The sequence below is a fragment of the Aggregicoccus sp. 17bor-14 genome (assembly GCF_009659535.1).
Lineage (GTDB): Bacteria > Myxococcota > Myxococcia > Myxococcales > Myxococcaceae > Aggregicoccus.
The window spans coordinates 1-112,242 of the sequence record NZ_VJZZ01000001.1 but is presented as its reverse complement, the minus strand read 5'-3'; the positions used below and the strand labels follow the sequence as shown (position 1 = coordinate 112,242).

The 112,242-nt window shown below is 72.5% G+C and carries 96 protein-coding genes, 4 tRNA genes and 2 pseudogenes (1 of these 102 only partly in view); 46 read left to right on the top strand and 56 right to left on the bottom strand.

Features of this window, described 5'->3' with window-relative positions; genetic code table 11:
• The 4 genes from FGE12_RS00510 to FGE12_RS00495 form a co-directional block, all read left to right on the top strand.
• A protein-coding gene (locus FGE12_RS00510) for an aminotransferase class I/II-fold pyridoxal phosphate-dependent enzyme (protein WP_153864253.1) crosses the window boundary here: on the top strand, positions 1-217 show its 3' portion. It extends 1,313 nt beyond the left edge of the window; the window shows 217 of its 1,530 coding nt (coding positions 1,314-1,530); the start codon falls outside the window, past its left edge; the stop codon is at positions 215-217.
• Between the two features lie 13 nt (positions 218-230).
• Positions 231-1,406: an N-acetyltransferase gene (locus FGE12_RS00505; protein WP_153864252.1), complete on the top strand. Its 1,176-nt coding sequence runs from the start codon at positions 231-233 to the stop codon at positions 1,404-1,406.
• A gap of 19 nt (positions 1,407-1,425) precedes the next feature.
• Positions 1,426-1,992 carry a hypothetical protein gene (locus FGE12_RS00500; RefSeq protein WP_153864251.1) on the top strand — a complete coding sequence of 189 codons (567 nt, stop codon included), beginning with the start codon at positions 1,426-1,428 and terminating at the stop codon, positions 1,990-1,992.
• A 125-nt stretch (positions 1,993-2,117) separates the two neighbouring features.
• Entirely contained in the window at positions 2,118-3,041 is a 924-nt protein-coding gene (locus FGE12_RS00495) for a class I fructose-bisphosphate aldolase (protein WP_153864250.1), read from the top strand.
• Between the two features lie 142 nt (positions 3,042-3,183).
• Here FGE12_RS00495 and FGE12_RS00490 read toward each other — a convergent pair.
• From FGE12_RS00490 to FGE12_RS00475, 4 genes are all read right to left on the bottom strand, one after another.
• Positions 3,184-3,256 (bottom strand) — tRNA-Ala (locus FGE12_RS00490).
• Positions 3,257-3,456: 200 nt separating this feature from the next.
• The gene (locus FGE12_RS00485) at positions 3,457-4,830 is read right to left on the bottom strand and encodes an RsmB/NOP family class I SAM-dependent RNA methyltransferase (protein ID WP_370458833.1); all 1,374 of its coding nucleotides are present in this window, start codon (positions 4,828-4,830) and stop codon (positions 3,457-3,459) included.
• 8 nt (positions 4,831-4,838) lie between these two features.
• Positions 4,839-5,489, bottom strand: coding sequence for a response regulator (locus FGE12_RS00480; protein WP_153864249.1), 651 nt, complete (start codon positions 5,487-5,489; stop codon positions 4,839-4,841).
• Between the two features lie 67 nt (positions 5,490-5,556).
• Positions 5,557-5,642: transfer RNA gene (locus FGE12_RS00475), tRNA-Leu, on the bottom strand.
• Between the two features lie 93 nt (positions 5,643-5,735).
• Here FGE12_RS00475 and FGE12_RS00470 point away from each other — a divergent pair.
• The 3 genes from FGE12_RS00470 to FGE12_RS00460 all read left to right on the top strand — a co-directional run bounded on the left by FGE12_RS00470 (position 5,736) and on the right by FGE12_RS00460 (position 9,710).
• Entirely contained in the window at positions 5,736-6,482 is a 747-nt protein-coding gene (locus FGE12_RS00470; RefSeq protein WP_153864248.1) for a M48 family metallopeptidase, read from the top strand.
• Positions 6,483-6,871: 389 nt separating this feature from the next.
• Positions 6,872-7,930 (top strand): diguanylate cyclase, encoded by a 1,059-nt coding sequence (locus tag FGE12_RS00465; RefSeq protein ID WP_153864247.1) that lies wholly within the window; start codon positions 6,872-6,874, stop codon positions 7,928-7,930.
• Between the two features lie 43 nt (positions 7,931-7,973).
• A complete protein-coding gene (locus FGE12_RS00460) occupies positions 7,974-9,710 on the top strand; it encodes a two-component system response regulator (RefSeq protein WP_153864246.1) in 1,737 nt (578 codons plus the stop codon).
• Positions 9,711-9,780: 70 nt separating this feature from the next.
• Here the strand turns inward: FGE12_RS00460 and miaA are convergent, their stop codons facing one another.
• From miaA to FGE12_RS00405, 11 genes are all read right to left on the bottom strand, one after another.
• Positions 9,781-10,722 carry a tRNA (adenosine(37)-N6)-dimethylallyltransferase MiaA gene (gene miaA, locus FGE12_RS00455; RefSeq protein WP_194797421.1) on the bottom strand — a complete coding sequence of 314 codons (942 nt, stop codon included), beginning with the start codon at positions 10,720-10,722 and terminating at the stop codon, positions 9,781-9,783.
• Between the two features lie 4 nt (positions 10,723-10,726).
• On the bottom strand, positions 10,727-11,317 hold the full coding sequence (locus tag FGE12_RS00450) for a peroxiredoxin (protein ID WP_153864245.1): 591 nt from the start codon (positions 11,315-11,317) through the stop codon (positions 10,727-10,729).
• 73 nt (positions 11,318-11,390) lie between these two features.
• Entirely contained in the window at positions 11,391-12,656 is a 1,266-nt protein-coding gene (hisS, locus tag FGE12_RS00445) for a histidine--tRNA ligase (protein WP_194797420.1), read from the bottom strand.
• On the bottom strand, positions 12,653-13,498 hold the full coding sequence (gene asd, locus FGE12_RS00440; RefSeq protein WP_153864244.1) for an archaetidylserine decarboxylase: 846 nt from the start codon (positions 13,496-13,498) through the stop codon (positions 12,653-12,655). The genes hisS and asd overlap by 4 nt, the downstream gene beginning before the upstream one ends.
• Positions 13,499-13,544: 46 nt before the next feature.
• Positions 13,545-14,237, bottom strand: coding sequence for a hypothetical protein (locus FGE12_RS00435; RefSeq protein WP_370458832.1), 693 nt, complete (start codon positions 14,235-14,237; stop codon positions 13,545-13,547).
• A 66-nt stretch (positions 14,238-14,303) separates the two neighbouring features.
• Positions 14,304-15,035, bottom strand: a complete 732-nt coding sequence (locus FGE12_RS00430; protein ID WP_153864243.1) for a metallophosphoesterase — start codon at positions 15,033-15,035, stop codon at positions 14,304-14,306.
• Between the two features lie 45 nt (positions 15,036-15,080).
• Entirely contained in the window at positions 15,081-15,446 is a 366-nt protein-coding gene (locus tag FGE12_RS00425; protein ID WP_153864242.1) for a TIGR02266 family protein, read from the bottom strand.
• 110 nt (positions 15,447-15,556) lie between these two features.
• Positions 15,557-16,474: a PfkB family carbohydrate kinase gene (locus tag FGE12_RS00420; RefSeq protein WP_153864241.1), complete on the bottom strand. Its 918-nt coding sequence runs from the start codon at positions 16,472-16,474 to the stop codon at positions 15,557-15,559.
• Between the two features lie 84 nt (positions 16,475-16,558).
• The gene (locus FGE12_RS00415) at positions 16,559-18,085 is read right to left on the bottom strand and encodes an MlaD family protein (RefSeq protein ID WP_194797419.1); all 1,527 of its coding nucleotides are present in this window, start codon (positions 18,083-18,085) and stop codon (positions 16,559-16,561) included.
• A 112-nt stretch (positions 18,086-18,197) separates the two neighbouring features.
• On the bottom strand, positions 18,198-18,935 hold the full coding sequence (locus FGE12_RS00410) for an ABC transporter ATP-binding protein (RefSeq protein ID WP_153864239.1): 738 nt from the start codon (positions 18,933-18,935) through the stop codon (positions 18,198-18,200).
• Between the two features lie 44 nt (positions 18,936-18,979).
• Positions 18,980-19,804, bottom strand: a complete 825-nt coding sequence (locus FGE12_RS00405) for an ABC transporter permease (RefSeq protein WP_153864238.1) — start codon at positions 19,802-19,804, stop codon at positions 18,980-18,982.
• Between the two features lie 225 nt (positions 19,805-20,029).
• Between FGE12_RS00405 and FGE12_RS00400 the strand changes: the two genes are divergently transcribed.
• From FGE12_RS00400 to FGE12_RS00390, 3 genes are read left to right on the top strand one after another with little or no spacing between them, the layout of a single operon-like run.
• The gene (locus tag FGE12_RS00400; RefSeq protein ID WP_153864237.1) at positions 20,030-20,593 is read left to right on the top strand and encodes a hypothetical protein; all 564 of its coding nucleotides are present in this window, start codon (positions 20,030-20,032) and stop codon (positions 20,591-20,593) included.
• Between the two features lie 46 nt (positions 20,594-20,639).
• Positions 20,640-21,986 (top strand): hypothetical protein, encoded by a 1,347-nt coding sequence (locus FGE12_RS00395; RefSeq protein WP_153864236.1) that lies wholly within the window; start codon positions 20,640-20,642, stop codon positions 21,984-21,986.
• The gene (locus FGE12_RS00390) at positions 21,983-22,639 is read left to right on the top strand and encodes a hypothetical protein (protein ID WP_153864235.1); all 657 of its coding nucleotides are present in this window, start codon (positions 21,983-21,985) and stop codon (positions 22,637-22,639) included. The genes FGE12_RS00395 and FGE12_RS00390 overlap by 4 nt, the downstream gene beginning before the upstream one ends.
• On the opposite strand, the gene FGE12_RS00385 is transcribed toward FGE12_RS00390, so the two are convergent.
• Entirely contained in the window at positions 22,636-23,238 is a 603-nt protein-coding gene (locus FGE12_RS00385; protein WP_153864234.1) for a 2-hydroxychromene-2-carboxylate isomerase, read from the bottom strand. The genes FGE12_RS00390 and FGE12_RS00385 overlap by 4 nt on opposite strands.
• Before the next feature lie 210 nt (positions 23,239-23,448).
• Here FGE12_RS00385 and FGE12_RS00380 point away from each other — a divergent pair, with 210 nt between their 5' ends.
• Together FGE12_RS00380 and alr are read left to right on the top strand one after the other, a co-directional pair.
• Complete coding sequence (locus tag FGE12_RS00380; RefSeq protein WP_153864233.1) at positions 23,449-24,540, top strand: D-TA family PLP-dependent enzyme; 1,092 nt, start codon at positions 23,449-23,451, stop codon at positions 24,538-24,540.
• Between the two features lie 86 nt (positions 24,541-24,626).
• On the top strand, positions 24,627-25,844 hold the full coding sequence (alr, locus tag FGE12_RS00375; protein WP_153864232.1) for an alanine racemase: 1,218 nt from the start codon (positions 24,627-24,629) through the stop codon (positions 25,842-25,844).
• A gap of 37 nt (positions 25,845-25,881) precedes the next feature.
• On the opposite strand, the gene FGE12_RS00370 is transcribed toward alr, so the two are convergent.
• From FGE12_RS00370 to FGE12_RS00350, 5 genes are all read right to left on the bottom strand, one after another.
• On the bottom strand, positions 25,882-26,583 hold the full coding sequence (locus FGE12_RS00370; RefSeq protein ID WP_194797418.1) for an RNA pseudouridine synthase: 702 nt from the start codon (positions 26,581-26,583) through the stop codon (positions 25,882-25,884).
• On the bottom strand, positions 26,580-27,947 hold the full coding sequence (locus FGE12_RS00365) for a pitrilysin family protein (RefSeq protein WP_194797417.1): 1,368 nt from the start codon (positions 27,945-27,947) through the stop codon (positions 26,580-26,582). The genes FGE12_RS00370 and FGE12_RS00365 overlap by 4 nt, the downstream gene beginning before the upstream one ends.
• Complete coding sequence (locus FGE12_RS00360) at positions 27,944-29,257, bottom strand: pitrilysin family protein (protein WP_153864231.1); 1,314 nt, start codon at positions 29,255-29,257, stop codon at positions 27,944-27,946. The genes FGE12_RS00365 and FGE12_RS00360 overlap by 4 nt, the downstream gene beginning before the upstream one ends.
• A 67-nt stretch (positions 29,258-29,324) precedes the next feature.
• Positions 29,325-29,993, bottom strand: coding sequence for a response regulator transcription factor (locus FGE12_RS00355; protein ID WP_153864230.1), 669 nt, complete (start codon positions 29,991-29,993; stop codon positions 29,325-29,327).
• Positions 29,990-30,325, bottom strand: a complete 336-nt coding sequence (locus FGE12_RS00350) for a hypothetical protein (protein WP_194797416.1) — start codon at positions 30,323-30,325, stop codon at positions 29,990-29,992. Before FGE12_RS00350 ends, FGE12_RS00355 begins: the two co-directional genes overlap by 4 nt.
• A 92-nt stretch (positions 30,326-30,417) precedes the next feature.
• Between FGE12_RS00350 and FGE12_RS00345 the strand changes: the two genes are divergently transcribed.
• Complete coding sequence (locus tag FGE12_RS00345; protein ID WP_194797415.1) at positions 30,418-32,124, top strand: HAD-IG family 5'-nucleotidase; 1,707 nt, start codon at positions 30,418-30,420, stop codon at positions 32,122-32,124.
• On the opposite strand, the gene FGE12_RS00340 is transcribed toward FGE12_RS00345, so the two are convergent.
• From FGE12_RS00340 to FGE12_RS00315, 6 genes are all read right to left on the bottom strand, one after another.
• Complete coding sequence (locus FGE12_RS00340) at positions 32,121-32,876, bottom strand: class I SAM-dependent methyltransferase (protein WP_370458831.1); 756 nt, start codon at positions 32,874-32,876, stop codon at positions 32,121-32,123. The two genes, FGE12_RS00345 and FGE12_RS00340, sit on opposite strands and share 4 nt — an antisense overlap.
• Before the next feature lie 19 nt (positions 32,877-32,895).
• Positions 32,896-35,058: a diguanylate cyclase gene (locus FGE12_RS00335; protein ID WP_153864227.1), complete on the bottom strand. Its 2,163-nt coding sequence runs from the start codon at positions 35,056-35,058 to the stop codon at positions 32,896-32,898.
• 2 nt (positions 35,059-35,060) lie between these two features.
• Positions 35,061-35,336 carry a septum formation initiator family protein gene (locus FGE12_RS00330; RefSeq protein ID WP_153864226.1) on the bottom strand — a complete coding sequence of 92 codons (276 nt, stop codon included), beginning with the start codon at positions 35,334-35,336 and terminating at the stop codon, positions 35,061-35,063.
• A gap of 82 nt (positions 35,337-35,418) precedes the next feature.
• Positions 35,419-35,934, bottom strand: a complete 516-nt coding sequence (locus FGE12_RS00325) for a TlpA disulfide reductase family protein (protein WP_153864225.1) — start codon at positions 35,932-35,934, stop codon at positions 35,419-35,421.
• A complete protein-coding gene (locus tag FGE12_RS00320) occupies positions 35,931-36,347 on the bottom strand; it encodes a Fur family transcriptional regulator (RefSeq protein ID WP_153864775.1) in 417 nt (138 codons plus the stop codon). The genes FGE12_RS00325 and FGE12_RS00320 overlap by 4 nt, the downstream gene beginning before the upstream one ends.
• A 41-nt stretch (positions 36,348-36,388) precedes the next feature.
• On the bottom strand, positions 36,389-36,913 hold the full coding sequence (locus tag FGE12_RS00315; protein WP_153864224.1) for a hypothetical protein: 525 nt from the start codon (positions 36,911-36,913) through the stop codon (positions 36,389-36,391).
• Positions 36,914-37,114: 201 nt separating this feature from the next.
• Between FGE12_RS00315 and FGE12_RS00310 the strand changes: the two genes are divergently transcribed.
• The 4 genes from FGE12_RS00310 (at position 37,115) to FGE12_RS00295 (ending at position 40,173) form a co-directional block, all read left to right on the top strand.
• A complete protein-coding gene (locus FGE12_RS00310) occupies positions 37,115-38,266 on the top strand; it encodes a hypothetical protein (RefSeq protein ID WP_370458830.1) in 1,152 nt (383 codons plus the stop codon).
• Between the two features lie 34 nt (positions 38,267-38,300).
• The gene (locus FGE12_RS00305) at positions 38,301-38,594 is read left to right on the top strand and encodes an FmdB family zinc ribbon protein (protein WP_153864222.1); all 294 of its coding nucleotides are present in this window, start codon (positions 38,301-38,303) and stop codon (positions 38,592-38,594) included.
• A gap of 290 nt (positions 38,595-38,884) precedes the next feature.
• Entirely contained in the window at positions 38,885-39,463 is a 579-nt protein-coding gene (locus tag FGE12_RS00300; RefSeq protein ID WP_153864221.1) for a hypothetical protein, read from the top strand.
• Positions 39,464-39,465: 2 nt separating this feature from the next.
• Positions 39,466-40,173 carry a hypothetical protein gene (locus tag FGE12_RS00295; protein ID WP_153864220.1) on the top strand — a complete coding sequence of 236 codons (708 nt, stop codon included), beginning with the start codon at positions 39,466-39,468 and terminating at the stop codon, positions 40,171-40,173.
• Positions 40,174-40,182: 9 nt separating this feature from the next.
• Here FGE12_RS00295 and FGE12_RS00290 read toward each other — a convergent pair whose 3' ends face one another.
• Both FGE12_RS00290 and FGE12_RS00285 read right to left on the bottom strand, forming a co-directional pair.
• A complete protein-coding gene (locus FGE12_RS00290) occupies positions 40,183-40,917 on the bottom strand; it encodes a PHP domain-containing protein (RefSeq protein WP_153864219.1) in 735 nt (244 codons plus the stop codon).
• Between the two features lie 48 nt (positions 40,918-40,965).
• The gene (locus tag FGE12_RS00285) at positions 40,966-41,241 is read right to left on the bottom strand and encodes a hypothetical protein (protein ID WP_194797548.1); all 276 of its coding nucleotides are present in this window, start codon (positions 41,239-41,241) and stop codon (positions 40,966-40,968) included.
• Positions 41,242-41,461: 220 nt separating this feature from the next.
• Between FGE12_RS00285 and FGE12_RS00280 the strand changes: the two genes are divergently transcribed.
• The gene (locus tag FGE12_RS00280; protein ID WP_153864218.1) at positions 41,462-41,659 is read left to right on the top strand and encodes a hypothetical protein; all 198 of its coding nucleotides are present in this window, start codon (positions 41,462-41,464) and stop codon (positions 41,657-41,659) included.
• Here FGE12_RS00280 and FGE12_RS00275 read toward each other — a convergent pair.
• On the bottom strand, positions 41,656-42,261 hold the full coding sequence (locus FGE12_RS00275) for a sigma-70 family RNA polymerase sigma factor (RefSeq protein WP_153864217.1): 606 nt from the start codon (positions 42,259-42,261) through the stop codon (positions 41,656-41,658). The two genes, FGE12_RS00280 and FGE12_RS00275, sit on opposite strands and share 4 nt — an antisense overlap.
• A gap of 215 nt (positions 42,262-42,476) precedes the next feature.
• Between FGE12_RS00275 and FGE12_RS00270 the strand changes: the two genes are divergently transcribed.
• From FGE12_RS00270 to glgB, 4 genes are read left to right on the top strand one after another with little or no spacing between them, the layout of a single operon-like run.
• Positions 42,477-44,477 (top strand): alpha-1,4-glucan--maltose-1-phosphate maltosyltransferase, encoded by a 2,001-nt coding sequence (locus FGE12_RS00270; RefSeq protein WP_153864216.1) that lies wholly within the window; start codon positions 42,477-42,479, stop codon positions 44,475-44,477.
• Between the two features lie 35 nt (positions 44,478-44,512).
• Positions 44,513-46,171 (top strand): maltose alpha-D-glucosyltransferase, encoded by a 1,659-nt coding sequence (gene treS / locus FGE12_RS00265; RefSeq protein ID WP_153864215.1) that lies wholly within the window; start codon positions 44,513-44,515, stop codon positions 46,169-46,171.
• A 5-nt stretch (positions 46,172-46,176) separates the two neighbouring features.
• Positions 46,177-47,508 carry a sugar phosphotransferase gene (locus FGE12_RS00260; protein ID WP_370458829.1) on the top strand — a complete coding sequence of 444 codons (1,332 nt, stop codon included), beginning with the start codon at positions 46,177-46,179 and terminating at the stop codon, positions 47,506-47,508.
• On the top strand, positions 47,505-49,706 hold the full coding sequence (gene glgB / locus FGE12_RS00255; RefSeq protein ID WP_194797413.1) for a 1,4-alpha-glucan branching protein GlgB: 2,202 nt from the start codon (positions 47,505-47,507) through the stop codon (positions 49,704-49,706). Before FGE12_RS00260 ends, glgB begins: the two co-directional genes overlap by 4 nt.
• Positions 49,707-49,760: 54 nt before the next feature.
• Here glgB and FGE12_RS00250 read toward each other — a convergent pair whose 3' ends face one another.
• Genes FGE12_RS00250 through FGE12_RS00240 form a run of 3 tightly spaced genes read right to left on the bottom strand, consistent with a single transcriptional unit; the run spans position 49,761 to position 51,921 of the window.
• Positions 49,761-50,285 (bottom strand): gamma-glutamylcyclotransferase, encoded by a 525-nt coding sequence (locus FGE12_RS00250; protein WP_153864213.1) that lies wholly within the window; start codon positions 50,283-50,285, stop codon positions 49,761-49,763.
• Positions 50,285-50,929 carry a GbsR/MarR family transcriptional regulator gene (locus FGE12_RS00245; RefSeq protein ID WP_153864212.1) on the bottom strand — a complete coding sequence of 215 codons (645 nt, stop codon included), beginning with the start codon at positions 50,927-50,929 and terminating at the stop codon, positions 50,285-50,287. The genes FGE12_RS00250 and FGE12_RS00245 overlap by 1 nt, the downstream gene beginning before the upstream one ends.
• Complete coding sequence (locus tag FGE12_RS00240) at positions 50,926-51,921, bottom strand: polyprenyl synthetase family protein (RefSeq protein ID WP_153864772.1); 996 nt, start codon at positions 51,919-51,921, stop codon at positions 50,926-50,928. The genes FGE12_RS00245 and FGE12_RS00240 overlap by 4 nt, the downstream gene beginning before the upstream one ends.
• Positions 51,922-52,108: 187 nt before the next feature.
• Between FGE12_RS00240 and FGE12_RS00235 the strand changes: the two genes are divergently transcribed.
• The 5 genes from FGE12_RS00235 (at position 52,109) to FGE12_RS00215 (ending at position 60,280) form a co-directional block, all read left to right on the top strand.
• Complete coding sequence (locus tag FGE12_RS00235; RefSeq protein WP_194797412.1) at positions 52,109-53,596, top strand: MFS transporter; 1,488 nt, start codon at positions 52,109-52,111, stop codon at positions 53,594-53,596.
• 281 nt (positions 53,597-53,877) lie between these two features.
• Positions 53,878-55,425, top strand: a complete 1,548-nt coding sequence (locus FGE12_RS00230; RefSeq protein ID WP_370458828.1) for a glucan biosynthesis protein — start codon at positions 53,878-53,880, stop codon at positions 55,423-55,425.
• Entirely contained in the window at positions 55,413-55,880 is a 468-nt protein-coding gene (locus FGE12_RS00225) for a hypothetical protein (RefSeq protein ID WP_194797411.1), read from the top strand. The genes FGE12_RS00230 and FGE12_RS00225 overlap by 13 nt, the downstream gene beginning before the upstream one ends.
• The gene (gene mdoH, locus FGE12_RS00220; RefSeq protein WP_153864210.1) at positions 55,880-57,919 is read left to right on the top strand and encodes a glucans biosynthesis glucosyltransferase MdoH; all 2,040 of its coding nucleotides are present in this window, start codon (positions 55,880-55,882) and stop codon (positions 57,917-57,919) included. Before FGE12_RS00225 ends, mdoH begins: the two co-directional genes overlap by 1 nt.
• Before the next feature lie 174 nt (positions 57,920-58,093).
• Complete coding sequence (locus FGE12_RS00215; RefSeq protein WP_153864209.1) at positions 58,094-60,280, top strand: ATP-binding protein; 2,187 nt, start codon at positions 58,094-58,096, stop codon at positions 60,278-60,280.
• A gap of 48 nt (positions 60,281-60,328) precedes the next feature.
• Here FGE12_RS00215 and FGE12_RS00210 read toward each other — a convergent pair.
• The 14 genes and pseudogenes from FGE12_RS00210 to FGE12_RS00145 form a co-directional block, all read right to left on the bottom strand.
• Positions 60,329-60,405 (bottom strand) — tRNA-Pro (locus tag FGE12_RS00210).
• A 180-nt stretch (positions 60,406-60,585) separates the two neighbouring features.
• A pseudogene (locus FGE12_RS00205) lies at positions 60,586-60,864 on the bottom strand (integration host factor subunit alpha); the annotation flags it as partial.
• 84 nt (positions 60,865-60,948) lie between these two features.
• Positions 60,949-63,375, bottom strand: coding sequence for a phenylalanine--tRNA ligase subunit beta (gene pheT, locus FGE12_RS00200; protein ID WP_194797410.1), 2,427 nt, complete (start codon positions 63,373-63,375; stop codon positions 60,949-60,951).
• 46 nt (positions 63,376-63,421) lie between these two features.
• A complete protein-coding gene (gene pheS, locus FGE12_RS00195) occupies positions 63,422-64,471 on the bottom strand; it encodes a phenylalanine--tRNA ligase subunit alpha (RefSeq protein ID WP_153864207.1) in 1,050 nt (349 codons plus the stop codon).
• Between the two features lie 74 nt (positions 64,472-64,545).
• Entirely contained in the window at positions 64,546-64,893 is a 348-nt protein-coding gene (gene rplT, locus FGE12_RS00190) for a 50S ribosomal protein L20 (RefSeq protein WP_153864206.1), read from the bottom strand.
• A 98-nt stretch (positions 64,894-64,991) separates the two neighbouring features.
• Entirely contained in the window at positions 64,992-65,201 is a 210-nt protein-coding gene (gene rpmI / locus FGE12_RS00185; RefSeq protein WP_153864205.1) for a 50S ribosomal protein L35, read from the bottom strand.
• A 60-nt stretch (positions 65,202-65,261) separates the two neighbouring features.
• Positions 65,262-65,951: a translation initiation factor IF-3 gene (gene infC, locus FGE12_RS00180; protein WP_194797547.1), complete on the bottom strand. Its 690-nt coding sequence runs from the start codon at positions 65,949-65,951 to the stop codon at positions 65,262-65,264.
• A 121-nt stretch (positions 65,952-66,072) separates the two neighbouring features.
• Positions 66,073-68,001 carry a threonine--tRNA ligase gene (gene thrS, locus FGE12_RS00175; protein ID WP_153864204.1) on the bottom strand — a complete coding sequence of 643 codons (1,929 nt, stop codon included), beginning with the start codon at positions 67,999-68,001 and terminating at the stop codon, positions 66,073-66,075.
• 89 nt (positions 68,002-68,090) lie between these two features.
• Positions 68,091-68,165 (bottom strand) — tRNA-Val (locus tag FGE12_RS00170).
• Positions 68,166-68,278: 113 nt separating this feature from the next.
• Positions 68,279-69,037 (bottom strand): FecR domain-containing protein, encoded by a 759-nt coding sequence (locus FGE12_RS00165; RefSeq protein ID WP_153864203.1) that lies wholly within the window; start codon positions 69,035-69,037, stop codon positions 68,279-68,281.
• A gap of 11 nt (positions 69,038-69,048) precedes the next feature.
• Positions 69,049-69,441 (bottom strand): PEGA domain-containing protein, encoded by a 393-nt coding sequence (locus tag FGE12_RS00160; protein WP_370458827.1) that lies wholly within the window; start codon positions 69,439-69,441, stop codon positions 69,049-69,051.
• On the bottom strand, positions 69,441-70,637 hold the full coding sequence (locus FGE12_RS00155) for a flagellar assembly protein T N-terminal domain-containing protein (RefSeq protein ID WP_153864202.1): 1,197 nt from the start codon (positions 70,635-70,637) through the stop codon (positions 69,441-69,443). Before FGE12_RS00155 ends, FGE12_RS00160 begins: the two co-directional genes overlap by 1 nt.
• Positions 70,638-70,669: 32 nt before the next feature.
• The gene (locus tag FGE12_RS00150; protein WP_194797409.1) at positions 70,670-71,485 is read right to left on the bottom strand and encodes a hypothetical protein; all 816 of its coding nucleotides are present in this window, start codon (positions 71,483-71,485) and stop codon (positions 70,670-70,672) included.
• A 128-nt stretch (positions 71,486-71,613) separates the two neighbouring features.
• Positions 71,614-71,946 carry a PilZ domain-containing protein gene (locus FGE12_RS00145; protein WP_153864201.1) on the bottom strand — a complete coding sequence of 111 codons (333 nt, stop codon included), beginning with the start codon at positions 71,944-71,946 and terminating at the stop codon, positions 71,614-71,616.
• Between the two features lie 162 nt (positions 71,947-72,108).
• On the opposite strand from FGE12_RS00145, the gene FGE12_RS30755 reads away from it, so the two are divergent.
• Positions 72,109-72,804 (top strand): FKBP-type peptidyl-prolyl cis-trans isomerase, encoded by a 696-nt coding sequence (locus FGE12_RS30755; protein ID WP_153864200.1) that lies wholly within the window; start codon positions 72,109-72,111, stop codon positions 72,802-72,804.
• Here the strand turns inward: FGE12_RS30755 and FGE12_RS00135 are convergent.
• From FGE12_RS00135 to uvsE, 4 genes are all read right to left on the bottom strand, one after another.
• Positions 72,801-74,936: a hypothetical protein gene (locus FGE12_RS00135; protein ID WP_194797407.1), complete on the bottom strand. Its 2,136-nt coding sequence runs from the start codon at positions 74,934-74,936 to the stop codon at positions 72,801-72,803. The genes FGE12_RS30755 and FGE12_RS00135 overlap by 4 nt on opposite strands.
• Positions 74,937-75,036: 100 nt before the next feature.
• Entirely contained in the window at positions 75,037-75,240 is a 204-nt protein-coding gene (locus FGE12_RS00130) for a cold-shock protein (protein WP_153864199.1), read from the bottom strand.
• Positions 75,241-75,381: 141 nt separating this feature from the next.
• Positions 75,382-77,223 (bottom strand): M2 family metallopeptidase, encoded by a 1,842-nt coding sequence (locus FGE12_RS00125; protein ID WP_153864198.1) that lies wholly within the window; start codon positions 77,221-77,223, stop codon positions 75,382-75,384.
• Between the two features lie 69 nt (positions 77,224-77,292).
• Complete coding sequence (gene uvsE / locus FGE12_RS00120; protein ID WP_153864197.1) at positions 77,293-78,240, bottom strand: UV DNA damage repair endonuclease UvsE; 948 nt, start codon at positions 78,238-78,240, stop codon at positions 77,293-77,295.
• A gap of 120 nt (positions 78,241-78,360) precedes the next feature.
• Here uvsE and FGE12_RS00115 point away from each other — a divergent pair, with 120 nt between their 5' ends.
• The 4 genes from FGE12_RS00115 (at position 78,361) to FGE12_RS00100 (ending at position 82,274) form a co-directional block, all read left to right on the top strand.
• On the top strand, positions 78,361-79,461 hold the full coding sequence (locus FGE12_RS00115) for a hypothetical protein (RefSeq protein ID WP_228530489.1): 1,101 nt from the start codon (positions 78,361-78,363) through the stop codon (positions 79,459-79,461).
• A gap of 24 nt (positions 79,462-79,485) precedes the next feature.
• Positions 79,486-80,010, top strand: a complete 525-nt coding sequence (locus FGE12_RS00110) for a DUF3105 domain-containing protein (protein WP_153864196.1) — start codon at positions 79,486-79,488, stop codon at positions 80,008-80,010.
• A gap of 61 nt (positions 80,011-80,071) precedes the next feature.
• On the top strand, positions 80,072-81,166 hold the full coding sequence (locus FGE12_RS00105) for a heparan-alpha-glucosaminide N-acetyltransferase domain-containing protein (RefSeq protein WP_370458826.1): 1,095 nt from the start codon (positions 80,072-80,074) through the stop codon (positions 81,164-81,166).
• A gap of 85 nt (positions 81,167-81,251) precedes the next feature.
• Entirely contained in the window at positions 81,252-82,274 is a 1,023-nt protein-coding gene (locus tag FGE12_RS00100) for a DNA topoisomerase IB (protein WP_153864195.1), read from the top strand.
• Positions 82,275-82,302: 28 nt separating this feature from the next.
• On the opposite strand, the pseudogene FGE12_RS00095 reads toward FGE12_RS00100, so the two are convergent.
• Positions 82,303-82,728: pseudogene (locus FGE12_RS00095) on the bottom strand (DUF4385 domain-containing protein); the annotation flags it as partial.
• A gap of 108 nt (positions 82,729-82,836) precedes the next feature.
• Between FGE12_RS00095 and FGE12_RS00090 the strand changes: the two are divergent.
• A complete protein-coding gene (locus FGE12_RS00090) occupies positions 82,837-84,213 on the top strand; it encodes a BamA/TamA family outer membrane protein (protein ID WP_153864194.1) in 1,377 nt (458 codons plus the stop codon).
• A gap of 13 nt (positions 84,214-84,226) precedes the next feature.
• On the opposite strand, the gene FGE12_RS00085 is transcribed toward FGE12_RS00090, so the two are convergent.
• Together FGE12_RS00085 and nfi are read right to left on the bottom strand one after the other, a co-directional pair.
• Positions 84,227-84,832 carry a hypothetical protein gene (locus FGE12_RS00085; RefSeq protein ID WP_153864193.1) on the bottom strand — a complete coding sequence of 202 codons (606 nt, stop codon included), beginning with the start codon at positions 84,830-84,832 and terminating at the stop codon, positions 84,227-84,229.
• Positions 84,829-85,539 (bottom strand): deoxyribonuclease V, encoded by a 711-nt coding sequence (nfi, locus tag FGE12_RS00080; RefSeq protein WP_153864192.1) that lies wholly within the window; start codon positions 85,537-85,539, stop codon positions 84,829-84,831. The genes FGE12_RS00085 and nfi overlap by 4 nt, the downstream gene beginning before the upstream one ends.
• A gap of 279 nt (positions 85,540-85,818) precedes the next feature.
• Between nfi and FGE12_RS00075 the strand changes: the two genes are divergently transcribed.
• The 11 genes from FGE12_RS00075 (at position 85,819) to FGE12_RS00025 (ending at position 108,970) form a co-directional block, all read left to right on the top strand.
• Complete coding sequence (locus FGE12_RS00075) at positions 85,819-87,099, top strand: GNAT family N-acetyltransferase (protein WP_153864191.1); 1,281 nt, start codon at positions 85,819-85,821, stop codon at positions 87,097-87,099.
• On the top strand, positions 87,081-87,533 hold the full coding sequence (locus FGE12_RS00070; RefSeq protein ID WP_153864190.1) for a serine O-acetyltransferase: 453 nt from the start codon (positions 87,081-87,083) through the stop codon (positions 87,531-87,533). Before FGE12_RS00075 ends, FGE12_RS00070 begins: the two co-directional genes overlap by 19 nt.
• A gap of 144 nt (positions 87,534-87,677) precedes the next feature.
• On the top strand, positions 87,678-89,396 hold the full coding sequence (locus FGE12_RS00065) for a protease pro-enzyme activation domain-containing protein (RefSeq protein WP_228530488.1): 1,719 nt from the start codon (positions 87,678-87,680) through the stop codon (positions 89,394-89,396).
• A gap of 119 nt (positions 89,397-89,515) precedes the next feature.
• A complete protein-coding gene (locus FGE12_RS00060) occupies positions 89,516-90,649 on the top strand; it encodes a hypothetical protein (protein ID WP_153864188.1) in 1,134 nt (377 codons plus the stop codon).
• A 206-nt stretch (positions 90,650-90,855) separates the two neighbouring features.
• Positions 90,856-94,083 carry a poly-gamma-glutamate biosynthesis protein PgsC/CapC gene (locus tag FGE12_RS00055; RefSeq protein WP_153864187.1) on the top strand — a complete coding sequence of 1,076 codons (3,228 nt, stop codon included), beginning with the start codon at positions 90,856-90,858 and terminating at the stop codon, positions 94,081-94,083.
• Complete coding sequence (locus tag FGE12_RS00050) at positions 94,080-96,713, top strand: hypothetical protein (protein WP_153864186.1); 2,634 nt, start codon at positions 94,080-94,082, stop codon at positions 96,711-96,713. Before FGE12_RS00055 ends, FGE12_RS00050 begins: the two co-directional genes overlap by 4 nt.
• Positions 96,710-97,729: a hypothetical protein gene (locus FGE12_RS00045; RefSeq protein ID WP_153864185.1), complete on the top strand. Its 1,020-nt coding sequence runs from the start codon at positions 96,710-96,712 to the stop codon at positions 97,727-97,729. Before FGE12_RS00050 ends, FGE12_RS00045 begins: the two co-directional genes overlap by 4 nt.
• Positions 97,730-97,735: 6 nt before the next feature.
• Entirely contained in the window at positions 97,736-102,778 is a 5,043-nt protein-coding gene (locus FGE12_RS00040; RefSeq protein WP_153864184.1) for a hypothetical protein, read from the top strand.
• Between the two features lie 122 nt (positions 102,779-102,900).
• A complete protein-coding gene (locus FGE12_RS00035) occupies positions 102,901-107,562 on the top strand; it encodes a hypothetical protein (protein ID WP_153864183.1) in 4,662 nt (1,553 codons plus the stop codon).
• A gap of 111 nt (positions 107,563-107,673) precedes the next feature.
• The gene (gene rdgC, locus FGE12_RS00030) at positions 107,674-108,306 is read left to right on the top strand and encodes a recombination-associated protein RdgC (protein ID WP_153864182.1); all 633 of its coding nucleotides are present in this window, start codon (positions 107,674-107,676) and stop codon (positions 108,304-108,306) included.
• Complete coding sequence (locus FGE12_RS00025) at positions 108,299-108,970, top strand: hypothetical protein (RefSeq protein WP_194797406.1); 672 nt, start codon at positions 108,299-108,301, stop codon at positions 108,968-108,970. Before rdgC ends, FGE12_RS00025 begins: the two co-directional genes overlap by 8 nt.
• 50 nt (positions 108,971-109,020) lie before the next feature.
• On the opposite strand, the gene rnk is transcribed toward FGE12_RS00025, so the two are convergent.
• Positions 109,021-109,428, bottom strand: coding sequence for a nucleoside diphosphate kinase regulator (gene rnk, locus FGE12_RS00020; RefSeq protein WP_153864181.1), 408 nt, complete (start codon positions 109,426-109,428; stop codon positions 109,021-109,023).
• Positions 109,429-109,459: 31 nt separating this feature from the next.
• Entirely contained in the window at positions 109,460-109,930 is a 471-nt protein-coding gene (locus tag FGE12_RS00015) for a CBS domain-containing protein (RefSeq protein WP_153864180.1), read from the bottom strand.
• 393 nt (positions 109,931-110,323) lie between these two features.
• On the opposite strand from FGE12_RS00015, the gene FGE12_RS00010 reads away from it, so the two are divergent.
• Positions 110,324-111,394, top strand: a complete 1,071-nt coding sequence (locus tag FGE12_RS00010) for a sensor histidine kinase (protein ID WP_194797405.1) — start codon at positions 110,324-110,326, stop codon at positions 111,392-111,394.
• Positions 111,391-112,119, top strand: a complete 729-nt coding sequence (locus FGE12_RS00005) for a LytTR family DNA-binding domain-containing protein (protein WP_194797404.1) — start codon at positions 111,391-111,393, stop codon at positions 112,117-112,119. The genes FGE12_RS00010 and FGE12_RS00005 overlap by 4 nt, the downstream gene beginning before the upstream one ends.
• Positions 112,120-112,242: the final 123 nt, after the last annotated feature.

Below are 112,242 nucleotides of genomic sequence, written 5' to 3'. Positions count from 1 at the left end.
CGAGCAGATCAGCCGCATGAGCGGCCGCGAGGTGGCGGGCAAGCTCTTCGACGCGGTGGAGACCCTCACCTGGCGTGCGGCCAACCTCCAGTCCGAGGACCTCAAGCGCCTGAGCGGCACCCCGCTGCGGCTCTGGGAGAAGCGCACCGAGCTGCCAGGCATGCTGCTCGAGAAGGGCGCGAACCTCTTTATTCGCAACGGCAAGCAGGCTGAGTAAGACTCCAACGCCCATGGCCCTTCCCGCCGAGCAACAGGCCCTCGAGCTTCCTCCCGTCCCCGCGGACGTCAGCATCACGCCCGTGCGCGGCGCCGCGGACCGGGAGGCGTTCATCCGCTTCCCCTACGCCCTCTACCGGCACGACCCGCACTGGGTCCCGCCGCTGGAGATGGAGCGCAAGGACTTCCTCGACCCGAAGAAGAACCCCTGGTTCGAGTTCGGCGAGGTGGAGCTGTACCTCGCGCGCCGCGGCGGCGAGGTGGTGGGCCGCATCGCGGCGGTGAAGGACCCGCGCTACAACGAGTACCACGGCACCACGTACGGCTTCTTCGGCCTCTTCGACTGCGTGAACGAGCCGGGCGTCGCGCGCGGCCTGTTCGACGCAGCGAGCAGCTGGCTCAAGGCGCGCGGCTTCACCGAGGTGCTGGGCCCCGCGAGCTTCAGCAGCAACTACGAGTTCGGCCTGCTCGTGGAGGGCTTCGACAGCTCGCCCGCGATCCTCATGCCCTACAACCCCGGCTACTACCCGGGGCTGCTCGAGGCGTGCGGCTTCCGCAAGGCGAAGGACCTCTGGGCCTTCGAGCTCTCGGCGTCCGCCACCCCGCCCGAGAAGGTGGTGCGGATCGCCGAGAAGATGCGCAAGCGCGAGGGCATCACCGTGCGCCCCGTGCGGATGAAGGAGCTCTCCAAGGAGATCGCCCTCATCAAGGACATCTACAACGCGGCGTGGGAGCGCAACTGGGGCTTCGTGCCCATGACGGACCACGAGTTCGATCACCTCGCGCGCGAGCTCAAGGCGATCGTCCGCCCGGACCTGGTGCTCATCGCCGAGGTGAAGGGCGAGCCCGTCGCCTTCTCCATGACCCTGCCGGACGCGAACTACGCCCTCAAGGCGGCCGGCGGCCGGCTCACCCGCTACGGCCTGCCCATCGGGCTCGCCAAGCTGGTGCTCGCCTCGCGGCGCATCGAGCGGCTGCGGCTCATCACGCTGGGGATCAAGGAGGGCTACCGGCGCCGGGGCCTGGACGCGATCCTCTACCTGGACACCCTGCGCACCGCGCACCGCCTCGGCTACCGCGGCGGCGAGATCTCCTGGACGCTCGAGGACAACCACCTCGTGAACCGCGCGATCGAGTCCATGGGCGGCCAGCGCTCCAAGACCTACCGCATCTACCAGCGCGCGCTGTAGGAGGGCTAGACTGGCGCCCATGCGCCCTGCCCTGCTCGTGGTCGCCGCCCTGCTCTGCTCCTCGGCCGTCCTCGCCGAGAAGCCGAAAGCCAAGGCGAAGAAGCCGCCCATGTCCGTCCCCTCGCTGGGGCTCACGGGCCTCGGCGCCCTGCCCAAGGGCGAGGAGCTCTCTGCGAGCCGCTCCGCCCCCGAGCCCGCCGGCCCCCAGGTGCGCGCGGTGGACGAGCGCTTCGAGGTGCTGGGCGTGCAGCACATGAAGGGCGCCCGGCAGACCGGCGCGCTCTCGGAGGTTGCGCTCACGGGCAGCCCCCTGCGCACCGAGCCCTTCAGCACGCGCGTGAAGGTGCGCAGCAGCGCGCGGCGCACGGCCCCCATCGACGTGGTGGTGCTGGATGCGCGCGGCGACACGGCGATGAGCGCCTCGGGCACGCTCTCCTTCACCGGCGTGCAGGGCGAGGTCTCCGAGTACACGGTCGACTGGGATCCCACCGAGTGCCGCGGCCCGGGCACCTATTCCGTGCTGGTGCGCGTGGCGGGCCAGCCCCTGGGTACCTGGCCGCTCAAGGTGGTGGCCCGGGCTCCCTAGGCTGTAGGGAGGGCAACGCGGGCCGCGTACAAATCGCGAGATCTCCTTGCCGGACGGGGCGGGGTCTGCACAATCGGCGCAACATTCTCGATCAGGCGCCCCCGCGCCGATCCCCAGAGGAGCCGATGGCTTACACCGACCGCGTGAAGCAGATCCTGTCCTGGTACCCCTCCGACAACCCGGGCACCCTGACCAACCTCGCCCGCCTGCTCAACACGGGCACCCTCGCCGGCACCGGCAAGATGGTCATCCTCCCGGTGGACCAGGGCTTCGAGCACGGGCCGCACCGCTCGTTCCAGCCCAACCCCGCGGGCTACGATCCGGACTACCACTACCAGCTGGCCATCGACGCGGGCTGCAACGCCTACGCGGCGCCGCTGGGCGCGCTGGAGATCACCGCCGGCAAGTTCGCCGGTGAGATCCCGCTCATCCTCAAGCTCAACAACTCGGACACGCTGGGCAACGTGGGCGAGCCCAACTCGGCGGTGACCAGCTCCGTGAAGGACGCGGTGCGCCTGGGCTGCGTCGCGGTGGGCTACACCATCTACCCGGGCTCCGGCGCCCGCAACGAGCAGTACGAGAACCTGCGCGACATCATCGCCGAGGCGAAGAGCTACGGCCTCCCGACGGTGCTCTGGGCCTACCCGCGCGGCAGCAAGCTGTCCAAGGACGGCGAGACCGCGATCGACGTGGTCGCCTACGCCGCGCAGATCGCCGCGCAGCTCGGCGCGCACATCATCAAGGTGAAGCCGCCCAAGGACTTCCTCGAGCAGCCCGAGGCGAAGAAGGTCTACGAGAAGTTCAACATCCCCACCAAGACGATGGCCGACCGCATCAAGAACGTCGTGCTCTCGGCCTTCAACGGCAAGCGCATCGTCATCTTCTCGGGCGGCGAGGCGAAGGGCACGCCGGAGCTGATGGAGGAGATCCGCCAGATCCACCAGGGTGGCGGCTTCGGCTCCATCATGGGCCGCAACGCCTTCCAGCGCCCGCACGACGAGTCGGTGAAGTTGCTCAAGGACGTGATGGCCATCTTCGCGGGCAAGTAGCCCCGGAGCCCGACGGCTCATGCCATCCGGACGGCCGGCTCTCCTCGCGAGGGCCGCCCGTTTTCGTCTGGGGCGGTGCCTTCGCGCGGAGCCCGGAAAAGCAAAAGGCCCGCCCGGTTTCCCGAGCGGGCCTTCCTTACTGTGGAGCTAGACGGGATCGAACCGTCGACCTCTTGAATGCCATTCAAGCGCTCTCCCAGCTGAGCTATAGCCCCTTCTCTTCTCCAGCGCGCCATGGGGGGCGCGCCGTTGCGTCGAAAGCGGCGCTCTTCTACCGCTTCTTTTCTCCCGATGCCAGTGCTGAATGCACGGCGCCGCGTTTTCCTTCCCCCTGCCCTGCACCGGACGGCGATTCGCGCGCTTGGGCGCCCCGAGGGGCGGCGGGAGCAACCGACCCGTCGGGGCCCCGCCCGGCTCAGCCCTTGCGCAGCCGCGCGGCGAAGAAGCCTCCGCCCGGAACCCGCGGCGGCAGGGCCCGCAGGAAGGGCCCGTCACAGAGCAGCGCCGCGCGCTCGGGCCCGTACACGGGCGCGAGCGGCTCGAGTGCGAAGCCGGGCGCCTGCGCGAGGAAGCGCTGCACCACCTCGTCGTTCTCCTCCGAGAGCACCGAGCAGGTGGCGTAGACGATGAGCGCTCCGGGGCGCGCCGCGGCCGCCACCTCCTGCAGCAGCGCAAGCTGCGTCTTCTGGAACTCGAGGATCGCCTTCGGGGTGAGCTTCCACTTCTGGTCGGGCTCGCGCGCGAGCGAGCCGGAGCCGCTGCAGGGCGCGTCCACCAGGAGCACGTCGGCGCTGCCGAGGGGCAAGGGATGCGGGAAGGACACGTTGCGCAGGCCCAGCTCGCGCACCCGCTCGCGTGCGTCCGCGAGCCGGCGCCGGGAGCGGTCTCCCGCGAGCACCCGCCCCGAGGGCCCCACGGCATCCGCCAGCGCCAGCGTCTTGCCGCCCGCCCCCGCGCACACGTCCGCCACGGTGCGCCCCTGCAGGCCGCCCTCGCCGCCCAGGGGCCCGCAGGCTTCGGCGATGAGCTGGCTGCCCACGTCCTGCACCTGCAGCCGCCCGGCCTTCATCGCCCGCGTCTCGAACACCCGGTGGCTCGCGTCCGTGATGCGCAGGGCGCCCGGCGCGGCGGGTATCGCCTCCGCCGCCACGCCCTCCTCGGCGAGCGCCGCGAGCAGCGCCTCGCGCTCCGTCACCGGACGGGCGCGGAAGGTGAGCCCCGGCTCCTCGTTGAGGGCCGCGAGCAGCGCCTCCAGCTCGCCCTCGCCGAGCCGCGGGGCGAGCCGCTCCACGAACCAGGTGGGAAAGGAGTGGCGGCTCGCGATGCGGTCCAGCGGCGCCTCCACCCCGGGCGGCAGCTCCGGCAGGGGCGTGCTCAGGAGCCGCTCGAGGAAGTCATCCTTGAGGGTGCGGGGGCGGATGGGGCCGGGCAGCTTCACCTCGGGCCCGATGCGCTTCCAGTCCTCGCCGCACAGCACCCGCCGCCACAGGGTGTAGCGCACCAGGGCGTGATCCTCGATCATCCCCAGCTTGCCGGGCGCATGGCCGAGCGCGCGCGCCGCCAGGTCCAGCAGGCGCTGGTGGCGCGAGAGCTCGCGGGTGACGAGCGCCGCGTAGCGCCGCTCCTGGCCCCCGAGCCCCTGCGCCTCGCGCAGCGCCTCGGAGAGGGCCGCGCGCAGGGGCTCGCCCTTCTGCACCGCCACGTGCGCCTCGAGCGCGGCGGTGGCCGCGCGGCGCGAGGGGCGCCCGAGCAGGGCAGCGGGATGGGGGGCGGGCCAGAAGGCGGGCACGGAGAGCCTCAGCGGGCGAGCGGGAGGGACACCGCGAGACAGCCCTCGCGCGTGGCCGCCTCGCAGCCGCCGTCGGCGGACACATAGAAGTATTGGGCCGCCCCGCGGCGCTGGCCGTTGAGCTCGAGCTCGCCCTCCACCACCAGCACCCCGCAGGCGTGGCCCTCGGTGGGCCAGGGCAGGCGCGCTCCGGGCGCAAGCCGCAGCCACGTGGCGTGCGGCTCGCGCAGCCGCTGCGCCTGCGCGCCGTGGGGCTCCCAGCCGCTGGCCGCCGGGGTCGCCTCGCCTGCCTGCTGGGCGCGCGTGCGCAGCGCGAGGAAGCGCTCCACGAGGCCGAATACGTCCTCGAGCTGGAAGGGCTTGGTGAGCTGCGCGTCCGGGTGCAGCGGGGCGAGCGTGCGCTCCACCTCCTCGGGCACCGAGGCGCTCATGATCGCCACCGGGACGAGGCAGCCGCGGGCGGCCTCGAGGATGGTGCGGCCGCCGAGCCGATCTCCGCCGATGCGCAGGTCGGTGAGGACCAGGTCGTAGACCCCGGCGCGCAGGGCGGCGAGCGCCTCGGGGACGCTGCCCACGTCGTGCACGGTCGCCTGCTCCGAGACGAGCTCGCTGAGCCCCTCTCGCACGCCGGCGTCGTCCTCGACCAGCAGCACCTTCATCCGAGCCACCACCCCTCAGCTGCGTGCCGCGCCATCGCCTGCCGCGCCAGCGGAGGCGGACTGCTTGTGGCCCTCCCCGGGCTCGAACCGGGACGCGGGGTCAGCCGCAGCGGATTTTGAGTCCGCCTCGTCTACCAATTTCGACAGAGGGCCGTCGTGGCGCGGAAGGTCGCCCTTATAGCGCGCGCCCTCCCGGGGTGCATCCGGAGATTGCGGTCGCCGTCCAGGGTCGCTAAACGGTCGCCCATGTACAACCTCCTCATCGCCCTGGCTGCGGGCGTGGCCGTGACCCTGCTGGTGAAGCTCGCGGGCTTCTCCGTCTGGGCGGGCCTCGTCCCCGGCGTGATCGTCTTCCTCGCCACCTACGTCGTCCTCGCGCGCCGCGTGTCGCTCAAGGTGCAGGCCCTGATGACGTCCGTGCAGACGGAGCTGCAGGGGCAACCCTCGAGCCAGCGCGACCTGCAGCAGCGCATCGACCGGGCGGTGAAGACGCTGGAGACCGGCCTCGTCTGGGACAAGTGGCAGTTCCTGGTGGGCCCGGAGATCCACGCGCAGATCGGCATGCTGCGCTACATGGCCAAGGATCTCGCCGGCGCCCAGCCGCACCTGGCCAAGGCCAACCCTCGCAACTACATGGCCAAGGCGCTCGAGGGGGCGCTGCACTACCAGCGCAAGGACCTGCCCGCGATGAAGGCCTCCTTCGAGGCGGCCGCGAAGGCCGGCAAGAAGGAGAGCATCGTCTGGGCGGCGTACGCCTGGTGCCTGCTGCAGCTCAAGGACAAGGATCAGGCGCTCGCCGTGCTCGCACGCGGCGCGGAGGCCAACCCCGCGGACGAGAAGCTCAAGAGCAGCCTCACCCAGCTGCAGAACGACAAGCGGCTCAAGATGAAGCCCTACGAGCCCCTGTGGTGGCAGTTCGGCCTCGAGGCCCCGCCCCCCCAGATGATGGGCGGCGGCGGTGGCGGCCGGCGGGTGCAGTTCACCCGGCGCTGATCCACGCCCCCTCGCCCACATCCGCCCCGGCGGCAATTCTTGCCGCCTCCCCCGAGAGGCCCCTGGAAGCTCTTTCCGATTCTGCGGAAGGGTGGCCAGCGGGCCTTTCAAGCTTCTGGAATGACTCGACTTTCCTGAGCAGGGGACGGCACGTCGCTTGCTCCCCGCTCGGCCGCGCTCCCATCGAACGTCGTGCTCCGGTGTTCACCCGTAGAGAGGGTGCACATACAGGCACGTCCAGTCTTGGCAGCCGGAGGTCTCGGGTGAAGGTGGCGGAGGTCAACGGAAGCTCGTCGGGGGACACGGCGGGCCTCGTGCGTGGTGCACGGGGGGGCGGGGACGCTTCCATTGGGCGTGGCACTCGAGACTTTCGGCCTGCCATTTGCGGCATGCCGGTCAACGCGGTTCGCGCGTCCGCGGGCCCTGGCGCGCCCGGTGGCGGTGCGGGTCCGGCACAGGGGGGCAGCGAGGGCGCAGAGCGCGGCGAGCGGCTGCGGCCGGGCAGCGGCGCGAACCGGCCGCTCATCCTGATCGTCGAGGACGACGAGGCGAGTCGCGAGAGCCTCGCGGAGCTGCTGGAGACGCACTACGAGGTGCTCACCGCGGCGGACGGCGACGCAGGGCTCGCCGTCGCGCGCGACCGGCTGCCGGACCTCATCCTGCTGGATCGCTTCCTGCCGCACGGTGACGGGCTCTCCATCCTCGAGGCGCTGCAGCGCGACCGGCGTACGGAGCGGGTGCCGATCATCCTGCTCACCGCGGACGAGGACGAGGCCACGCTGGAGCGGGGGCTGGAGCTGGGCGCGGTGGACTTCCTGCACAAGCCGGCCAACGCCCGAGAGCTGCTCGCGCGCATCCAGCGCGCCCTGCGCCAGAGCGCGCAGAAGCAGCAGCTGCACGAGCTCGCGCAGACGGACGCGCTCACGGGGCTCGCCAACTTCCGCGCGCTCGAGCTGCGGCTCGAGGAGGAGTTCAAGCGGGCGCGCCGCTACCAGTACCCGCTCGCCGTGGTGGTCATCGACCTGGATCACCTCAAGGCGATCAACGACGGCATGGGCCACGACGTGGGCAACCGCGCCATCTTCGCGCTCGCGGGCCACCTGCGCAGCAACCTGCGCGAGGTGGACTTCGCGGCGCGCTTCGGCGGGGACGAGTTCGTGGCGCTGCTGCCGCACCAGACGGCCGCGGAGGCCGCGGTGTTCGCCGAGCGCGTGCGCGCGGGGCTGCGGGCGGTGGGCGTGCAGCGCGACGACGGGCGCCCTGCCCCCTTCGGGCTGAGCATCAGCGTGGGCATCGCGGACCACTCCGCGACCCACCCGCGCGAGAGCGTGGCGGAGCTGATGCGCGCGGCGGATGCGGCGCTCTACGTGGCCAAGCGCGCGGGCAGGGATCAGGTGGTGGTGGACGGCGTCGCCGTGGGCGGGTCTCCGGACTCCGCGCGGCACTAGGTACCGCAGGGTTCGGGGACGGTTGGAGCGGGGAGACAGCGGGATGGATGCGGCGGGCAGGCTGACCAGCGGTTCGAGGGTGGCGATCATCGGCGGAGGCGTGGCGGGCGCGGGGCTCGCGGCGGCGCTGCTCTTCAACGGCCGCGCGCGCGGCTGCGCGCTGGACGTGCGCGTCTACGACGGCGGGAGCCCGGACGCCGTGGCGCCCCCGGCGCTGCTCACCCCGGAGTGCCGCTCGCGCCTCGCCGCGCTCGGCTGCCGCATGCCGCCCGAGTGGCGCGCGCTGGAGCTGCGCGGCATCGAGGTCCACGCCCAGGGCCGCAACGAGCTGCTGCCCGCGCCTCCCGGAGGCCTCTGGGTGGTGGACGGCTGGCCCCAGGGCACCGGCGGGATGGCGCGCGTGCGCGAGGCACTCGCCACGGCCGCTGCGGCACAGGGCGCCCGCTTCGTCACGCGCCGGGTGGAGCGCGTGGAGCGCCAGGCGCCCGCGCCCGACGCCCCGGCCGCCGTGAAGAGCAGCGGCGGCCTCGTGGTGCGCGCGCAGGGCAGCGGCGAGCGCTTCCACGCGGTGGCACTCGCCTCGGGCGCGGGGGCCAACCTCGGCGACGCCTTCTTCCCGGGCTTCCGCGGCGCGCCCACGATGCCGGCGGTGCAGGCGCGGCTGCGCTGGGATGCGCTGCGCCGCAACGTGGGGCGCAGCCTCGTCGCGCGGCTGTGGATCGCCCCGCTTCCCGGCGTGGAGGGGCTGTTCCTGCTGCCCGCCGCGGGCTCCGTGTACGCGCTCGCGTACGGGCCCGCCGTGCAGCCGGCCGACCTGTGCCAGGCGCTGATGATGGCCGCGCGCGACGGGCTGGTGGACGAGGGCTTCGAGCTCGCGGCGCTGGAGACCACCCGCCTTCCCTACGGCCCCGGGCACACGCTCGTCGCGCCCGGGCAGCTCGCGGTGGGTGCCGCGGCGCTCGGGCATCCGCTGCAGGTGGGGCTCAGCGAGACGCTCGCGAGCTGCAGCCGCGCCGCCGTGGCGCTGCTGGATGCGGGCCTGGACGCCGCGCGCCTCGAGCGCCGCTACGTGCGCGAGGGGCTGGGAGACCTGCTCGAGGACGTCACCGCGGGCGCGCGCTCGCTCGCGTGGCTGCGGCGCGCCGGAGCCCGCGCGCCCGCAGGCTTCCTCGAGGCGCGCCGCCGCGCGCCCACCACGGGCGTCTACGGCGGGGGCATCCTGGGTCTTCCCTCCCCCACGCCGCACACGCTGCTCACCGCCGCGCGCTGGGCGGGCCTGCGGGAGCTGGTCGGAGGCTGGCTGCGCAGCTCGGTGGAGCCCGCGCCCGCCACCATCCCCACCCTGGAGCCGGACCTCTACTACATCGTGGACGACGACGCGGACGCTCGCGAGGCGATGACGCAGCTGCTCGAGTCCACCGGAGCCACCGTCGTGGCCTTCGCGGACGAGCTCGCGCTCTACAGCGCGGTGGCCCGCCGTCCGCCCACCGCCATCCTCCTGGACGTGGTGCTGCACTGGGTGGACGGCCTGCGCCTGTGCGAGGGCCTCAAGCGTCACCCCCTCACGCGCGACACCCGCGTCTTCGTGATGAGCGGCCTCAACCGCCCGCACGTGCGCCAGCGCGCACTCGAGGCCGGAGCAGAGGCCTTCCTGGTGAAGCCCGTGGACCCGCAGCGCCTGCTGCGCGTCGTCACCGGGCGCGAGACCGCGGAGACGCTGCCGCTCGCCGCGGGGGGGCCGCTCGCGGCCGCTGGCGCGGAGAGCCGCGCCGCATCCTGAGCGCTGCGCTCGAGGTCACGCGCGCAGGGCGTGAGTCCTGGCGAGGGGCCGCAGGCCCTCCTCCCGGGACTCAGCCCGCCCCCTCCGCGAGGGCCGCCTCGAGCCGCTCCGGCGTGAAGGGCGGCGCGAGGAAGCGCGCGCCGCGCTCCTTGCGAAACCAGGTCAGCTGCCGCTTCGCGTAGCGGCGCGTCTCCTGGGCGGCGTCCGCCATCCCCTGCTCGCGGCTGAGGCGCCCCTCCACCACCGCGCGCGCCTGCACGTAGCCCACGCTGCGCATGGGCGCCGCGTCCGCGTAGCCGCGCGCGAGCAGCGCCTCCACCTCCTCGAGCAGGCCGCGCTCGAACATGGCGCGGGTGCGCGCGTCGATGGTGGCGTACAGCGCCTCGCGCGGGGGCTCGAGCACCGCGAGCCTGTACGCATAGCGGTCCTGCGTGAAGGCATGCGCGCGCCGGAACTCCGAGGCCGGGCGCCCGGTGGCCGCGTGGATCTCCAGCGCGCGCACCGTGCGCACCAGGTCGTTCGGCGAGAGCTGGGCGGCGGACTCGGGGTCCACCTCGGCGAGCCGCCGATGCACCTCGGCGCGGCCCTGCGCCGCCGCCACCGCCTCCAGCTCGGCGCGCAGGGCGGGCAGCGCGCCCGGCGCCTCCACCACCCCGTGCAGCAGCACGCGCAGGTAAAGCCCCGTGCCGCCCACCACCAGCACCGGACGGCCGCGCGCACGCACCTGCCGGATGGCCTCGTCCGCACGGCGCTGGAACTCGGCCGCGGAGAAGGGCTCGAGCGGCTCCACCACGGACACCAGGTGGTGCGGCACCTGCGCGAGCTCCTGCGCGGAGGGCTTCGCGGTGCCGATGTCGAAGTGGCGGTACACCTGCTGCGAGTCGGCGCTGATGATCTCCGCGCCCGTGCGCTCGGCGAGCGCGAGAGCGAGCGCGCTCTTGCCCGAGGCCGTGGGCCCGGCGATCACCGTGAGCGGTGGCCCGACACCGTCCGATGAGGAGGGAGCCGCCACCGGCTCAGGGGGCCGTGCCGGCCGCCACGGGCCGCGCCGAGCCGAGCGCCGCCGCCACCTCTTCGGCGAGCAGGCGCGAGGTCTTTTCGTCGTAGCCGCGGTGCACGCGCAGCACGGTGCCGTCCGGGCGCACGAGGAACAGCGAGGGCAAGGGGCTCTGCTGCCCGAGCCAGCGGCGCGCCACGAGGTTGAAGCGATCCTTGAGCACGGGGAACGTGACGTGGTGCTCGCGGAGGAGCTCGTCCATCAACTTCTGGCCCGAGGGCTCCGAGTCGATGGACACCATCACCACGCGCAGGCCCTGCTCGCGGTAGCGCGCGTGCAGGGACTGGAGATAGGGCAGCTCCTTCTTGCAGGGCTGGCAGAAGCTGGCCATGAACGAGAGCAGCACCAGGCGCGTGTCCTTGTCCTGCGCCTCCGGGCCCACGTAGCGCTCGAGCCCCACCACCCCGGCCCCCGCGGCGTCCGCGTTGTACACGGGGAGTCGGAAGGCGGGCGCCGGCCGGCCCTCTGCCGGAAGGGGCTCCTGCGCCCGCGCGTGCGCTGCGCCCAGGAGCAGCGCCGCCGCCATCCCCACCCATGCCTGTGCTCGCATCGCTTCGTCGCCTCGTGCAGGAGCGGCGCGCCCTGTTGGGGCGCGCCGCAGGAGGGCCGCAGTCTAGCAAGCCCTAGCGTGCCGCGCGCAGGGCCTCGGCCACGGAGGCGAGGCTCACCGGCTTCGGGTCCCCGCCCGCCATGGGCTTGAGCTGGGCCTGGCCGCTGGTGCGCTCGGCCTCGCCCAGCACGAGGGCGAAGCGCGCACCCGTCTTGTCCGCGCGCTTCATCTGGCTCTTGAGGCTGCCGCCGCGGGTGTCGAACTCGACCCGCAGCCCCTGGCGCCGCAGCTGGCTCGCCAGGAGGAAGGCCGCGTCGTGCGAGCCCTCGTCCGCGACGGCGAGGAAGAGGTCCGGCGGGGTCGCGAACTTCTGGCCCGCCTCCTTGAGCAGGAGCACGAGGCGATCGAGCCCCAGCGCGAAGCCCACGCCGGGCACGTCCGGTCCGCCCAGGCTCTTCACCAGCTTGTCGTAGCGGCCGCCGCCGCCCACCGTGCTCGCGGTGCCCAGCGAGGGGTGCGCCGCGATGAACTCGAGCGTGGTGCGCGTGTAGTAGTCCAGGCCGCGCACCATCTGCGGGTTGACCACGTACTTCACGCCGAGCACGTCCAGCTTGCGGCGCACCTCGGCGAAGTGGGTCGCGCAGGGCTCGCAGAGGAACTGGAGGATGTCCGGCGCGGCGCGCGCGATCTCCTGGCAGCGCGGGTTCTTGCAGTCGAGCACGCGCAGCGGGTTGCGCTCGAGGCGCCCCTGGCAGTCCTCGCACAGCTCGGCGCGGTGCGCCTGCAGGTGCTCCACCAGCTTCGCCTGGTACTGCGGGCGGCACGCGTCGTCGCCCAGCGAGTTGATGTTGAGCGAGATGTCCTGAAGCCCCAGCGCCTCGAGGAACTGCACCACCAGGTCGATCATCTCGACGTCCTGGGCGGGCTCCTTCACCCCGTAGGCCTCGGCGCCGAGCTGGAAGAACTGGCGGTAGCGCCCGGTCTTCATGCGCTCGTAGCGGAACATCGGCCCCATGTAGAACCAGCGGGTGACGGGCTCCTGGTTGCCCACCGAGTGCTCGATGTACGCGCGCGCGGCCGGGGCCGTGCCCTCGGGACGCAGGGACAGGCTGCGCCCGCCCTTGTCCTCGAAGGTGTACATCTCCTTGCCCACGATGTCGGTGGCCTCGCCCACCGTGCGCACGAAGAGCGCGGTGTCCTCCAGCACGGGGGTGCGCACCTCGCCGTAGCCGAAGCGGGTGAACACGTCGCGCGCGGTGCGCTCGACGTGCTGCCAGAGCTCGGTGTCGCCCGGCAGCAGATCGTTCATCCCCTTCACGCCACTGACCTTCTGGCTCACAGCACCTCTCCGATCTTCTGGCCCAGCCGCACCACGCTCTCGGGCTGCAGGCTCTCGCTCCAGCGCACCCGGCCCGGCTCGAAGAGCAGGATGACGGTGGAGCCCATCTCGAAGCGCCCCAGCTCGCCGCCCTTCTCCACCGCCATGGGCTGCGGGTACGTGTGCTCCTTGCCGGGCTTGCCGGTGTGGGTGAGCACGTCGTCGTAGGAGGCCTTGATGCGGCTCACGCAGGTGGCGCCCACCTTCACCACGGCGACGCGGCCCGCGGGCGTGCCGCGCAGGTAGGTGACGAGCCGCTCGTTCACGCAGAACAGGGCCTGCTTGGTCTTCACCGAGGCGGGGTTCACCGGCCAGAACTCGCCGGGGATGTACGAGTAGCCCTCGATCTGCCCGCCCAGCGGCGCGTGGATGCGGTGGTAGTCGCGCGGGGACAGGTAGATGGTGGTCCACGCACCGCCGTGGAAGGAGCGCGCGGCCTCAGGGTCACCGAGCAGCTGATCCACCGAGTAGTTGATGCCCTTCGCCTGCAGGCACTCCCCGTTCTCCGAGTAGCCCACCTGCGAGACGGCGCCGTCCACCGGGGACACCACCACCTTCTCGCCCCCCTCGATGGGGCGCAGCCCCGGCTTGAGCCCGCGGGTGAAGAACTCCGCGAAGGTGGGGTAGCGCGCCACCTCGTGCTCGGCCTCCTCGAGGTTCACGTTGTAGCGCTTGGCGAAGGCCTTGATCGCCATGCGGTGCACCGGCGCGGGCGCGGGCAGGCGGGTGGCGAGCCCCACCGCGGTGGAGACCGCGGACTTGGGCAGCAGCTGCATCAGCTTCATGAAGGTCTGTTCGTTCATGTTCGACTTGGATGCCCCTGAGGGGAAAAGGGATGCGCGCAGTGTGCTAGCGGCCGGCGTCCGCCGCCGGTCCGGGCTTCACCGCGCTCTTCGGGCTGATCATCAGCACCTTGCCGTCCTCGGTGACGACGAGGCTGTCCACGAGCGCGGCGTACTCCAGCCGACAGCGCGAGGAACTCTGCAATTCCCAGGTCTGGCGAGGCCCGCGGCCAATCACGTTCACGCTCTGCCCGCGGAAGAAGCAGCCCCGGAAGCCGCCCACCAGCTCGCTCTCCGGAGTGCCCACCTGGGGGCCGTCCGTGCCCGCGTCCGGCGGCCCGGCGTCCGGGGTGGCGTCCACGGGGGGCTCGGAGGGGCCCGCGCTCGACGACGGCGCCATGGCCAGCGGCGTCTTCAGCTCGGCGAGCGCGGACCGGGTGTCCTGGGCGCGCTTCTGCGCCTGCGTGCGCCCCTCACGGATGCGCGCGAGCAGGGCTGCGGCCGAGGGCGCGTCCAGGCTCTTGTCCGGCACCCGCTGCAGCTGCGCCTCGATCTCGTCCATCTGCGGGTCGAGGTAGGCCTCATCCAGGCGCTGGGCGTAGAGGCGGTTGAAGCGCTGCGAGGCCGCGACGAAGTCGGGCGAGGGCTCCGGCTTGCTCCGGCAGGCGCTCAGCAGCAGCAGCGCGCACGCGGGGGCGAGGAGCAGCAGGGGGGCCCGACGCCGGGGCCCCGAGGCAGGAACGGGGATGGGGGTCCGCACGGTGGGGGGTTATGGCACTTTTCCCCCCGCCCCGCCGCGCTTTTCCAGGGCCGGCGAAGCCGCCGCTCAGACCCCGAGGTAGAGGCGCTTGCCGAAGTTCAGCGCCAGGTCCGCGTCGTAGATCTTCTGCGCCGCCGCGTCGATGTCGTACTCCACGCGCAGGTACTCGACCGTGCGCGCGCCGGTGTCGCAGATGACGAAGCACGCGCGGTTGTCGTAGTCGCGCGGCTGCCCCACGCTGCCCACCGAGATGAGGTACTTGTAGCCGCGGCGGATGCCGAACTTCTGGGCCACCACGTCGTTCACCTCGCCGTTGCCGATGGCGAAGGCCTTACACAGGTGGCTGTGGCCGATGAAGGTGACCTCGGGCAGGTCCGCCACGTGCGCCGTGAGCTCGCGCGCCTGCTCGAGCGCGAAGATGTACTCGTAGGCCTGCGGCTCCACGGGAGAGCCGTGGCAGAAGCCCACGTCGCCGAGCCGGTAGGTGTACGGGAGGCTGCGCAGCCACGCGAGGTTCTCGTCGCTGAGCACGCTGGCGCTCCAGTCCAGCGCGTGGCGGGCGGCGTCGTAGTAGAACGAGTAGTCCATGCGCCCGGCCACCGCGGCGTCGTGGTTGCCCAGCAGCGTGACCTCGGCCACCGAGCGCACCAGGTCGCAGCAGGGGTTGGGCGAGGCGCCGTAGCCCACCGTGTCCCCGAGCGAGACGATGCGGTCCACGCGCTGCTCCTCCGCCACGCGCAGCACCTCGGTGAGGGCCTCGATGTTGGAGTGGATGTCGCTGATGATCGCGATGCGCATGGCCGGGTGCGGGCTGGAGGGACGGGAGCTCCGTCCTGACAGAACCTAGTCGAGCGCGCCAGTGCCGCGCTGCTCCTGCGCGAGGATGCGGCGCAGGTGTTCGAGAGCGGGCGGAGCGAGCTCGGCGAACTGCAGCCCCATTCCGGGCGGCCCCGCCTGCTCCCCGCCTTGCGCTGCGGAGGACTCCTCGCTGCGGGCCCAGATGACCGTGGCCTCGGCCCGCAGCTCGTGCCGGTCCTCGCCGTGCAGCCGCACCAGGGTGCGGCTGCCGCGCGCGAGCGGGGTGCTGGTGCGCAGGAAGAGGCCGCCTTCGCTCAGGTCCCCCACCCGTGCGTAGAAGGTGACGTTGTCGCCTTCGCACCAGCAGCGCAGTCGGGAGGGGATTCGCTTGTGCCTACGGTTTCCGTCCAACTCGCAGCCTCCGCACGGCGCCAGAGTGGGGCCGAGCGTAGGGAGCCGCGCGCGACCGCGTCAAGGCAGGGGCCGAACTTCCGGGCCCGCAGCCGCTGACGCTGCGCGCGCTACAGCGGGCCCAGATCCTCGAAATGGGTGAGCTTCTTGAAATCTGCGAAGCGGGCGTGGATCTCCGGGCGGGTCACCTCGCGCAGGCGCTCGAGGCTGAAGCGCTCCACGGTGAAGGAGGCCATCACGCTGCCGGTGACCATGGCGCGCCGCAGCGTCTCCGGCTGCAGGTTGCCCACGGTGGCCACGGTGCCCATGAAGCCGCCGGCGAAGGTGTCCCCGGCGCCCGTGGGATCGAAGACCTCGGCGAGCGGATAGGCCGGGCAGGCGAAGATGTGCTCGCGGTCGAAGAGCAGCGCGCCGTACTCGCCGCGCTTGATGACCACGCGCTGGGGGCCCATCTGGAGGATGGCGCGCGCCGCCTTCACCACGTTGTGCTCGCCGGCGAGCTGGCGCGCCTCGGCGTCGTTGACGAAGAGCAGGTTCACCCGCGCGAGCGTCTTGAGCAGGGCGGCGCGGCTGCCCTGGATCCAGAAGTTCATGGTGTCCGCGGCGACCAGCTTCGGGTTGCGCACCTGGTCCAGCACCTGCCCCTGCAGCTCGGGGTGGATGTTGCCGAGGAACACGAAGGGCGCGCCGCGGTAGCTCTCGGGGAGCTTGGGGCTGAAGCGCTCGAAGACGTTGAGCTGGGTGTCCAGCGTCTGCGCCTCGTTGAGCTGGTAGCCGTACTTGCCCTTCCAGCGGAAGGTCTTGCCCGGCTCGCGCGTCACGCCCTCGAGGTCGATGCCGCGACCCTTGAGGAAGGTGAGGTGCTGCTCGGGGAAGTCCTCCCCCACCACCGCCACCACCTGCACCGGCGAGAAGAACGAGGCCGAGGTGGAGAAGTAGGTGGCGGAGCCGCCCAGCGCGTCCTCCTTCTGGCCGAAGGGGGTCTCCAGGGAATCCAGCGCAACCGAGCCGACGACGAGCAGTGACATGGCGTGCGGGCTACCGTTTCCGCGCGCCGAGGTCAAGCCGCCCGGGCTCCGAGCCGCCAGGGCCTGGAGCCGGCGGGGGCTCGCTCAGGGCTTGGGCGCGGAGGGCAGCAGGGCCTTGAGGTCGTCGTCGGTGAAGAAGAGGCCGCCGCCGAAGAAGAAGTCGCGGCCCGCGATGAGCCGCTGGGTGGTCAGGTCACGCTGGGGGGCGTTGAGCAGGTCGTCCACGCCGGCCGAGACGAAGAGGTGATCGAAGGCCTGCGCCCGCAGGGTGGTGCGCACGCGGGGGTAGCGCAGCTCGGCGACGGAGAAGTTGAACGCGTCCATCTGGAGGTGCAGCGTGTCCTTCAGGAAGTGCAGGTCCGCGCCCACGCCGCCGGTGCTCTCGATGATGCCGAAGCGCAGGGTGGCGAAGTAGAAGCGCTTGGCGAACTGCGCGCTGATCTTGAAGGTCTCCTTGGTGATGGTGCGCGTCTGCACCACGGGGTCGCCCGCGCTGGGCGGGTTGGACTGCACCACCTCGGTCTCCACCTTGCCGCGCGGGTCGTCCACCACCTCGAGCAGGTAGTACTTGTCCGGCTTGGGGATGAGGCGCAGCGAGAGCGCGTTCTTGGTGCGCCCCTGCGTGAGCAGGTACTCGCTGCGGATGCCCACCTCGGTCTGCAGCTGGGTGAGGCGGTCCAGGTAGATGGACACGTCGCGCACGGTCTCGTTGAGCTTGTTGCCCAGGCCCTCGTCGGACAGCAGCGTGCCCACGGTGCCCTTGCCCTCGCGCACGTTGGTGCTGATGGCCTCCAGGTTGTCCAGCGTGTGATCCAGCCGGTTGAGCGTCTGCTTGAGGCTGGCCACGCCCTCCTTGAGGTCACCCTCCCCGCCCGCTCCCACGATGCCCTTCACCGTGCTCAGCACGTCGCGGGTGTCGCGGGTGATGACCTCGATGTTCGCGACGATGCGGTTGAGGTCGTCCTGGTTGCCGTGCGTGAGGTTGCGCACGTCCTGGCTCACGCTCTCGAAGTTGCGCAAGATGGCCTCGATGCGCTCGGCGCTCGCGCGCGAGGAGACGTCCACCGTCTCCGACAGCTGCACCATGTTCTCCACGATGCGCTCGAGCGAGCCCTGGCCCTTGTCTCCGCCCAGCGTGTCGCGCAGCGCGCGCGTCACCTGCTGGATGTCCGCGGTGATCTGCCCCAGCGACTCGAACACCGCCTCCATGCCCTGGGTGTCGATGACGCGGCGGATCTGCCCGCCGTCGGGCATCCGCGGCGCGGCGTCGGTGCCGGGGTTCAGGTCCAGCAGGTAGTCGCCCAGCAGGGACTCGGAGCGCTTGGTCAGCGAGGCGTCCTCGTGCAGGTCCACCTCGTGGCGGATGCGCATCGTGACCTTGGCGCGCGTGCCCTGCAGCACGATGTCCGTCACCTCGCCCACCGGGATGCCGGCGATCTGCACGCGGCTCTTGGGCCCGATGCCGGACGCGTCCCGGAAGTACGCGTACACGGAGATGGAGTCCTTGTCCCCCAGGCCTCCCTTGCGCACGAAGGTGAGGAAGGTGAAGAGGAAGGCGCCGGCCGTGATGACCAGCAGGCCTACACGAAAGGGTGTGACGAGCTTCTTCACCTGGATGCACTCCGAGAGCGGCCGGCCGGGGCGCTGCAGGCCCCTTCTAACGTGGCTGCCCGCGTGGCTGCCACAGCCGCGAGCATGGGAAGGGAAAGGTGGGACATGCGCGTCAGTTCTTCCCGAACCAGGTCTGCAGGAAGACCTTCACCGCAGGGTGGTCGTTCTCGCGCATCTGCTCGGGGGTGCCGCGCGCCACGATGTGGCCTTTGTGGAGGAAGGCGATCTGGTCCGCCACGTTGAAGGCGCTCGCGATGTCGTGGGAGATGACCACGCTGGTGACGCCCAGCTCGCGCTTGGCGGCGAGGATCATCTCGTCCACGTAGTCGGTGGTGATGGGGTCCAGGCCGGTGGTGGGCTCGTCGTAGAGGACGATCTTCGGGTCCAGCACGATGGCGCGCGCGAGCCCCACGCGCTTGCGCATGCCGCCGGACAGGTCCGCCGGGAACTTCTGCTCCACGTTGTTGAGGCCCATGAGGGCGAGCTTCGCGCGCACCGTCTCGCGCACCTGCTCCTCGGGCATCTTGCGCCGGTGCTCGCGCAGCGGGAACGCCACGTTCTCGTAGACGTTCATCGAGTCGAAGAGCGCGGCGGCCTGGAACACCATGCCGAACTTGCGGCGCACGCGCTCCAGCGCATCCACCCCCATGGGCACGATGTCCTCGCCGTCGATGATCATCTGGCCGGAGTCCGGCTTGAGCAGGCCGATCATGTGCTTCATCAGAACGGTCTTGCCCGAGCCCGAGCCACCCAGGATGACGCAGGTGGAGCCGGCGGGGATCTGCAGGTCGATCCCCTGCAACACGTGCGACTCCCCGAAGGCCTTGTGCAGGTCCACCACCTGGATCATCGGGTGGGAGCCTTGAGGTGAGCTGGAATCCGAGCCGGAGGCGCTCATCCGTGCAGCACCACGCCGACCACGAAGTCGAGGATGAAGATGCTCAGGGCGCTGGACACCATGGCCTCGGTGGTCGCCTGGCCCACGCCCTTGGCGCCGCCCGAGGCGTTGAAGCCCTTGTAGCAGCAGATGAGCGCCACGGTGAGCCCGAACAGGGCGCCCTTGATGAGGCCCTCGAAGATGTCCGCCGCCTCGAGCCACTGCCGCGTGCGCGCGAGGAAGGTGCCCGCCGAGATGCCCTTCACCACCACCGCCACGAAGTAGGCGCCGCTCAGGCCCGCGGTGTCGAAGATCATGGTGAGCACCGGCACCATGGTCAGCCCGGCGAACACGCGCGGCACCAGCAGGTACTGCACCGGGTTCACCGCCATGGTCTCCAGCGCGTCCACCTGCTCCGTCACGCGCATGGTGCCGAGCTCCGTGCACATGGCGCTGCCCGCGCGCATGGTGACCATCAGCGCGCTGAACACCGCCGCGAGCTCGCGCGTGATGGTGAGCGCCACGGTGGGGCCCACCAGGCTCTCCGCGTCGAAGAGCTCGAAGGCGCGGCTGGACTGCTGGGCGAACACCATGCCGGTGAACAGGCCGGTGAGCGCCACGATGAAGATGGAGCCCACGCCCACGAAGTCCAGCTGGGCGAAGAAGTTCTGGGCGCGGAAGGGGCGGCGGAAGCTCCAGCGCGCCACCTGGAAGCCCATCGTGGCGAGGCCGCCCAGGTCCGTCACCATGCCGATGAGGCCCTTGCCGATCCCCTCCACGGTGGAGACGAACGGGTTGGGTTCCTTGGGAACGGCGCGGGGCTCTGCTTGCTCGGGAGTCATCGGGGGGCCGCCACTGTACGTGGACCGAGCCTGCACGGCCAGCATCCAGCCCGTTGTGTCCCGCCCCGGGGGAGCGAGCGGCCCAGCGCCGACCCCGACCCAGCGTGCGGGTGCATTCCTCGCGGCGGCAGGGCAACTTGTGCTTTCGCCCGGCGGATTTGCCGCTATCTTCCGCGCCCCTTTTTGATGGCCCGCCCTCCCCGGCTGCGGGCCCGGAGCATCCCGATGGCTACCCACAAGGTTGGCGGCGAGGTCGACGCCTTCTGTACCCGCTGCAAGATGGACCTCGCGCACACCATTCTCGCGATGGTCGGCACCAAGCCGGTGCGCGTGCGCTGCAACACCTGCGGCGGCGACCACGCCTTCCGCGGCCCCCCCGGCGCGAGCGAGCGCAAGAGCAGCAGCACCACGGCGAAGCGCACCGCGGCGCCGCGCGAGAAGGTGGAGAAGGTGGTCATCTCCTTCGACGACACGCTCGCGAGCAAGGACGTGGCGCACTCGGTGCCCTACTCCGTGCGCGAGACCTTCAAGGTGGACCAGGTGATCAACCACCCGACGTTCGGGCAGGGCTTCGTCTCCGCGGTGCGCGGCGACAAGGTGGACATCGTCTTCCGCTCCGAGACGCGCACGCTGGTGCACGGCCGCGGTGGCGCTGCGCCCGCGAGCAAGCCCGCTTTCAGCCCTCCGGCCGCGCGCTCGCACGGTCCGGCGGACAAGCCCGTCGCCGCGGGCGAGAGCGCTCCGTCGGAAGAGGCCGGCTCCGCCGACCCCCAGCCCGCCGAGGGCTAGTGCGCGGTTGACCTGGGCGCACGGGGCGGCTCAACTCCCCTCCCCCATGCGCCCCCTCGTCCTCCTCGCGCTCGCGCTGCTGCCGGCCGCTGCCGCCGCGCAGGCGCTGCAGGTGAAGGCCTCGCCGCAGAGCCCCCTGCTGGGCCGCGACGCGCAGGTGACCATCCGCGTCGCGCGCGAGGGCGCAGGCCCCCTGCAGCTGGAGGCCGCCGCCTCCGCGGGCACCCTCTCCGCGCCCGGGGATGCAGGGCCCGCCGGCGTGCGCTTTACCTACACGCCGCCCTCCGTGCGCCACCCCTTGTGGGTCACGCTGCTGTTCTGGGAGAGGCCCGCGCCAGGGCAGGCGCCGGTGCCCACGGCCTTCCGGCTCGCGCTGCTCGGCCGCACCACGCTGGACATCGCCACCGAGCCCGACGCCCAGGTGGTGGTGCAGGTGCAGCGCGCGCGCTTCGGTCCCGTGCGGGCCAACGCCCAGGGGCAGGCACGCGTGGCGGTGGAGGTGCCGCCCGGCGTGCGCAGCGCGCGCGTGCTCGCCACGGCGCACGGGGAGCAGACCGAGCGCGACGTGCCGCTGGACGTGCCCGTGGACGGAGGCCTCGCCGCGCTGCTCGGCCCCACTCCGGTGCCCGCGCAGGGGCCGGCCTGGCTCGCCGTCGCCGCGGAGGAAGCGCTTACGCCCGAGGCGCTCGAGCTCGAGGTGCAGGGAGGGCGCGCCACGCTGCGCGCGAGCCGGCCGCCGCTCTACCAGCTCACGCCGGAGCCCGGGCAGCGCCGGCTCGGCGTCACGGTGTCCCGGCGCCAGGGAGAGGATCGGCTCTCGCTCGAAGCCGAGGTCTCGCCGCAGCCCACTGCGTCGGCGCCCTCGCAGCCCGCGGCGCCCCCCGCGCGCTCGCCCCTGTCCGTGCACGCCCTGGCCGGGGCCTTCTTCGCGGAGGGCGCGAGCAAGGGCCCCGCGCTCGCCCTGGGGGCCGGCTACGTGCTGCCCGCGCTGCAGGAGCGCCTCGCGCTCGAGGCCGAGGTGGGCCTGCGGCGCGCGAGCCTCGAGGGAGCGGTGGTCGGCGGCGTGGACCCGGCGCACTCGCGCATCCTCGGCGTCCCCGTCCTCGCCTCGCTGCGCGCGAGCCTGCTGGAGCGCGGCGCGCTCTCGCTCGCGGCGCGGCTCGGCGCGGGCCTGACGCTGTTTCGCCACCGCCTGCAGCAGGAGGGGCAGTCGGACTTCTCCGAGGGAGGCCTGCGCCCCGCCGGCTTCGCCGCGCTGCAGGGCGGCTACACCCGCGGCCACACCACCTTCCTGCTCGAGGCGCGCGGCAGCGTGCAGCCCGTCTCCACCCCCCGGCTCAGCGCCCAGCTCGGCGGCGTGGGCCTCTCGCTCGGCCTGAGGTACGTGAAATGAGCGCCCTCACCCGCCTCCTGCTCGCGTGCACCCTGCTCGCCTGTGGCCAGTCGCTGCCCGACCCGCGCATCCTCTCCGTACAGCCCTCGCAGGTGGCCGCGGACGAGCAGGCGACGCTGGTGTTGCGGGTGGATGCGGTGGCCCCCTTCGAGGTGGACTACAACGAGCGCACGCTCGCAGCGGACTCGAGCGCGACGCTGTGGCTGGGCTCGGTGGAGATCGGCCCGCTCGAGCGCGCGCCCGGTGGACTGCTCGTTGGACAGCTGCCGGCGGGGCTCACGCAGGGAGAGCAGGACGTGCGCGTGGTGCTCGCCGACTCGCGCAGCGCCACCGCGCCGCGCGCCCTCACCATCGGGCCCCCGCGCGCGACGGTCGGCTTCACCTTCGACCCCGTTGCGGAGCAGGTGCGCGGCCAGCCCTTCACGGTCACCCTGCGGGCACAAGGGCCCTCCGCCGCCAGCTTCAACGGCGTGGTGCTGCTCTTCGACGGCGAAGGGGCTCCGCTCACGCCGCCCGTCACGCAGGCCTTCGTGAACGGCGAGTGCACGCTGCAGGTGACGGTGGACCGCGTCGGGCCCTCCATGATCCTGGGTGCGCGCGACGCCGCGGGGCGGGTGGGCTACTCCAACCCCTTCCGCGTGCGCCCGAACTAGCGGGCCGCGAAGGCGAGCGCGTCGTCCAGGCGGTCGTTTCCCCAGAAGAGCTCGTCGCCCACGAAGAACGACGGCGCGCCGAAGATGCCGCGCGACCTCGCCGCCTCGGTCTGCGTGCGCAGCCGCAGCTTGTTCTCCTCGGACTGCGCCTTCGCGAGCAGCGCCTCCGCCGGGAGCTTCAGCCCTGCGAGCACCTCGCTCATGGCCTCGGGCGAGTCGATGTCCCGGTCCTCGGAGAAGTTGCGCAGCATGACGCGGCGGCAGAGCTCGCCCATCCACGGCTGCTCGGCGCCGAGCAGCGCCACGCGCAGCGGGAGCACCGCCCGGCGAGGGAAGGTGCTCGGGCGCGTCCAGGGCACCCCGTACTTGTGCGCCTCGCGCACCATGTCCTTCCACATGTACGCGCCCTTCTCCTTCTGCAGCACGAAGGGCGAGGTCTCCCAGCCCAGCGCCTTGAAGATGGGCCCGAGCAGGAAGGGCCTCCAGCGCACCTGCACGCCCTGGCGCGCGGCGGCCTGCTCGATGCGCATCACGCTCAGGTAGCTGTAGTTGCTGCCGAAATCGAACCAGAACTCCAACTCCCTGCTCGCTGCGCTCATCGGCCCGTCTCCTGTGATGGCTTCGCGGGTGCGGCGATCCGCAATCCCCGAGTTAGCGCGCCCGGTGCGCCGAGGGACCTGCCCTCCGGGTGGAGCGGCAGCGTCGCATGCGCGGGGAGCGTCCGGGGAGGCGCAGCGCAGCCGAGCGTGAGACACTGCGCAGCCGCAGCGCCCGGGCTGCTCCGCGCGGGCGCTTCCCAGGAGGCGCTCATGACCGAGGTCCAGCACATCGACGCCCTCACCACGCCTGCGGCCCTGGTGGACCTTGCGCAGGTGGAGGCGAACCTGCGCCGCGGCGATGCGTACGCGCGCAGTCACGGCCTGCGCTGGCGCCCGCACATCAAGACGCACAAGACGCGCGAGCTCGCCGCGCTGCAGCTGCAGGCGGGCGCCACGGGAGTGACCGTGGCCACGCAGCGCGAGCTGGAGCTGATGGCCAGCGTCACGGACGACCTCTTCCTCGCCTATCCGCCCGTGGGGGCGCAGCGGCTCGCGCGGCTCATGGCGCTTCCCGCACAGGTGCGGCTGAGGGTGGCCGTGGACTCGCTCGAAGTGCTCACGCCCCTCGCGGATGCGGCCAGGGCAGCGGGGCGCAGCGTGGGCGTGATGGTGGAGCTGGACCTGGGCATGCACCGCGTCGGCGTGCAGCAGCCGGAGGAGGCGGTCGCGCTCGCCCGGGAAGCGTCTCGCACCGAGGGGCTGCGCTACGAAGGCATCTGCTTCTACCCGGGGCACGTGCGCGTCCCGCTCGCCGAGCAGGATGGGGCGCTCGCGGCGCTCACCCACGCCCTCGGGAGGCACCGCGCCGCCCTGGAGGCCGCGGGGCTCGCGCCGCCGGAGGTGAGCGGCGGCTCCACCCCCACCCTGTGGCGCTCGCACGAGATCCCGGGACTCACCGAGATCCGCCCCGGCATCCACCTCTTCTACGACCGGGCCTCGGCGCTGCTCGGGTCCTGCGCGTGGGAGGAGATCTCCTACTCGGTGCTGGCCACGGTGGTCAGCACCGCCGTCCCGGGCCAGGCCGTGGTGGACGCGGGCAGCAAGGCCCTGGCGAAGGAGGAGCCGCCCCGGGGCGTGGGGTACGCCGCCCTGCGCGATCATCCCGAGGTGCTGCTGCGCTCGCTCAGCGAGGAGCACGGCCTGCTGGATCTCTCCGGCAGCTCCTGGCGGCCACGCGTGGGCGAGCGCGTCCGCCTGGTCCCCAACCACGTCTGCGTGTCGGTGAACCTTCACGAGCAGCTTTGGGGTGTGCGCGGCGACGAGGTGGTGCACAAGTGGGGTGTCGCGGCGCGGGGCTGGTGAGCAGCCCTGGCCCCGGGCTTGCTCTAGCCCCATCGGACACCGTCAGCCGCGGCCCGCCGGCCGCAGGAATCCAAGAGGAACGAGGCATGGCAGAGACAGCAGGGGGCCGCAGCGGCGCAGGCGCCACACCGGGGTGTGCGTCCTGGCTCGAGCTGAGCGCCCAGGCCCTGCGCGAGAACGTGGCGCTGTTCCGCACGCTCGAGGGGGCCCACGCCACGCCTCGCTCGCTCGGCTCGGTGCTCAAGGGCAACGCCTACGGCCACGGCTTCGAGCAGATGCTCCCGCTCGTCCACGACTCGGTGGACGTGCTCTACGTCATCACCCCGCAGGACGGCCTCGCCATCCGCGAGTGGGAGCGCGCGGGCGCGCACCCGCAGCGCCAGGTGCTCGTCATCGGCGCCATCGTGGCGGAGGAGGCGGTCGCGCTCGCGCGCGCCGGGGTGGACGCGGTGCTCGCGGACACCTCGTGGGTGGACATGGTGCCCGTGCTGCGGGCAGCCCGCTTGACGCAGCCCCTGCGCGTCCACGTGCACCTGGACACGGGCCTCGGCCGCGAGGGCTTCACGCTCGCGCAGCTGCCCGGCGACGTGGCGTTCCTGCGCGACAGCGCGGACGTGCTCGAGGTGGTGGGGGCGCTGAGCCACTTCGCCAACACCGAGGACGTGACCGAGCAGGCCTACGCGCAGTCGCAGCTCGACACCTTCGAGGAGGGGCTCACCCGCCTGCGCGGCGCGCTGCCGCACACCCGCACGCTGCAGCGGCACATGGCCGCGAGCGCCGCGAGCTTCGCCCTCCCCCGCTCCCGCTACGAGGCGCTGCGCATCGGCATCTCGCTCTACGGCCTCTGGCCCTCGCCCGAGACGCGCCTGAGCACGAAGCTGGTGCTGGGCCACGTGCCCACGCTGCACCCCGTGCTGCGCTGGCGCTGCCCGAGCCAGGTGGTGAAGTGGCTGCCCGCCGGCAGCTACGTGGGCTACGGCTGCACCTACCGCTGCTCCGAGCCCACGCGGGTGGCGGTCCTCCCCGTGGGCTACTTCGATGGCTACCCGCGCCTGCTCTCGGGGCGCGCCCACGTGCTCGTCAACGGCCGGCGCTGCCCCGTGCTCGGCCGCGTGATGATGAATCACATCGTGGTGGACGTGACGCGCGCTGCCCGGGACGAGCGGCCCGTCGTCGCGACCCTCATCGGGAACGACGGAGACGAGAGCGTCTCCGCTGAGACCGTGGCCGGGTGGGCGCAGACCATCTCGTACGAGCTGGTGACGCGCATCGGCTCGCACCTGAAGCGGGTGGTCGTCGACTAGGCCGAAGGTGCGTGGAGCCTCGCCGCAGCCTGGGAGCTCAGGGCACGGGCATTTGCAGCAACGCGATCGCCGCGGCCATGTCTGCGGGAAGCGGCGCCTCCACCGCACCGGCAGCGACTCCGGCCAGCGCGGGCCACTCGAGCCTCGCCGCATGCAGCGGAGTGCGCGCGAGCACTGGCTGCGTCCCCTCCCCGCCCAGGTCCGCCGCCGTCAGGGGCGTATCCCGGGCGTACTGGTGATCCATCAGCAGCGGGTGGCCGATCGCCGTGAGGTGAACGCGGATTTGGTGCGTGCGGCCCGTGAGAGGCTCGGCCTCCACCAGCGACGCCGTGGAGAAGCGCTCCACGGGGCGCACCTCCGTCACCGAGGGCTTGCCCTCCTCACCGGGGCGCGCGGGCCGCATTCGCCCTTTGCGCCCGGCCGCGAGCGCGAGCTCCACCCGCTGCGGCGCCTCGAGGCGGCCCTCCACGAGCGCAAGGTAGCGCTTGCGCACGCGCCCCTCCTCGAAGGCCATGGACAGCGTGCGGTGCACCGCCGCATCCAGCGCGAACACCAGCGCTCCCGAGGTGTCCCGATCGAGCCGGTGCACCACGTACACCTTACGGCGCAGCTGGGCCTCCAGCTGCTCGCGCAGAGACGGCCCGGCCTCCTCGCTGCGGCCGGGGATGACGAGCACCCCGGCCGGCTTGTCGACCACGAGCAGGCCCGCGCCCTCGAAGAGAACGCGGACGGAGCTCACTCGAAGTCCGAGGCGGGAACCACGGAGAGCGTCCCCAGGCCCTTGAGCTGCTTGCGCACCGCCTCCGCCTTGCCCAGCACGACGATCGCCGGAGGCTCGGGCAGCAGGTACTTCTTCGCCACCGCGCGCACCTGCGCCGGGGTCACCGCGCGCAGGCGGTCGCGGAAGCGCTCCACCCAGTCGTCGCCGAGGCCGTGTAGGCGGATGTCCACGATGCCCGCGGCGATGCTCTCGTTGGTCTCCGTGCGCAGCGGATAGAGCCCCGCGAGGTAGGTCTGCGCGCTCTCCAGCTCCTTCGGCTTGAGCCCCTTCTCGCGCACCTTCGCGACCTCGCCGAGCGCCACGTCGATGATCTCGCGCGTGGACTGGGTCTTGGTGAAGGTGGTGATGGCGAAGATGCCGCCCGCGCGCAGCGCCTCGAAGTAGCTGCCCGCGCCGTAGGAGAGGCCGCGGTTCACGCGGATCTCGTCCACCAGGCGCGAGGTGAAGCCGCCGCCCACCGCGATGTTCATCGCCGTGGCGGGGAAGAAGTCCGGGTGTCCCATGCGGAAGCCCGGCCCGCCGATGCGCACCTGCGACTGGGTCTGGTCCGGCTTGTCGACCACCAGCACGCGCCCCTGGCCGGGGATGCGCTCGGACTCAGGCACGGTGACGGGGGCCTCGGGGCCGCCGCTCCAGCCCGCGAAGGCCTTCTCCGCCTCGGCGGCCACCTGCTTCGGGCTCACCGCGCCCACCACCACGAGCATCGCCACGCGCGGTCCGTAGTGCGCCTGCTGGAAGGCGACCACGTCCTCGCGGGTGAAGGTCTTCACGTGCGCGGAGCGGCCGCCCACGTCGTGGCCGTAGGGGTGCTCGCCCCACAGCGCGCGGGTGAAGGCGCGGTCCGCGAGCACGGAGGGATCGTCCAGGTCGTTCGCGAACTGCGCGAGCGCGCGCGCCCGCGACAGCTCCACCTCGGCCTGCGGGAAGGTGGGCTCGCGCACCAGCTGGCCGAGCACCGCCATCATCTCCCCGAAGTGCTCCGCGGGGGTGGTGAGGTGCAGGCTCGTCGCCTCCTCGCTCACGCCCACCGCGAGGCTCGCGCCCACGAACTCCACCGCCTCGTCGATGTCCTGGGCGCCGAGCATGCGGGTGCCGCGGCGCAGCAGGCGCGCGGTGAAGTCCGCGAGGCCGAACTTGTCCTTCGGGTCCGCCACGCTTCCCACGCGCAGCACCAGCCGGATGGCCACGAGCGGCAGGGGCCCCCGCTCCGCAGCGATCACCTTCACGCCGCTGGAGGTGGTGGACTCGACGAGGGGCGGCAGGGTCAGCGCGCCGCTGCGCGCGCCCGCCTTGGTCTTCGCCTGGGTCTTGGAGATGCTCACGGCGTGGCCCCTTCCGGGACGAGGGTGACGATGGAGCGGCGCTCGGGGGCGAAGTACTTCGCCGCCACCGCCTTGATGCGGGCGTTGTCCACGGCGGCGTAGGCCGAGGGCAGGGTCAGCCCCTCGCGCCAGCTGCCGAGCAGCGCCTCGTAGGTGCCCAACGCGTGCGCGCGGCCGCTGTTGGTCGCGAGCTCGCGCAGGTGGTCCGCGCGCAGGTTGTTCTTCGCCTTCTGCAGCTCGCGCTCGGTGAGCCCCTCGGCCGCCACCTTCGCGAGCTCGGCGTAGAGCGCCTCCTCCACCTGCTTCGGATCCGAGTCCGGCTTGAGCTCGGTGTAGAGCAGCACGGTGCCCGGGTCGATGCGCCAGCTCCAGTCCAGCATGAGCGAGACGGCGATCTGCTGCTCGTAGACGAGCGAGCGCGTGAGCCGGCTGCCCTCGCCCTTGGTGAGCGCGTACTGGATGACGTCCAGCACCAGCGTGTCCGGGTCTCGCGCGGCCGGGCCCTGGTAGCCGATCATCAGCGAGGGCGACTGCGCGGGGTGGCGCACCGTGGCGCGCCGCTCCCCCTTCTGCTCCGGCTCGGCGTTGATCACGGGCTCGGCGGGCGGCCCCTTGGGGATCTTCCCGAAGTAACGCTTCACCAGCGCGAGGGTCTTCTTCGCGTCGATGTCGCCTGCGATGTAGAGCACCGCGTTGTTGGGCGCGTAGTAGGTGCGGAAGTAGGCCTCGCAGTCCTCGCGCTTGATGTTCTCGATGTCCGCCATCCAGCCGATGACCGGCCAGCGGTAGGGGTGCGCCTTGTAGACGAGCGTGCCCAGCTCCTCGTCCATGATGCCGCTGATGTCGTTGTCCACGCGCACGCGGCGCTCCTCCTTCACCACCTCGCGCTCGCTGGCGAGGCTGGTGTCGGAGATGCGCAGGGCCGCCATGCGGTCGGACTCGAGGTCGAGCACGGTCTCCAGCGCGTCCGAGGAGAAGTCCTCGTAGTACACGGTCATGTCGTTGGACGTGTACGCGTTGGAGCGGCCGCCGTTGGACTCGAGCACGCGGTCGAACTGCTTGGGGCCGTACTTCTTCGCCCCGTTGAACATCATGTGCTCGAAGAGGTGGCTGATGCCGGTGATGCCGGGGCGCTCGTTGCGGCTGCCCACCTGGAAGAACAGGTAGAGGCTGCACACGGGCGCCTGGTGATTCTCCACGAGCCGCACGCGCAGGCCGTTGGAGAGGGTGGCTTCCTGGACGTCGAAGAGAGATTGCAGGACGGGGTCCGCCTTGCGGGCGGACGCCGTGCGGGACGAGGCCTTCGGCATGGGCCCTCAGATAACGCAGCCGGGGCGGGCGTCCACCACTTTGAGCAGGGGCTGCGGGTGCTTGCGTCTAGAGGGCGACCACCCCCGCCTGCAGGGCGAGCACCACCGCCTCCACGTGGCTGTTCACCCCGAGCTTCCGGTAGATGTGCGAGAGGTGCGTGCGCACGGTGCGCCGCTCCAGGGCCATCACCCGGCCGACCTCGGCGTTGGACAGGCCCTTGGTCACGTAGCGCAGCACCTCGAGCTCGGTCTCGGAGAGATCCCAGGGGTTGGGCGGGTCGCCGGCCGGGGGCGCGGCCTGCACCGACTGGAAGTAGTTCCAGAAGCGCCGGGCGATGCGCGGCTCGAGCACCGTGCCGCCGTCGAGCACCTCCCGGATGGCCTCGCGGATGCGCTCGGGGCCCTGGCGCTTCACCAGGTAGCCCGAGGCGCCCGCGCGCATCGCCTCGTAGACGCGCTGCTCGTCCTCGAACGAGGTGAGGATGAGGACCTCGGGCGCCCCGGCGTGCCCCTTGAGCCGGGCGGTGACCTGGATGCCGTCCAGGCCCGGGAGCTCCAGGTCCAGCAGCACCACCTGCGGGGCGGGCTGCAGCGCGGCGAGCTGCGCGAGGGCGTCCTCGCCGTCCCGCGCGCTGCCCACCACCTCCAGCTCCGGGTAGCTCGCGAGCACCTTCGCGAGCTGGCGCAGGAGCTGTGGCTGGTCCTCGACGAGGAAGACGCGGACGGGCGCGTTCATCGGCGCGGGGCCCGCTTCGCAGGGCCTCGGGCCTTCTCCAGGGCGCGCAGGGCGTCGAAGCGGAAGCCGCACCACACGCAGGCCTCGGCGCGCCGGCCCGGCGGCAGCTCGAGCGTGCAGCCGGGGCAGCGGGGCCGGGGCCGGCCCGCGGAGCGCTGCGCGCGGACCTCCGCGGGCGCGGCTGCGCGAGGGGCGCTGCGCGCGGCGCCCTGCACCTGGCGCTCCAGCCGGCGCACCCGATCCTCGAGCGCCTCGATGCGGGCGGCGAGGCGCGCGAGCATCTGGGCCTCGGCCCGGGGCTTGGACGTCGAACGTCGGGCGGAGGACGGCATGGGCGAGCGAGCGTGCCACGGCCTGTTCAGACGCAGCAAGGCAGGCGCACGGGAGGGATGTCGGTCCGAGGCGAGAGTGCTATCGGAGACAGGTGAGCCCTCTCTTGAAACCTGCCGCCCCCATCCCCGGCGGCCTGTCCACGGGTCCTCTGCACGGCAGCTTCCGCTCGGCCCTCGCGCTCGAGCGGGCGGAGGCCGCGCTGCAGAAGGCCGATGCGCTGCTCGCGGACGAGCCCCTCACCCAGATGCTCAGCGTGCCGCGCGAGCGGCGCGAGGTGGAGCGCAGCCGCGAGATCTTCGTGAACCGCAACCTGCGGCTCGCCAAGGTGGACCTCGTCGGCTTCGACATGGACTACACGCTGGCCATCTACCACATGCGTCGCATCGAGCAGCTCTCGTTCGACATGACGCTGGCGAAGCTGGTGTCCGAGCGCGGGTACCCGCGAGAGGTGGGGCTGCTCCAGTACGATCACCACTTCGTCATGCGCGGGCTCGCGGTGGACCGCGCGAACGGCAACCTGGTGAAGATGGACCGCTTCGGCCACGTGGGCCGGGCGTTCCACGGCCTGCGCCCGCTCAAGCCCGAGGTGTGGCGCGCGCTCTACAAGGAGCGCCAGGTGCGCTTCAAGGACCCGCAGTTCGCGTGGGTGGACACGCTCTTCGCCCTGCCCGAGGCCTGCCTCTTCGCCGGCATCATCGAGCTGCAGGAGTCGATGGGCCAGAGCGTGGACTACGGCAAGCTCTACGACGACATCCGCGACGCCATCGACACGGTGCACCGCGACAACTCGCTCAAGCGCGAGCTGCGCAAGGACCTGGGCCGCTACATCTTCAAGGACCCGGAGCTGGGCCCCGCGCTGCACAAGCTGCGCTCGGCGGGCAAGAAGCTGTTCCTGCTCACCAACTCCGCGTGGGACTACACGGACGCGGTGATGCGCTACCTGCTGGACGGCGTGGTGGCCGAGTACCCGAGCTGGCGCAACTACTTCGACTTCGTCGTCACGCAGGCCTCGAAGCCGGGCTTCTTCACCCAGCAGCGCCCCTTCCTCGAGCTGGACGACTCCACGGAGGAGGGCCGCGTCGTGGGCGAGGCGAAGTCACTGGAGCGCGGCAAGGTGTACCAGGGCGGCAACCTGGTGCAGTTCGAGCAGCTCTCGGGCTTCACGGGCGACTCGGTGCTCTACGTGGGCGACCACATCTTCGGAGACATCCTGCGCTCGAAGAAGAGCTCGCTGTGGCGCACCTGCATGATCGTGCAGGAGATCGAGGACGAGATCTCCTACACCGAGGCGCGCACGGACGAGATCTCCCGCCTCAGTGAGCTCGAGCACCTGCGCGCGCGGCTCGACGACGAGGTGTCGGTGCGCAAGGCCCTGCTCAACACCCTGGACCGGCGGCTCGAGCGCGTGCCCGACCTGAGCGAGGAGGAGCGCGCGCGCCTGGAGGCGGAGCGGCGCGAGGCGAAGCACGAGCTCGAGCACCTGCGGCGCTCCCTGCGCAGCGCCACGGACGCTGCGGACGTGCTCGAGCGCGACGTGGAGGAGGGCTTCAATCCCTACTGGGGCCTGCTCTTCAAGGAGGGCAACGAGAACAGCCGCTTCGGCGAGCAGGTGGAGGCCTACGCCTGCCTCTACACCAGCCGCGTCTCCAACTTCCTGCACTACTCGCCCACCCACTACTTCCGCAGCCCGCGCGAGCTGATGCCGCACGAGCAGGCGGGCGCGCCGTCCGCGCAGATGTCGCCGCTGGGCGGAGACGGCCTGCCGCGCGCCGCCACCGGCGCGCGCGACGGCACCTAGAGCGCCGGAGCGCGCGCCCAGAGCAGCGAGGTGTAGCGCGAGCCGGGCTCGGCGCTGAGGCCCAGGCGCCTCAGCTCCTCGCCGTGCTTGCCGGTCTTCACCAGCACCCAGCGGCGCGCCACGCGCCGCGCCTCGGCGAGCGTCTCGGGGGCGAGCGGCGCGTGCTCGGCGAAGCGGCGCAGCACCTCGAAGGCGGGCTGGGACTTCTTGGGCTTCTCGAACATGGGGTCGAAGAGCACCACGTCGAAGCTGCCCGACTCCTGGCGCGCGAGCCACGCCCGGGCGTCCGCGTGGTGCGCGGCCACGCGCGTGGACGCGGGGCCCACGTCGTAGGCTGCGAGCCCCTCGGAGACGACGGCGTAGAGCGCGAGGCTCGCCTCCAGGCCCACCACCCTGCCCGCGGGGCCCACGGCGCGCGCGCACACCAGCGCGTCCTGGCCCAGCCCCAGCGTGCAGTCGAGCACGGTGTCACCGGGGCGCAGGTCCGCGAGCCGCACCAGCGTGTCGCCCTCCCCCGTCTCCAGCCGCATGCGGCGCAGGTGGGCCATGCCGGCGTGGAAGGCGAAAGATCCGTGGCGGTCGGTGAGCGTGACCGCCTCGCGCTCGAAGACGAGGAAGGCCTCGGCCACCGACTCGAGCAGGGGCCCCAGCGGGGCCTTTCTCGGGCGCGGCACGAAGGGCAGGCCCCACTCGCGGGCGCGCGCCCGGGCGCGCTGCACGAGCGCCTCCGGAGGCTGCCCGCTGGTGGTCACGGCGAGCGGGTGCAGATCCTCAGCCCTCCACCGCGTGCAGCTTCCGGCCGCCCTGCATCTGCGCCACGGTGACCGACTGGTTACGGCCGTTGCGCTTCGCGTGGTAGAGGCACTGGTCCGCCAGGTCGATGAGCGCCTGCTTCTCGGTGCCGCTGTCCGGGCAGGTGGCGATGCCCAGCGAGAGCGTGATCTTCAGCGGGCCGATCTCGGTCGCGAAGGTCTCCGCGCGCACCGCCTCGCGGATGCGCTCGGCGATGACCTGGGCGCCGCGCGCGTCCGTCTCCGGCATGATGATGGCGAACTCCTCGCCGCCGTAGCGCGCCACCACGTCCGTGTCGCGGGCCTTCTCGCGCAGGATCTTCGCCACGTTGCGCAGCACGGCGTCGCCCGTGGGGTGGCCGTAGGTGTCGTTGACGCTCTTGAAGTGGTCGATGTCCGTGAGGATGACCGAGCACTTGCGCCCGTAGCGCTTGGCCTGCGCGAGCGCCTCGTCCGCCTTGCTCTGGAAGGTGCGGTGGTTGAAGAGGCCGGTGAGCCCGTCCGTGGTGGCCATGCGCTCCATGGCCTTGTAGAGCTCGGCGCGGTTGAGCGCCTGGGCGGCCTGCAGCGCCACGACCTCCAGGTTGCGGATGACCTCCTGGTCGAAGGCGGCGCGGCGGCGCGAGCCCGCCACGAGCGTGCCGAGGATGCGGCCGTCCGCGTTGAGCGGGAAGATCTTCAGCGCGGCCAGCCCACGCACCTGGGTGTCCTCGTCGAAGATGACCGGGGTGCCCATGGACTTGAGGTCGCGCCCGGGCAAGGGCGCCGCATAGCGCACCACGTTGGAGACCAGGCCCGCGTTGTCCGCGAAGGTCTTGCCCTCCAGCGCCTTGCCGGAGGTGGTGGTGCCGGTGACGCGCACCACGCGGTGCATGCGCGCCCCGCTCTCCTCGCTCACCAGCGTGAGGGCGCAGAAGTCCAGCTCCGCGAGCACGCGGGCGTTCTCCACCACCGCCTCGGTGACGTCCTGCTCCTTCGCCACCCGGTTGAGCTCCTCGATGGCGGTGCGGAACTTCTTGTTGTCGTCGCGCTGCTTGCGGATGTCCGTCATCACCCGCTCCACCTCCATGCTGCGCAGCACGGCGGTGGCGATGGCGACGAGGATGCGCTCGTCCTGCTCGCTGAAGGGCTCGGCCATCAGGCGGTCGGCGACGAGCACGCCGCGCACCGCGCCGCCGCCCTCGACGATGGGGACCGCGAGCACCGCGCGGATCTCCGAGGCGCCCTCCTCGTAGTAGCTCACGCCCTTGAGGCCCCCGGCCGCGCACATGCGCACCGGCGCCTTGCGCTTGAGCACGCCGCCCAGGATGCCCTCGCCCGCGGCGAAGCGCTCGCGGTGCAGGTGCTCGGAGGCGGAGGCCGCGTCCTGCATCTTGAGGCCCCGGTCGTCCGAGGTGAGCATGAACGCGGCGCAGGTGTGCGTGCGCAGCGCCGTCTCGGCGATCTCCAGCGCCTCGCGCACCGTGCTCTCCACCTGCTTCACCGAGGCCAGCACCCACTTCTCCTGGTCCTCGATGCCCGTGGTGTTGTCCTGGGTGCCCGAGCTCACCAGGCGGAAGGTGCGCGCGCGGTCCTCCACCTCCTTGATGCGGTTCTTCACCGCGTCGTGCTCGGCGCGGCGCGCGGCGGCGATGCGGGCGCTGAGCACCAGGTGGTAGAGGCCCGCGAAGAGCGCGAGGAAGACGGTGTGGGTGGCGAACGCGGTGAGGTTGCGCTCGTCGCCGCCCAGCGTCACCAGCGCATCGCCCACGGCCGCCACGCCCAGCAGCGCGAGCCCCGAGTTGCGCGGGAGGAAGGCCACCAGGAAGGCCATCAGCAGGTAGACGATGGGGAACAGCTCCCCTCCCCCGATCGCCACGACGATGAAGCTCGCGGCGATGAGCGGGCCGCCCAGCTCCACGTCGTCGCGGAAGGACACGGTCGCCCCCACCGCGCCGCGGCTCACGCGCCGGGAGGCGGTGATCGCGAGCCCGGCGAGCAGGAAGGCCACGAGGCCGGCCTCCATCCACTCGAGCGTGGAGAAGCCGCGAAAGCCTCCGCGCCCCAGGTGCGCGAAGGCGGCGAGCGCCGAGAGGCCCGGGATGGAGCGCACCCCGGTGCGCACGAGCTTGGAGAGACGCGAGACCGCGGAGGACGTGGCCATGGCTACTCCAAGTGGAAGACGATCTCGCCGGGCTTGACGAAGTTCAGCTCCTCGCGCGCCGCGCGCTCGAGGGCCTGCGGGTCGCTGCGCAGCGCCGAGATCTCCTTGCGCAGCGCCTCGTTCTGCTCGGCGAGCGTGCGGTTGCGGGCGTCCAGCGCCGCCACCTCCTGGCGCAGGCTGAGGTAGCGGCGAAAGCCGCGCGCGTCCGCCACCGACGCGGTCGCCAGCAGCAGCGCCACCCCGACCGCCACACCCAGGAGCTTTCGACGGACCATCATGCGGCGGCCAAGCTAACAGTGGCCGCCCTGCCGGCAAGATTTCCGCTCCAACCCTGTAGCGCGGTGTGCGGTGGGCGCAGCCCTACTGCGTCTTCAGCGCCTTGCGCACCGCGCGCTCGAGCTGCTCCTGGCCGGCGATGCCCTCCCAGGCCCCCAGCGGCTCGCCGCGGCGATCCAGGAGGAAGAAGGTGGGCAAGGACGTCACCCGCCCGTAGGGGCTCTCCCCCGTGCGCAGGGGCTCGCTCGCCACCACCAGCGGGTACGGCAGGGCGTAGTACTCGGCGAAGGGGGCCAGCACCTGCTCGCCGTCCAGGTCCATGCCCACGGCCACCGTGCGCAGGCCCTGCGGCCCCAGCTCCTTCTGCAGCGAGTCCAGCGTGGGCAGCTGCGCGATGCAGGGCAGGCACCAGGTGGCGACGAAGGCCACCAGCACCACCCTGCCCTCAAGCGCGCCCACGGCCGGCGCGTAGGGCGCCTCGGCCACGGGCGGCAGCTGCAGCGCGGCGAGGTGGCCGCGGCGCGGCGGCAGCTCCGGACGGGACGAGGCGCAGCCGGCCCCCAGCGCGAGCGCCGCCGCCAGGGCGGCGAGCCGCCTCATGCCCCGCCGGCCGCGAGGGCCCGCTGGCAGTCGTGGCACAGGCCGTACAGCTCCATCTTGTGCGACGTCACCTTGAAGCCGTGGCTGCGCGCCACCGCCTCCTGCATCGCCTCGATGCGGTCGTTCTCGAACTCCACGATGGTGCCGCAGCGGGTGCAGATCATGTGATCGTGGTGGTGGCGCCCCGCCGCCGCCTCGTAGCGCGTCTGCCCGTCGCCGAAGTTGCGCGCGTGGGCGAGGCCGCACTCGTTGAGCAGCTTCATCGTCCGGTACACCGTGGCCACGGACACCTTCGTGTCGTGCTGGCGCACCTTGTTCCAGAGCTCCTCCACGGACAGGTGTCCGCCCACCTCGAAGAAGGTGTCGATGATCAGCGAGCGCTGGCGCGTGCTCTTCAGGCCGTGCTGGGCCATGTAGTGCTCGAGCACCTCGTCCTTGGACTTGACCTCTTCCTTCACGGGTAGCGTGCCTCCCAAGCCCTGATGCCTGCCGGATCCGCCGGCGCTCCCAGATCCTGCCCCGTGAGGGCCACCAGCGAGCGGTGGCACTCCTGCCGCACCTGCGGAAGGGGGTCTCTCAGGCAGCGCACCAGCGCCGGGGCATACTGCTTTCCCTCCGGCCGGTGGCGGGCCACTTCGGCCGCCAGCTGCCGGACCTCGGGGTTGCCGTCCAGCAATAGCCCGGTCAGCCCCTCACTGCGCTCCTCATAACGGTTCCGCGCCGACGGGAGAAGCAGGGTGAAGAAGAGCAGCGCCGCGCCGATCTGGAAAAAGCCCTTGAAAGCCCCGTATTTCCCGGCGCGCACGAGCTTCAGCCGGTAGGCCGCGAAGGCCACCGCGAAGAGCAGGAACACCCAGGGGGCGGCCAGGGAAAGCGTGGGCGAGAGGTGCCCCGGGAACTGCCGGCCGAAGAGCGCGAGCGCTGCGGAGCCCACGAGCAGGGCGTAGAGAAGACCCGCGAGCGCCGGCCCCAGGCGCACTCCCGCCAGCCGGGGAGGCTCTCCAACTTGAAATCCCCGCGGCCTGTTTATGTTGGAGTCCGTCTCGCGCATTGACACCCGTCGCACTCCGAAGATAGAGGCAGCGCTTCTCGTAAACGAGGATTTTTCCCCAACTTTATGGCGACTCACTGGCAGAGGAAGCGGCAGCCCGACGAGGTCCCCACCCCGGTGGCGGTGGCGGTGTCCGATTACTGTCGGCGCGCGAAGGCCTCCGCCCCCGCCAGCGAGGTGCGTGACGCGCTCTCGCTCCTGGCCGAGACGGACGACTTCCGGGTGCGCGACCTGACCGACGGGGAGCCGGCCGCAAGCCCGCTCGGCCCCTACGCCCTGGTGGACATCCTGAGCGGCACCGCGCCGGCGCTCGCCGCACAGCGGCAGGCCTGCGGCTTCTACGAGGTGGTGGCGGAGCTGGCGCGCGTGCGCGAGGAGAAGACCCCGCTCGCGCCGCCCCCGGCTCCCGCAGTGCCCAGCTTCGCCCCGCCCCCGGCGCCCCGCCCCGCCTCGCGCAAGGACGCCGAGCGCGCGCCGGCGGAGACCGTGGCCGAGCGCATCGCGCCGCGAAAGCGCGCCCCCGCCGCGGGCGAGCAGGCCGAGGACGCGGCCTCGGCCGTCGCCGAGGAGCCGGTGTTCCTCAAGCGCGAGCTGCCCAAGCCCCGCGGCCGCTTCTCGCAGCTGTCCGCCCCGCGCCACGGCTACAACGAGCTGATGCGCGTGGAGGGCAAGGCGCTGCTCGAGGCCGCCACCGCGCAGCACGAGCATCGGCTCGCCCTGCACAAGGCGCTGGCCGAGCAGTACAACGGGCCGCGCGGCGACCTCACGATGCTCGACCTGGAGGCGGCGCTCACCCACCACGGGCTGCTCGAGGCCTACGCGCGCAGCGAGCGCGAGCGGGTGCTCAGCGCGTACGGCGACCAGCGCGGCGCGGCGGGCCGGGTGGCCTGGGCCCTGGGCCTCAGCCCGACCGAGCTGCAGCAGCTGCTCAAGGCGCTCGACATCGTCCAGGAGTCGGAGACCGTGCGGGAGCGCTTCCGGCGCGAGGCGCTGGCGAGCCGCAACCTCACCCAGCGCCTGGACCTGCTGGGGCGCGAGAAGTACCTCCACGACCTGGGCATCCAGCGCCGCTTCGCCGAGGCGCTCAAGGCGGACCTCCACGCGCTCCTGCGGGACGAGGCCCCCCAGGTCTCCACCCTCTCCGAGCTCGCGGACCGGGTCGCCCGCCACCAGGGCGCCCCCACCGAGCTGCTGCTGCGCGCCATCGAGCGCCTGAAGCTGGCGGAGCCGCTCAAGGGCCGGCTCGCCGGCGCCCGTTCCCGTCCATCTCACGAAGTCTGAAGAACGAAGTCTGAAGGAAGCCGAACCCACTGCCATGCCCATCTACGAATACGCCTGTCCGAGCTGCGGCAAGATCCACGACGTGCTCCAGAAGGTGAGCGATCCCGCTCCCACCTCCTGCTCCGCCTGCGGTGCCCAGGGTGCGCTCACCCGCATGGTGAGCCGCACCAGCTTCGTGCTCAAGGGCGGCGGCTGGTACTCGGACCTCTACAGCTCCACGAAGAAGGACGGCTCCAGCAGCGCGTCTTCGTCCTCCTCTTCGTCCTCTTCTTCGTCCTCCGGCAGCGACTCGAGCAGCAGCTCCGCCGCCGCGGGCGACAAGAAGTAGCGAGCGGCGGAAAATTCGCAGGGCACGGCAGACCGGGCCACACTCGGTGCCGTGCCCTTCGCTCCCACCAAGCGTCCCCCCCGCCGCTGTGCGCTGTGTCAGCATCCCGAGCTGACGGATGCGCGGGGCCATGGACGCTTCCTGCTCGTGGCGGATCCGAAGGGCCGCGGCCCTGTGTGCCCACCGGGGCGCGGGTGCGCAGCGCAGCCGAGGCTTCACTCGGCGCTGGCACAGGCGGCGCGCTGAGCTAAACACACGGCCTCCCGCGCTGAACTCCGCCCGAGGCGACCGTGCTCCTCACCACCCTGCTGCTCACCGCGCTCGCGACCTCCCCGGTCCCCGCCGCGGACTCCTCCGTCACCTTCCTCTCCACCTTCGAGGCGCGCCAGGCGCGGCTGCTCGAGGGTGTGCAGCTCGAGTCCGACTACAAGGTCCCCGAGACGCCCATGCTGCGGCTGCTGCAGGAGAGCGGCCTGGGGCTGCCCACGGCGCCGCTCGCCCTGGACACCGGCGGCGGGCTGCGCTCGGACACCAAGCCCATCCTCGCGCTGCTGCTGGGGCTCATCGTGGGCTTCGGCACCGGACACCTCGTGGCCGGAGACCAGGACGGCTTCCTCCTCTTCCTCCTCGTGGACGTGGGGATCATCGTCGCCGGCGTCATCTTCGAGGCGGTGCTGGGGGTGGGCATCTTCTGGGGCCTGGGCCTGCTCGTCTCGCACGTCATCCAGGCCATCGACGCGTACCAGACGGCCGGTGGCGGGCGCCTCCTGCGCATGACGCGCGAGCGCGCGATGGAGTTCGCGGACGTGCCCTCCCTGGGCCGCGACGCGCCGCCCGTCACCACGGCGCTCTACCAGGTGAGGTTCTAGCCATGCGCGCCCTGCTCCTGTGCGCAGCGCTCGCGGTGGTGTCCGGCTGCGCGAGCCACACCGCGCTCGCGCCCGACGAGCGCGCGAGCATCGAGAAGGAGCTGAGCGGCGCGCCGCGCTACCTCAAGCTCTCCTTCAACGTGACGCCCTTCTTCGGGGACGCGGGCCACCGCCTCCTCACCCCCGCGGCCCCGGACGAGGTGCGGCTGCTGGACGACACCCGCGGGGAGCCCATCAACCCGGGCGCGGTGGAGGCGGTGCTGCCGGCGGGCCGGCGCGCGCGCATCGTGAAGGTGGAGTTCCCCACCGCGTGGGCCGTGGCCGAGCGCGTCCTGTACTCGCCGCGCGTGCAGACCTGGGTCTACGTGGACGTGGAGGGGGCGCCGCCGGGGCCGCCGCTGGTGCTGGTGCTCCCGCCGCGCACGGACACCGCGGACGCGGTGCGCACCGAGGTGGAGCGCTACCTCATCGAGCGCGACCCCTCTGCCCAGCTCGCCGCCCTCAGCGCGCCGGTGCGCGAGGCCGTCTTCCGCAAGGAGGCGCGCGTGGGCATGAGCGAGGAGGCGCTGGAGATGGCCTGGGGCTACCCGGAGCGCCGCGTGCGCAGCTACCAGGACGGCGTGCGCAGCGAGGAGTGGGTCTACCCCGGCGGGCGGCGCAAGGCCTTCCTCACGGAAGGGCGCGTGGCGCGGCTCGAGGGGGCGTCGTAGCGCGGTGCCCTACCGGCGGCGGCGGCGCTGCTTGTGGCCCCCACCCCCGCCGCCCTTGCGCGAGGCCTGCTGCTGCTGGGCCTCGCCGGGGCGCGTGAGGCGCGGGAGCTCGCCGGCCATCACCGGCCAGAACTCGCCCTTGGCGAGCGCCGCCACCAGCTCGGCCTGGGTGTTCACGGGGTTCTTGAAGAAGGTGGCGCCGCGGCCCACCTCGTCGAGGCTCGCGCGCGCATCCGAGCCGCCCGTGCAGGGCAGCTTCAGGGCGGCCGCCGCCTCCACCGCGAGATCGTTGGAGAGCTGGCGCACCCGGGCATTGAAGCCCTCCACGCCGCTGAGCAGGTCCAGGCTCTTGATGAAGTCGCCGGGGGCGTGGGGCTGCTCGCGATCGTAGGGGCGCGCCGCCACGATCACCGCGCCCAGCTGCTTCATCTTGGGCAGGCACTCCGCCGCGCTCCACGGCCGCTCGCGGTTGCTGCCCCACAGCATCACCGGCTCCGGCGCCTGCTCCGGGCGCGGGAAGAAGCACAGGTACTGGCCCTTGTCCGTGAGCAACTCCAGCCCCACGAACACCTTCACCTTGGACTTCGCGCCGAGCTCGAAGAGCTCGTCACAGCCGTCCTGGGTGTTGGTCTCGGTGAAGGCGACGCCGTCCAGGCCGAAGACGGCCGCCCGCTCCAGGACGGCGCGCGGATCCAGCGTGCAGTCCTTGGACAGGTGCGAGTGCGCGTGCAGATCGATGAGCATGTGCCCGGGGTCGATAACAGCCCGCCCGGCAGCTGTCGAGGGCAGCGCTCAGGCGAAGGCGTACGACTGGAAGCCGCCGAGCGGAGGCTGCGCCGTCTTCTCCTCGTGGGTGCGGATGAGGTAGCCCATCAGCATCAGGGACGAGGTGTTCTCCAGCACCCGGGAGGGATCCTTGGAGATGAGGTTCGCGCTGTAGTTGAGGAAGAACTGGGCCAGCTCCTCGCCCGCCTCCTTGACGATGAGCGCGTTGAGCGCAGCCGGGTCCATCGTGCGGATCGCATTGATGAACTCGACCGCCAGGTCCTTCTTGTCCTTCACGTTCACGTGTCCGCCCCCGTCGCCCACCCGCTCCGCCGCCGCTGCCGCGGAGTCCCGAACCACACCGTGCGACCTAGCGGGGAATCTAGGCATGCGGCCTCTCCTGCAAACCCCTGGTCCGCAGCCGGGGATCCACTCGGGGCGCGGGACGCAAGTTTTTTGACACCCTGAAAACCCGCGTGCGATAACTTTGCCCCTGGATCATCCCAGCAAGGAGCGGTCGGCGATGTTTACGGGCGTGAAGGTCTTCTCGGCCACCAAGGCCAAGGAGCGCGAGGAGCTGGGCGAGAACGTGACCCGTTGGCTCAAGAGCAACGCGGACCTCGAGATCGTGGACAAGCAGGTCATGCAGTCGAGCGACAACGAGTTCCACTGCTACTCGCTCATCCTCTTCTACCGCCACGCGAAGCCGCAGCAGCCCTAGTCGGCCTTTCCCGGCGCCCGCGCCTGCAGCAGCTCCGCGAGCTTCGCGAGCGCCAGGCGGGCCCGGGTCTTCACCGTCCCCAGGGGCGTCGCCGTCCGCTCGGCGATCTCGCTCTGGGACAGCCCCTCGAAGTACGCGAGCTCCACCACGCTGCGCTGCTCGGGCGGCAGGCTGCGCAGGGCGAGCTCCACGCGCTCGCGATCCTGCTGCTGCTCGGCGGACTGGCGTGGGTCCAGGGGCTGCGCGCTCACCGGAGGGGGCTCTGCGGCCGCGCCCGTGAGCAGCCGCGCCCCGCTCGCCAGGGTGCGCATCCGGTCGATGGCGCGGGTGCGCGCGATGGTGGCCACCCAGCTCTCCAGGCCCCCGCGCGCGGGGTCGAACTGCCGGGCCCGCCGCCATACCTCGAGGAAGGTCTCCTGCAGGACTTCGTCCGCGTCCGCGCGAACGGGGAGGATGCGCAGGACGAGCCCGTAGGCGCGCGCGCCACAGCGGGCGTAGAGCTCGCGCATGGCCGTGGCATCGCCCTGGGCCACCCGGCGAACGAGCACCAGGTCGCCGGCAGGCTCGCTCGCTCGGGGACCGGAGGAGTCGGACGGAGGCATCGGGCCCTCCGGGGATAACGCAGCCGCCCGCCTGCCGACCAACTTTTTTCACCGTCCGAGCCGCTGACGCCCACCGGCAGACTGGGCGGAGCCGGAGGCCATCCCTAAGGTTGGCAAGCCAACGCGCTCGGGAGCCCAGCGTCCAGCATCGACGGAGCTCCGTCCCTGCTGCCGCCCTTCCGTGCGCCGACACCTATAAGGGCCCCCAGCGACCTATGAGCTCGCGAACCGGCAGCATCCTCATCGAGAACGTCCAACCCGAGCTCGACGCAGGGCGCTACCCCGTCAAGCGCATTGCGGGTGAGACCGCGCGCGTGGAGGCGGACCTCTTCAAGGAGGGACACGACGTCCTGGTCGCCGTGGTGCGCTGGCGCCAGGCGAGCCCGAAGGGCCAGGAGACCGCGTGGCAGGAGGTGCCGATGAAGGAGCTCGGCAACGACCGCTACCGGGCCGAGTTCCCGCTCGCGCGCAACGGCCGCTACGAGTTCACGGTGGAGGCTTGGCCGGACCTGTTCCGCACCTGGGTGCACGAGCTCAAGCGCAAGGTGGACGTGGGCCGGGACGTGAGGAGCGAGGTGCTGGAGGGCGCGGCGCTGCTGGAGGGTGCGGCCGCGCGCGCGAAGGCCAGCCGCCCTGCGGACGCCGCGCAGCTCTCGGACGCGGCGCGCGCGCTCAAGACGGGCGGTCCCACGCCGGACAACCTGCTGCTCGCCCTGGACGCCTCGCTCGCCACCATCGCCTCGCGCCACCCCGACCGCACGCTCGCCGTGCGCTACGACCGGGTGCTGGAGATCTTCGCCGACCGCGAGCGCGCCCAGAACGGCGCCTGGTACGAGTTCTTCCCCCGCTCCGCGGTGCGCGACGGCAAGACGCACGGCACCTTCAGGGACGCGGAGGGCTGGCTCCCGTACGTAAAGCAGCTGGGCTTCGACATCATCTACCTGCCCCCCATCCACCCCATCGGCCGCACCGCGCGCAAGGGCAAGAACAACAGCCTCAGCGCGGGGCCGGACGACGTGGGCAGCCCGTGGGCGATCGGCGCGTCGGAGGGTGGCCACAAGGCCGTGCACCCGAAGCTGGGCACGCTCGAGGACTTCCGCCGCTTCCGCGAGAAGGCGGAAGGGCTGGGGATGGAGATCGCCCTGGACCTCGCCTTCCAGTGCGCGCCGGACCACCCCTACGTGAAGGAGCACCCCGAGTGGTTCCTCCACCGGCCGGACGGGACCATCAAGACGGCGGAGAACCCGCCCAAGCGCTACGAGGACATCGTCAACTTCGACTGGATGGGGCCCGGGCGCGAGACCCTCTGGGCGGAGCTGCGCAGTGTCGTCCTGCACTGGGTGGAGCAGGGCGTGAAGGTGTTCCGCGTGGACAACCCGCACACCAAGCCCATCCAGTTCTGGGCCTGGCTCATCCGCGAGGTGCAGGAGAAGCACCCCGAGGTGCTCTTCCTCTCCGAGGCCTTCACCCGCCCCAAGGTGATGCGCGCGCTCGCCAAGGTGGGCTTCACCCAGTCGTACACCTACTTCACCTGGCGCAACTTCAAGCACGAGCTCGAGGACTACCTGAAGGAGCTCACCCAGAGCGCCTCCGCCGAGTACATGCGCGGCAACCTCTGGCCCAACACCCCGGACATCCTGCCCGAGATGCTGCAGCGCTCGGGGCCCGCGGGCTTCCGCATCCGCGTCGCGCTCGCCGCCACGCTCTCCTCCACGTACGGCATCTACTGCGGCTACGAGCTGTGCGAGGGCCGGGGCCTTGCGCCGGGCAAGGAGGAGTACCTGGACTCGGAGAAGTACCAGCTCGTCGCGTGGGACCTGGACCGGCCGGGCAACATCAAGCCCTTCATCTCGCGGCTCAACGCCATCCGCCACGAGCACCGTGCCCTGCAGCAGTACAGGAACCTGCGCTTCCACTTCTGCGACAACGACCGCGTCCTCTTCTACTCGAAGCGCACCGAGGACGGCAGCAGCCAGCTGCTCTTCGCGGTGAGCCTGGATCCGCACGAGGAGCAGGAGGCGATCATCGAGATCCCGCTCGAGCTGCTCGGCATCTCCCCCGAGGAGACGTACCAGGTGCACGAGCTGATGGGCGACACGCGCCACCTCTGGCAGGGCCCCAGCGCCCAGGTGCGCCTCACCCCGGATACGCCCGCGGCCGTGTGGGCCGTGTACCGCTTCCACCGCCGTGAGAACGAGTTCGACTACTTCGGCTAGCAGCCCCCTCTCGCAGACGGGAACCACCCCAGCGTATGGACCTGACGGATCCACTTTGGTTCAAGAAGTCGGTCATCTACGAGCTGCACATCCGCGCCTTCCACGACTCTAACGCGGACGGCCACGGCGACATCCCCGGCCTCATCGAGAAGCTGCCCTACCTGGAAGACCTGGGGGTGGACTGCCTCTGGCTGCTGCCGCACTACCCTTCCCCCTTGCGCGATGACGGCTACGACATCGCGGACTACTACGGCGTCCACCCGGACTACGGCACCATCGACGACTTCCGGCGGCTCGTGGACGCGGCGCACAAGCGCAACATCCGCATCATCACCGAGCTGGTGGTGAACCACACCAGCGACCAGCACCCCTGGTTCCAGGAGGCGCGCCGCGACCCGAACAGCCCCAAGCGCGACTTCTACGTCTGGAGCGACACCGACGAGAAGTACAAGGCCGCGCGCATCATCTTCACCGACACCGAGCGCTCGAACTGGACCTGGGATCCGGTGGCGAAGCAGTACTTCTGGCACCGCTTCTTCAGCCACCAGCCGGACCTCAACTACGACAACCCGGCCGTCCAGGAGGCCATGCTGGACGTGATGCGCTTCTGGCTGGAGATGGGCGTGGACGGCTTCCGCTGCGACGCCGTCCCCTACCTCTTCGAGCGCGAGGGCACCAACTGCGAGAACCTCCCGGAGACGCACGCCTTCCTCAAGAAGCTGCGCGCGAAGATCGACAAGGAGTACCCGGGCCGCCTGCTGCTTGCCGAGGCGAACCAGTGGCCCGCGGACGTGCGCGTCTACTTCGGTGACGGCGACGAGTTCCACATGGGCTTCCACTTCCCGGTGATGCCCCGCCTCTTCATGGCGGTGCGCCGCGAGGAGCGCACGCCCATCGTGGAAATCATGCAGCAGACGCCCGAGATCCCCCCCAACTGCCAGTGGGCGATCTTCCTGCGCAACCACGACGAGCTGACCCTGGAGATGGTCACCGACGAGGACCGCGACTACATGTACCGCGAGTACGCGATGGACCCGCGCATGCGCATCAACGTGGGCATCCGCCGCCGGCTCGCGCCGCTCATGGACAACGGCCGCAGGCGCATCGAGCTGATGCACAGCCTGCTCTTCACGCTGCCCGGCACCCCCGTCCTCTACTACGGGGACGAGATCGGCATGGGGGACAACATCTACCTGGGCGATCGCAACGGCGTGCGCACCCCCATGCAGTGGACGGGAGACCGCAACGCGGGCTTCAGCCGCGCGGACGGGGCGCGCCTCTTCGCCCCCGTCATCCAGGATCCCGTCTTCGGCTACCAGGCGCTCAACGTGGAGCAGCAGGAGCGCAGCCGCTCCTCGCTGCTCAACTGGGTGAAGCGCATGCTCCGGGTGCGCCAGCGCTACCCGGTGTTCGCGTACGGGAAGCTGCGCTTCATCAACGCGGACAACCTCAAGACGCTCGCCTTCGTGCGCGAGCACGAGGGCCAGTCCGTGTTGGTGGTTTGCAACTTGAGCCGCTTCGCGCAGCCCTGCGTGCTGGATCTGCGCGAGTGGGAGGGCTACACGCCAGTGGAGCTCATCGGAGACACGGCGTTCCCGAGGATTGGAGGCGGTCCCTACCAGCTCACGTTGGGGCCCTACATGTTCCTGTGGTTCCGCCTGGAGAAGGCGGCTCCCGGAAGGGGTGGAAAGTGACGGCGGTGAACCTGACCAAGGTCCCGGAGTACCTGCGCCAGCAGCGCTGGTTCGGCGGGAAGGCCTGGCCCATCAAGAGCGTCTCGGTGGTGGACCACGCCAGCGTGGACATCCCCGGGCGCGCCTTCCTCATCGCCATCGTGGAGGTGCTCTACGAGCTGGGGCACCCCGAGCGTTACCAGCTGCCGGTGGAGCCCGCGGGCGCGGACACCGACGAGGTGAAGGACGCGCTCGAGGACGACGACTGCCTGCGCGCCCTCTTCCAGATCGTCCGCGACCAGCGCACCCTGCCCTCCGGCTCCGGCCGCATCGTGGGCGAGTGGCTCGCCTTCCCCGACGCCCTGCCCCCGCTGCCGGACCCCATCACCGTGCGCCGGCTCAACGTGGAGCAGAGCAACACCAGCGTGGTGTTCGCCGAGCGCGTCATCCTCAAGGTGCTGCGCAAGCTGGAGGCGGGCATCAACCCCGAGTACGAGGTGGGCCGCTTCCTCGCGACGAAGACGAAGTTCCGCGCGACGCCCACCCTCATCGGCGCGCTGCAGCTGGACGGGCCCGCGGGCGCCACCCTCAGCGTGGTGCACCAGTTCGTCCCCAACGCGGAGGACGGCTGGAAGTACACGCTGGACGTGTTCAAGCGCCACGGCGCGCCCCCTGCCGCCTTCCTCGCGGAGATGCGCGACCTGGGCACGCGCCTGGGTGAGCTGCACTCGGCGCTGGCCTCGGACCCGAACGACCCCGCCTTTGCGCCCGAGGAGATCCACCACGAGGACCTGGACCGCTGGAGCGCCTCCATCATCGGCGAGCTGGGCGTGACGCTGGCGGACGCCTCGAAGCAGTTCCCCGAGCTCGAGAAGAAGCGCGATGCGCTGGTGGAGGTGGCCAAGGGGCTCGCGCGCACGCGGCCCGGCGGCCAGAAGATCCGCGTGCACGGCGACCTGCACCTGGGCCAGACGCTGCGCAGCAAGGGCGAGTGGCTCATCTTCGACTTCGAGGGCGAGCCCAGCCGCTCCTTCGCCCAGCGACGCGAGAAGTACTCACCGCTGAAGGACGTGGCCGGCATGCTGCGCTCCTTCGATTACGCGGCCGCCTCGGTGGAGCTGCAGGGCGGAGAGCCCGCGGACCGCGTGACGCCGGCGCGCCAGGCCTTCCTCGAGGGCTACCGCAAGGCGACCCGCGGGGCGAAGTTCCTGCCCGAGCGGGACGAGGACTTCATGACCCGGCTCGCGGCGTTCGAGCTGGAGAAGCTGCTGTACGAAGTGCGCTACGAGCTGCAGAACCGCCCTGACTGGGTGCGCATCCCCGTGCGCGCCCTGCTGCGAATGGAGGTGCCCAAGTGAGGTCCCCGAGCGATCGCGCCCACGTGGACGCCGAGCTTCAGCGTCTGGTGGAGCTGCGCCACTCCGAGCCGCACCACGTCCTGGGCATCCACCCGGACGGCAGCGGCGTGGTGGTGCGCGCCTTCCGCCCGGACGCGGTGAGCATCCACGTGCTGCCCTCCTTCGGAGGCCGCATCCCCATGCAGCACCGGCTGGGCGGCGTGTTCGAGGCGCGCCTGAACAACCGCGAGGGCACCTTCGACTACTCGCTCGAGGTCGAGTACCCGGGCAAGCGCGTCTTCACCCTCAAGGACCCCTACAGCTTCCTGCCCACGCTCGGCGAGATGGACCTGTACTTCGCAGGCGAGGGCCGCCACGAGCGGCTCTGGGAGCGGATGGGCGCGCACCTCACGCACCACCACGGCGTGGGCGGCGTGTCCTTCGCGGTGTGGGCCCCCACGGCCGCGGGCGTGTCCGTCGTCGGCGACTTCAACGGCTGGGACGGCCGGCTGCACGCGATGCGGCGCATGGGCGCCTCGGGCATCTGGGAGCTGTTCATCCCCGAGGTCGGCGAGGGCGCGCGCTACAAGTTCGAGATCCGCCCGGGTCAGGGCGGCAGCCGCATCCTGAAGAGCGACCCCTTCGCGTTCCGCACCGAGGTGCCGCCGCAGACGGCCTCGGTGGTGCACGACCTGCGGCGCTTCGCGTGGACGGACGACGCGTGGCTGCAGAAGCGCAACGAGGGCAACCCCACCCACAAGGCGTGGAGCGTGTACGAGGTGCACCTCGGCAGCTGGCGCCGCGTGGTGGAGGACGGCGACAGGCCCATGACCTACCGCGAGCTCGCCCCCGCGCTCGCCGAGTACGTGAAGTACATGGGCTTCACGCACGTGGAGTTCCTACCGCTCTCGGAGCACCCCTTCGGCGGCTCCTGGGGCTACCAGGTGGGCAACTACTACGCGCCGAGCGCCCGCTTCGGGCACCCGGACGACCTGCGCTTCCTCATCGACCACCTGCACGCCAACGGCATCGGGGTGATCGTGGACTGGGTGCCGGGCCACTTCCCGCGCGATGCGCACGCGCTCGGGCAGTTCGACGGCACGGCGCTCTACGAGCACGCGGACCCGCGCCAGGGCTCGCAGCCCGACTGGGGCACGCTGGTCTTCAACTTCGGCCGCAACGAGGTGCGCAACTTCCTCATCGCCAACGCCCTGTTCTGGCTGGACGAGTACCACGTGGACGGCCTGCGCGTGGACGCGGTGGCCTCGATGCTCTACCTCGACTACAGCCGGCGCGCGGGCGAGTGGGTGCCCAACCGCTGGGGTGGGCGCGAGAACGAGGAGGCCATCGCCTTCCTGCGCGAGCTCAACGACACCGTGCGCCGCACGCACCCGGGCGTGGTGGTCATCGCAGAGGAGTCCACGGCCTGGCCCAAGGTGAGCGCGCCGGTGAGCGAGGGCGGCCTCGGCTTCCACTTCAAGTGGAACATGGGCTGGATGCACGACACGCTCACGTACTTCCACAAGGAGCCCATCTACCGGAAGCACCACCACGGCCAGCTCACCTTCGGCCTCCTCTACGCGTTCAGCGAGCAGTTCATGCTGCCGCTGAGCCACGACGAGGTGGTGCACGGCAAGGGCTCGCTGTACGGGAAGATGCCGGGGGACCCCTGGCAGAAGCGCGCGAACCTGCGCTCGCTCTTCGCGTGGATGTGGGCGCACCCGGGCAAGAAGCTGCTCTTCATGGGCGGCGAGTTCGGGCAGCCGGCGGAGTGGAACCACGACCGCAGCCTCGACTGGCACCTCACGGACGACCCTGGCCACCGCGGCATCATGAACCTGGTGCGCGACCTGAACCGCGTGTACCAGGCGATGCCCGCGCTGCACGACGCGGACGGTGAGCCGGTGGGCTTCCAGTGGCTACAGCCGGACGCGGCGGACGTGAACGTGCTCGCCTTCGTCCGCCGCTCGCGTACGCCGGGGCGCCACGTGGTGTGCGTGGCGAACCTGGCTCCCGTTCCGCGAGAGCGCTACCGCGTGGGCTTCCCGCGCGTGGGCACGTACGTGGAGCTGCTCAACTCGGACGCGGAGCTCTACGGCGGAAGCGGCATGGGCAACATGGGCCAGGTGCACACCGAGGCCCGAGCGTGGGACGGGCAGGAGGCGTCGGCAGAGATCACCCTGCCCCCGCTCTCCGTCCTCTACTTCACGCCAGGCTGAAGCAGGCGGGCGAGGCGGTCCCCTCTCCCTCTGGCAGAGGGTCGGGGTGAGGGATTACCCCTCGCCGCGCTTCAGCCGCTCGATGTACGCCGCGGGCAGCCCCGCACTCTCCGCCCCGCGCACGAGCGCCTGCACGAAGCGAGGGCTGATCGGACCGTCGAGCGTGGCCCGCCGCGGCTGCGTCGTGAACGCGGTCGCGGTGAGTTCCTTGCCGTCCACGCGCACGCGCACCTCGCGCTCGATGCACATGCCGGTCACGGCCCCCTCCTTGTGCTGGATGATGGGCCAGTCCTTGGCGGAGATCTCGAACACCCGCCCGAACACGCTCTTGCCCGGCACATCCGTGAGCCCGGCCACGCGCCCGCCCCACCAGCGCGAGGGGAAGTCGTAGACGAGGTCGAGGTCCACCGCCTCTGCGAGCTTCCCCTCGGGAAGGTCGAAGAAGCCGTAGCTGTGCTGATCCCTCCACTCGAGGAAGGCCGCGCGGTCCAGCACGGTGGAGTACGCGAAGTACAGGCGCATGCCCTGCGCCGAGGCGCCCTCGCGGGCCTTCATCACCTGATCGTAGTGCGAGTCCATCAGAGCTCCCGGGCCCCTGGCCCCTTGTGCCCGCGCGCGGCGGGCTCCTTGAGCGCGCCGCGGCGCGCGGAGGCACTGCCCTCGGCGCGAAACACGCCGAACATGCCGCCCACGTCGAGGCGCGCGGTCTTGATGAACACCTTCAGCGCGCGCTCGGTGTGCTCGGCGAGCAGGGCCATCTTCTCCAGCCGCCCGAAGGCCTCGCGCGGGACGCCGCCCGCCTCGGTCGCGAGCCTTCGCGCCTCACCGAGGTCCGCGCGGATGCGGGAGATGAAGCCCGCCTCGCGCTCCTCGATGACGCGGATGACCATGCGGATGAGGTCCGACTCGGCGCCGTAGCGCCAGGCGGTGTCGCTGGGCAGGCGCACGCGCTGGATGACGCCCCAGCGCTCCAGGTCGCGCAGCAGCATGGAGACGCCGCCCTTGGAGAGCCCGAGCTCGCGCTCGATCTCCCCTGCGGTGAGGGCCTCGCCGCGCAGGTACAGCAGGGCCCAGACGCGGCCCTGGTTGCGCTTGAAGCCCCAGAACTCGATGACGTTGCCCACCGCGTCCACCGCGATGGCTTCCCACGGGGCGAGGTGTCCCGCGGTGGAGGCTTCCTCCGGTCGAGCGCCCCCCGCACCCGTCCAAAGGTAGCCCTTCATGCAACGCTCCGGGCCTGCTCGGCGATGCCCGCCGAGAGCTTGTGCGCCCAGCTCACCAGCTCGGCGCCGGCGGGATCGTTCGCGTAGGGCCCGAGCGCATCCAGGGCCGCCTCGATCTCGCGGTTCATCATGCCCAGGGCGGCGTCCAGCGCGCCGGTGGCGAGCACTGCGCTGCCGATCTCCCGCGTGCGCTCGGCCGTCATCGCGCTGAAGGCCCACGCGTCCTTGATCTTGCGCCGCAGGGTCTCGTCCTTCGCCACCGCGAGCAGGATGGGCAGCGAGGGGGTGCGCGACTGCACGTCCGCGTACTGCGGCTTGCCCGCGTCCGTGCCCGTCACGTCCCGGATGTCGTCCGCGATCTGGAAGGCCACGCCCAGGTGCCGGCCGAACTTGTCGAAGGCGCGCGCCGCGTCGTGGCGGTCCACCAGCGTCGCCGGCGCGTGGCCGCACCAGCCGAAGAGACAGCCCGTCTTGGCCTCGGCGATGTAGCGCAGGCGCTCGAGCGGCAGGTCCAGGTCGCCGCGGGCCTCCACCTCGGCGATGGCGCCGCGGGTCATCTCCTCGATGACGGCGAGCGCGCTCTGGGTGAGGCGCGCGTCCAGCGCGGCGAGCCGGCGCAGGGCGACGGAGAGGATGAGGTCGCCGCTCATCACCGCGACGATGTTGCCCCAGCGCGCGTTCACCGTGGGGCGGCCGCGGCGGAACATGCCCGCGTCCACCACGTCGTCGTGCAGGAGGCTCGCGGAGTGGATGAGCTCGGCGCCCAGCGCGATGTCCACCAGGGGCGCGGCGGGCGCGTTCACCACCGCGCCGAAGAGGCGGGCGAGCATGGGGCGCGCGCGCTTGCCGCCGGTGCCGATGCACAGGTGGCGCGCCGCCTCCATGAGCGTGTCCCCGCGGACCTGGGGACCCGCATCCCCGTCGACCAGGACGGTGCCGAGCCGCTGCTCCACACTGCCTAGAAAGTCCGTCAGCTCCCGCGCGATGTCCATGTACGCCTCCTGACCGTTCATATAGTTCAAGACCTCTTGAACTGCACCCAAAACCGGAGTGCAGGCGGGCAGGCGGCGCGGCCGCACGCAGCGTCCGGGAGCAACGCCCGCAGGGCAGCCTGACGAGCGCAGACCCTGGGGGTGGGTTTGAGGCGCACGCGAGCCGCGTGCGACAGCCGGGGGCCCCGTGTCCACCGCCGCCCTCCGCCGCTACGTCCTCCGCAGCATCGCCACCCTCGCATCCGTGGTCCCGGGGGTGCGCCCCGGAAGCTCCTTCCCCGGGGCCTCCGCGATGCTGCTCGCGGCCCCGCCGGAGGACGCGCCCTCGGCGCGCCCCGTGCGCACGCTGCGCGGCTCTCTGCGGGCCTCGGTGGCCGAGGGGATGGTCGCGGAGATGTTCACCGCGTGTGCGGGGGCGACGGTGCTCACCGCGTGGGCGGTGGCGCTGAAGCTCAGTCCCTTCCTGGTGGGGCTGATGACCGCCCTGCCCTTCTTCGCGCAGTTCGTGCAGTTCCCGGCCGCCTGGCTCACCTCCACGTTCGGGCACCGGCGCGTGGCGCTGGTGGCGGTGTGCCTCTCGCGCCAGGTGATGCTGCCGCTCGCGCTGGTGCCGTGGCTGCCGCTGGGTCTGCAGGGCCGCCAGCACCTGCTCATCGGGGTGGCGGGGCTGTCCGCGGTGCTCGGCGTGGTGGGCAACAACGCGTGGGTGTCGTGGATGGGCGAGCTGGTCCCCAGCAGCCTGCGCGGACGCTACTTCGGCAAGCGCACGGCGATGATCACCATCGCGGGCACGGTGACCTCGGTGCTCGCCGGCTTCCTCATGGACGGCGCGAAGCGCGACGGCGGGCTGGGCTTCGCGCTCCCCCTGCTCTCGGCCGTGGCCTGCGCGGTGGGGCTGGTGACGACGCTGATCATGCGCCGCCAGCACGACCCTGCGCCGGGCGCGAGCCACGTGAAGATGGACCTGAAGCTGGCGCTGCTGCCGGCGCGCGATCCCGCGGCGCGCAAGGTGCTCGTGTACCAGCTGGCGTGGAACGTGGGCGTGGGGCTGAGCGCGCCCTTCTTCGCGTTCCACATGCTCAAGAACCTGAGGATGACCTTCGTGATGATGGCGCTGCAGGCGGCCGCCGTGGCCTGCGTGCGCATCCTCACCGCGCCCCTGTGGGGCAAGCTCATCGACCGCGTGGGCGCGCAGCCCGTCGTGCTGCTGTGCTCGCTGGGCATCAGCACCATCCCCGCGCTGTGGCTGCTGCCCACCGAGGCGCGACTGTGGCCGCTGCTGCTCGACGTGCTGCTCAACGGCTTCTTCTGGAGTGGGCACGGCCTCGCCATCTTCGCGCTGCCGCTCGCGGTGGCGCCGCGCAAGGGCCGCCCCGTGTACCTCGCGGCCTTCGCCACGGCGGGCGGGCTCGCCTACGCCGCGGCGTCCGCGCTGGGCGGCGGGCTCGCGGGCTGGGTGCCCACGCACTTCACCCTCGGCGGCCACGCGTGGGTGAACTTCCACGTGGTGTTCCTCGTGTCCGCCTTCGCGCGCCTGGGTGCCTCCTTCCTCGCCCTGCGCATCTCGGAGCCGGGCGTGGAGCCCGTGCGCAACCTGCGAGAGCTGATGCCCACCGTGGTGCCGCGCGTCGTCGCCGAGCCTCTCCCCGTGCCGGTGCGGGTGCGCGCGAAGTAGGCCCGATCCCGCACGCGTGGCCGGGTGGGTAAGGATCCTCCCACTGACCACCGGTGTGGAGAAAAGGGACAGCTCCCACCGCGTGCTGGGGGCCCTTTCCCCGTTCTGATCCCGAGGGTGGAGGGGGGTTCGACGGCGCCGATCCGACGTGGTACTTGCCGCGCCGCCCGGTATCGGGAGCTGGCGCGGCAGTTGCCAGGGCTGCTCCGAATTTCGCGCTCGCGCGCGCGTCGGGCAGCGTGGTCCGGCGGGTTCGCCGGACCGCCAGGAGGAGCACGGTCTTGAGGCAGGGGTGGAAGTGGGCGGGTGCCCTCGCGGGGCTCGCAGCCGGCATGGCGCAGGGGCAGACGTCTCCGCGCCCGGCGCAGATGGCGACCGCGACGCTGGTCGCCGAGGCCGCTCCGTTCAGGGGAATCGAGACGGTGCGGGCGCGCGCGAAGTCCCTCGCCCAGCGTGACTACCGCACTCCGGACGCGCAGCTGCCGGGCTTCCTCGCGGCGCTCGACTACGACCAGTACCGCGACATCCGCTTCCGCGACGAGCGCGCGCTCTGGCGCGACGGCAAGCGCAACTTCCAGGTGCAGCTCTTCCACCCCGGCTTCCTCTACACGCAGCCCGTGCGCGTGAACGAGGTCGAGGGCGGCCGCGCGCGGCCCGTGCCCTTCTCGCCCGACTTCTTCCGCTACGGCAGCCTGGTGAAGCCGGGCCCGGTGCAGGGCGTGGAGGGCTTCGCGGGGCTGAAGCTCAACGCCCCGTTCAACCGCCCGGACCACTTCGACGAGGTGGTGTCCTTCCTCGGCGCGAGCTACTTCCGCGCCCTCGGCGAGGGCAACGTCTACGGGCTCTCCGCGCGCGGGCTCGCCATCGACACGGCGCTGCCCTCGGGCGAGGAGTTCCCGGCGTTCCGCGAGCTGTGGGTGGAGAAGCCCGCTCCGGGCGCGAAGCAGGTGGTGGTGCACGCGCTGCTGGACAGCCCCAGCCTCACCGGCGCCTACCGTATCGTCGTCACCCCTGGCGTGCGCACGGTGACGCAGATCGAGGCCACGCTCTACGCGCGCCGCGCGGTGAAGCAGCTGGGGATTGCGCCGCTCACCAGCATGTACCTCTTCGGCGAGAACGACCGCGGCAGCAGCGAGGACTTCCGCCCCGAGGTGCACGACTCGGATGGCCTCTTCGTCTGGATGGGCACCGGCGAGCAGCTGTGGCGCCCGCTGCAGAACCCCGAGCGCCTGAGCATCTCCAGCTTCCAGGCCCAGAGCCCGCGCGCCTTCGGGCTGCTGCAGCGCGACGAGGCCTTCACGAGCTACGAGGACCTCGAGGCGCGCTACGACCGCCGCCCCAGCGCGTGGGTGGAGCCCGTGGGTGACTGGGGCCGCGGCAGCGTGCAGCTGGTGGAGATCCCCACCCCGCAGGAGGTGCACGACAACATCGTGGCCGCCTGGGTTCCCGAGGCGCCGCTCGCGCCGGGCGGAGAGCTGAAGCTCGCGTACAAGATCCACTGGGGGTTCGAGCCCCCCTGGGCGCCGCAGGCCGCGCACGTCGTCGCCACGCGCATCGCCGCGGGGAGCCCCGGCGCGCGCCGCTTCGTCATCGACTTCTCCCCCGCGCCGACCCCGCCGGGCGGCGAGGAGCTGGAGGCGGTGGTGAGCGCCTCGCGCGGCCAGGTGCTGCGCCCCAGCGTGCAGCCCAACCCCGTGACCGGCGGCTGGCGCGCCACCTTCGAGCTGGTGCCCGACACCAGCTCCGATTCGCCCATCGAGCTGCGCTGCTTCCTGCGCAGCGGGCCACAGACCCTCAGCGAGACCTGGAGCTACCCGTGGGCCCCGTGACGTCGCAGCCCTCCCCTTCCGACGTGGCCGACCGCGCCGCGCTGGACGCCTTCTTTCGCAGCTTCGGCTTCGAGTCCGAGGCGGACCTCGCGCAGCTCGCCGCCGGGGTGGCCTGCGCGGCCGGCACCGCTCCGCTCGCGCAGGCGCAGCGGCAGGTGGAGGCCTGGCTCGCCGAGGCCCTGGATCTCGCCGCCGGAAGCGACGCAGTGCTGGCGCGCGGCCGCGCGGCTTTCGTCCTGAGTGGCCTCCCGGCCCACGGCGCCGCGGTGCTCCTCGCTCCGGCCGCGGCCCTCTCCTGCACGCAGCTGCGTGCGCTGCGCGCCGCGCTCCCCCTTCCCACGCCCGCCGAGGCCCCGGGCGCGATGCCCGAGCAGCAGCTCGTGCTCAACCCCCTGGTGGCGCTGCTGCGCCGCTGCTGGCGCGCGAGCGAGCCTGACCTGTCCGTCATCCGCTGATGCCTCCGCACTCCTTCTCTCCCGAGACCGCCGGGCTGCGGCGCGTGGCGGTGCTCGGCCTCGCGCTGCTCACCTGCGTGCTCGGCACCCGCGAGATGTACCGGCTGATGAGCGTGAAGGGCACCACGGTGCTCGAGCTGCTGCTCGTCGCGGTGTTCGCGCTCTGCTTCGGGTGGATCGCCCTCTCCTTCTGGTCCGCGCTGGCGGGCTTCCTCCACCTCACGCTGAGCAGCCGGGTCCCCGGCCTGCTCTGGCCGGACGCGGCGCAGCGGAATCCGCCGCTGCGCCACCGCACCGCAGTGGTGATGCCGGTGCACAACGAAGACGCCGCGGCGGTCTTCGCGAACGTGCAGGCCGTCTACGAGTCCCTGCGTGAGACGGGACAGCTCGAGGCCTTCGACTTCTTCGTGCTGAGCGACTCCACGAGCGCCGAGGCCTGGGTGGCCGAGGAGCTCGCCTGGGCGCAGCTGTGCCAGGACGTGGAGGGCCAGGGGCGCATCTTCTACCGGCGCCGCCTCGACAACCGCGCGAAGAAGGCGGGCAACCTCGCCGAGTTCTGCGAGCGCTGGGGCCGGCGCTACGACTTCATGGTGGTGCTGGACGCCGACAGCCTCATGGCGGGCGACACGCTGGTGAAGATGGCGCAGCTGATGGCGCTCAACCCGCGCGTCGGCATCATCCAGGCGCCCCCGCAGTGCGTGGGGCGCACGACGCTCTACGCGAGGCTGCAGCAGTTCGCGGGTCGGCTCTACGGGCCCGTCGTCGCCGCGGGCGCCGCCGCGTGGCAGCTGGGCGAGAGCAACTACTGGGGCCACAACGCGATCATCCGCGTGGAGGCCTTCATGCAGCACTGCGGGCTGCCAGTGCTGCCGGGCCGCGAGCCCTTCGGCGGCCACATCCTCAGCCACGACTTCGTCGAGGCCGCCCTCATGCGGCGCGCCGGGTACACGGTGTGGCTGGTACCGGAGCTGGGCGGCAGCTACGAGCAGCCCCCTCCGAACCTCCTCGCCTACGCGCAGCGCGACCGGCGCTGGTGCCAGGGAAACCTGCAGCACCTCGGGCTGGTCATGGCGGCAGATCTCCACCCGTCGAGCCGGCTGCACTTCCTGATGGGCGTGATGTCCTACGCGGCATCGCCTCTCTGGGCGCTGCTGCTGCTCACGGGCCTGGCGACCGCGCTGCACGACCGCTTCGTCGAGCCGAGCTACTTCCTCGCGCAGCGCACCCTCTTTCCCGTCTGGCCCTCCTTCGACACGCAGGCCGCGATGCGGCTGTGGGCCGTGTCGATGGCGCTGCTGCTGGTCCCGCGGCTCCTCGGCCTGCTGCTCGCGCTCTCGGACTCCGCACAGGCGCGCCAGATGGGCGGACGGGTGAGGCTCGCGCTGAGCGCCGTGCTGGAGACGCTCGTCTCGACGTTGCTCGCCCCGGCGATGATGGTGTTCCAGTCCCACTTCGTGCTCGGCACGCTGCTCGGCTACCGCGTGTCCTGGTCGAGCCAGCAGCGCGACGATGCGTCGCTCACCTGGCGTGAGGCGGCGCGGCGGCATGGCGTGCACACGCTGCTGGGGCTCGCGCTCGGAGCCGCCACGGCCGCCATCTCCACGCGCCTCTTGCTCTGGGCCCTGCCGGTGGTCGGAGGGTTGCTGCTCTCCATTCCGCTGTGCGTGTGGACCGCGCGAGCCACCCTGGGGCGGCTCGCGGCGAGGTTCGGCCTCTTCCTCATTCCCGAGGAGACCGAGGCGCCTGCCGTGCTCGCGCGTGCGCAGGCGCTCACGGCGCGCTCAATGCCTGCGCCCGTGCAGGATGCGCTGGCCCACGTGCTCGAGGACCCGCGCGCCCACGCCGTGCATCTCGCGCTCCTCGTGCAGCACCCCGCCCCTTCCGAGCCCACCTCGCTGCTCCTCGCGTCCGCGCGCCGCAAGCTGCACGCCGGTGAGCGCGAGGCGCTGTCGGCCGCGGAGCGCAAGGCACTGCTCCAGGATGCGGCGACGCTCCGCGATGCGGCGTTGGCTCAGCCCCTCCGCGCGGCCACGCGCTAGCAGCGAGGTGCGAAGCGGCATGCGGCGGTCCCACGTTCCTCGTCGGAATGGGTGAGCAGGCGCTCCGGCGCTTCTGTGCTCCGCAGGTGGGAGGCGCAGCAGGGAGCCGTCGATGCCCGCAGGGTGCATGCCTATCGTACGCACTGGACGTGCCTGGGCCAGGGGTGGAGCGAGATGGCGGAGCGCCTGCAGAGCCACACGCTCACGCAGCAGTACGCCGCCGGGGCGACACGGGACGCTCGCACCCGCGCAGCCGCGCTCGCCGAGAACCTGGCGATTGCAGGCGGCTACGTGCTGCTCGCGTGGGTGGGTGACAAGCTCCGGCTCGACAGGCGGGTCATCCTCTTCTGGCCCGCCGCGGGCTACTCGCTCGCAGTGCTGCTCGTGCGGGGCAACAGCCGCTGGCCCGGCGTCCTGCTCGGCTCGCTCCTCTCGGGGTGGAGCGGGCTCATGCCGACGGGCCCTACGGGAGCCGCGCCGCCCAACTTTGCCTTCGCCCTGCTGACGGGCACGGCCCGCGCACTCTCGACGCTGGCCGGTGCATGGCTCGTGGTCCGGGTGACGGGGACGCGGCGCTGGCCGCGCAGCGTCCAGGGGGTGCTCGTCTTCGCCCTCTTGGCGGGCATCGTGTACCCCGCCATGGCCGCGCTCGCGACCCAGGCCGCGGGGTGGCCCGGGCGCGTGGGCTCCGGCGCACTGGCCTTCCCGCGCGAGCTGTGGCTGTGGTTCGTCGCCAACAGCACGGGGAGCCTGGTGGTCGCGCCGCTGGTGCTCGCCCTGCGCGAGCGCCCCGCGGGACGTCCGGACCGGTCTCACCGCGAGATCGCGCTCACGGCGATGGGCTTCGTCCTCGCAGGCGCGATGTGCCTGGGCTTCACCCGGGAGCGAGCCACCCCCATCCCCCTCGCCTACCCGCTGGCGCCGCTGATGCTCTGGGCCACGCTGCGCTTCGGGGCGCGCGGGGCGGCCCTCAGCAACACGCTCTGGGCGGTGGTGCTGGTGGGAGGCGCCCTGTCCGCCCCGGCCCCCGAGGGCGGCTTCGGGCAGATCTTCACGGAGCTCCACGCGCGGCTCGCGGTGCTCGCCACGGTGGTGCTGGGCTTTGCCGCCGCGTTCGAGGAGCGGCTGCAGCTGCAGAGCGACCTCGAGTCCGAGCGGCGGGGGCTCGAGGCGCGGGTGGCCGAGCGCACGGGAGAGCTCGCGCGCTATCTCTCACTCCTGCACTCGTCGCTGGAGTCCACCGCAGACGGTCTCCTGGTGGTGGACCGCGAGGGACGCATCATTGCCACCAACCACCGCTTCAAGGAGCTGTGGCGCATCCCGGGGGACATCCTGGAGAGCGGCGACGATCAGCGCGCGCTCGACTACGTGCGCGACCAGCTCGCCTCTCCCGCTTCCTTCACCGCGCGCGTGGAGTACCTCTATGCGCACCCGGAGCTCGAGAGCGAGGACGAGGTGCTGCTCATGGACGGCCGCGTCTTCGAGCGCTTCTCGCGCCCCCAGCGCATGGGCGAGGCGATCGTCGGGCGGGTCTGGAGCTTCCGAGACGTGACGCTGCGGAGGCTCGCGGAGGCCGAGCGCAGCAGGCTGTTGGTGGAGGAGAGCCGGGCGCGCCAGGACGCCGAGCGGGCGCTGCACCTGCGCGAGGACTTCCTCCAGGTCGCGGCGCACGAGATGAAGACGCCCGTCACCGCCATGAAGATGCAGCTCCAGCAGCTGGTGCGCCTGGCCTCGGGGCCCGGGCCGGATCCGGCGCGGCTGTTGAGCCTGGCGGCCGCAGCCCTGCGCCCGATGCGGCGCTTCGAGGAGCTGACCGCGCAGCTGCTGGACGTCTCCCAGCTGGAGCAGGGACAGCTCCCCGCCCGCATCGAGCCGCTCGACTTCCGTGAGGTGGTGCAGGAGCAGCTCGACGATCACCGCGAGGCCGCGGTCCGCGCCGGGTCGGAGCTGCGCTTCGAGGACGGAGGCCCTCTCACGGGCGAGAGCGATCGCCGCCACCTCGTGCAGATCGTGTGCAGCCTGCTCTCCAACGCAATCAAGTTCGGCGCAGGCAGCCCGCTCACGGTTCGGCTCGAGGGCTCCAGCGACTGGGTGAGCCTGCAGGTCACCGACCAGGGGATTGGTATCGCGGCGCACGATCAGGAGCGCATCTTCGAGCGCTTCGAGCGGGCGGTGGACTCGCGCCACTATGGCGGCCTGGGCCTGGGGCTGTGGCTCGCGCGGAAGAGCATCGAGATGCTGGGCGGAACGCTGCGCGTGACCAGCACACCGGGCGAGGGCGCCACCTTCAGCGTGCTGCTGCCGCGTCGCCGGGTGACGGCCCCGGTGCAGCCGAGGGACCCGCTCCAGCCTTCCGTTTGAGCCCGCAAAGACGAAGCCCCCGGAACCTTGCGGTTCCGGGGGCCTCGATGGTCGGGGCGACAGGATTTGAACCTGCGACCACTTGCACCCCAAGCAAGTGCGCTACCAGGCTGCGCTACGCCCCGATACGGCTGACTGCGTGTTTCCGACTGCGAAACGGGCCGCCCTTATGCCTCCCGGCGCGTGACGCGTCAAGGGAGAGAAACCGGCCCGAAATCGATTTACTCCTCGTCACCCTCCATCCCCTCGGGATCGAGGTCGGCGGCGTCCTCCTGGGCGTCGATCTCCGCGTGGTTCTCGGGCGGGGCCTCGCCGTTGAGGGCGCTCTTGAGCACCTGGCTCGGCCGGAAGGTCAGCACCCGGCGCGCCGAGATCTCGATCTCCTTGCCCGTCTGCGGATTGCGCCCCACGCGCGCCTTCTTCTGGCGCACCTGGAAGTTGCCGAAGCCGGAGATCTTGATCTTGTCCCCGCGCTCGAGCGTCTCCTTCACGGTGTCGAAGACGAGCTCGACGATCTCCGCCGACTCCTTCTTCGAGAAGCCCACCTTCTCGTAGACGCCTTCGATGATGTCCGCCTTGGTCATGCCTGAGTCCCTGGAGGTACGGAGGAGCGTCGAGATTGACAGTGAAACCGGAGGAGTGTCAACCCTCCGGTTTCACTCACGAATTCAGGCGCGCAGGGCGGCCCCGAGGCGCTGGTTCACCTCGGCGATGATCCGCTGGTGCGCCTCGGTGACCTCCGCGTCGGTGAGCGTGCGCTCGGCCGAGCGGTAGCGGATGGCGTAGGCCACGTTCTTGCGGCCCTCGGGGATGGGCTTGCCCGTGTAGACGTCGAAGATGCTCGCGTCCTCCACGAGTGGCCCGCCCACCTCGCGGATGACCTGGCGGATCTCCTCGTTGCGCAGCTCCAGCGGCACCACCACGGCGAGGTCGCGCAGCACCGCGGGGAAGCGCGGCAGCGGGTGGTAGGCGGGCACCAGCTGGGCGGCCTTGTAGAGCGGCGCCGTGTCCAGCTCGAAGGCGAACACGCCCTCCGGCAGCCCCAGCGCCTTCGTCACGCGCGGGTGCAGCTCGCCCACCAGGCCCGCGGGGCTCGCGTCCGGCAGCAGCACCGTGGCGCAGGCGCGCGGGTGGTAGGCGGGCATCTCCACGGGGACGAAGCGGACGCCCCCCTCCCCGCCTTCGGCGATGCGCAGCGCCTGCAGCAGGGCCTCCACGGCGCCCTTCGCGTCGTAAAAGTCCATGCGCGCGTCCTTCTGCGTCCAGGTGCGCCCGGCGCGCAGGCCCCAGACGAGCCCCGCCACCCGGTGCACCTCGTGCGAGGCCGGGCGCTGACCCTGCCCGCCCGCGGCGTCGCGGAAGTACACGCGGCCCATCTCGTAGAGCGCCACGCGCTCCACCTGGTGGCGCACGCTGCGCGAGAGGTTCTCCAGCAGCCCGCCCAGCAGCGTGGTGCGCATCACCGACTGCTCCACGCTGAGCGGGTTCACCAGCGCGACCGGCGGCTGCGCCTCGCCGAGCACCTGCAGCGTGCGCGGCGCGAGGAAGGAGTAGTTCACCACCTCGTCCAGGCCGTGGCCGGAGAGCGCGGCGCGCACGCGGCGCTCGGCGTCGAAGTGCGCGGGCTCGGGCGCGAGCTCGGCGAGCCCGCGCGGCAGCTTTGCCGGGATGTGGTCGAAGCCGAAGACGCGGGCGATCTCCTCGACGAGGTCCTCCTCGCGCTCCACGTCCACGCGCGCGCGCGGCACCTCGTAGGTCACCTGGCCCTTGCCCTCCTCCATGGCCTTGAAGCCGAGGGCGGCGAGGATGCGGCGGCACTCCTGCTCGGCCACGGGCGTGCCCAAAAGCGCGTCCACGCGCGCGAAGCGCAGCGTCACGCGGCGCGCGGGCGAGGGCTTCGGGTACACGTCCAGCCGGCCCGGGGCGACGGTGCCCCCGCCCAGCTCGGCGATGAGTGCGGCCGCGCGCTCGAGCGCGAGAGGCACCGCGTCCAGGTCCGCGCCGCGCTCGAAGCGGTGGCTCGCCTCGGTGTGCAGTCCGTGGCGCTTCGCCGTGCGGCGCACGCCGGAGGCCTGGAAGTTCGCGCTCTCGATGAGCACGCGCGTGGTGGCGGCGCTCACCTCGCTGTCGCCGCCGCCCATCACGCCCGCGAGCGCCGTGGGGCCCTTCGCGTCGCAGATGAGCAGGTCGTCCGCGTCCAGCGTGCGCGCCTTGCCGTCCAGGGTGGTGAGCGTCTCGCCGGCCTTCGCGCGGCGCACGACGATCTCCGGCCCGGCGACCTTGGCGAGGTCGAAGGCGTGCAGCGGCTGGCCGTACTCGAGGAGGACGTAGTTGGTCACGTCCACCAGGTTGTTGATCGCGCGCACGCCGCAGGCCTTGAGCCGCTCCTGCATCCACTGCGGCGAGGGGCCCACCTTCACGCCCTCGACCACGCGCGCCGCGTAGCGCGGGCAGCGCTCGGCGTCCTCGATGCGCACCTTCACCTGCTCGGCGGTGGGCTTGCCGCCCTCCTTGAAGCTCGGCTGCGGGAGCTTGAGCGGCGCGCCCGTCACCACGCTCACCTCGCGCGCCACGCCCAGGTGGCTGAGCGCGTCCGGGCGGTTCGGGGTGACGTTCACCTCGAGCACCACATCGTCGAGGCCCAGCGCCTCGGCGATGGGGGTGCCGGGTTTGAGCTGCGCCGGGAGGATGAGCAGGCCGCTGCTCTCCTCGGAGAGCGCGAGCTCCTTCGCCGAGCAGAGCATGCCGAAGCTCTCCACCCCGCGCAGCGCCGCCTGCTTGATCTCCACGCCGTTGGGCAGCTTCGTCCCGGCGGTGGCCAGCGGGACCTTGTCCCCGACCTTGTAGTTCTTCGCGCCGCACACCACCTGCAGCAGCGCGGAGCCGCCGATGTCCACCTGGGTGACGGAGAGCTTGTCGGCGTTGGGGTGCTGCACCGACTCCTTGATCTGCGCCACCAGCACGCCGTCGAGCGCGGCACCGGGGCGCTCCAGGCCCTCGATCTCCAGGCCGGCGTCGGTGAGCTTCTTGGCGAGCGCGTCCGTGCTCTCCGGGAGCTGGACGTAGTCTGCGAGCCACTTCTGCGAAATCTTCACGGGTGCGTTCTCCGGTGCGCCTTGGCGCGGCGGTTCGAGGGAGGACTCAGAACTGCTCGAGGAAGCGCGCGTCGTTCTCGAACATCATCCGCAGGTCGTCGATGCGGTAGCGCAGCATCGCGATGCGCTCCACGCCCATGCCGAACGCGAAGCCGGTCACCTGCGTGGGATCGTAGCCGCAGGCACGGAACACGTTGGGGTGCACCATGCCGGCGCCCAGCACCTCGAGCCAGCCGGTCTGCTTGCACACGCGGCAGCCCTTGCCGCCGCAGCTGGTGCAGGAGATGTCCACCTCGGCCGAGGGCTCGGTGAAGGGGAAGAACGAGGGGCGCAGGCGGATCTTCGTCTCGCTGCCGAAGAAGGCCTTCACGAACGCGTCCAGCGTGCCCTTGAGCTCGGCGAAGCTCACGTCCTTGTCCACGAGCAGGCCTTCCACCTGGTGGAACATGGGGGTGTGCGTGATGTCCGAGTCGCGCCGGTACACGCGCCCCGGGCACACCACCCGGAACGGCGGCTGCCGGTTGAGCATGGTGCGCACCTGCACGGGGCTCGTGTGCGTGCGCAGCAGCACCGGGCTGTCCGGGGGCTTGCTGTGCCCGAGGCTGCCTGGGTCCAGATAGAAGGTGTCCTGCATGTCGCGCGCAGGGTGATCCTTCGGCAGGTTGAGCGCCTCGAAGTTGAAGAAGTCGAGCTCGATCTCCGGCCCGCTCGCCACCTCGAAGCCGAGCCGGCTGAACACGCGCACGATGTCCTCGAGCGTGCGGCTCACCGGGTGGCGGCGGCCCGGGGCCACCCCGCGCCCCGGCAGGCTCACGTCCAGGCGCGGGCCTCGAAGCTGCTCCTCGAGCGCGGCGGCCTCGGCGCGGCCGACCGCGTCCGCGAGCAGCCCCTCGATCTCGGCCTTCACCTGGTTGGCAATCTCGCCGAGCGCGCGCCGCTCCTCGGGCGGCAGCTTCCCCATGCCGCCCAGCACGCCCGAGAGCTCGCCCTTCTTGCCGAGGTAACGCACCCTCAGCGCCTCTACCGCAGCCGGCTCGGAGGCGACGGAGATGTCCCGCCGCGCCGCCGCCGCGAGCGCCTGCAACCGGTCTTGCATCGCGTCCTCTGGAAAAAAGAAAAGGGGCCGCCCTCGACAGGCAGCCCCTGAACTTCACAGCTACTGAGTCGCTGCTAGGCCGCCTTCGCGATGTTGGCGACGGCAGCAAAGCCCGCGGGATCCGCCACGGCCATGTCGGCGAGGACCTTGCGGTCCAGGGCGACCTGGTTCTTGGTCAGACCGGCGATCAGCTTCGAGTAGGAGAGCCCCACCAGGCGGGCCGCCGCGTTGATGCGGACGATCCACAGGCGGCGGAAGTTGCGCTTGCGCGCCGCGCGGTCGCGCGTGGCGTAGTCGAGCGCGCGCTCGACGGCCTGGTTCGCGCGCTTGTAGCAGTTCTTCCGGCGGCCGCGGAAACCCTTGGCCAGCTTCAAAATCCGATTACGACGGCGACGAGCCTTGAAACCCTTCTTGACGCGCATGTGCTGACTCCTGACTGCTCGACTGGACGGGGGGCTCCGGCGGCGCCGGCTTCACGCCGCTCCGCACGGCAAATGCCCCTCGTGATTGAGGTGATCGACTAGTTCGCCCCGTAGGGGAACAGCTCCTTGATGACCTTCTTGGCATCCATGTCACGCAGGTGACCGGTGCCACGGTTGCGGCGCTTGCCGGCCGGGGTCTTGGCGTGGGTGAAGAGGTGCTTCCCGAAGGCCTTGCCGTGCTTCACCTTCCCGGACTTCTTCACCTGGAACCGCTTCTTCGCGGCGCTCTTCGTCTTCATCTTCGGCATGGGGACTGATCCTCTTCAACTTCGTCAAAGGCCGACAGCGTAAGCCGACAGCCGGTTCTACTATTTCGAGCCGCCCGCGGGGGGGGCAGCCTGAACGTCCGCCTGGCTGCTCGGCGGGGCCGCCACGGGGGCCGCCTCGGAGTCGCCGGGCTTGGTGCCCTTGGCCTTCTTCGCGGCCGCCTCGGCCGCCTCGGCTGCGGCCGCCTGCTGGCGGGCCTGGTCGCGGGCGCGCTGCGCCACCTTGGGGTTGGGCGAGAGGATCATGAACATCTGGCGACCCTCCATGCGCGGCATCTGCTCGACGACGGCGACCTCCTTGAGGTCCTTCACCACGTCATCGAGGATCGCGCTGCCCAGCTCCTTGTGGGTGATCTCGCGGCCGCGGAACATGATCGTGACCTTGGCCTTGTTGCCCTCTTCGAGGAACCGCTTCACGTTGCGGACCTTGAACTCGTAGTCGTGCTCCTCCGTCTTCGGGCGGAGCTTCACCTCCTTGAGGTGGACCACGACCTGCTTCTTCTTCGCTTCCGAGGCCTTCTTCTTCTCCTCGTACTTGAACTTGCCGTAGTCCATGATCTTGCAGACCGGCGGCTTGGCCATCGGGTTGACCTCGACGAGGTCGAAGCCCTCCGAGCCTGCCAAGGCCAGTGCTGCTTCGAGCGTCAGGACGCCGAGCTGCTCGCCGGCCGCACCTACGACGCGGACCTCGCGGGCGCGGATGCGGCGGTTCGTTCTTTGGTCGCGAGCGATGTGAAAGTCCTCCGAAAACGGGGGGTTGAGCCACTACCCCCTTCAAAAGAGGGGGGAAGATACTTTTCTACCACTGAGAGTCAAGAGACGTCAGCACAGGACCGACATCAGGGCAGCGCCGTCAGGGCAGCGCCCCCTCCTGGGAGAGCAGGGCCGTGAAGGCGTCCAGCTTCATGCTCTTGAGGTCCTCCCCACCATAACGGCGCGGCGCCACGGCGCCCGCCTCCACTTCGTTGTCCCCGATGACCAGGGTGAACGGGGTCTTCTGCACCTGCGCCTCGCGGATCTTGGCGTTCAGGGTCATGCCGCGCTCGTCCAGGTCCACCCGGAAGCCCTTCGCGCGGAGCTGGTCTCGCACCGAGCGGGCGTAGTCGAGCTGGCGGTCCGCCACGGTGACGATGACCGCCTGCACGGGGGCCAGCCAGGCGGGGAAGGCGCCCGCGAAGTGCTCGATGAGGATGGCGATGAAGCGCTCGAAGGAGCCGAAGATGGCGCGGTGGAGCACCACCGGGCGGTGCTCGGCGTTGTCCTCGCCCACGTAGGTGAGGTCGAAGCGCTCGGGGGCGAGGTAGTCCAGCTGGATGGTGCCCAGCTGCCACTTGCGCCCGATGCTGTCGCTCACCTCGAAGTCGATCTTGGGGCCGTAGAAGGCGCCGTCGCCGGGCTTGAGCTCGTAGGCGAGCCCCAGCGTCTCCAGGGCGCTCTTGAGGCCGCCCTCGGCGCGGTCCCAGAGGGAGTCATCGCCCAGGCGCTGCGCGGGGCGCGTGGAGAGCTTCACCGCGTACTTGAGGCCCACGGCCGTGTACACGCGGTCCAGCAGCTTCACGAAGCGGCGCACCTCGTCCGCGATCTGGCTCTCGGCGCAGTAGATGTGCGCGTCGTCCTGGGCGAACTGGCGCACGCGGGTGAGGCCGCCGAGCGAGCCGGCCGCCTCGTTGCGGTGCAGCACGTCCTGGGTGTGCAGGCGCAGGGGCAGGTCGCGGTAGCTGTGGCGCTTGAAGCCGTAGAACAGGTGGTGGCTGGGGCAGTTCATCGGCTTGAGCGAGAAGTCGTGCTCGCCGGACTCGCTGTCCAGCACGAGGAACATGTTCTCCTTGTACTTGCCCCAGTGGCCGCTGGTCTCCCACAGCCCCTTGTTGAACATGAGCGGGGTCTTGATCTCCACGTAGCCGTCTTCCGCCGTGAGGCGGCGCATCCAGCTGGAGAGCGTGGTGTAGAGCGTGGTGCCCTTGGCGGTCCAGAAGGCGGCGCCCGGCGCGTAGGGGTGGAACTGGAAGAGGTCCAGCTCCTTGCCCAGCTTGCGGTGGTCGCGCTTGCGCGCCTCCTCCATGCGGGTGAGGTACTCGTTGAGCTGCTTCTTGTCGAAGAAGGCCGTCCCGTAGATGCGCTGGAGCATCGGGTTGCGGTGGTCGCCGCGCCAGTAGGCCCCGCTCGAGGAGAGCAGCTTGATCACGCCCACCTTGCCCGTGCTGGGGCTGTGGGGCCCGAGGCAGAAGTCCACCCAGTCGCCGTGGCGGTAGAGCGTGAGCGTCTTGGCGCCCTTGGCGAAGATGTCCTCGACGATCTCCACCTTGAACTTCTCGCCGAGCTTCGTGAACAGCGCGATGGCCTCGTCCTTCGAGACCTCCTCGCGCACGAAGGGCATGTTCTTCTGGATCTCCGCGTTCGCCTCGGCCTCGATCTTCTCGAGGTCCTCCGGGGTGAAGGGCTGCTCGCGGTAGAAGTCGTAATAGAAGCCCTCCTCGGTGGCCGGGCCGATGGTGACCTGGGTGCCGGGGAAGAGGCGCTGCACGGCGCTCGCCACGAGGTGGGCGGCGTCGTGGCGGATGAGCTCGATGGACTCGGGGCTCTTGGGGGTGAAGATCTGCAGCTGCGCGTCCTCGGTGAGCGGGCGCGCGAGATCCATCTCGTTGCCGTTCACCTTGGCGTAGAGCGCCGCCTTGGCGAGCCCCGCGCCGATGTGGTCGCGCACGAAGTCGGCAATGGTGATGCCGCGCGGCGCCTGCTTCTGGCTGCCGTCGGGCAGGGTCACCGTGATCTGCTCGGACATGGAGGACCTCGTTCAGGGACGAAAGACGACGCGGAAAAGGACGCGGGCGGCAGGCCCGAAGACCTGCCGCCCGCTCGAAGACTGCGTATTGGTGGGTCGTAGTGGGATCGAACCACTGACCCCTACCGTGTCAAGGTAGTGCTCTACCGCTGAGCTAACGACCCGTCTGTGTGAGGCGCGCGGGGAATAGCAAGGCGCGTCTTCGGCTGTCAAGGAAACACGGTCCCCTGCCCCGCCTCTTCCCGGCGTTTTCCGCCGGGAGCGCCCCGCCCGCCTGCTAGCGCTTGGCGCCCGTGCCGGCGTTGCGGTCCACGAAGCGGGCGAAGGCGTCCTTCTTCGACGCGGGGTCCACGGCCGCCTCCTTCCAGAGCTCCTCGCCGACGGACACCTGCTGGTTCGCCTGCAGCTCCACGAAGCGGCGCTCCCACTGCTCGGCGCTGATCTCGGTGGGCCCGGGCACCTGCACGCGCGCACCCTTCTTGGGTGGAGGCGTCGCACCCTTCAGCGCCTTCTTCACCTGGGCCTCCACCGCCACGCGCCCCTCGACCACGCGCACCACGGTGTGGGCGCGGTGCGCGAGCTGCGTGGTGGCGCCCACCAGCTTCACCGCGTCCACGCGGAAGATGGTGCCGCGCACGCCGGCCACCGCCCGCTCGGTGCGCACCTCGAACTTGGCGTTGGAGCCGGCGAGCATCTTCTCGACGTGCGACCAGATCTTCCCGAAGCCCAGGGTCGCGCTGAAGCCCTTGCGCTCCTGGCCCTCGAAGCTCGCCTCGTCGATGCGCAGCTGGCTGTTCTCGCCGAGCATGATCACGCTGCGGTCATTGAGCGTGAGCTTGAGGTTGGAGGCGGCGGCGACGTCCAGCGTGTCCCCCAGCTCCACCTCGCTACCCACCTGCAGCGCCTGCTTCGCGCTAGAGGAAGGTGTGCGCGCGGCGTGCCCCTCGAGCACGGAGACCTTGCCCACGCTGGCGAGCGCGAGCGCCGGCAGCAGCAGCGCGGCGAGCACCGCGGGACCGATGGAGCGACGAAGCATGTGCGCCTTCCTCACTTGGCATCCCCCGCCTGCGCGGCCGCCGCCCCCCCCGACGAGGGGCGCAAGACCGCGCGCAGCGTGGTGCGAGCCCCGTTGGGCTCGACGTAGGTGGTGTACGGCCAGTAGCCCTCGCGCCGCACCTCGATGCTGTGCAGCCCCTCGCCCAGGGTGAGCGCGGCGCTCGCGGCCTCGAAGTCCGAGCACAGCCCCTGCGGCACGCCGTCCAGCACGACCTCGGCCTCGCGCGGGGTGCAGCGCAGCACGACGTTGCCGCGCGCCGAGCGCGAGCCCTCCAGCAGGCCGCGCGCCCGGGCCACCGTGGCCGAGGGGCCCGGAGGCGCGCTGGCGCAGGCGCCGAGCAGCGCGGCGGCCGCGGCCAGCGGGAGCGTGCGGGAGGCGCCCACTACTTCGCCAGGGTCAGCTCGACCGTGTTGCCGGACACGCCGGTGACACTGACGCGCTTGCCCTTGAAGCTCTTGCCGCCCAGCTGCTCGGCGAGCTCGTCCGTGCTGCCCACGAAGGTCACGTCGAACTGGGCCTTGCCCGAGCCGAAGCTGCCCGGCTTCACGTCCCGCATGCCGGTGACGGACTCGGCGAGCACGCGCTTGAAGCCCTGCACCGCCGCGTAGTCCGGCAAGCCCACCACGGTCATCACCACCGCATTGCCGTTCTGCTCGGCACGGCTGAGGTGCTCGACCACGGCCTTGCGCACCTCGGCGACGACCTCCTTGCCCCGGTACTTCGCGATGTCGAAGGAGGTGCGCTCGTAGGAGATGAGCGCGGAGCCCTTGGGGCCCAGGTCCGCGGGCGTGCTGTTGAACTTGCCGCTGAGCTTCGCGATCTGCGTGCCCGAGTCGGTGGCGAAGACGGCCAGATCCCACTCGCCCGTGACGGGGTAGATGGAGGCGTCCTTGCCCAGGCCTGGCAGGTCCGCGACGCTCTGGTGGCGGAAGTTCACCGTGCCCGCGAGCACGTAGTCCGCGCGGTTCAGGTCCTGGATCACCTTCTTGTCCGGGGTGCCGAGCGACACGCCCGAGGCGAGCTCCAGCTTCCCGGCGGCGAACGCGGGGTCGAGGATGCGCCAGCCGTCCGCCTTGAAGGCGTCCGTGAGCACCTGCGCCATCACGCCGCTGCTCATTACGACCTTGTTCGCATCCGCGGACTGCTCCTGCAGCACGATGACCAGCTTGCGGTTGCCCAGGCGGTTGACCAGGGCCTGCACGGACTGGAGATCCTTGTCGAGCTCGGCGGTGCCCACCTCGGCGCGCACGGTGGTGCGGACCACCCCGTTGGCCTCCTCCTCCTTGAGGACCTCGTACTTGCGCACGTAGCCCGCGCTGTTGGCGAAGACCCGGTCGCTGATGAGCTGGCTGTTGGCCGAGAGCGTGTCGGCGGAGACCATCACGCCCGCCACGCGCTCCACCGCCTCGCGCAGCGCGTTGTTCTTCGCGTCGCGCTTGGCCTTGTCGCGGTTGCCCGCGACGATCGCGGCCTCGCCCGTGGCCTCCTGAGTGACGAACGCGGGCTGCGCGGCGAGGGCCGCGGCGGAGAACAGCGAGGCCGCCAGCAGCGTGACGGCCGTGAGCTTCAGTGCCTTCATGTCTTGGAACTCCCTGGGCCGCGCGAGGCGGACTACTGGGTGACGATCACCACCCGGCCCTCGGCCAGGAAGCTGTTGTTGGCGGAGGCGAGCTTTCCCGCGTCCTCCGCGGAGAGCACGAGGTCCGAGCCCTCGAGGCGCGTGGCCTTCACCGTGAGCGGGTGCTCGCCCACCAGCGCGCTCTTCTTCGCGGCCTCGAGGCTCGCGGCCCACGCGGCGACGCCGCGCGCCTCGGCGCCGAGGGCCGCGGGGCCGTAGAGCGCCTTGCCGCTCGCATCCACCAGGCGCGGGGCGAGCACCGGCTTCGCGCCGAGCCCGCGCGCGTCCACCACCAGCCCGGTGTTCCTGGGCTCGCCCTTCTCGTTGAGCGCGAGCGCCTCACCGGAAGTGGGCACCACCGCGCTCGTCACGGCGGCGAGCGGGACCTCGACGTCCAGCTCCACGCCGCCGTCCGAGAAGTAGCGCTTGCCGGTCACCTTGAAGCCGCGCAGCACGCCCTCCACCTTGCCGCGGACCTCGTCCTGCGACATGGCGTCGCCCACGGTCTTGCCCGCGCTCACCTGGATGCCGCGCACCTGCGCGAGCAGGTTGCGGAACGCATCGAGCTGGGCCGCCTTCTCGGCGCCGAGCCGCGCCTGCGCGGGGCTGCTGGCCTTCATGTCCGGGGCGCCAGCGCCCGTGGCGCGCACCACCTGGCCCTCCCAGCTCACGCCGGGAGCGGGCTTGGCGGGAGCCGGGGCCGGCGCGGCCGCCGGGGCAGGATGGGAAGGCGCCTTGGCCGGCGCCTTCGTCTGGCCCAGCGCCGCAAGCGGCAGTCCGAGCGTCAGCAACCACAGAGAATGCTTCACGAGAGCCCTCCCCCCAGGGAAGTGAGGTACTGCGAACCGACGAGACGCCATTCGGTCCATTCAATCGGCCCGCGCCCGGCTGAGTCAAGAAGGCGACGGAGCGCGCAGGGGGGAGGCGCGCGGGCGCGTCAGTGCTCGTCGCCCGCCTCGTGCACGTAGGCGGAGATCATCTTGCGGTGGCGCTCGGTGAGCAGCGTGAAGCGCACGCCGGTGCCCTCGGTGCGCCTGGCGCCCACCCACTCGCGCACCACCTCGCCCTCCGCGTAGATGACCTCCTCGGAGCCGGGGAGCTGGAACTGCAGGCCCACGCGCTTGCCGTGGTGCTGCGGCTCGATGAGTCGCGCCAGCCCCACCCCGTCCGGGCTGATGTCCGCAGTGCGGGCCATGTAGGGCACGCCGCCCATGTACTTGTTCACGTAGATGTCGAGGGGAACCCGCGTCTTCTTGCGCTTGTCGCTCATGGTGGTCCTTGCAGGGAGGGCTGCGGGAACATCGCGGTGTGCTACAGGTTGCTGCCGCGCTGGAGCACGCTGTACCGAGCCTAGGTGGCCACGGCCCGGGCGCAAGAAAACGACCCGGCGGCGGCCCGCCCCCGGAGACTTCAAGGAGAAGCGATGCGAGCGATGAGGCTGCTGGCTGCGGTGGCGCTGGTGGGCGGTGGAGCATGGGCTCAGGCCCCGCAGGCCCCTCAGGCGAAGGGCGACAAGGGCGCCGAGGCGAGCGCGGCCACGCCCCAGAGCGAGGACGACAAGACGGTCTACGCCGTGGGCTACCAGCTGGGGCAGGCGCTGGAGGCCTTCGATCTCACCCCGGCCGAGCTCGCCCTGGTGCAGCAGGCGGTGGCGGACGCGATCGCGGGCCGCACGCCGGCCGCGGACCTGGCCACCTACGCGCCGAAGGCCGAGCCCCTGCGCACCGAGCGCCGGCAGCGCTTCAACGCGGCCTTCCTCGCGCGGGCCGCGAAGGAGAAGGGCGCCCAGCGCACCGCCTCGGGGATGATCTACACGCCCCTGAAGGTGGGCACGGGCAAGAGCCCGCGCTCCATCGACACCGTGTCCGTGAACTACCGCGGCACGCTCACGGACGGCCGCGAGTTCGACAGCTCCTACAAGCGCGGCCAGGCGGCGGAGTTCCCGCTCAACGGGGTCATCAAGTGCTGGACCGAGGGCGTGGGGATGATGAAGGTGGGCGGCCGGGCGCGGCTCGTGTGCCCGCCCGAGATCGCCTACGGGGCCAAGGGGGCCCAGCCGCGCATCCCCCCGAACGCCGTGCTGGTGTTCGAGGTGGAGCTGCTCGACGTGATGCCCCCCCAGGGCTAGTGCGCGGCCAGCGCCGCCTCGGTGGCGCGCAGCAGCGGCTGCGCGCTCACGGGGGCGCCGGTGGCGTTCACCATCCACACGTCCGGCGTCACCGAGCCGAAGCGCGCCATGCGCTCGAACTCCGCGCCCAGCGGGCCCTTCTGGCGCAGGTGCTCCTCGAGCTGGAAGGCGATGAGGTGGCCGATGGGGTAGTCGGCCAGGTAGAGCGGGTTGGAGATCATGTGGCTGTAGACGCCGAGCAGCACGGTCCCCTCCCCTCCCAGCACCGGCGCGTAGTAGCGATCCCAGAGCTCGCGTGAGAGCTGCACCACCGCCTCGCGCAGCTGGGCGGGGGTCGCGTCCGGGTGCTCGTACATCCAGTGCCAGGTGGCCACGTCCACCAGCGCGACGCCGGCGATCTCCCAGGTGTTCCAGAAGTCGCTGAGCACCCGCTCGCGCTCGCTCGCCGCGCTCGGGCGCGAGAGGCCCAGCAGCTGCAGGTCGCGCGCCTGGAAGACGAAGGCGAGCGCCTCGGTGAAGGCGTTGTTGGGGACACCGGCCAGCAGCGTGCTGTCCACCTCGTAGAGCGAGAAGGTCTGCTCCACGTTGTGCCCCAGCTCGTGCACCGCGATGTTGTAGCCCTTGTAGTCCATGCCGCCCTTCTCCACGCGCGTGCGCAGGTGCGGGAAGTCCCCGCGGCGCAGCGCCGGCATCGCGTGCCCCGCGCCGCGCGAGGGGTCCACGCGCACGTGCGCCGCGACGAAGTCCGCCTTCGCCGCGCTGAAGCCCAGGGCGCGCAGGAGGCGCGGGATGTCCTTCGCGAAGGCCTCGGACGTCGGGTAGCGCTGGCGGGTGAGCGCCGTCAGCTGCGCCTCGGGCAGCGCGCCTCCCGGGCGAAAGCCGCTGAACCAGAGGTCCTGCGGCTCGAGCGGGCGGCCCAGCCGCTGCTGGATGAGCGCCGCCACGCGCGGGACGAGCGGCGAGCCGAGCACCTCGGTGAGCAGCGCCTTCACGCGCTCCTCGGGCAGCTCGCGGAACAGCTCGAAGGAGCGCGCGATCGCCGTGGGCGCCACCGGCACGTAGGGGTCCGCCCTCTTCGCCGCGCGGAACTGGGCGAGCAGCTGGGCGTAGCGCAGGTCCGGCTCGGGCTCGGGCGTGGGGGCCACGGCGTCCGTGCGCGCCGGCGCGCCCTCCTCCACCTCGGCTGCCGGCGCAGCGCTCACCGCGTTGGTGAAGGGGTTCCAGTCCACGCGCGGGTTGTCGATGACGGCGCGCGGGATGCTCTGCGTGACGATGCGCTCCATCACCTTCGTGATCAGCCGCTGCTTCGTGAGCCCCTGCTCGCGGTCCGCGTAGTCGGCCTTCAGCTCGTCGCGCAGGTTCCAGTGGCTGATGAGGCGCAGCCCCTTCGGGAAGGGCCGCTGCCCGTCCTGCGTGAGCAGGTGGTGCATCCAGACGTTGTACTGGGCGATGTAGAGGTCCGCCGCGGCGCCCGCGGCGGCCTGGGCCTGCTGCACCTCTGCCGGGATGCGGCGGCCGAAGCGCCCGGCGAGCCGCACCTCGCTCCACTCGCGGCGCGTGTAGCCCGGCCCCTGCTGCTGGCGCTCGGCGAGCGTGGTGAGCGGGAAGTTGAGCAGGACCACGAAGCCCACCTTGGAGGCGAAGAGGTCCTCGGTGAGGTGCGCCGACGGGTCCACCGACGCGAGCACCGGGTCCACCGGCAGCAGCGGTCCCACGTCCACGTCGGTGGCCCAGCGCAGCGCGCGGCCCTGCTCGTTGAAGTGGCCATCGAGCTGCTCGAACACGGCCTCGAGGCGCGCGCGCGTGGCCTCGAGCTTCGCCGGGTCGGAGAGGAAGTGCTCGCGCGCGAAGGGGGCGAGCTCGCCGTCCTCCGCGCGCCACAGCGCCGCCACCTGGCGCAGGCCCCGCTCGATGCGCGGGCGCTGCGCCTCGCCGTGGGTCTTCACCAGCTCCTCGATCAGCGGCGCGAGCAGGGGCGCGAGCTGCGGCGCGGCGCGCTCCTTCGCGACGGGAGCGGCCGCGGGCGCAGGCGCTTCTGCGCGGGGCGGCGCGGGCTTCGCTTCGGGCACCGGGGCGCCTGCGCAGCCGAGCGCGGCGAGGGCGAGGGAGAGCCAGGGGCGGCGGAGGGGCACGGAGGACCTCGGGGCGGGCGGTGGATGCGCGAAGGCCCGGTCCCCGGAGAGCGGGGGCCGGGCCTTCGCGGGACTGCGGGTCACGCGGGCTGCGGACGGACTAGGCGGCGCGGACGTTCTGCGCCTGCAGGCCCTTGGGGCCCTTGGTCACGTCGAACTGCACCTTCTGCCCCTCCTGGAGGGTGCGGAAGCCGTCCATGTTGATCGCAGTGTGGTGGCAGAACACGTCCTCGCCCCCACCGTCCTGCGTGATGAAGCCGAAGCCCTTCGCATCGTTGAACCACTTCACGGTACCGGTAGCCATGAGCGCTCTTCTTCCTTCGGTCGATCGCCGGCGCAGTACATCTCCGCCGCGCGGCCCCCGGCGAGCTTCGTCGGGAGCGCTGGAAAATCTAGGAGGGCGCTCGCGGGGTGTAAACAGCCGCGAGCGCACTCCGCCCGGCGGCTACCAGCCGCAGCGCTGGCCCTTGTTCTGCTGCTGCAGCCAGGTGCGCAGCGGGGCGAAGTACTCGAGGATGGGCGCCGCATCCATCTGGCGCTGGCCGGTCATCGCGTACAGGGCCTCGGGCCAGGGCTTGCTCGCGCCCAGCTCCAGCATCGCCTGCAGCCGCTTGCCGGCCTCCTTGTTCCCGTAGATGGAGCACTGGTGCAGCGGGCCCTTGAAGCCTGCCGCCTCGCACAGCGCCTTGTGGAACTGGAACTGGAGGATGCGCGCGAGGAAGTAGCGCGTGTAGGGGACGTTCGCCGGCACGTGGTACTTCGCGCCCGGATCGAAGTCCTGCTCGGAGCGCGCGACCGGCGCGGCCACGCCCTGGTACTTCGTGCGCAGCGCCCACCAGGCCTTGTTGTAGTCCGCGGGCGGCGTCTTGCCGGAGAACACGTCCCAGCGCCACTGGTCGATGAGCAGGCCGAAGGGCAGGAACGCGACCTTCTCCAGCGCGGACTTCATCTGCAGGTTGATGAGGCCCTTGTCGTTGGCGGGCACGGTCTTCAGCAGCCCGACCTTCTTCAGGTACTCCGGGGTGATGGAGAGCGTGAGCGCATCGCCGATGGCCTCGTGGAAGCCGTCGTTCGCGCCCTGCTGATAGAGCACGGGGAGCTTGTAGTAGTACGTGTAGTAGTAGTCATGGCCGAGCTCGTGGTGGATGGTGACGAGGTCCTCCTCGGTCGGCTTGATGCACATCTTGATGCGCAGGTCGTTCTCGTAGGTCACGTCCCAGGCGCTCGCGTGGCACACCACCTCGCGGTCGCGGGGCTTGGTGAGCATGCTGTGCTCCCAGAAGGTGGCCGGCAGCGGCTTGAGGCCCAGCGAGGTGAAGAAGCTCTCGCCGAGCTTCACCATCTTCACCGCGTCATACTTCTGGCGCTTGAGCTCCGCGTCCACGTCCAGGCTGCCCTGGCCCTTGTACGGCTCCACGAGCGGGTAGATGTTGTTCCACTCCTGCGCCCACATGTTGCCGAGCAGGTGCGCGGGGATGGGCCCGCCGGCGGGCACCTTGTCCGCGCCGTAGGTCTTGGCAAGCTGTGAGCGCACGTAGCAGTGCAGGTCGTCATAGAGCGGCTTCACCTGGGCCCACAGCCGCTGGCTCTCCTGCTCGAAGGCCTCGGGCGGCATGTCGTAGGCGCTCTTCCAGAGCGCGCCGGTGTCCTTGAAGCCGATCTCGCGCGCGCCCTCGTTGGAGAGCGAGACGAGGCGCTCGTAGAGCGGGCGCATCGGCGGCGCGATGGCGTGCCAGCCGGTCCACGCGTCCAGCAGCTCGTTGTAGTTGCGGCTCTTGGCGAGCACGTCCTCGAGCTCGCCCAGCTCGCGGCACTTCCCCTTGCCGTCCTTGCCGCAGTACTTGCCCTTGCCGTACATGCCGTCGAGCTTCGCGGCCACGGCGGCGAGCTCCGCGCGCTTCTTCGCGTCGTTGGGCGCGGGCATCGGCGAGGAGACGCGCAGCAGCAGGAGCATGCGCGCGGTGTCCGGGTCCAGCTGCAGGCCCTGGAAGCGCGTGGAGTCCTTGATCGCGCGCGCCACGTACTCGAGCACCTCCTCGTTGATGGTGGCCGAGTTCCGCTCGGTGTCGTCCGTGATGTACGTCTGGCGGATCCAGTCGGCCGTGGCCTGCTTCGTCCACAGCCGCTTGAGATCCTCGTTCACGCGCTGCACGAAGGCCTTCGCCTCGGCGGGCGTGCCCTTCGTCTGCACGGGGGGCTGCTCCTGGGCCAGCACGGGCCCGGAGAGCAGGAGACACGCCGCGAGCGCGGCGCGCAGGACCTGGGAGACAGGGGGGAATGGGGTCATGGCGGGAGACCCTAGAAGAAGGTCCCCGCAGCGCCCAAGCCCGAAAAATCGCGCCGCGCTGCGCCGTCGCTACGCGGACACGCCCTGCTCGGCCGCGGCTTCCGTGCCGGCCGCGGCGCGCGGGGGCGCCTCGCCGCGCAGGGCAAAGAGCGCGAGATCCTTCTCCTTCGCCTCGAGCATGAGGTCCGCGGGGCCCGGGAGCGCCGCGAGCACGGCCCGGAAGTCCTCCTCCGAGACCTGGTCCGCGTGGTGGCCCGGGCGCCCACCGGGACGCTGGCTCGCGAGGTGGAACTTGGGGCGCAGGCCGAGGCGGGTCCAGGTCTCCGCCGAGGCGCGCAGCAGCTCGCGCAGGGGCAGCTCGGGCTCGGAGGGCAGGATGTCGTTGTGCAGGTTGTCCGCGAGGAAGGGCACGCCGTGCTCGCGCGCGAGCGGCAGCACCTCGCGCGCGCTCCACACCTTGTCGTCGTGCTCCACCACGAGCCGGTCGCGCAGCTCCGCGGGCATGGTGTCCAGCATCCGGTGCGCGTTCTCGAGCGCCACGGGGCGCTCGGGCGCGGCGCCGCCCACGTGCAGCACGACACGGGCCTCGGGCCCCTGGTCCAGCAGATCCAGCACGCGCGCGCCGTAGCCCAGCTCCACCAGCGCCGCCTTGCGCACCCGCTCGTGCTGCGAGGAGAGCGAGGCGCCCGCGGGGGACGGGTGCAGCGAGAGCCGCTGCGAGGAGCGGCGCGCGATGCGGCCGATCCGCTCGAAGGTGGAGCGGAAGGTGCGCCACCACGGCAGCGTGTTCACCGGGTGGGAGGCGAAGGGCACGAGCGAGGAGCCGATGCGGTAGACGTGGATGCCGTGCGCCTCGTTGAAGAGGAGGATCTGCTCGAGCTCCTCCAGGTTCTGCGCGATGAGCGAGCTCAGGCGCTCGGGGGTGGCGCCGGCGAGGCGGCAGGTGTGACTCGCGCCGATGCCAAGGCTGAGGCAGTTGGCGACGTAGCCGAGGCGGTAGGTGTCGAGGCTCTCCATGTCCCTCTCAGATTCGCCACGGCGCAAAGGTCGCGCACCCTGCCCCGCACCCGCACGGCGGGCGGCCGGGCGTACGGGCTTTGCTGCCGGGGCTCCCGTCGCGCGCCCATGTTGAGCCCCATGACCCTGGCGGATGCAGAGACGCCGAGCTGGCCGGCAAGCGCCGAAGCGCTGGGCGCGGCCCGCGCCTTCCTCGAGCGGCAGGCGGGATGCCGCGTGGTGCTCGTTCCCGACAAGGACGTGGACGGCCTGAGCGCCGGCGTGCAAGTGGAGCGGGCGCTGACGGCGCTCGGCGCGCGGGTGCAGTGGTGCGTCCCGGCCAAGGGCGAGCACGCGCACCACCCGGCGCTGCTCGCCCGCGCGGAGGCGCTCGCGCCCGAGGCGCTGGTGGTGCTGGACATGGGCAGCCGGGCCGAGCCCCTGCTCCCTGGCGTGGCCACGCTGGTGGTGGACCATCACGCGCCCGAGGGGTTTCCGCCGGGCGCCGGGGTGCTCAGCGCGCACGGCCACGAGCCGGTGGCGCCCACGTCCCTGCTCGCGCACGTGCTGGTGCGGCCCTTCGTCGAGCCGGAGGCGCTCGAGTGGCTCGCGGTGCTGGGCACGCTGGCGGACCACGGCGCCACCGCGCCCTTCCCCGGCTTCAAGGAGGCGCTGCGGCGCGCCGGGCGCAAGGCGGCGACCGAGAGCGTGGCGCTGCTCAATGCGGCGCGGCGCTCGGCCCGCTTCTCCGCAGAGACGGCGCTGCAGGTGCTGCGGGAGGCCCCGGGCGCGCGCGACATCGCCGAGGGACGGGTGGCGGGCGTGGAGCAGCTGCGCGACTTCCGCCTCGAGGTGCAGCACGAGGTGGCGCGCTGCGCCCGCACGCCGCCGCGCTTTGCCGGCGACGTGGCGCTGCTGCTCTTCAGCTCCGCGGCCCAGGTGCACCCGCTGGTAGCGGTGCGCTGGGCGCAGCGGCTGCCGCGCAGCATCGTCCTGGCCGCCAACACGGGCTACCTGCCGGGGCGCGTGAACTTCGTGCTGCGCAGCCGCCAGGACCTGGACCTCATCGCGCTGCTCAAGGGACTGGAGCTGCCGGACATGGGAGGCGACTTCGCGCGCGGCCACGCCCGGGCGACCGGCGGGAGCCTGCCACCGGAGGCCTTCGCGCGGCTCCTGGAGGCGCTGGGATTCCGGGGATTGGGCGCCGGGGCGCTCGAGCCAAGGGGGCTCGCACCGGGCTGAGCGGCGGTGTAGACACCGCTCCCCATGTCGCTGCGACTCCTCCCGCTGCTCCTCCTCGCCGCTGCCGCGTGCGGCACCGACTCGAACGACCCCTGCGACGTCTACGACTTCGCGCTGGATCCCGCGCCCTCCTCCGCGGCGCACACCGCTACGTGTGACGACCCCTGCGGCAACGGGCTCAACCCGCCCACCGCGGGCCCTCACTGCGCGTACCCGCTCGCCTGCGGCAGCTACGACGCGCCCACCCAGGTGTGCCGGTACGTGCACAACCTGGAGCACGGCCACCTCGTGCTGCTCTACAGCTGCCCGGACGGCTGCCCGGACGTGGTGAGCACCCTCACGCAGATTGCCTCCGAGGCCGCGCGCGACTCGAAGGGCCGGCCGCGCGCGGTGGTGGCGCCCGCCGCGGGGCTGCCCACCCGCACCGCCGCACTGCTGTGGCGCCGCTCGCTGCAGGCGGACGTGCCGGATCCGGCCGCCCTGCGCTGCTTCCTCAAGCTGCAGGACGAGGGCGGCGTGACGCCCGAGGCCGGCCTGGGCTGCCCGTAGCGCAGGGCCCGCGCGCGTGCCGGGGTGCATCCGGCGCGCAGGTGCCCTAGGGTTCGCGCCCGTGTCCCCTCCCTCCGTGACCGAGCGCATCCGCGCCATCGACTGGCTGCGCGGCGTGGCCGTGCTCTTCATGATCCAGTGCCACGCGCTGGTGCTGCTGCAGCCCGAGCTGCGCCAGAGCGACGCGGCGAAGGCGCTGCTGCGCATCGACGGGCTGGTGGCGCCGGCCTTCCTCTTCGCCGCGGGCTTCGCGCTGGCGCTCCTGCAGGTGCGCAGCGCCGCCCAGGGACTGCGCCAGCAGCGGCTCGGCCGCAACCTCAAGCGCATCGCCGAGGTGCTGGCCGTGGCGACGCTGGTCAACTGGATGTGGTTCCCGCTGCTGCGCGAGCCGCGCTGGCTCGCGCGCATGGACATCCTGCACTGCGTGGGGCTGTGCCTGCTGCTCGTGCTGCCTGCCACGGCGGGGCTCGCGCGCAGGCCGCGGGTACTGCGCGGCGTGGCCCTCGTGCTGGGGCTCGCGGTCTTCGCGGTGTCCCCGCTGGGCGAGGACGTGACGGGGGCCTGGGCCTACCTCCTGAACAAGAGCACCGGCGCGGTGTTCCCCCTGCTCCCGTGGCTCGGGTACACGTGGCTGGGCGCCTACGCGGGCGCCGTGGCGGGCGAGGCCGGGCGGCGCGGGCTGGTGCGCGCGCTGCTCGCGCTCGTGGCGCTGGGCGCCGTGGGCTGGGCGTGCTCCGAGCCGCTGCGCGCGCTCTACCCGCCCCACCGCTTCAGCGTGACCAACCCGGCCGAGGCGGCGCTGCGCTGGACCTGGGTGTGCCTCGTGCTGCTGGCGCTGCTGGCACTCGAGGCGCAGCTCGGCGCCCAGCGCGCGCGCAGCCCCGTCCGGCGCTTCGTCGAGGTGTTCGGCACCTCGTCCCTCTCCGCGTACTTCCTGCACGAGGCGCTGCTCTACTACCGGACCTTCGGCCTGAGCTTCGAGCGCTTCTGGCGGGACCGGAGCGGCTGGGCGCAGTACGCCGCGCTGACGCTCGCGCTCATCCTGCTCACCTTCGCCCTGTGCACCGTGCTGGACCGCGTGCAGGAGGGCTGGCGCAGCGTGCGCACGCGGCTCGCGCAGCGCGGGGTGCCTGCGCTGCGGCCCGGGCAGCCCTGAGCGCGATCGCCCGGCTGCCCGCCTGCCTCCGGAGAGACCCGGGCCGTTGCGGTCCCCCACTGGACTGCACAGCTATGAGGCAAGCATGACGCACCTCGAGCGACTGCAGAAGAGTGGAATCCGGCGCGTGGGCAGCCCCCAGCGGGGCTTTCGCTACGCCTCTCCGGACGGCCGCCGGCTGCGCGCCACCGACCTCTCCCGCATCGAGGCCCTCAAGCTGCCGCCCGCGTGGACCGAGGTGGCCATCTCGCCCAACCCGCGCTCGCACCTGCAGGCGGTGGGCAAGGACGCGGCCGGGCGCTGGCAGTACCGCTACCACGAGCGCCAGGTGCAGAAGCGCGAGGCGGAGAAGTACGAGCGGCTGCTCAACTTCGCCCGGGCGCTGCCGCGGCTGCGCAAGCGCGTGAACGCGGACCTCGGGCGCAAGGGGCTGGGGCGCGACAAGGTGATGGCGTGCATCCTGCGCATCCTGGGCACCTGCTACATCCGCCCCGGCAGCGAGGTGTACGCGGCGGAGAACGGCAGCTACGGGCTCGCGACGCTGCGGCCCAAGCACGTGAAGGTGAAGGGCGAGACGATCACCTTCGACTTCCCCGGCAAATCCGGCAAGCACCAGCACCGCGAGCTGCGCGACCGGCGCGTGGCGCGCATCATCCGCGAGCTGCTGAAGGTGCCGGGCCGCGACGTCTTCAAGTTCGTGCTCGACGACGGCGCGGTGGTGGACGTGCGCCGCCGCCACATCAACGAGTACATCCAGGAGATCATGGGCGCGGACTACAGCGCCAAGGACTTCCGCACCTGGGCGGGCACGCTCATCTGCGCCTGCGCGCTGGCGCGGGCGCGCGAGCAGGTGGAGAAGCCCGACCAGAAGGTGCTCAAGAAGACGCTGGTGGCGGCGGTGAAGGAGGCCTCCGAGCACCTGGGCAACACGCCCGCCGTGGCGCGCGCCTCGTACATCTCGCCCCCCGTGCTCACCCACTTCGAGCGCGGCCGCGTCGTGGACCGCTACTTCCAGAGCGTGGAGGAGGTGCACCAGACGAACGGCGGCCTGCACTGCTCCGAGAAGGCGCTGCTGGAGCTGCTGCACGACGCGACGGCGCGTCACTGAGCGGGGCTGCGGCCGGGTGCGCAGCCTTGCGCGCCTGGTAGAGGGGGTCCTCCCGGACGCGATCCCAGGCCTCCTTGAAGATCGCGGCAGAGGCGGCCTTCTCCGGGTCGAGCGTGGGCGGCAGCGCCTCGCCACTGCCGCGCGCGTACTTGCGGCCCCCGGCGTGGTGCGCGTAGCGCGAGGCGCGGGTGAAGCCCATCTGGAGGAACTTGCGCGCCATGTCCATGCCCACGAAGTCCCCGGCGCGCCGGTAGCGCAGGTAGGCGCGGAAGAGCTGCGCCGCGGAGCGCTCCGCCTCGGCGGGAGTGCGAAAGCGCCAGAGCGGCAGCAGCTCGGCCTTGTAGGGCTGTACCGTGAGCACTCCCTGCTCGCCGCGGCCCACGCGGTACAGCTCGGGGTGGGCGCGGTAGTCCACCTCGGGCGAGTGCAGCTTGGCGCGGGGCTCGGAGGGCATGCCGCAGAAGCTAGGGCGTGCGTTCCCGGGCGGCAGCTGACGTTTCCGGGACGCCTGCGGCGCTGCCGGGCATGACTCGCCGCGCCGGCCTGGGCTATCCACGGGGCGATGGCCCCCTTCCGCCCCCTGCTCCCCGCGCGCCTGCTCGGCCTCGCGCTCGCCCTGCTCCCTCCCGCGCTCGCCCTCGCGGAGGACGAGGGCGCGCCGCGCATCGCGGAGATCCGCGCCCACACCGACGGGCGCACCCACGAGGACACCATCGTGGGCTACTCGCGCCTGGACGTGGGTGACGCCTTCGGCCCGAAGGACGCGGCGCGCGCCGAGCGCTACCTGGTGGCCACCGGCCTCTTCAAGGAGGTGCAGCTCACCACCGAGCCCGCGGACGAGGGGCGCGTGCGGGTGCTCATCGAGGTGACGGAGAAGATCTCCTGGGTCATCGCGCCCACCTTCGCGGCCTCGTCCTCCAATGTGGGCGGCGGGCTCATCTACGCGGAGAACAACCTGTGGGGGCGCAGCAAGAAGTTCATCGTGGGCGCCCAGGTCACCTCCAACGAGTCCGGCATCTTCGTGGGCTACCTGGACCCGAACCTCTTCGACTGGCCGGCCCTGCGCCTCTCGGTGGAGGGGCAGCTCAAGAGCGACCGGGTGCAGGAGTACGAAGGCGGCGCCGAGGTGAAGGAGCCCGCGGTGCTGCGCACCACCCGGGTGAACCTGGGCGGCGTGGCGAGCGAGTTCACCATCAACTGGTTCGAGACCTTCCGCACCGCGGTGAAGTACCGCTACTCGCTCGTGCACCCGCTCTCGCCGAGCCCGGACAGCCCCGTCACCTCGCCCGCGCAGCTCCCGCACGAGACGCAGACGGACGCGACGCTGCGCCTGGTCGCCGGCATCGACACGCGCCAGACGCTGGGGCCGATCATGGAGGGCCTGAACCTCGAGGGCTCGTACGAGATCTCGCGCGAGGGGCTGGGCTCGGACTTCGACTACGAGAAGGTGGGCGCGCTGTACCGGCAGGGCATCCGGCTCTTCACCGAGCAGAACCTGGTGCTGCGCGCCGAGGCGCAGCTGGGCCAGGACCTGCCCTTCTACAACGAGCTCACCACCGGCGGCCTCAACCTGCGCGGCTTCCTGCACCGGCAGTTTCGCGGCGATACGAAGGCGTCCTTCACGGCCGAGTACCACTTCCCCCTCTTCCGGGTGAGCGCGCTCTCGGTGCGCGGCGTGGCCTTCTCGGACACCGCCCTCACCTACTTCCGCCACCTGCCGGACGACCTCGCCCTGCTCGGCAGCGAGGAGCAGCTCACGCGCGGCTACCTCCCGAACCAGCGCGAGGGGGTGAACGGCGGGCAGCTGACCCAGGGCGTGGGCGCGGGCCTGCGCCTGTACCTGAGCAACATCGTGCTGCCCCTGCTCGGCGTGGACGTGGCCTACGGCGTGAACCCGGGCGAGGTGCGCATCTACGTGGTGGCGGGCGTGGCGCCCTGAGCCGCCGGGGACTTCAACTCGCCGCGAGCCCCTTCTGCAGGAGCGACATCTTGTTGCGCGCGGACAGCAGCTGCTGGCGCAGCGAGTCCGCCTGGCGGGCGATGTCGCCGAAGTCCTGCTCGGTCGCGCTCGTGGCCAGGCCCTGCGCCTCCTCGGCCACCTGTCCCATGCGCTCGAGCAGCTGCTCGAGGCTCGCGGCGAGCGCGCGGTTGTCCTCGGAGCTCGTGGCCTTCTGCTTGCGCGCGGCGATGTCCTGCACCACGGCGTTGAGCTCGCTCGCGCTCTTGCCCAGCCCGGCGTAGCGCTGCAGCAGGCCCTGGAAGGCCTGGGTGCGCGCCTGCAGTTCCTCGGCGCGGGCGTTCACCCCGCGCGCGTGCTCCTGCTGCCGGTCCCGGATGCCGCCCACCGCGGCCACCAGCTTCTGCAGCTGCGCGACGAGGCGCTCGTCGCTCTCGGCCACCTCGCGCAGCGCCTTGGAGGCGCGCTCCAGGTTCTTCTCCGAGTCCAGCGGCGTGCGCAGCACCGTGTCCGCCAGCGCCTCGAAGCGCCGCAGCTCCTCCTCCACGCCCTCGGCGGCCATGCCCAGCTGCGTCGGCTCCTGCTTCTCGCGCTTGCTCATGCGTGCCCGTCTACTACGGAATGGGGGGCCTGTCCGGCGCGGCGCAGCGCATTGACGAAGAGGTGCGCGCGGCGCGTGGGCTCGGGCACCCGGTAGCCACCGCCGCAGGCGAGCGTGAGCGCGAGCGCACCCGGCAGATCCAGCAGGTGCCCGGGCGAGATGAACAGCGGCTGGGTGCGCCGCTTGCTGCGCAGCGCCGCCCCCACGCACTCGCCCTTGTCCACGAGCGGCGACCAGTCCCCGCGCTCCGAGCCCGGCTCCGCGAAGCGTCCCACGAGCCGGCTCTTCCCGCAGCCCACCGTGGGCCGCTGCAGGAACAGCCCCAGGTGCGAGGCGATGCCGATGCGCCGCGGGTGCGCCACCCCCTGCCCGTCCAGCATCACCGCGTCCGGCTCGCAGCGCAGCTGCGCCCAGGCCTCGAGCAGCGCGGGCGCCTCGCGGAAGGTGAGCAGCCCGGGGACATAGGGAAAGGGCGCCCGGGTGGTGACGCCCACCTCCTCGATCGTCTCCAGCTCCGGGAGCGAGAGCACCACGATGCCCGCGTAGACCGTCTCCGAGCCGAGGTCGAAGGAGATGTCCGCGCCGGCCACCGTGCGAAAGGGCCCGGGCGCGGGCTGCAGCCGCACCTGCGAGCGCAGCTGCTGCTGCAGCGCCACGGCCTGCGTGGGCGAGACGTCCCAGCCGTGGATGCGCTCGAAGCGGGCCATCGCAAAGTGAACGGTGCCCCATCGGCCCCGCAGACGGCATGCGTGTGCACGCGCCGACGCTGGGGGAAGGCCCCTTCTCCATGCACGCGGCGGACCACGCCTGCACGCATGCCTCCCGGCGGCACGGGCGAAGTGACATTTGCCCCTGCTGTTCGTCGGCCGGAGGCGTCCTCATTGTCTCTTCGTCGGAGGCGGGAGCTGGAGGGTGCCCGCTTCCCGACAGGGCGAGCGTCAGTGAGTCGCAGGCGCCCAGTCGTGCACCGAGGGGGGACAGACCAGATGCCGGAGCCGCTGACACCACTGCCGCACCCGACCGGGGAGCTGGCCGCGCAGGAGCCCTCCCGCGCGCCCAACACGCCCGGCCGCGCGTCCCTGCGGCCCACCGACGTGCCGCTCTTCTCCGAGCTCGAGGAGGTCGCCCCCTGGCAGCCCCCCCGCACCGCCCACGCGCCCAGCGCCGGGCCGCTGCAGGTGTACGAGGCGCGCGGCCGCGCCGCCTTCGATGCGCTCGCGCTCGAGTGGGACGCGCTCGCCGCGCGCACCGATGACCAGGTCTTCCACCGCCACGGCTACCTGCGCTGCTGGCTCGACCACTTCGCGCCGCGCGCGCGCCTGCGGGTGCTCACCGCGCGCAGCGCCGAGGGGCGGCTCGCGGGCGCGCTGGTGCTGCTCGAGCAGCGCCGCCGCCAGTACGGGGTGCGCGTGCGCCAGCTGGCCTCCGCCTCCAACGAGCACTCGGGCCGCTTCGACATGCTCGCCGAGGATCCCGAGGCCGTGGGCCGCGCCTTCCTCGCGCACCTCGCACAGGACGAGTCGTGGGACGTGCTGCGCGTGACCCACGTGTACGAGGGCGGCGCCGCGTGGGCGCTGCTCCCCGCCTCCGAGGCGGCCGGCATGCCCGCGGGCGTGTGGCACAGCGGCCAGTCGCCCTACGTGCAGCTTCCCGCCACGCTCGAGGCGCTCGCGCAGGAGAAGCGCAAGAACCGCAAGACGCTGCGGCGCAAGCGGCGCCGGCTCGAGGAGCGCGGCAAGGTGACGGTGGACCGCGTGGACGGCGGCGAGGCGCTGGACCTGTGGCTCGAGGAGGGCTTCCGCATCGAGCGCAGCGGCTGGAAGGCGAAGAACGGCACCGCCATCAGCCAGGACGCGCGCACGCTGGGCTTCTACACGGCGCTCGCGCACCGGGCGGCCGCCGAGGGGCAGCTCGCGCTCTACTTCCTCAAGCTCGACGGCCAGCCCATCGCGTTCCAGTTCGGGCTCGCATACGGCGAGCGCTACCTGGCGATGAAGCCCGGCTACGACGAGGCCTACGCGGACGTGAGCCCGGGGCAGCTGCTCACCGAGAGCCTCATCGAGGACTGCGTGCGCCGCGGCATCCGCGAGCTGGATCTGCTGGGCGACGACAGCCCGAGCAAGCGCGAGTGGACCGAGCGCGCCCGCCGCCACGGCTGGCTCTTCGTGTTCCGCGATTCCCTGGTCGGCCGCACGCTGCACTCGGCCAAGTTCCGCTGGGCCCCGATGGCCCGGCGCATGGTGAGACGATGGGCCCGAACGCACTGAGCTTCTACCGCACCGCGCGCCGCCTGAGGGCGGCCGGCGTCCCCCTGCTCCCGCAGGTGCTCTCCACGCTGGGCGAGCGCCTGCACCAGACGCGGCTGGACCTGCGCGCGCAGCTGGGCGAGGGCGTGGAGCTGGGCTACGGCGGCATCGGCGTGGTGGTGGCGCCGGGGGTGCACGTGGGCCCGCGCACCTTCCTCTGCCAGAACGTGACGCTGGGCGAGCGCCCCGACGCGCCCGGGGTGCCGCGGCTCGGGGCCGACGTGATGGTGGGCGCGGGCGCGATGGTGCTCGGGCCCGTCACGGTGGGCGACCACGCGGAGATCGGCGCGAATGCGGTGGTGACCGAGGACGTGCCGCCGGGCGCCGTGGTGGCGGGTGTGCCCGCGCGCATCCTTCGCCGCAAGCCGCTGCCTCCCGCGCCAGCCACGGTGTAGCGCCATGCGGTGATCCCGCGAGCGCGGCGCGCCCGCCGACCAGGCGAGCATTGCGGCTCACGGGAGTGGACAGTTGTCGGACCTGGAGTGCGATCGCATCGTCCTCCACAGGGTCGCGCGCTGCGCGACGGGATGGGGGACAGCATGAGGGCATGGCGAGGGGCGTGGGTCCTGGGAACGTGGGCACTGCTGGGCACCAGCGCGTGTCACGACTCGGATCGGGCGCTCTTCCTCAGCCCGCCCCCGCCCGCCCCGGTGCAGCCGGCACCCGCGCCCACGCCCACGCCCATCCCCGAGCAGACGCCGCCTCCGCCCCCGGTGGATCCGCCGCACGATCCCACGCCCACCCCCGCGCCGGACGGCGTGCCCGCGGACCTCCCGGGCGTGTACGACGACAAGGGCGCGGCCAAGCCGAAGGATCCCATCCGCGGGCTCATCTCCTTCCCCATCCGCAACCGCGACGAGCTCAAGGCGACGATCGACGACCTGTACGATCCGCAGAGCCCGAACTTCCGCCACTACCTCACGCCGCAGCAGTGGGTGGAGCGCCACGCGCCCACCGAGAAGGACGTGGGCGTGGTGGTGGACTGGCTCAAGAGCAAGGGCTTCAAGGTGCCGCGCATCGCGAGCAACCGGCTGCTCCTGCAGTTCACCGGCACCGTGGGGGACTTCAACGAGGCCTTCGGCGCCGAGGTGCGCGTGCTCGAGCGCAAGAGCCCCCAGGTGGGCAACGAGCCGCACGACGTCTACGGCTTCAACGGCAGCATCACCGCGCCCAAGTTCATCGCGGACCGCATCGACAGCGTCGTCGCATTGGACCTGCCCGCGGATCCCCACGCCATCGACGACCGCGAGAACACCCCCTCCACGAAGCCGCCCGAGAACCCCGAGCTGGGGCTCTCGCCGCAGCAGGTGGCGGCCGCGTACAACTTCACCTCGCTGTACGCGAAGGGCTTTCGCGGCAAGGGCGTGAAGCTGGGCGTGAACGTGGGCGCGGCCTTCCACATGAAGGACGCGCGCGGCTTCTGGAAGGTGTTCGGCATCCAGCGCGAGGACCCCAAGCGGGTGCTCACCATGGAGCCGCCGGCCACGCGCTACCGCGAGACGCAGCTGGACGTGGAGTGGGCAGGCGCGATGGCGCCGGAGGCGGAGCTGATCGTCTACATGGGGCCGGACGCCCGCAATACGTCCATGCTCTACACCTTCAACGAGGCGATCGGCCGCGGCGAGGTGAACGTGCTCACCAACTCCTTTGCCCACCGCGAGGACGCGGAGCCGCGCGGCGTGCGCGTCGCCTACGGCAACTCGGCGATGATGGCGGCGGCGATCGGCATGACGGTCGTCTCGGCGAGCGGCGACTCGGCCGGCGTGGACATCCCCTCCTCGAGCCCCTACGTGACCTGCGTGGGCGGCACGGTGCTCAAGCTGGAGGGGACGAAGGTGGTCTCGGAGGTGGCCTGGGAGTACTCGGGCTCGGGCACCAGCAACACCTTCGCCATCCCGGAGTGGCAGGTGGGGCTGCCCGGCCTGAGCGACATGCGCGGCGTGTCCGACGTCGCGCTCAACGCCGAGACCGACTACTGGTACATGTGGCTGGGGAAGCTGCGGCCGAACACCGGCACCTCGTTCGCCGCACCCATCTTCGCGGGCATGGTGGCGAGCATCGACAGCGGGCGGCTCGCCTCGGGCCGCCCGGTGCTCGGCTTCATCAACCGCCACCTCTACGAGCGGCGCGAGGTGCAGCGCACCTTCCGCGACATCACCGAGCACTACTCGCTCTCGTACCCGGCGCACGCGGGGTGGGACTTCCCCACGGGCTGGGGCGCGCCGGATGCGCAGGGCCTGCTCGACACCCTCCCCTGATCCCCCCGAGCCTCTAGCATCGAGCGGCAGGCCCTGCGGGGCCTCTGCTGCTCGCCCGCTCTCCGAGCGGGCCCGAAGAGTCCGAATGGGCGCCCCTTGTCAGGCGTTCGTGTCGGACCGTGACGAACTACGCCTACCGAGCATCCGTCCTCGCGCTGTTCCTCGCCCTCCCCCTTGCCGCCTGCGGTCCGGGTGCAGGGTCCTCGGACCCCACCGCCCAGGGCTCCTCCGCGCCCGTGTCGCAGCCCCAGCTCGCCCCCGCCGCCTGTCAGGCGCTCAGCGGCCTGTCCAGCGAGCAGGGAGACCTCTCGCAGCGGCTGGACAAGGCGGTGATCCTCTCCGCCAACACCTCCCAGTTCCGCGAGCCCAGCAGCAGCGACCTGCAGGCCTTCCAGCGCGCGTTCGGCCGCCTGCTCGGTCCGGTGGACCCCTCCGCCGTGGCGGACCTGGAGAAGCTGGGCTTCGAGGTCTCGCGCTTCCGCGAGGCGAGCAGCGGCGCCTCCTGGCTGATCGTGGAGGAGAAGGCGCCGCGCACCGGCGCCGGCACCTTCGCCATCAACCTCTCGCCCGCGCGCGACCTGTGGCTGGAGACCCCGCACGCGGACTCCGACCAGGGCACGCTCGAGCAGGGGGCGAAGCAGGTGGTGGCGCTGGGAGCGCGCGCGCTCATCATCACCGGCGTGAACCGCTGCGCCTCCGCGGCGAAGACCGCGTGCGACACGGGCGCGACGGCGGTGTGCGGCGGGAAGCTGCGCACCTCGGACGCCGCGCACTTCGCGGACAACTACTTCACCGCCGCGCACAAGGCGCTGCGCGCCGCCTACCCCAGCGCGGTGGCGGTGAGCCTCCACGGCATGGAGACCGCCGGCAAGGAGGCCGCCGTGGTGAGCGACGGCACCCGCACGGCGCGGCCGACTTCGCTCTCGCTGCGGCTGCGCGACTCGGTGAACAGCTACCTCAAGACGACGGACGGCCTCGCCTACTCCTGCAACGACGTGAACGACAACGGCCAGTTCCGCCCGCTGTGCGGCTCCACCAACGTGCAGGGGCGCCTGGACAACGGCGCGAGTGACGGCTGCTACACCGAGGGCGGCGCCGCGAGCGACCGCTTCCTGCACGTGGAGCAGGGTCCCATCCTGCGCGGCGGCGCGAAGGAGGACCCGGTGGGCGAGGGGCTCGCGGACACCATCCCCTGCACCATGCCCGGCGCCGGCGCGAAGTGTCCGGCAGCCGCCACCCCGGCCTGCAGCTGAGGCCCGCGCCCCTTCCTGCAGGAAGGAGGCCGGACGCAGCTTGAAAGCCGCTCCCGGGCCGCGAGCCGATCCCGGGGTCCAGTTGCAGCGCACTTCCCGACACTCGCGAGCCTACGGGAGGTCACCTAGCGCACGGTGAGGGCGCACCCGCGAACGCTGGGTGCTGGCAGAGTGGGTCGGGCGTCACCATCTCGTAGAGCCAATCCATGGCTCTCTTGTCGACGCTGACACTCTTCCCGCCGTACAGCCTCGATACCTCGATCCTCGTCGCGGTGCTCGTGGGCGTGCTGATCCTGGCGCTGCTCACGGAGACGCTGGGGTGGGTATTCGTGGGCCTCGTCGTCCCCGGCTACCTGGCCTCGATCTTCGTCATCAACCCGGAGGCGGGCGCCACGGTCGCCGTGGAGGCGCTGCTCACCTACGGGCTCGCGGTGCTGCTGTCCGCAGGCGTGAGCCGCACGGGTGCGTGGAGCGCCTTCTTCGGCCGCGACCGCTTCTTCCTCGTGGTGCTCGCCAGCGTGCTCGTGCGCGCGGTGAGCGAGGCGTGGCTGCTGCCCTACGTGGGCCACTGGCTGGACGCCCGCTTCGACACCACCTTCGTGCTCGACCGCAGCCTGCACAGCATCGGCCTCGTGCTGGTGCCGCTCACGGCGAATGCCTTCTGGAAGCTGAAGCTGCGCCGCGGCCTGCTGCAGGTGGGCGTGCCCGTGTTCCTCACCTACGCGGTGCTGCGCTGGGTGCTGCTGCCGGGCACCAACCTGTCCTTCGGCAGCCTGGAGCTGGTGTACGAGGACATCGCGCGCAGCTTCCTCGCGAGCCCCAAGGCCTACATCATCCTGCTGGTGACGGCGCTGCTCGCGGCGCGCTTCAACCTGCTCTACGGCTGGGACTTCAACGGCATCCTCGTGCCGGCGCTGCTCGCCCTCACCTGGCTGTCTCCGGGCAAGCTGCTGGCCACCGTGGCCGAGGTCCTGCTGCTGGTGCTGGGCACCCGCGCGGTGCTCACCCTGCCCGGCCTGCGCACCGCGAACCTGGAGGGCCCGCGCAAGACGGTGCTCGTCTTCACGCTCGGCTTCGTCCTCAAGTTCTGCATCGGCTGGGCGCTGGGCGGGCGCGTGCCCGGGCTGAAGGTGACCGACCTCTTCGGCTTCGGCTACCTGGTGCCCACGCTGCTCGCGGTGAAGATCCTCCAGAAGCAGGTGGTGGCGCGCATCGTGCTGCCCAGCCTGCACACCTCGCTCGCGGGCTTCCTGCTGGGCAGCCTCATCGGCTTCGGCCTCTCGCTCATCGAGCCCCACACCGCCGTCGCGACGCCCGAGGATGCGCGCGCCGAGGCCCCCACCCTGGGGCTCTCGCACACCCCCATGGGCGCCATGGCGCTCGCGCGGGTGACGGCGCGGGAGAACGAGGGCGGCGACGCCCCGCTGCGCCGCCGCCGCAACGAGCTGCGCCGCTACTCGGTGCTCTGGCGCCACGTGGACCGCTGGCTGGAGACCGGGAGCGCCGAGGAGCAGGCCGCGGTGCAGCAGGAGGCCCTGCGCCTGGGCCTGGACCTGCGTCCGCTCGCGGCCGAGGCGCCCGGCGCGCGCCCCCGCTTCGTGCTCGCCGAGCGCGAGCGGCTGGGCGGGCGCCTGGGCTGGGACACCGCGGTGCTGGTGCCCGGCGCCCCGGGGCCGGTGCTCGAGGTGCCGCGCCCCTCGAGCGAGGCCCCCAGCGCCGAGGCGGCCGCCGTGCTCTGCGAGCGCGTCCAGTGCCGCGTGCTCCTGGTGAGCGGGGTGGACACGCGCGCCGCCGGCCTGCGCCAGGGCGATGCGCTGCTCGAGGAGCAGACGCCGCTCTTGCGCGCGCACGGCGCGCTGGACGCCCACCCGCGCATCCTCGTCCGCGCGGACGCCGCGCTCCCCGAGGGGGAGGTGCGCCTGCACCAGGCGCGCGCTGCCCAGCCCGCGCCCGGGGCGCTGTGGCCCGGCGCCCACGTCACCTCCGAGGCGCCGCCCGAGCCGGGCCTCGCCTGGGAGGAGGGGCGCGTGAGCGTGCTGCGCGCCCACCCGCGCACCCTGCGAGCCGCGGTGCTCGCGCGCGCGGGCGGCCTGGGCCCTTCGCTCGCCCCGGACGCCCTGCTCGCCACGCTCTCTGCGCCCGCGCAGCCGCCCGCTGCGCCCGGCGCCGCGCCTGCGCCCGCTCCCTCCGAGGCGGAGCTCGCGGTGCTGGAGCGCCAGGTGGCCGCGCCGCTGCTCGCCGCGGCCACGCCGGGCGCGGGCGCCCCGGCGGAGTCCGCTGCCCGCGAGGACGAGCTGCGCTGGGCCACGCTCATGGCCTCGCTGATGGAGCTCCAGGTGAGGCCCGTGCAGGGCTGCGGCACGCCCGACGGGCGCTGCTGGCTGGTGACGGACGCCGAGGGTGCCCGGGGCCGGCTGGGTGCGGCGCTGCTGGTGCGCGCGGGCGGCGCGCCGCTCGCCGTCGAGGCTCCGACCGTGGGCCGTGACGCCGGCAGCCTGCCGGTGGCGCTCGAGGTGTGGTCGGCGGACCAGGGGCGCGCGCTGCTGCTCGCGGATGCGGCGGATGCGGCGAGCCCGGGCAACTACCGCACGGCCTTCCAGGCCTTCCACCAGGCGCTGCACCGCAGCCTACCGGCGGAGGGCGGCCTGACGCTGCAGGTGCGCGGCTTCTCCTCGCGGCCCGCCGTGGCGGCGGACGTGCTGGTGGAGCTCGACGGCCCGGTGCTCAGCGCCGCGCAGCGGCCCCGCGCGCTCGAGGCGCTGCTCGCGCCCTCCGGGCCCCTGGGCTGGATGAAGCCGCTGGTGCGCTACCACGACGGCTCTCCGGAGCTCGCGGGCCTCAGCGACTCGAGCCCCCAGCAGGCCTTCTCCAGCACCTTCGGCGGTGCGCCCTTCGCCACCCTGTGGCTCTCCGAGCACCTGCGCGGCGCCTACGTGGGCCCGCGCACCACGCCCGAGCAGCTCGCGCTCGCGGGCTTCGGGCCGCTGCCCACCGACTCGCGACCGCCCCTCGAGAGCCTGCTCACCCCGGGCCTGCAGCCGCTGAGCGGCGCGGTGCCCCCGGTGCTGCGCGAGCACTTCGAGCAGCTGGCGGCGGCCGCCGAGCGGCGCCTGCGTCAGCAGAACATCCACGATCTGCGGGCGCTCGCCCACGCGCGCACCCGCGCGGGCGTCGCCGAGCGGGTGGAGGTGGCGTGGAGCCGCGAGCAGGGCCTGCCCTACCTGCTGCTGGAGGCGCGCCAGGGCCGCCGGCTCCTGCGCGGCGTGTACTTCCTGCAGGAGGAGCTGTCGCCCCTGCCACGGGTGGAGCTGACCCCCGGGAGCCCCGAGGTGCGGGAGGCCGGCGAGCGCGCCCTGCGCCAGCGCAGTCCCCTCCTCGTCGCCGCGGAGCTGCCCGCCCCGGCTGCCGGTCGTAGCAAGGAGGTGCGCCCGTGAAGCGGACGACTCGCGTCAGCGCCCTCGTGGGCCTCCTGCTGAGCCTCGGCCTGGTGTGGGCCGCGAGCGCCGGCGTGCTCTGGAACGCCAACTCGCCCACCGTGGCGCGCGACGCGAAGTACGCGGACGCGGAGCGGCTCGTGTTCTACCGCCTCGAGCCGGGCACCTCGCTGCGCATCCCGCTGCCCACGGATGCACAGGCGCTGCGGATCATGACCCACCTCGTCCTGCCGCCCGGGGAGACCTACGCCCCCGAGAACCAGTACGTGTACGGCGTGGACCTGCGGCTGCTCGGCGCCGGCGCGCAGGGCCAGCCGCTGCTCGCGCGCCGGCTCTTCACCCGCACGCGCCAGAGCAAGGCGCAGCCGGTGGACGGGCTGTGGATGCAGGAGAGCGCCTTCACCGCGGACCCCGGCGTGCAGCTCACCGACGGGCGCGAGCTCCCCCTCACCCTCCCTCCGGGCTCCGGCTCCTCCACTCTGGAGCTGCGCTACCCGGGCACCCGCGGCGCGCTGCTGGTGCGCGTGTACGCGCGCGGCCAGGCCGCGATGCCGCTGTCCATCTCGGGCAAGGCGCGCGCCGTCGCCCGCGCCGAGACTCGCGCCGAGCGCGTCACCTTCGAGCCCTGGGCGAAGCTCACGCCCACCACCCAGCGCGCGCTCACCGAGGCGCAGTGGCTGCGCGTGGGCGCGGACGGCGAGGAGGGTCAGGACTACCGCACCGAGCCGGTGTACCGCACCGCGTTCCGCCTCCCGCTGCTGGAGGTGGCCGAGTCCGCGCAGGAGCGGCTCGATGCGCACCGCGCCGTGGCCGTGAACGTGAAGGGCCCCACCCGGCTGCTGGTGCGCCTCTGGAGCGTCTCGCCGCAGGCCACCGCGCCCGTGCCGGACGCGGTGGAGCTGAGCACGCTGGGCGCGGACGGGCATGCCCAGGCGCGCAAGCTCGCGGCCCCTGCCGCGGGGGACCTGAGCACCACCGAGGTGGAGCTGCCCGAGGGCATCCACACCCTCACCCTCGCCAACGGCGCCGCAGGTGACCTGCGCTACGCCATCGAGGGCCCGCGCGAGGCGTGGCTCGCCCCCGAGCCGCTCAAGGGCGCCGTGGGAGCGGCAGCCGCGGGCGCGCGCATCGCGTACCTGCCGGACACGCGCCGGGTCGAGAGCTACGTGGCGGGCCCGGGCTGCCAGGCCTACGAGCTCGCCGTGGAGGCGGACGGCGACGCCGCCGCGCGCCTCCTGCGCCTGGATGCGCGCTCGCTCGGCGCGGGCCCCAGCAGCGTGACCCTGACGATGCTCGATGCGCGGGGCCGCTCGCTGAGCGAGGCCCGGATGGACGTGGGCGCCGAGGGCGCCGAGCTCGAGCAGGTGAACCTGCCGCCGCTCGCGCAGGGGCTGCTGCCCTGCGAGCAGGGCGTGGGCGGCAGCGAGGAGGCGCAGGGCATGCGGGTGGCCGAGCAGGCCGCGCGCGTGTCGCGCCCCGCCAGCGCGCGGCTCGTCCTCCCCACCGGGACCCGCCGCGTGCGCATCCAGGCCTCGCACCCGACCGCGCTCAACCTCTACAGCTTCCTGCAGGCGAAGGAGGGGCCCAGCGCCTCGGCGCCCTACTCCGACGAGACGCTCGTCGACGTGCGCTGGCGCCACGCTCCGCTCGAGGAGCGCAGCTGGTATCCGCTGCGCCCCTTCAACCACCGCGCCCTCGCCGCGCAGGGCGCCGAGGTGCAGCTGGTCAGCCAGGTGGGCCTCGAGCCCATCGTGCCCGAGCCCACGCACGTCACCTCCGGGGTGCCCCTCACGCTCGCGCCCGAGGGCGCGCCGCCCACCCAGGAGCTGCTGGAGCCGGTGGACCCGGATGCGCGCGGGCAGGACGCCGCGAAGGCAGCCTTCACGCTGCTCTCCCCGGAGCGCGGCGCCGTGCGCGCCCACTTCGACTCGCGCGTGCCCACGCGCCCCGAGCTGCAGCTGCGGCTGGAGGACGCGGCCGCGCTGGGCAGCGAGGTGGAGGTGCTGCTGGATGGTGCGCCCCTGCACCGCGCGGTGCTGCACGCCACGCGCTCGCGCGAGCTCCTGCCCCCCATCCCTCCCGGCGTCCACGAGGTGCTCCTGCGCTCGAGCGCCCAGGGCCTGAGCGCGCTGCTCAACCGTCCCCCTGCGGGCGGCGAGGGCGAGGGCGGGCTGCGCACGCGCACCGTGTACCGGCTCGCGGACGGGGGGCTGCGCATCCCCGTGGTGAAGCGCGGGCGGGGCGCCGTCACCCTCAACATGGTGCTCTACACCCAGAGCCGCGCCGCGAGCAGCGCGCCCCGGCTGCGGGTGAGCCTGGACGGGGGCGCGCCGCGCCGGCGCACCGGACAGCTGCTACCGCGCCTCACCCGCGCCCAGCGCGAGCTCGCCCTGCCCGCCTCCGACAAGCCCGCGGCCTTCCCGCGCGGCCAGCCCGAGGTGCACTGGCACGCGCGCACCGTCCCCGTCACCCTGGGGGAGGACCTCGCCCCGGGCGTGCACTGGGTGAGCCTGAAGGCGCAGGGCCTCGGCCCCGCCTGGGCGCGCTTCTTCGTCTACGGCGAGGACGCGCTGGACGAGGTGCCCCAGCAGTGGAACCGCGGCGGCTGGGAGCCGGAGGAGGGGCCGTGAGGCGGCGGCGCTCGCTCGCCGGCCCCATGGCGCCCGCGCTCGCGGCCGGGCTGCTCGCCGCCCCCGCGCTCGCCGGGACGGCGCCTCCGCCGCGCGCCACGAAGATGAACGGAGCCCAGATGCTCGTGCCCTCGAAGCCGCTCGCGCAGTGCCTTCCCGCCGACTGGGCGAAGGCGCTGTGGCCCGAGCCGGACCAGGTGAGCTTTCGCCCCACCACGCTGGAGGAGCGGCTCGCCTTCACCCAGCTCGTCCCTGCGCTCCTGGCGGCCGCGCGCACGAAGCAGCCCGTGCCCGCGCCGCTGGTGAAGCTCGCGCAGTCGGTGGGCTTCGAGCTGCTCACCTGGACGCGCGGGGACGACACCCTGTGGGTGCTGCGCGAGCAGGTGGCCCGCCGCCACGGCGCCGGGGCCTACGTGCTGCGCACCGGGCCCGCCACGGACGACGTGGTGCAGGCGCCGCACGCCTACTTCGACGTGGGCACGGGCCCGCTCGCCCTCACGCTCTTCGCCTGCGCGCCGGAGGGCCACCGGCCGCGCGCCTTCATGACCAACACCGCCCACCGCTACCGCTCGCACCCGGGAGAGAAGCGCACGGACGCGGAGCACCCGGCGGACGTGGCCCACAACCCCGAGCACCTCTTCCAGCACGTGACGGACCTGCTCGCGCGCAACCTCCCGAGGCTGCGCGTGGTGCAGGTGCACGGCTTCGGCAAGGCGGATCTGCCCGAGCGCACCGGCGTGGCGGCCGTGGTGAGCCCCGGCTCGCGCGTGCGCTCGCCCTGGGTGCGCCAGGTGGCGCTGCGCCTGGGGCCGCTGCTGGGCAGCGGGGTGCGCGTGTACCCCGACGAGACGCAGATGCTCGGAGGCACCCAGAACGTCCAGGCGCGGCTGCTGCAGGCCTACCCCGGCGCGCGCTTCATCCACCTCGAGCTGTCGGCGAGCTCTCGCCGCGCGCTCTCCACTCAGGACCAGGCGGCCTTCATGGCCACCGCGCTCCTGGCTCCTTCGGAGGACTGACCCCTCATGTCGTCGCGACGCTTCACATGGCTTGCCCTCGCGGCGAGCGCGCTGCTCTCCCTCGACGCCGCCGCGGCGTCCCCGGCCTCGCCGCCTCGTGAGGCGTGGGCCGAGGGGCTGACCTGGGAGCCGCAGCCGGTTCGCGTGGGCGTGCGGCCCGAGACCGTGCGCAGCGTGGACCCGCGGGTTCCCGCGAGTGCGCGCGAGGTGCGCGGCACCGTCGAGGTCGGCCCCGAGCAGGGCGCCGCTCTGTGGCTCAGCGCGCTCGAGGTGGCGCGGGTGGTGGAGGAGGGTTCCGGGGGCGCGGGACTGCGCTTCGTGCGCGTGCCTGCGGAGGCCGGCGCGGACGCCCCCAGCCTGCAGCTGGAGGAGCGCGCGGTGCCGGCGCGCCCGGGCCTCTGGTACCTCACGGAGCCGGTCGGGGCGGGCAGCGTGTGGGTGGTGACGGCGAGCCGCCCCACCCGCCTGCGCCTCGAGCGCCCCGCGCTGAGCGAGGGCGTGCTGGGCGGAGAGCCCACGCGCGCCGCGCTGCTCGCGTGGCTCGACGGCCGCGCCCCGGCCCCTGCCCTCGCCTTCCGCGCGGGCCTGCGCGCGCAGCTGGAGCGCGATGCCCAGCTCGGCGAGGCGCTGCGCGGGGCGAGCGGCTCCGCGCACGGCCTGGACGCGGCGGTGGCCGCCTGGCGCAAGGCGGCGGCGCTGCGCGCCTGGTCCCTCGAGGAGCCGCTGCAGCCCTCGCCGGCGCTGCGCCTGAGCGAGCTGCACCCGCCGGGTGCGGCGGTGGACGTGGAGGGCACGCAGCGCGAGTACGCGCGGCTGCCCCAGCCGCAGGGCGAGTGGAGCGTGGAGCTGGAGGGCCCCGGGGTGCTGCAGCTGCAGGGCCGGGCGCTGCTGGGCACGGGCAGCGCGCAGTCGCGCGCGCTCGAGGTGCGCGAGGGCAGTGACGCAGCGGGCCGGGTGCTGGGCCAGGCCACGCTCGCGCCGCGCGCCGCGCTCGCCGACGCCGAGGATGCCGCGCTGCCTGCAGAGCGCCGGGCGCGCACGCTCGCCTCCGGCGAGCAGCTGGGGGTGCAGGAGGAGCTGCGGGTGGTGCTCTCCCCGGGCCGTCACCGCTACCGGGTGGCCTGGCAGGGCGGAGCGCTGCTCTTGCGCGCGCGCGTCGCCCAGCGCCGTCCCGAGCTGCGCGAGGTGCTCTCCCACTCGGCCACCTGGGAGTCCTACGCCCAGACGGCGTGGGAGGCCGTGAAGAGCGACCCCTCGGCGCCCGCCGCGCTGCTGCGCCAGGAGCTGGGCGCGCTGCTGCCCGACGCGTATCCGGCCGGCACGCCGCCCGGGCTGCGGGGCCTGCCGCTCCCGCTGCAGGTGCTCTCGCGCGTGCACGCAGCCGAGGCGGCGGGCGCGCCGGAGCGGCGCGCGGCCCTCGCGCTCGAGGCGGCGCGCGAGCTGGGCGCGCGCGCCCTGCCCGCGGATGCCCTCGGGTGGGACCTGCGCCTGCGCCTCGCGCGCCTGCTGCTGGACACGCACCATGCGGCCCAGGCGCACGCGGTGCTCGCCGCGGCGCCCGCCTTCCCGGAGTCCGGCTGGGTGGCGGCGCAGGCGGCGGAGCTGGTGGCGCGCCTGCCGCTCGGTGACCCACTGCGCAGCCGCGGCCTCGCGGCGCTCGAGCTCGCGTGGCGCAAGGAGCCCCTCTCCTCGGAGATCCGCCGCCGCTACCTCGCGGCCTGGTGGCAGGAGAGCCGCTGGAACCTCGTGTCGCCCTCGAGCGCGGCCACCGCCTCGGCGCAGCAGTGGCTGGACATCCAGCCGCCCCAGGACTCCGCCCGCGCCGAGTCCGGTGCCCTCTGGGCGCTGAGCCCCGGCCAGGACGTGTCCGTGAACAGCGCGCCCAGCGCGGGCGCCCAGACGCTGCTGCGCGCCTTCGTGGTGCCGCCGGCGGCCGGGACGAAGGACGTCTCCGCGCCGCTCGCCCTGCGCGTGGGCGCGACGAGCCTGCCGCTCGCCGGCGTGGACCCGGTGGAGCCGGTGGAGCTCGCCCTTCCCGCAGGCGCACACGCGCTGCGGCTCGAGGGTCCGCCCGCGACACGCGCCTTCCTCTCGCTCGCGCCCCAGAGCGGCACCGCGGCGGCGGACGTGGCCTACGTGCGCACGGGCTGGCCGCTGCGCGCAGGCGCCGGAGCCCTGCGCTTCCGCATTCCGGATCCCCAGCTGCCCACCCCCGTGCGCCTGCAGCTGCGCGCGCCCTCGGCCTCGGGCGGGCCGGTGCGCGTGACGCTGCACACGGACGTGGGCCCCACGCGCCGGCTCGTGCTCTACCCGGCCGCCGCCAACGCGCAGCACCTCGCGCTGGACGGCTCGGCGCGCCCCTCGCCTGCCGCGGCCGCCGCCGTGGTGATGCTGCCGCCGCTCACCCGCGAGGTGTGGCTGGAGCTGGAGAAGGGCTCCGCGGACGTGGCCGCCTCGCTCGCCGTGCGCCGCGACCTGCCCAGCGATGAAGCCCCCTCTGCTGCCCCCGCGCTCGCCGCGGCCGCGCCGGAGCGGCCCGTGGAGCAGCTGCTCGCGCTCTCGCGCCAGGTCTCGAACCAGCCGCGCTCCGCCCGCTTCCTCCTCGCCCGCGCCGAGCTGTTGCTCGCGCTCGGTGAGGAGGGGCTCGCGCGCGCGGACCTCGGCCGGGTGACGCGCCTGCAGGAGCCGCTCACGTCGGCGCAGGCCACCCAGCTCAACCACCTCATCGCCATGGCGGAGGGGGACCGCAGCGAGGTGCGCCTCGCGCAGCCGGCCTCCACGCCCACCCTGCTCGCCCCGGCCTTCCCGGCACTCGAGGGTGCCCAGTCCGCGCCGGTGCGCGCGCTGCTGACGACCGCGCGCGAGCGCGGTGCGAAGGCCGCGCTCGCGCTGCCCCAGAGCGGGGCCACGCCGGCCGAGCGCTACGTGCGCGCGCGGCTGCAGGCGCGCGCCGGCGAGCCGGACGCGGCCGCCCTCTCCCTCGTCCAGCTGTACCGCGAGACGGGCCGCCCGCAGGTGGGGCTCGAGGCGCTCGCGCTGCTGGATCAGCTGCAGCCCACCTCGAGGACCTGGGCGGAAGGCGGCGCCCCGCTGGGCTCTGCCATCGCCGTGCAGCTGGGCGAGTGGGCGGACCTCCCGCTGGTGCGCCGCATGCGCACCACGGCCGGCCGCTGGACGCGCTGGGAGCGCCTGCGCGACGCGGAGCAGGCGGCGGGCCACCTCGAGGCGCTGCAGCGCGGCGCCCCCCAGGAGCGCGCGGAGCTGGTGCGCAAGGCGCTGCTCGCCCCGCCCTGGCCGCTCGAGGAGGCGCGCCTGCTCAGCGCGGGCCGCGCGAGCGTGCTGGACCTGGAGACGGCCGGCGCCCAGCGCCTCGGCGCCCAGGTGCAGTGCAGCCCGGCCACCCTCGACGCGGGTGACGACGCCGAGCCCTCGCCCTGCACCTTCACCCTGCGGGTGGATGGCGCCACGGCGCTGAAGCAGGAGGTGCAGCCGGGCGGCGCGGCGCTGCTCGCCGCGCCGCTGAGCGCCCCGGGCCGCCACCAGCTCGAGCTGCTGCTCGCGCAGAACGGCGAGGGCCGCCAGGCCGCCGTGCGCTTCGTCGCGCTCGGCCAGGCGGGCGCCTCGGACGACGGGGCGCAGGCGCTGCAGGCGCAGCAGCCCCTCTCGCTGCTGCGCAGCCGCCCCGGCCAGCCCGTGGTCATGACGGTGCTGGGCCCCACCGCGCTGCGCGTCTCGGCGCGCGCGGTGTCCCCGCAGCCGGGGCGCGAGCTGCTCCTGCAGAGCACGCCGGTCGCGTCCGCCAGCGGCGGCTCGGGAGGCGCCGCGGTGCAACCGCAGCGGCTCGGCCTGCCCGCGGAGCTGGACACCCGGGTGTCCGGCATCTCCGAGCCGGTGGGCTCGGAGGGCGAGACGCTGCTGCTGCTGCCCGAGCGCGGGCCGCACCAGGTCCGCTTCGAGTCGACCGAGGGCGAGGTGCTCCTGCACGTGGACACGGGCGTGGCGCACGCGCCCGAGACCCAGCGCATGGAGCGCTTCAGCGCCGCGGACCCCACCGCCGAGCCGCTGCCCTGGCCGGCGAACCCGCAGGCCCTCAGCCTGCTGCCGGACAGCGGCCCCAGCCTCGGCGCCGCGCGCAGCCTTGGCATGCTCAGCGCCGAGGTCGCCGCCCGCCAGGAGAACGTGGAGGACGGCGACCAGCTCAACCGCCCGCTGCGCACGGGGCTCGAGCTGCAGCTGGGCTGGCGCCAGGAGCTGGCGGAGGACCGCGTGTGGCTGCGGCTCACGCCCGAGCTGCGCCTGCCCACCGAGGGCGGGCCGGTGCTGGGGGCGCGCTCCTCCCTCTACGTGAAGCAGCTGCCGGGGCAGCTGCGCCTGCAGCTGTCGGGCGCGGCGTACGGCCAGCGCCTCGAGCAGGTGCTGCGCTACCGCGTGCAGGGACGCGTCGGCCTCGACCGCTGGGTGCGGCTGAGCACGGACTTCGCGCTGATCCCGGGCCTCGGCTTCACCCTGGAGACGCAAGGGGGCGGCGAGGGCGGGCCGCCGGCGTCCGACTATGATCGCAACGTCTCCTGGCTCTTCGGGCGCGAGCACCCGCGCCGGCTCACCCCGCGCCTCTCGCTGCGCTGGCAGCCCCTGCAGGATCACGTGGGCACCCTGAGCACCTGGGCGGTGAGCAACGCGGATCTGCGCACGGCGGACAGCCTCAACTCGCAGCTGCGCTGGTCGGCGCTGCTCTTCGGCCCGCGCAGCCAGGCGCGCGCCACGCTCGCCTACGACGCCTCGCTGCGCATGGAGGACACCCACCGCCGCGAGCAGTACCTGCGCCACGGCGCCCTCGCGGGCCTGGACTGGGGCTTCTGGAAGGGCCGCGACGGCCGCCTGCTCGTCTTCGCCGAGGACCGGGCGCTCTACTCCGGTCCCTTCGGGCTGCAGAACCAGGTGTCCGTGGGCCTGCGCTGGGACTGGACCGGCGGCCGCGGCCTGCGCGATGTGACTCCGTACGAGGAGGAGTTCGAGAAGCTGCTCGCTCCCCGACGTCCCACCGACTAGCGCTGTCGAACGTCGAACGCTCCGCGCCCGGCCTCCCGGCCGCTGCCCAGCAGCGCCGGGGCGCCGTGCGCACCCTCCCACCGATGCGATTCCGTCCCGAGCCGACTCAGGATTCTCTCGCCATGTCTTCGCCCTCTGACGAAGCGCCCGCAGGTGAGCTCGGAAGCCTGCTGCTGCGCGTCCTGCCGCCCCTGCACCGCAAGGTGCGCGCGCCGCTCGCGCAGGAGCTCGCCGAGCGCCTCTCGCTGCAGGCCAGCCTCAAGCCCTCGGGCCTGCGCCCCACGCCCACCACCCTGCTGTACGAGGCGCTGGGAGACCTGGAGGCGGAGGTGAAGGAGGTGGAGGCGGCGATCGCCCAGCTCACCCGCCGCTACAACGAGGCACCGGACGCCGCCGCCCGCCGCGCGGTGCTCGTGGCCCACCTCGAGGAGACGGTGGAGGACGCCGCCGAGCGCCGCAAGGACCTGCGCGCCCTGCACCGCTGGCTCGGCTTCGATGCCCTGCGCGAGCGCCTCGAGCGCCAGCGCCAGTCGCTGCAGCTCGAGGAGGAGACCGCGCTCCTCTGTCTGGGAGGCCTTTTGCGCACGGGCGAGGTGGAGACCCGGCTGAGCCCCAGCGTGGGCGCCCCGCTCGCGCGCGCGCTGCTGGAGCTGGCGAGCCGCAGTCCGCGGCCCCAGAACCAGCTCGCCGCGGTGCAGGCCCTGCGCGCGCTGGTGGAGGCGCACCCCGGGGTGGCACAGGGCCTCCAGGAGCCGGGGCCTGCGCTCATCGCGCTCGTGGAGCAGCATTCCGCGAGCCCCTTCCTGCGCGCCGAGGCCCTGCGCGTGCTGCTGCGGGTGGAGCCCGAGGGCGGGCGCGTGCTCATGCGCCAGCGGCTGCAGGCGCCCTTCGCCGCCGGGCGCGACTTCCTCTTCCGCCGCGAGGCGCTGGAGCTGCTCGCGCCGCTGCTGCCCCCCGAGGAGCTGCACGCCCTGCTGGTGAACGTGGGCCGCGCGGACCCGAGCGAGTACGTGCGCATGGGGCTGTGCAACCTGGTGCTCGCGCTGCCGCAGGGCGTGCGCCTCCTCGCGCAGCGGGCCGGCCTGGACGCGGAGTCCCCGGAGCCGAGCCCCCGCGTGCGGGCGAGCGCCGTGCTCGTGGCCATTGCCGCGCTCCGTGAGCCCGGAGCGCAGGCGCCCGAGCGCCGCAGCGCCCTGAGCACGCTGCTCGCCGAGGTGCTGCGCCGCGAGGTGGACCCGCTGCCGCTGCGCATCGCCTGCGAGCAGGTGGGTGAGCTGGCGGGCGCGGTGGCGGAGCTGCCGGGCCTCGCCACCCTGAGCGAGGCGCTGGACGGGGTGCTCTCGCGCGAGGGCCTCGCGGGGCCCGTGCTCGAGGCGGCTGCGGCCGCCGCGCAGGTGCTGCAGCGCCAGCAGGACGGGGCGCGCCGGGCGTGGACGCGCTACCTCGCGCGCGTGGCCGCGGAGCTGCCGGTGGGCGGCACCACGCGCATCGAGATCGACCCGGCCCCCGAGGGGCTGCCTCCGCTGCCCGAGCAGGACGCCTGGCTGGGCGCCATCCTCGCGGACCTGTCCTACGCGGGCCAGGGCCTCTACGCGCAGCGCGAGGGACACCTGCTTCGCCTGTGGCGCGGGGACCGCTTCGCCCGCCGCGCCTGGCGCGTGTGGCACGAGCTGCGCCGGCCCGCGCCCAACAAGCGCCAGGCCTTCCAGCACACCGTGGGCCGCGTCATCCCGGGCCCGCTGCGCGCACACCCCGGCCACCTGGACGAGATCACCCAGACCCTGGTCCCCGGCGAGCGCGTGCACGTGGCCACCGAGGGCAGCTGGGGCCGCCACTTGCCCACCGTGGACGATCTGCTGGACCTGCCCCTGGGCTCCGCCCAGGAGGTGCGGCTGTTCAGCAGCCACGGCACCACCACCGTCGCCCCGCCCGCCTCGCTGGGCCAGCGGCTGCGCAACCGCCTGCGCATCACGCGCGAGTACGAGCAGTTCGCGCAGCTGCGCCTCGCCTCGCTCAACGGCAGCGAGCCGCGCGACCGCCGCCGCTACGTGGAGACGCTGGAGCGCGAGCTCGGCCTGCGGGTGAGCTTCACGCCGTACCGCAACGAGATTCCCACGCCGCGTCCGCTCGAGACCCTGTTCGGCACCGACCCGGGCGCAGGCGCCTCCGGCGGAGCCGCAGCCACCGGTGCGCTGCTCTCGGGCCTCGCGCTCGTGGACACGGGCTGGATCGCCGAGCTGGGCAACCGGCTGCTCGAGAACGACAGCTACTTTCGCGGCACCAGCGGCAACGGCCTGCTCGCGCTCGCGCTGTTCACCGCGGCGATCTTCACGGTGTTCCTGGTGCACGCCTTCGTGCAGCGCCAGGGCGTGCGCCGCACCCGCGAGAGCATCCCGCTGTGCATCGGCGGCTGGGGCACCCGCGGCAAGTCCGGCACCGAGCGCCTCAAGGCAGCGCTCTTCAGCGGCCTGGGCTTCGACGTGTTCGCCAAGACCACCGGCTCCGAGGCCATGTTCGTGCACTCGGCACCGGGCGCCGCGCCCTCCGAGTTCTTCATCTTCCGCCCCTACGACAAGGCGACCATCTGGGAGCAGCGCGACATGCTCGAGCTGGGCGCGAAGCTCGGCACCGAGGTCTTCCTCTGGGAGTGCATGGCGCTGCAGCCCAACTTCGTGGACCTGCTGCAGAACGACTGGATGAAGGACGACCTGGCCACGCTGACCAACGCGTACCCGGACCACGAGGACATCCAGGGCCCCGCCGGCATCAACGTGGCCTCCGTCATCAGCCAGTTCATGCCCGAGGGCGGCAAGGTGGTGACGAGCGAGGATCACTTCCTGCCGCTCTTCGAGGAGACCGCGCGCGCGAAGGACACCACCCTCGTGCACAGCAAGGCGTACGAGGCCGAGCTCATCCCCGAGGAGCTGCTCGCCCTGTTCCCCTACCGCGAGCACCCGCGCAACATGGCGCTGGTGGCCACGGTGGCCGAGCAGCTCGGGGTGCCGCGCACGCGCGCCCTCGCGCTGATGGCCGAGCACGTGCAGCCGGAGATCGGCGTGCTCAAGGTGTTCCCCTCCGCGCGCGTGCGCGGCCGCACGCTCACCTTCATCAACGGCCACTCGGCCAACGAGCGCACCGGCTTCCTCAACAACTGGATCCGCACCGGCCTGGACGCGGTGGACCCGGAGCGCCATCCCGAGCGCGCGGTGCTCACCGTCATCAACAACCGCTGGGACCGCGTCTCCCGCTCCGAGGTCTTCGCCCGCATCATGGTCGAGGATGCGCCGGCAGACCGGCACGTGCTCATCGGCACGAACCTCGAGGGTCTGCAGAAGTTCGTCCGCGACGCGCTCGGGGGATACCTCGACCGCGTCGAGGTGGTGAGCACGGATGACCTGAGGGGCGCGCCCGCCGAGGGTGCGCCGCACCCCGAGCAGCGCCTCGCGCAGGCGATGGCGCGGCTGAAGATCCCGCGCCCCTCCGTGGACCTCTTCCTCGAGCGCGTGGCGCTCTACGCCCGCGGCGCGGGGCTGCGCCTCACGCCCAGCGCCGAGCTGCAGGCCGCGGTCACCTCCGCCCTCGTGGACGCGGGCGACACCGTGGCGGTGGGCGCGGTGCGCGAGGCGCTCGCCTCGAGCGTGGGCCCGCTCCTCGAGCGCTGCCTCGAGGCGGAGCCGCAGCCCGAGGATCCGAAGCTGCCCGAGGTGCTCGCGCAGGCCACCGGGGAGGAGGTGCGCACGCACGCGCTCTACCTGCTCGCGCGCCTGGTGGTGCACGCGCGGCTTCGCGCCGCCCTGCCCCGCCCCGGTGCGAGCGATCCCGCGGGCGAGGTGAAGCAGTTCCGCAGCCAGTTCCGCGCGGCCTACAAGGCGCTCTTCATGGAGCAGCTGGTGCCCGTGCCGGACTCGCACGCCACCGGCGACCAGGTGATCGACGCCTGCGCCCGCGCGGTCGCGCCGGGCCTGCAGGTGAGCATCATGGGAGCCCAGAACATCAAGGGCACCGGCCTGGACTGGGTGTACCGCTGGATCGCCCTGGACCGCGTGAAGAGCGCGCTGGAGTCCTTCCGCCTCGGCGCGCCGGACGTGCGCCGCCGCGCCCTGGAGGCCCTGGAGGGCTTCGAGGACCCGGGCCTCATCGACTCGGGGCTCGCGCGCCGGGTGCTGCCCGCGCTCGCGAGCGAGGCGATGAGCGCCGAGGAGGCGGAGATGCTGCAGCAGCTCGCCGACCGGGCCCGCGCCACGCACGAGGCGAAGCTCGCGGCGCTGCAGCACACCCGCGCGGACACACGCTCGGAGCGGCTCACCGCCAGCCTGGAGAAGGTGCTCGACTACGTGGACAGCGTGGACCGACGCCGGCTCGCGCAGATGCTGATGAAGGACCTCGTAGAGGGCCGCGTTTCCCACAAGCGCGCCGCGCTGGAGATGCGCAAGCTGTACGAGCGGCAGAAGGGAGGCTGGCTGCGCGAGAGCTTCACCCCGCTCGCCGCGCTGAGCCTCCTGCTGCCGCCCTGGCTGCGCCGCACCCGCCCCGAGCCGCAGCCGGAGCTCGCGGACTCCGCCACGCCGCCTCCTGCGCAGGGGGCGAGCACGGCGCCGTTCTTCGAGCTGGACCGCGCCTCTCCGCCGCGCATGCCGGTTCCTGACGCCAGCGGGCTGCTGCGCAACCAGCTGCAGCCCCGCGAGCGGCGCGCCACCCTCGAGGGCTCCGACGCCGTGCGCCAGGAGCCCGCGGCGCCGCCGCGCAGCGAGTCCTCCGAAGAGGGTGGAACGGGCAAGAAGTAGCGTTGCAAGGGGGGCCGGAGCGCACTCGCAGTCCGGCCCCTTTCGCGCATGGAGCGGCCCCGTGCGGGAATCTTGACGGGACGCGCTGCTACATCGATGTTGCGCGGCCTCATGCCCGTCCTGCGTGGTGCCGTCACCTTCTCGCGCTTCCGTGCTGAACCCGCGGAAGACGCTCCCTCCGACGTCAAGAAGTGGCTCAGCCGCGGCCTGAAGGCGCACGCCTTCGAGCCCATCGATCGCAAGTCCGAGGACGAGACGTCCGCGGGCTTCGTCGAGCTCGAGAACTCCGACTCCACGGAGTTCTCCCCCGGCAGCTTCCTCTATGGCGAGTACGCGCTGATCGGCTACCGCGTGGACCGCATCAAGGTCCCGGCGGCCGCGCTCAAGGCGGAGCTGGCCAAGTGGGCCGCCGCCTTCGAGAAGGAGCACGACCGGCCGCCCAGCCGCGCCGAGAAGGCCTCCAACCGCGACTCCCTGCGCCAGATGCTGCGCAACCGCGCCGTGCCCGGCACCAAGGTCCACGACCTGAGCTGGAACCTGAAGACGCAGCAGCTGCAGATCTGGGCCGCCTCGCGCAAGGCGGTGGAAGAGGTGCAGTCCGCCGTGGAGAGCGCCTTCGGGGTGAAGCTCACCGCGATGGTGCCCGCGGCCGTGGCGGCTCGCCAGGGCATCGACGAGGAGTCCCTCAAGCCCACGGCGGAGCTGGTGGGTGGCGAGCTGATGGCGGAGGTGTCCCATGGGTAAGCGGGAGCAGGCGCGCAGCGAGGCGGCGTTCATGCGCGGCGACACCGGCGTGGACGGTGCGGCGACGGAGGAGAAGCAGGACGAGGCCGAGCTCGAGAAGGGCAAAGCCCGCGAGGCCCTGCTGCGCGGCAAGGCCTATCTCGGCCGCGAGTTCCTCACGTGGCTGCTGTGGCGCTCGGAGTCCGGCGACCCCATCGCCCAGCACGAGGGCACGGGCCTGGTGCCGCTGTTCCAGGGCCGCGTGGTGCTCAAGGGCATCACCGGGGACGTGACCGAGCTCTCTGCGAAGGGCACGCTCGCGCCCTACTCCGAGCAGGTGCGCTTCGCGCTGGACCGCGGGCTGCTCATCCACATGGCGCGCGTGCGCCTCAACGTGGGCGAGCGCACCTTCGAAGCCACCCTGGACGCCGAGTTCCTCGACATCCGCGCGGCGAAGCTGCCCGAGCTGATGAGCGAGGAGGAGGACGATCGCATCTCGGAGCGCCTCTACCTCTCGGACCAGCTCTCCGCGATGATCGACACGCTCCTGGACACCTTCATCCGCGTGCGCACCGGCGCCACCTGGAGCAAGCAGGTGGTGCCGGAGATGAAGCGCTGGATGAAGGGCGAGGACAAGCCCACCCTGGACGTGGTGGGCCGCGCCCGGCGCGCCGCGCAGGGCTGAGCCCCGGGAGGCACCGGGGGCGTGCGCGCGCGGCGCCGCCCCCCGGTCCCTCACGCGGCAGGCTGCGCCGCTTCGGGCAGCGCCTGCGGAAGCGCGACGATGCGGATCCGCCGGCGCCCGCTGGGCACCTGCCACTCGATGGACTGGCCGACGGAGAGCCCCAGCAGCGCGCTCCCCACCGGTGCGAGCACGGAGAGCGCGCCCGGCGCGCCGCGCGCCTCCAGCGGGTAGCACAGCCGCACCTGGCGGCGCGCACCCGTCTCCTCCTCCTCGAAGAGGACGGTGCTGTTCATCGCCACCACGTCCGGTGGCACCTGCTCTACGACGTCCGCGCGCAGCAGCTCCTGCTCGAGGCGCTCGACGAGCACCGCGTCGCGCCCCTCCGCATGCTGCTCGATGAGTCTCTGCAGCCGGTCGAAGTCCTGGCGGCTGACGGTGATTCGAGGGTGGTTGCTCATGCTTCCTCCTGTGCTGTGTGAAGGGGTGGGATCAGCCGGCCAGAGCACCGGTCCAGGACGGTGCGTCGCTCGCGGGGAACGAGTCCTCGGAGGCGACGTCCACGGCGCGCAGGCCCCGCCGGCGGCGCTTCGCCGCGTTCGCGAGTTCGAGCGTGGTGATGAGGCCCGCCACGCCTCCGCCCTCTCCGAGGACGACGGCGCAGCGGACCCCGGCCTGCACCAGGCGCGCAGCGAGCTCCTCGAGCGGCTCGCGCTCCCACGTGACGAGGAAGCGCGGGTGGGCGAGGTCACCGACGCCATGGACCGGATGGCCCTGCGCGGCGGCCTCCGCGCCGAAGACGAGCTGGCGCAGGGTCACCAGGCCGTGGATGCGATCCTCATCTGCGATGACCAGGAGACCCCGGGGTGATCGGGCCATGGCCGCAGCGGCCTCGCGCAGCGGCGTGCGCGGCTCGAGCACGGCGACATCACGGAGCATCAGCTCTCGAACGAACAGGGACATGGGGCTCTCCAGGGCAGAGGTTGGACGGGTGCCGCAGGCAGGGCGCGGAGGGGCCGCTCGCGCAGTGCCTGCGCCTTCGGGTTCGCGAAAGGGGCCGCCAGCGGCTCGGGGTTACCGAGAGGCGACGGCCGGCACGCCAAGCCAGGCAGCGGCCCGGTGCATCACGGAGCGACGCGCGCGCACCTCTCGCCTGTTCGCGCGGGTGCTGAACGGGCTGAGGGGTGGAGACGTGGGCACGTCGGGACTCCGTGAAGGGAGGTGGCTCCCCTCTCAACCGCGCGGGGCGCCCATCTGTTCCCGCAGCGCGACGAAGGGACGAAGTGCCCTCGGGCGGGGACGAACGACATCCCCGAGGGGTGTACCATGGGCCGGTGCAGCCGCTACGGTGTGTGGATGCGGCGAATCGACGTGCGCCCCCTCCTGGCAGTGTGCGCCTGGTGGACGCTCGAGGGCCTGGTCACGGCCGGGCAGCTGATGACGATGCAGTTCGGCGATGAGCCGGTGACTGTGGCGAGCGCCCTGCGGCGCGGCCTGCTCTCGGCCTGGACCTGGGTCCCGCTGTCCATGCTGCTGCTGGCCTGCGTGCAGCGCTACCCCCTGGACCCGGGCCGGCGCACGCGGGCCCTGGCGGTGTACGCCGCCGCGACGGCGCTCGTGGTGGCGCTGCGAGCGGTGACCATCTTCCACCTCAACCCGGTGCTCGGCTGGTACCGCGACCTGCCGCCCTTCCGCGAGGTCCTGCTCACCAGTCTCTTCAACAACCTGCTGATGTGCTGGCTCACCATCGGCGTGTGGCACGGGCTCCTGTATGCGCGGCGCGCGCACCAGCGCGAGCGCCAGGCGGAGCAGCTGCAGGCGCGGCTGACGGCGGCGCGGCTGGAGGCGCTCCACGCCCAGCTCGACCCGCACTTCCTCTTCAACGCACTCAACTCCGCGGCGGAGATGGTGCACCGGGACGTGGACGCGGCGGACCGGATGCTGGTCGGGCTCGGCGAGCTGCTGCGCAGCAGCCTCGATCACCGGCAGCACGCGCTGGTGCCTCTGCACGCGGAGCTGCAGCTGGTGCAGCACTACCTGGAGATCGAGGGGGCGCGCCTGGGCGACCGGCTGCGGCTGACCTGGGACGTGGCGCCCGGGCTGGACGATGCGCGGGTGCCTCCCCTGCTGCTGCAGCCCCTGGCGGAGAACGCCATCCGCCACGCGGTCGCGCCGAGGCTCGGCCCCGGGCGGCTGGGCATCCACGCGCGGGCCGAGGGCGGAGCGCTGCTGCTCGAGGTGAGCGACGACGGCGCGGGGACGGGCGCGGGGAAGCCCGGGCGCGGCACGGGGCTCGCCAACGTGCGCTCGCGCCTGGAGTGCCTCTACGGCGAGGAGGCCACGCTCGAGCTCCTCTCCGAGCCCGGCGGCGGCACGCGGGCCCGGCTGCGCCTCCCGCTCCGGCACGCCGCGCGGAGTGCCGCGTGAGGCCTGCGCTGCGCGCCGTCATCGTGGACGACGAGCCGCTGGCGCGCGCCCGGCTGACGCGCCTGCTCGCCTCCGAGGCGGACGTGGACCTGGTGGGCGAGTTCGCTGACGGGGCATCCGCGGCCCAGGCCCTGCCGGGGCTCGGCGCGCACGTGGTGTTCCTCGACGTGCAGATGCCCGAGGTGGACGGCTTCGGGATGCTGCAGGCGCTGCCCCCGGCGGAGCGCCCGCTCGTGGTCTTCGTCACCGCCCATGCGCAGCACGCGGTGCGCGCCTTCGACGCCCAGGCGGCCGACTACCTGCTCAAGCCCGTGGGGCCGGACCGCCTGCACGAGTCCGTGGAGCGGGTGCGCCGCCGGCGCGCAGGGCTCTCGGCCACCCCGGGCGCGTACCCGGAGCGGCTCGCGGTGCCGGACGGCCAGCACCTGCGCGTGGTGCCGGTCTCGGAGCTGGAGTGCGTGCGCGCCCAGGGCAACTACGTGGAGCTGTGCGTCGGCAAGCGCACCCTGCTGCTGCGCGAGACGATGGCGAACCTGGAGGCCCGGCTGGACCCGCGCCTCTTCCTGCGCGTGCACCGCTCGCACATCGTCCGGCTGGACCTGGTGGACGCCGTGGAGGCGTGCGAGGGCGGCGGGTGCCTCGTGCGGATGCGCAGCGGCCTGCGCCTGGCCGCCGGCCGGAGCCACCGCGCGGCGCTGCGGCGGGCGCTCGGGGGCGAGGCCTAGGCCCCCGGACATAGATAATGTCCACCCCCAGCATGGACTCGCTGCGGGTGGACAGGGCAGAGCGGGAGCGGCTGCGAAGCATTGGCCACTCCGCGGACGTGGATGCGGCCGAGCGCGACCGGG

What these genes read in the sequence shown, in the direction of transcription:
- FGE12_RS00350 (WP_194797416.1), bottom strand. Translation starts at nt 30,325, where the DNA reads ATGCCGTCCTCCGCCCGACGTTCGACGTCCAAGCCCCGGGCCGAGGCC.
- FGE12_RS00100 (WP_153864195.1), top strand. Translation starts at nt 81,252, where the DNA reads ATGACGCACCTCGAGCGACTGCAGAAGAGTGGAATCCGGCGCGTGGGC.
- FGE12_RS00405 (WP_153864238.1), bottom strand. Translation starts at nt 19,804, where the DNA reads ATGACTCCCGAGCAAGCAGAGCCCCGCGCCGTTCCCAAGGAACCCAAC.
- FGE12_RS00275 (WP_153864217.1), bottom strand. Translation starts at nt 42,261, where the DNA reads ATGCCTCCGTCCGACTCCTCCGGTCCCCGAGCGAGCGAGCCTGCCGGC.
- FGE12_RS00130 (WP_153864199.1), bottom strand. Translation starts at nt 75,240, where the DNA reads ATGGCTACCGGTACCGTGAAGTGGTTCAACGATGCGAAGGGCTTCGGC.
- FGE12_RS00015 (WP_153864180.1), bottom strand. Translation starts at nt 109,930, where the DNA reads ATGTCCCTGTTCGTTCGAGAGCTGATGCTCCGTGATGTCGCCGTGCTC.
- FGE12_RS00470 (WP_153864248.1), top strand. Translation starts at nt 5,736, where the DNA reads ATGTACAACCTCCTCATCGCCCTGGCTGCGGGCGTGGCCGTGACCCTG.
- FGE12_RS00385 (WP_153864234.1), bottom strand. Translation starts at nt 23,238, where the DNA reads ATGAGCGCAGCGAGCAGGGAGTTGGAGTTCTGGTTCGATTTCGGCAGC.
- FGE12_RS00400 (WP_153864237.1), top strand. Translation starts at nt 20,030, where the DNA reads ATGGCTACCCACAAGGTTGGCGGCGAGGTCGACGCCTTCTGTACCCGC.
- FGE12_RS00125 (WP_153864198.1), bottom strand. Translation starts at nt 77,223, where the DNA reads ATGACCCCATTCCCCCCTGTCTCCCAGGTCCTGCGCGCCGCGCTCGCG.
- FGE12_RS00075 (WP_153864191.1), top strand. Translation starts at nt 85,819, where the DNA reads ATGCCGGAGCCGCTGACACCACTGCCGCACCCGACCGGGGAGCTGGCC.
- FGE12_RS00505 (WP_153864252.1), top strand. Translation starts at nt 231, where the DNA reads ATGGCCCTTCCCGCCGAGCAACAGGCCCTCGAGCTTCCTCCCGTCCCC.
- FGE12_RS00500 (WP_153864251.1), top strand. Translation starts at nt 1,426, where the DNA reads ATGCGCCCTGCCCTGCTCGTGGTCGCCGCCCTGCTCTGCTCCTCGGCC.
- FGE12_RS00410 (WP_153864239.1), bottom strand. Translation starts at nt 18,935, where the DNA reads ATGATCCAGGTGGTGGACCTGCACAAGGCCTTCGGGGAGTCGCACGTG.
- asd (WP_153864244.1), bottom strand. Translation starts at nt 13,498, where the DNA reads ATGAACGAACAGACCTTCATGAAGCTGATGCAGCTGCTGCCCAAGTCC.
- FGE12_RS00110 (WP_153864196.1), top strand. Translation starts at nt 79,486, where the DNA reads ATGTCGCTGCGACTCCTCCCGCTGCTCCTCCTCGCCGCTGCCGCGTGC.
- FGE12_RS00115 (WP_228530489.1), top strand. Translation starts at nt 78,361, where the DNA reads ATGACCCTGGCGGATGCAGAGACGCCGAGCTGGCCGGCAAGCGCCGAA.
- FGE12_RS00335 (WP_153864227.1), bottom strand. Translation starts at nt 35,058, where the DNA reads ATGGCCACGTCCTCCGCGGTCTCGCGTCTCTCCAAGCTCGTGCGCACC.
- rnk (WP_153864181.1), bottom strand. Translation starts at nt 109,428, where the DNA reads ATGAGCAACCACCCTCGAATCACCGTCAGCCGCCAGGACTTCGACCGG.
- FGE12_RS00290 (WP_153864219.1), bottom strand. Translation starts at nt 40,917, where the DNA reads ATGCTCATCGATCTGCACGCGCACTCGCACCTGTCCAAGGACTGCACG.
- FGE12_RS00270 (WP_153864216.1), top strand. Translation starts at nt 42,477, where the DNA reads ATGAGCTCGCGAACCGGCAGCATCCTCATCGAGAACGTCCAACCCGAG.
- FGE12_RS00325 (WP_153864225.1), bottom strand. Translation starts at nt 35,934, where the DNA reads ATGAGGCGGCTCGCCGCCCTGGCGGCGGCGCTCGCGCTGGGGGCCGGC.
- rdgC (WP_153864182.1), top strand. Translation starts at nt 107,674, where the DNA reads ATGCCCGTCCTGCGTGGTGCCGTCACCTTCTCGCGCTTCCGTGCTGAA.
- FGE12_RS00355 (WP_153864230.1), bottom strand. Translation starts at nt 29,993, where the DNA reads ATGAACGCGCCCGTCCGCGTCTTCCTCGTCGAGGACCAGCCACAGCTC.
- FGE12_RS00055 (WP_153864187.1), top strand. Translation starts at nt 90,856, where the DNA reads ATGGCTCTCTTGTCGACGCTGACACTCTTCCCGCCGTACAGCCTCGAT.
- FGE12_RS00295 (WP_153864220.1), top strand. Translation starts at nt 39,466, where the DNA reads ATGCGCGCCCTGCTCCTGTGCGCAGCGCTCGCGGTGGTGTCCGGCTGC.
- treS (WP_153864215.1), top strand. Translation starts at nt 44,513, where the DNA reads ATGGACCTGACGGATCCACTTTGGTTCAAGAAGTCGGTCATCTACGAG.
- FGE12_RS00450 (WP_153864245.1), bottom strand. Translation starts at nt 11,317, where the DNA reads ATGCGAGCACAGGCATGGGTGGGGATGGCGGCGGCGCTGCTCCTGGGC.
- FGE12_RS00360 (WP_153864231.1), bottom strand. Translation starts at nt 29,257, where the DNA reads ATGCCGAAGGCCTCGTCCCGCACGGCGTCCGCCCGCAAGGCGGACCCC.
- FGE12_RS00065 (WP_228530488.1), top strand. Translation starts at nt 87,678, where the DNA reads ATGAGGGCATGGCGAGGGGCGTGGGTCCTGGGAACGTGGGCACTGCTG.
- FGE12_RS00215 (WP_153864209.1), top strand. Translation starts at nt 58,094, where the DNA reads ATGGCGGAGCGCCTGCAGAGCCACACGCTCACGCAGCAGTACGCCGCC.
- alr (WP_153864232.1), top strand. Translation starts at nt 24,627, where the DNA reads ATGGCAGAGACAGCAGGGGGCCGCAGCGGCGCAGGCGCCACACCGGGG.
- FGE12_RS00155 (WP_153864202.1), bottom strand. Translation starts at nt 70,637, where the DNA reads ATGAAGGCACTGAAGCTCACGGCCGTCACGCTGCTGGCGGCCTCGCTG.
- FGE12_RS00070 (WP_153864190.1), top strand. Translation starts at nt 87,081, where the DNA reads ATGGGCCCGAACGCACTGAGCTTCTACCGCACCGCGCGCCGCCTGAGG.
- FGE12_RS00430 (WP_153864243.1), bottom strand. Translation starts at nt 15,035, where the DNA reads ATGCGCATCGCGATCATCAGCGACATCCACTCCAACATCGAGGCCCTC.
- FGE12_RS00495 (WP_153864250.1), top strand. Translation starts at nt 2,118, where the DNA reads ATGGCTTACACCGACCGCGTGAAGCAGATCCTGTCCTGGTACCCCTCC.
- rplT (WP_153864206.1), bottom strand. Translation starts at nt 64,893, where the DNA reads ATGCGCGTCAAGAAGGGTTTCAAGGCTCGTCGCCGTCGTAATCGGATT.
- FGE12_RS00085 (WP_153864193.1), bottom strand. Translation starts at nt 84,832, where the DNA reads ATGAGCAAGCGCGAGAAGCAGGAGCCGACGCAGCTGGGCATGGCCGCC.
- FGE12_RS00035 (WP_153864183.1), top strand. Translation starts at nt 102,901, where the DNA reads ATGTCTTCGCCCTCTGACGAAGCGCCCGCAGGTGAGCTCGGAAGCCTG.
- FGE12_RS00280 (WP_153864218.1), top strand. Translation starts at nt 41,462, where the DNA reads ATGTTTACGGGCGTGAAGGTCTTCTCGGCCACCAAGGCCAAGGAGCGC.
- rpmI (WP_153864205.1), bottom strand. Translation starts at nt 65,201, where the DNA reads ATGCCGAAGATGAAGACGAAGAGCGCCGCGAAGAAGCGGTTCCAGGTG.
- pheS (WP_153864207.1), bottom strand. Translation starts at nt 64,471, where the DNA reads ATGCAAGACCGGTTGCAGGCGCTCGCGGCGGCGGCGCGGCGGGACATC.
- FGE12_RS00040 (WP_153864184.1), top strand. Translation starts at nt 97,736, where the DNA reads ATGTCGTCGCGACGCTTCACATGGCTTGCCCTCGCGGCGAGCGCGCTG.
- FGE12_RS00010 (WP_194797405.1), top strand. Translation starts at nt 110,324, where the DNA reads ATGCGGCGAATCGACGTGCGCCCCCTCCTGGCAGTGTGCGCCTGGTGG.
- nfi (WP_153864192.1), bottom strand. Translation starts at nt 85,539, where the DNA reads ATGGCCCGCTTCGAGCGCATCCACGGCTGGGACGTCTCGCCCACGCAG.
- FGE12_RS00245 (WP_153864212.1), bottom strand. Translation starts at nt 50,929, where the DNA reads ATGAAGGGCTACCTTTGGACGGGTGCGGGGGGCGCTCGACCGGAGGAA.
- FGE12_RS00380 (WP_153864233.1), top strand. Translation starts at nt 23,449, where the DNA reads ATGACCGAGGTCCAGCACATCGACGCCCTCACCACGCCTGCGGCCCTG.
- thrS (WP_153864204.1), bottom strand. Translation starts at nt 68,001, where the DNA reads ATGTCCGAGCAGATCACGGTGACCCTGCCCGACGGCAGCCAGAAGCAG.
- FGE12_RS00330 (WP_153864226.1), bottom strand. Translation starts at nt 35,336, where the DNA reads ATGATGGTCCGTCGAAAGCTCCTGGGTGTGGCGGTCGGGGTGGCGCTG.
- FGE12_RS00420 (WP_153864241.1), bottom strand. Translation starts at nt 16,474, where the DNA reads ATGTCACTGCTCGTCGTCGGCTCGGTTGCGCTGGATTCCCTGGAGACC.
- FGE12_RS30755 (WP_153864200.1), top strand. Translation starts at nt 72,109, where the DNA reads ATGAGGCTGCTGGCTGCGGTGGCGCTGGTGGGCGGTGGAGCATGGGCT.
- FGE12_RS00390 (WP_153864235.1), top strand. Translation starts at nt 21,983, where the DNA reads ATGAGCGCCCTCACCCGCCTCCTGCTCGCGTGCACCCTGCTCGCCTGT.
- FGE12_RS00305 (WP_153864222.1), top strand. Translation starts at nt 38,301, where the DNA reads ATGCCCATCTACGAATACGCCTGTCCGAGCTGCGGCAAGATCCACGAC.
- FGE12_RS00090 (WP_153864194.1), top strand. Translation starts at nt 82,837, where the DNA reads ATGGCCCCCTTCCGCCCCCTGCTCCCCGCGCGCCTGCTCGGCCTCGCG.
- FGE12_RS00395 (WP_153864236.1), top strand. Translation starts at nt 20,640, where the DNA reads ATGCGCCCCCTCGTCCTCCTCGCGCTCGCGCTGCTGCCGGCCGCTGCC.
- FGE12_RS00480 (WP_153864249.1), bottom strand. Translation starts at nt 5,489, where the DNA reads ATGAAGGTGCTGCTGGTCGAGGACGACGCCGGCGTGCGAGAGGGGCTC.
- FGE12_RS00025 (WP_194797406.1), top strand. Translation starts at nt 108,299, where the DNA reads ATGGGTAAGCGGGAGCAGGCGCGCAGCGAGGCGGCGTTCATGCGCGGC.
- mdoH (WP_153864210.1), top strand. Translation starts at nt 55,880, where the DNA reads ATGCCTCCGCACTCCTTCTCTCCCGAGACCGCCGGGCTGCGGCGCGTG.
- FGE12_RS00145 (WP_153864201.1), bottom strand. Translation starts at nt 71,946, where the DNA reads ATGAGCGACAAGCGCAAGAAGACGCGGGTTCCCCTCGACATCTACGTG.
- FGE12_RS00250 (WP_153864213.1), bottom strand. Translation starts at nt 50,285, where the DNA reads ATGGACTCGCACTACGATCAGGTGATGAAGGCCCGCGAGGGCGCCTCG.
- FGE12_RS00240 (WP_153864772.1), bottom strand. Translation starts at nt 51,921, where the DNA reads ATGGACATCGCGCGGGAGCTGACGGACTTTCTAGGCAGTGTGGAGCAG.
- FGE12_RS00165 (WP_153864203.1), bottom strand. Translation starts at nt 69,037, where the DNA reads ATGCTTCGTCGCTCCATCGGTCCCGCGGTGCTCGCCGCGCTGCTGCTG.
- FGE12_RS00465 (WP_153864247.1), top strand. Translation starts at nt 6,872, where the DNA reads ATGCCGGTCAACGCGGTTCGCGCGTCCGCGGGCCCTGGCGCGCCCGGT.
- FGE12_RS00460 (WP_153864246.1), top strand. Translation starts at nt 7,974, where the DNA reads ATGGATGCGGCGGGCAGGCTGACCAGCGGTTCGAGGGTGGCGATCATC.
- FGE12_RS00320 (WP_153864775.1), bottom strand. Translation starts at nt 36,347, where the DNA reads ATGGCCCAGCACGGCCTGAAGAGCACGCGCCAGCGCTCGCTGATCATC.
- uvsE (WP_153864197.1), bottom strand. Translation starts at nt 78,240, where the DNA reads ATGGAGAGCCTCGACACCTACCGCCTCGGCTACGTCGCCAACTGCCTC.